This window comes from Alteromonas sp. C1M14, from assembly GCF_018860965.1.
Taxonomy (GTDB): Bacteria; Pseudomonadota; Gammaproteobacteria; order Enterobacterales; family Alteromonadaceae; genus Alteromonas.
Genome location: NZ_JAHKQF010000018.1, coordinates 115,343 through 230,685, shown reverse-complemented (window position 1 = coordinate 230,685; position 115,343 = coordinate 115,343). Strand labels below are relative to the sequence as shown.

Sequence of the window (115,343 nt, the reverse complement as noted above, 5' to 3'; positions counted from 1 at the left end):
GCAGACTCCTGCTTAGTTGACTGTGTAGGTTTCCACGCCCCAAATACATTCCATGCGGCGGCCCGACCAAAATCTTCGCTATCACTGTCGTGTTCCGTTTTTGGAAAAATCGATTCATCCACTTTCGCGGCCACCGCCACCGTAAATTGATGACTTTCTGGCAACCCGGTGTTCCCAATCATGGCTTCTAAATCCACATCATGCATGGTGCCCCAGAAAGGTTCGTTGTTATTCCACGTATCCCAATCTCGCATAAACTGTTCGAATACCGGACGTCCTGCGTACTGGGGTTGCTCTAGATGGACCGACAAACCGCCTGGCTTTAACAATCGAGCAATCTCAGACAAGATCTTAGGCATGGACTGGGTGGACAGTTCATGTAAAAACATACTGGTGGTGATAAGGTCAAAACTTTCATTGGCCAAGTCAGACAAGGATTCGCCATTGGCCTGTATAAAGGTAATGTTGTTCACGCCTAAGGCTTTAGCCCGGGCATGGCCGTAACGCAACACCGGCGCAGAGACATCCACAGCAATCACTTCGGCGTCGGGAAAAGCCTGTGCGAGGGGAACGATATTATGGCCAATGGTACAGCCAATATCGAGGATGCGCTGTGGTTTAAAGTCGCCGTGATCCCGCTTTAGCCAGTCGGATATGGCCCGACCGCCGCCATCCGTCATCGAGCCTAACTGCCCCACCGTAGTAACAAAAATACCACTGTCATAATTGGCCCCTGCACTAACGTCTCCGTCTACCTCTGCAGTATGATAACTGCCTGGCATACAATGGGTATCCACAATGGTGACGTAATTCGGTAATGGAAGATCATCGTTTAATTGCAAGGTGTCTTGCCCTTCGTTGAAGGAAGCCGCCACCTTGTTTAGCTTGTCCATTTGTCGCAATACCAAGGAACGCCCGGCTTGCTGGCGCATTTCCATTGTGCTGCGTCTTAACGCACTCCACCACTGATAGTAAGGATCTTCAGACATCAGGGCACGCACTTCGTGACGGGTTTCAGGGTCTCGGCCATGCTGCGCAAAAAATTGAGGTCGAGCGCGCCCGTCATAAGCCTCTTTTACCCCGGGGATCACATCACTAGACAAATGCATGTTCAGATTTGCAAGAAAATTGAATCGTGCAATCTCGTCATGTTTAGCCTCAGGAAATAGCGCGTGTTTACCCACTTTATCCCAGGTAGGCGGGGCCTTGCGTTGCATACTCATAAGCAATCCTTCAATTTTTAGTGGCTGATGACTCAAGCTTAAAACGTCAACAATATGATATATTGATATAGATTAATAACATTTTAGGTTTTGCTCAACCTTAATTTAACTTACTATGGATTTAACTGACGCCGCCTTACGAAATGTCAAACAAGGTAAGGGTTAATTATAGAACAATAGTGGCAGTGGCCAACAAGCTGGAACGATCACCATGACAAAGCTAAATATCAGCGATAACCTTGCTGAACTGATTCACTATACCCAAGCCTTACAGTATTCGGCATTGGATGAAACCACAATAAACGCTTTAAAGACTTTCCTCCTGGACTCTATCGGCGTAGGGATCTGCGGCGCACGAGTTCCATTCGGCGACTCGCTACTTAACCTTTGCCATGCATGGGGACAAGGGGACGATGCCCAAGTACTTAACCGAAATGTGACTTTACCTGCCTCCTCTGCAGCGATGATGAACGCGTGGCAAATCCACAATCAAGAATTCGATTGCGTCCATGAAGAAGCGGTGGTTCACCCCATGGCGGTGATCTTAGGCAGTCTGCTGGCTTACAGCCAAAAAAACCAAAAGGTGTCGGGACGGGATTTTCTTAGCGCCTTGTGTGCCGGCGTGGATGTGGCCACCACATTAGGCGCGGCATCAAAGGCACCACTGACCTTTTTTCGCCCGGCATGGTGTGGCGCATTAGGCGCGGTGTTAGCAATAGCCAAGCTGGAAAGATGCAGTGAGACCACCACGGCCAATGCTCTGGGCATTGTGTATAGCATGTTAGGTGGCACCATGCAGGCCCATGTAGAGGGCACGTCCATGCTGGCTATGCAAATAGGTATTGCTGCCCGTAGCAGTATACAAGCCATAGATATGGCCAATGCGGGTTTAGATGCCCCCCATAACATTCTTGAAGGTCCCTACGGATTTTTCAGCTTAATCGAACGGGAATCGGACTTTTCTTCTGCCTTATTGGCACTTAAACAGCAACCCCGAATTAATCAGGTGTCCCATAAGCCGTTTCCTACAGGAAGGGCCTGCCATGGTGGCCTAGATGCATTACGTACCTTAATGGAACAACACCAATTTGGCGCTACCGATGTGGCGAAGGCCACCCTCAGTGCGCCCCCTTTAATTGGCCGCCTTATAGGCCGCCGCCCCCAAGCTGACATGGCGGTGAGTTACGCCCGCTTATGCTTTAGTTATTCTGCCGCCTGTTTGCTTTTAGATGGCGATGTATTTGTGGATTGTTACGATGATATAAAACGTTTTGATCCCGCCCGGTTAGCCTTGGCGGCACGTTTTTCCGTTGAAAGTGACGGCAGTGAAGACCCCAACGCCATGACTCCCCAAACTCTTACGGTCACACTGGTAGACGGCACCGAATATCAACACTTTTTGCCATCAACCTTGGGCAGTCCAGCACGGCCTCTTAGTCAACAACAACACCTAGACAAATTTCGCCAGTGCTGCCTCGCGGCCCCCCACCCTTTAACGTATCAACAAATCCACACCTTAATTGGCACAGTGGATGATTTAGAGTGCTGCGATGACATCGGCGCACTCGTAAGACTAAGCATGGGCATGTAATTGACCAGCTTGATTAATGTCATAGCGAAAGGTCAAGGTTATGGATAACGTCAGTACTTTTCACTCTTTTACCCTGTGCTGTCCAGCTATGCCAAGGTTTGGCGACAGTTCATCACCTTTACAGGAGAAATAGTCAATGAGCACTATTGCGTTTGAATTTTCTATCCCCGTTGTGATCATCGGCGGCGGCGCGTGCGGCAGTATCGCCGCCCTTGCGGCAAAACAAAGGGGAGCCGATGTGCTACTTCTTGAACAAGACGAACGTCCAATGGGCTCTACCGGCATGTCTCAAGGTTTGATCTGTGCCGGCGGTACCCAATCTCAGGCCCAAGCCGGGATCTTTGATAGTCCCGACACCTTTTATGCCGATATTATGGAAAAAACCCATAATCTGGCCGATCCTGTTATTGCCCGAACCATTGCTGACAATGCCGGTGCCACTATCGATTGGATGGTGGAATCGTTGCAACTGCCCTGGGAATTAGACAAGAGATTTGAGCCCGGATTTGGTAACAGTACCTATCGTGTCCATGGCTGGCCCGATCATGGCGGACAAGATATGGTGGACTTACTTCACCAAAGATTGGCTGAAGCGGAAATCGACGTATTGCTAGCGGCCAAACTCACCGACATTCATGTAAACGAAAATGGCAAAGTCATGGGGATCTCACTTTCTCGCCCCGATGGCGCGGTAGAGCATATCGGCTGCGACAGCTTGATCCTGGCCTGCGGCGGCTTTGCTGCGAATCGAGAAATGGTGAATAAGTATATGCCAGAGGCCAGTTCCGCCCGTAATAATGGTCACGAAGGTAGCCAGGGCACCGCGGTTAGCATGGGGTTAAAAGTTAGCGCTAAACTGGCCGATATGGGCGCTTACCAAGGATACGGCATGTTAACCGAACCCCAAGGTATTTCCATTCCTCCTAATATTATTCTCAATGGTGGGGTAATGGTGAATATCAACGCCGAACGCTTCGTCGATGAAAGTGAAGACATTGCCGGCGTGGTACTGCCCGTGGTGGAACAACCCGGCGATCACGTATGGGTTATCTATGATGAACGCATTGAGCAAACCGCCACCCACTACGCCGAGTTACAAGAACTCAACCAGCTTAATGCGAGTAAGCGCGCAGATTCATTAGTGGAGTTAGCCGCAATGATTAACGTGCCCGCCGAAACACTGCAAGCCACCTTTGCCGAATTATACAATGCCAGTGACAACCAACGGCACGATATACTCGGTCGTCTCTGGCAAGGGGCTACACCGCCGAAAGGCCGCTATTGTGCGCTAAAGGTGGTAGGGGCTATCTATCACACTCAAGGTGGCCTACAAGTAAATCAGCATGGACAGGTACTGCAAGAAGATGGCACCCCTTTGCCTAATCTTTTTGCTGGCGGAGGCGCTGCCCGTTCGGTGTCAGGTCCAGCCCATTGGGGCTATCTACCTGCCATGGGGTTGTCTACAGCAGTGACCTTGGGACGATTAGCAGGACAAGCCGCAGCAAAATATGCGGCAGAAAACGAAGGGTAATGGAATGGGTGGGCGTTTAGTGTTTGCACTAAACGCCATCACACTATTTGTGCATGAAGGTAACGCCATCAGCAACCTCAGGGTGTTGCTGAAGCTTTTCTAACGCCGTCTCATCCTTGTGATAATAGGCATCGATGATTTCTAATGACATGGTAGCGGCGGTTTTAAGTGCCTCGCTCTGCTTTGGCCCAGGTAGTTCAGGTCGACAGATTGCGCCGCCAAAATAATGATCCACACCATCTAGCACCATAGCGTACTTATTCCCCTCTGCCGGTGCGTTATGAAAAGCAGTAAGATGCGCGTCCCAGCTTCCATGACCACCAAAAGGAATATCTGCGGTGCCCGTTTGAATGAAGGCGGGTGTGGCTAACGTGGTAAAACTTTGCTCGGTAATAAACCCTGGCATTGGACCGGGCGGAGAAAACGCCAGTACCACTTTAGCCCGAGGATCTTGGTATGGCTGATCAACCCCTGGCACTTGCATGCCCTGTACGCCGCCCTTCACCAAAGCCATGTAGGCACCATAACTATGGCCTGCCACAATGTAACCGTCTTTGCCGAAGGCATCAGCCACACGGCTCATGTCTTGTAAGCGTGCAGGCCAACTGTCAGCTTGGCCGTAATCCTTGTTGTGAGGGTGATCGGTAGAGTCCACATGCAATGGTGCATAAACGCTATATCCTGCGGCTACCCACTGGTCAATAAGGTCACTGTACTTCCAGGGCGCAGAAAACGCGCCGTGGGAAAACAAGATAGTACCTTTGGCATCGTCGACTACCCATGCCCACACCGGGACATCACGCTGGGCAACCGTCAAATGAAGTTGTTGAGGTGTCACACCAAGTGCTACCGCTGAAAAATACAAGGAGCAAAGTAATAACAACCCTTTGGCGAGCAAACGTCGCATATTCAATTTTTTCACTTGAGTGACCTCTCTAATACTTATTTTGTATTAATCGATTTTAACCACGACCTTGCCGAAGGCATCGCCTGCCAGCAGATCCACCAACCCTTGGCCTGCGAGTGCTAAGCCATCAATGACCTGTTCTTTTACCGTTAATTGCTCGGCGTCTACCAGCGGTAAACAGGCGTCAATAAATTCATTGCGGCGGGTTTCATAATCAAATACCACCAGCCCCATGACAGTGGCGCGAGACTTAATAATATAAACCGGAGAAGGCCCTGCTGGCGGCGCGCCACCGGTGCGGTTATAGTCGGCAGATAAACCACACAGAATAACCCGAGCACCGATTGCTAAACGTTCGCAACAGGTATCAAGCATTTCACAACCCACCAAATCAAAATAAATGTCGATACCATCTGGGCAATGTTTGTCGAGTTGCTCACCAAGATCCCCTTGGTGACGATCAATACACGCATCAGCCCCTAGTACCGAGGTGGCGAAATCGCATTTATGTTGTCCGCCAGCAATGCCCACCACGCGGCAGCCACGGCTTTTGGCCAATTGAATAACAGACGATGCTACCGCTCCGGTAGCCGCAGCAATCACCACAGTATCACCGGCTTTTGGCTGGGCTTTCCAAATTAAGCCGGCATAGGCGGTTAACCCAGGCATACCTAAAATCGATAATAAATGGGGCAAGTGCTTCACGTTGGCAGGCACTTTATTTACCGTGCCCGCATCGATGGCGGCATACTGCTGCCAGCCCCCTTTACAGCGCACCTTTTCACCCACAGAAAACTTATCGCTTTTCGACGACACCACTTCAGCAATGGTTTCACCGATCATCACATCACCGGGTGATACACCGCCGGACATGTGACGGCCACTAATTTGGCTGCGCATGTATGGATCAATAGACAACCACAGGTTACGGACTAATACTTGTCCATCTGCCAAGGCAGGCATCGGACCTTCAATACAGCTAAAGTGCTCGGCGGCGGGCTTGTTTTCAGGTGTTTGCTTAAGAATAACTTGCTTGTTGATGGTCATATACTTACTCCAGACCCAAGGTCCCAGGATTCACTGAATGCGTGGGATCCAAGTGTTGTTTGATAGCTGAAACCAAATCCCAGGCTTCAGTGCGAATAATATCTTTATAGGGGTAACTTTTACCCAATTGCATGTGTAACGCACCGTGGCGTTTAAACACCTTGAGTACCTGTTGCTTTAATTCCTGCACCGCAGCCCGAGCTTCCGGGTTAGGCGCGTATTCTTTTAGTTTGGCGAGGTGTTCGCTTTCCACCGCTTCTCGATGCCAGTCATTAAGAGAATCAGGCCAAAAATACACCGGCTCTATGACTATTCCATTGGTTCCCACCGCCGCAAATAAAAATCCGCAGCCAATATTGTGTTGTTGGATAAGGGGATCCTGCTCGGCATAAATTGCTTCAATTTCGGCAAATACCTTAGCGGCTTGACTGGGACGTAGCACACCATGAACCGGCAACCAGCGTTCTGCTTGAGGCCCGATCATAGAATTAACCGGCCCAAACGGGTTGGCGCGCATAATCGTAGGAATACTGTTTTCAATTTCAGTGAGGTTAAACTTAACCGCCAATTCCCTAAGGGCTTGCGCTTTACTGTCAGCGACAGCCTGATAGCGCTCTTCAACCATAGTGTGAATGGAAAACTTGACGTCCTTCATATAGCTGCGTCCAGCCAACGCCACTTTAGCCCCCGCTTTCAGCGCCGCCCCAAGGCCACCGGCTGATTTCATCACCCCTTTAAGGGCTTTGAGATCTTTACCCAAGCTTTCTCGCTTTAAACGCTGACCTTGCAAAAAGGGGTCGAAGCCAAACACTTCCGCAGCCAGTTGCTGCCGTGCAACCTCACCGGCAAACGCCAGTAAATCATCGGCGTTGTCCGCAGAAAAAGATAACCCCTGTTTAAAGGGGGTTTGAGGTAACAGTTTTAAGGTGATGGTTGCTTTAAAACCTAATGCCCCGCAGTCGCCCACAAACAGGCCAGTTAAGTCAGGCCCGAACTGTCGATACCAAGGGTTGCCATTAACATGAGAGGCACTACCGGTATGCAAAATTTGCCCATCGGCCAGTACCACAGACATGGACACCACGGATTCCGCTGCCGATCCAAATTGGGTGGCACCCCAAAAAATGCAATTTTGTGATAATCCGCCGCCAACGGTGGCGTACAGACCTGACAAGGTGCCCCAAAAAGGCGTACGCCAAGGCGTCTCTTTTAAGGCGTCATAAAGAGCAGACCAGGTACATCCGGCTTCCACCGTGACGTACATATCTTGCGTATTAATTTCCACAATCCGTTGCATCTTACTGGTATCAATAAGCAACGAATTATCTTGGGTAGGCAGGTAACCTGAGGTATAGGACATGCCACCGCCTCTAGGTACCACACACACGCCGGCACGGTGAGCGATTTTGACTACCTCAGACAATTGGGCTGAGTTGGTTGGCTGAACAACAGCCAATGCCGGTTTCCCACTATTGGCAACATCCGTGGTATACAAACGACACTGAACAGGATCTGTGGTAACACACCCATTTCCTACTACTGCAATAAGCTGCTGTATTAGCTCATCCATCAATATTCTCCAAGTCATTGCAGGGTTACTTAGACCGGTAGTCCAGTGCAATGTACCCACAATTGTAAAGCCTAATGACCTAACATTATTACATATGAGATATAAAAGCTATAGGGAAGGCAAACTTTGCTTATTATCACAACAAAAACTTGGGTTGGGCTATGCTCACTAAAAAGGTATAATGTACTAATAATGTATCATTGTGGCACAACACGCTTTATTGTTATTATTCCATTGCCTAGGACAGCAAGAAAAGCAGGAGAAATATGGTGGCAAGATCAACGATTATTGCAACGTTAAAACAGACGAAGAAACAACAAAATATTAATTGGGATGGACCCACTCCGCTTTATCATCAACTTTACAGTTTACTTAAACAACAAATTATCGATGGCACCATAACCTATGGTTCTCATTTGCCTACAGAACAAGAACTCGGTGAAGCTTTCGGTTTGTCTCGGATCACCGTTAAGCGGGCCATGGATGAGTTGTCTGCGGAAAACTTAGTTGAGCGACGTCGCGGAAGAGGCACCACCGTCACGTACAAATATAAGCCCAAGCCAGTTAAAGCCCCCTTGGTAGGCATGCTCGAAAATATAGAAACCATGAGCCGGCACACGCGGACCAAAAAGCTCGATATTGCCCAAGCAATCCCACCGGCAGATATTCGAGGTGAGCTAAAACTGAGTAGTACAGACACTGCCTGTAAACTCATTCGGGTAAGGTTAACAGAAGACGAGAAGATCCCCTTTGCTTACTACCTAAGCTGGACCCTTACCTCGGTAGATACTTTTTCGGATCCGGCGTTAAAAGATCACACCCGCATTGAATTGTTACGCCAACAAGGAATTAATTTGTCTCGCATTGACCAGCTGATCAGTGCCGAGCCAGCCAATGCCGAAGTGGCCAAAGAGCTTAAACTGCGGGAAGGCAGTCCTATCTTGGTACTGGCAAGACGCTCTTACGATGAGAAGGGCAACTTAGTGGATATTTTGTTCTGTAAATATAACCCCGCCATATTCCAATATCAGATGACCATGGAATTAGGTGATAACAAGAACGAAAAATAAAAAAAGGGCGCCAACAGCGCCCTTAACGGAGAACAGCAGAAAAAATCCACTGTTTTAAAAAACAACTAAGGGTTATCACGCCCCGGCAACTGTCTAAAAATGGTGCCATTGGCAATAAGCTGCTCAATCTCTTCTAGGGAGTAACCCGCCTCTTGTAACACCGTCACAGAATCTTCACCGGGTAACGGCAAATCGTGATGCAGTAAGGTTCTCGCGCCATCAATTTCAATGGGCAACGACGGCAATTTTGTTTTACCTTGAGGCGTAGTGACATCAAGCAACCCGCCATCATTTAAGTGGGGATCGGTAAACAGGTCTGAAGGCGTATTAATAGGGGCAAAAGGAATACCCGCTTTCTCTAGTCGCGCCATTAAGGTGGCCTTATCTAACTCGACGAAGGCTGCATTGATCACCGGCATAATACGCTCTCGTTGTGTCACCCGCTGAGCATTGGTATCTAGCTGTTCATCGTTAGCGAATTCTGTAAATGCGAATTCAGCGCAGAAACGTTTCCACAACCCATCACTCACAACGCCTACAAACACCCGTTCGTCATCTTTACAGTAAAAGATGTCGTACACCGACCATGCACTACGGCGCACAGACATGGGAGGCGGTGCTTCACCAAGGACGCATTCTTGCGCCATGTGCTGGCCTACCATAAAAGCAGTGGTTTCAAACAGTGAGCTGGTGATATGCCGTCCTTTGCCCGTTGTTTGCCGTTCTTGCAACGCAGCCAACACACCAATAACACCAAACATGCCGCCGGTAATATCAATGACCGAGGAGCCTGCACGCATGGGTTTGTCAGGTAAACCGGTCATATAGGCCAGGCCTCCCATCATTTGGGTGACCTCATCTAATGCCGTTCTGTTTTCGTAAGGCCCCGTTAAAAAGCCTTTTAACGAACAATAAATAAGCGTGGGGTTAATCTGACGCATTGCCTCATAACCAAACCCGAGCTTGTCCATGGCACCGGGCCGAAAATTCTCGATGAGAATATCAGCTTTGGCGATAAGTTCTTTGGCCACGGCCTGACCTTCTTCGGATTTTAAATCAATACACAGACTGCGTTTGTTGCGGTTGTACATGGGAAAATACCCTGCACCCGACCCTTTCAAATTACGGGTTTTATCTCCGCTTAATGGCTCAACTTTGGTTACCTGTGCGCCTAAATCGGCTAACACCAAACCTGCCGTTGGCCCCATTACCATATGAGTAAATTCAACGACTTTTAAATTTTGTAACGGAAGCGCGTCATGTAGTGCCATTAAGGTTTTACTCCGCCTGCAATTAACATTATTGTTAATATGTTATATCTATAGGTCTTTTATAGCAAGGCTCTCCCCAAAAAAACAGAATATTTTTATAATATTCTGCTTACATACTATTTAAAGCTGGGAAGTTAGCGCCGGAACCAGTTCAAATAGGTCACCCACTAAGCCATAATCTGCCACTTGGAAGATGGGGGCGTCTTCGTCCTGATTAATGGCAACAATGATTTTACTGTCTTGCATACCAGCAAGGTGCTGAATGGCGCCAGATAAGCCCACCGCAATATAAAGTTCAGGGGCAACAATTTTACCGGTTTGCCCTACTTGTAAATCGTTGGCAACAAAACCCGCATCCACCGCGGCCCGAGACGCGCCCACGGCCGCACCCAATTTATCTGCTAGCGGATACAAAACAGCAAATTGATCGGCACTTTGCAAACCTCGCCCACCGGACACCACCACATTGGCGGAAGCAAGTTCAGGGCGTTCACAGGCGGCCAAAGTTTGCTCCTCGAACACCACGTTGTCACAATCTATCACCGTGGTAAGGGGCTCAATAGGGGCACAACTGCCGGTTTCACTCACCGGATCAAAGGCGGTGGTACGTATGGTTAGGAACTTGAGCGCGGCGTCGGTGGTTACCGTTGCAATAACATTACCTGCGTAGATTGGCCGCTTAAAGGTACGCGGGTCCAGGATCTCTTGCACATCAGCAATGGGCTGAACATCAAGTAAGGCAGCAGATCGTGGCAACAAGTTCTTACCAAAAGTGGTGGCCGGGGCCAACACATGGCTATATTCGCCGGCCACAGACACCACCAGCTCACTGGTATTTTCTGCCAGCTGATGGGCATAGACGGGGTCTTCAGCTAACAAGACTTTATCCACCGCCTGATATGTACTAAGAGATGTGGCGACCGCCTTACAGTTATCTCCCATAACCAGTACGTTAATCGTGTCTTTTAACGCAACCGCAGCGGCTAAGGTGTTAAAAGTGGCGCTGCTTACGTGATTGTTGTCATGCTCGGCTATAACTAAAATCGTCATTACAGTACCCCCGCTTCATGTTTTAGTTTATCAATGAGTTCAGCCACAGAATGTGCTTTCACACCCGGCTTTCTTTGGGTGGGCGGCGCCACACTCACTAGCTTAACCTGGCTGAGAGCTTGCACGCCCAGCGCATCTAAACTGTAGGTTTGCAGGGGTTTACGTTTGGCTTTCATAATATTAGGCAACGAAGCGTAGCGCGGCTCATTCAGCCGTAAATCGGTGGTAATAACCGCTGGCATGCGCAATTTAAGGGTTTGCAGTCCGCCGTCAATCTCACGGGTAACCGCCACCGTCCCCTCTGCCACTTCCACCTTCGATGCGAAAGTGCCTTGGGGCATGTTGCACAGTGCCGCTAGCATTTGACCGGTCTGGTTATTGTCGCCATCAATGGACTGTTTACCCAGAAAAATAAGATCTGGCGCTTCTTTATCCACCACGGCTTTTAAGCATTTGGCTACAGCTAACGGCTCAAGCACTTGCTCGGTTTCTACACGGATCCCTCTATCTGCACCTAAGGCCAAGGCCGTTCTTAATTGTTCTTGTACCGCCGCACTTCCCACCGACACAACCACCACTTCGTTAGCAATATTGTTTTCTTTTAAACGAACTGCTTCTTCTACCGCTATTTCGCAAAATGGGTTAATGGCTTTTTTGGTATTCGTTGTGTCCACCGCTTGATCGTTCTCATTGACTCGGACTTTTACGTTGTGATCCACCACACGCTTAACTGCTACAAGAATTTTCATTTCAACTTCAACTTTTACGGCTATTTTATGGTTTTGCGCCAACCTTGCTTGCGTGGAAACCACCCGTGCGCATAGTCTGACGCAAATTTGCTATTGAATAAATGCTATAACAATATACCATATGTTGCAAAATGATTTTAAATTGACAAAAAAGGAGTGGTGATGGAACGTGAATCTATGCCCTACGATGTAGTGATTGTTGGTGCGGGACCTGCCGGTCTGTCTGCAGCCTGTAAATTACGAATGTTAGACAATACGCTCAGTGTCTGTGTGGTAGAAAAAGCATCTGAAGTTGGCGCCCACATCCTTTCTGGCGCGGTATTTGAAAGTCGTGGGTTAGATGAACTGTTCCCTCACTGGAAAGAAGAAGGCGCACCGGTAACAACCGCGGTCACCAGCGATGAAGTTTACTGGCTCAATAATGACGAAAAAGCACTGAAGATCCCGTCTATGTTGGTGCCAAAAACCATGCATAACGACGGCAACTATATTATTAGTTTAGGCAATTTGTGTCGCTGGTTGGCGACCAAAGCAGAAGATCTTGGGGTCGAGATCTATCCAGGTTTTGTCGCCGCAGAGATCTTTTATAACGAAGACGGTAGCGTGGGCGGTGTGATCACCGGCGACATGGGCGTGGATGCCAATGGCAGTCCCAAAGATACTTTTATGCCGGGTATGATATTAACGGCAAAATACACCCTGTTTGCCGAAGGCTGTCGTGGACACCTTGGCAAACAACTCATCTCACAATTTGCCCTTGATAAAGGCAAAGAACCCCAACATTACGGCCTTGGTATTAAAGAAATCTGGCAGGTGCCCGCTGAACAACATCAACCCGGGCTGGTTGTGCACACCGCAGGCTGGCCGCTAAATGAACATGACGCCACAGGCGGCGGTTTTCTTTATCATACCGACAATAACCAAGTGGTATGTGGGCTGATCACGGATTTAGATTACACCAACCCCCATCTAAGCCCCTTTGATGAATTTCAGCGCTATAAACATCATCCGGTGATCCGCCAACACCTACAAGACGCCACACGGATTTCCTATGGTGCCCGCGCGATCAGCAAAGGTGGGCTGCAATCTCAGCCTAAAATGGTAATGCCCGGTGCCTTACTCATTGGCGATAATGCCGGTACCTTAAACTTTGCCAAAATAAAAGGCTCCCACACCGCCATGAAAACGGGGCTGATTAGTGCCCAGTGTATCGTCCAAGCATTGGTCGCCGGACGTGAACACGATACGTTGGACGCTTTCGAACTGCAATATACCCAAAGCTGGGCGTACCAAGAGCTTTACCAACAACGGAATTTTGCCCCTGCCATACACAAGTTTGGTGCACTATGGGGCGGAGCCTATGGCTTTTTCGATTTGAATATATGTAACGGCAAACTGCCATGGACCTTGTCTCACCCACGGGCCGACCACGAAGGAATGCGCTACGCTAACACCGTTACCGAGATCATCTACCCCAAACCCGATGGTAAGCTAAGCTTTGACAAATTGTCGTCGGTTTTCTTAAGTAACGTCAATCACGAAGAAGACCAGCCGAGCCATTTAAAATTGGCTGATAGTCAAATAGCCGTAAGAACCAACTTACCCTTATATAACGAACCGGCGCAGCGTTACTGTCCCGCCGGCGTGTATGAAATCATCCAACAAGACACCCCCAGTTTGCAGATAAATAGCCAAAACTGTGTTCACTGTAAAACCTGTGACATTAAAGATCCGTCGCAAAATATTCAGTGGATCGCCCCTGAAGGCACGGGAGGGCCAAACTACCCCAATATGTAATATACTCATTGTTATGTGCTAACAATCCCAGACTATTTTGACAATTGTTAATGATGGCTGTACGCCAAAAACTGTAACTTACAACCATCATTTACATTATTACTTAGGTTGTTGGTCATGGGTATAACTGAATTAGCCGTACTCAAATGGGTACATATACTGTCATTAGTTTATTGGCTTGGCGGTGAATGGGGAATTTTCCAGACATCCTACAATATTGTCAATCGCAAGCTCTCTATGGACGAACGACGTCGACACATGGAAACCGCTTATCGCATTGATATATTGTCTCGCACCGGCATATTGCTGTTATTTCCGTTAGGGTTTCATATGGGGCACTTTTGGGGTGTACAACCCTTCGGTGGCTGGGTGATTACCGCATGCTGGGTACTCTTTATTGGCTGGTTAGGCCTATGCTGGTCGGCGTTTATCTTCAGAGAAACGGATCGGGGTATCAAGTTAACCCTCATTGACGAGCGTATACGTTATGTCTTTATTCCATTGATTGTTATCTGTGCCATCAGTTCCTTGTTTGGCGAAGGTCCATTTCTGGCAGGCACAGCGCAAAAATGGTTCTCAGCAAAAATACTTATTTTTGCCTTCTTATTAGTCATCGGCTTGTACCTGCGTTTTATTATGCGGGAATGGACCATGATGTTCCGAATACTGGCTCAAAAGCACGACGAACTCGTTGAGCAAAAACTTGAACGCTCTATTAATATGTCCCGATACGTCGCTTACCTCTATTGGATAGGCATATGTTCTGTGGCCTTCATTGGTGCCACCAAGCCGTTCTAACCATTTGTAAATTAAAATACATACACCTGGCCTGCTTATCATTGCAGGCCCCTACCCCAAGGTGAATCCAATGGAAACCACAATTCTTATTACCCTAGTGTGCTATAAATTACTGCTGTTAGGGGTGGGCTTGTGGGCACAAAAACGCACATCCAATACCACCGACTTTTTCCTTGGTGGTCGTCAGCTCGGTCCTATCGTCGCTTCAATCAGTTACAGTGCCAGTTCTGCGTCTGCATGGACATTACTCGGTATGTCAGGGCTGGCATACACCATTGGACTTAGTGCTATCTGGTTATGTTTTGGTGCCATACTGGGCGCTATCTTTGCTTGGTTCTGGATTGCCCCACGCCTTATGAAGCATTGCCAAGCCAAACAACAACTCACATTAACGGATTTTCTTGCCGACAACGCCGCGCCACAAGAACACCTTAAAATACGACGTTTTGCCACCGCAATTACCTTGTTCGCGTTTATGTTTTATATTTCTTCCCAATTTCAGGGGGCAGGCAATACCTTTGCCTCCACCTTTAGCTTAAATGCCACTGAAAGTATTTTACTGGGCAGCGCTATTATTCTCACTTATACCTTACTTGGCGGCTTTTGGGCCGTCAGTGTCACCGATACCCTGCAAGGCATATTGATGATCTTAGCGGCCACCCTATTACCATTAGCAGCGTGGCAAGCCGCTGGCGGTTGGGAAAATATCGCCGCCAATTTAGCCACCGATGAATACCAACACCTGCTATCCCTTACCGGCAAGCACACAGGGTTGGCTGCCGCTGGGGTCGTGGTGGGCGGGTTAGCGGTGGGGTTGGGAACCGCAGGTCAGCCCCATCTTGCCAGTCGATTTATGGCCCTTCGCAATGAGCGAGCCTTATTGCAGGCCCGATGGATAGCGGTGGCTTGGTTTGCCATTGTCTTTTTAGGCATGTGCGCCCTTGGCCTAGCAGGTCGCGTTTTAATGCCGGAACTGGCTAACCCAGAAACCTTATTTTTTGCGCTCACCACAGAATTGTTTCCCTCGGTACTCGGTGCCATATTATTTGCTGCAGTGTTATCGGCCATCATGTCCACGGCAGACAGCATGCTATTGGTGTCTGCCGCCTGCGTGGCCCACGACCTGGGTGTAGAAAAGCGCTTTCCTGGCAAAGAACTTCAGGTATCCCGTGGTGCTATGGTATTCATTTCTGTGGCGGCGGTCATACTCGCCTTGTACTTACCCGCCAGTATATTTAATCGAGCCCTATTTGCTTGGATAGCCCTAGGCTCTGCTTTTGGTCCGATTTTAGTGATCAAATTAGCCGGCATGTCGGTGAGCGCCCAAGGCGTGTTTCGCGCCATGGTTTGCAGTTTTTTCCTTGCCCTAGCGCTTTATTGGCTACCGAGTGCCCCAGGAGATATCGCCGAGCGAGTTATCCCATTTATTGTGGGTTTCGTCATTTTACTTTTACACCGAAAACACCCTTAATAGGGTGTTTTTCTTTCCCACTCACAGCACCAATAATGTCAACAATCTTTACACTAGAGAAGTTAACAAAAACTAAAAATCAGCCGCAAAAAATCAAAAACAGCCAAAAACGAAACACATAACCTATTGTATTTAAATGATTAATTTTGATTTTTGATAGTAATCAAAAATTGTGCATTATTAATTGTATGTTCTAATGCTATATATTAATATCATTAATACTTGTATGAGAATTCACCGTTTTTCCATACAAGAAACGGCAGGTTGAAGAGAAAAATACAAAACTGCTAACAAGCCAGTCCACTGTTGAATAAAACGTAGCAGGAACCAATATGAATACATTTCAGAGGAAATCACCACTTGCGCTAGCTGTCACTGCCATACTGAGTGCACCTTTCGCGTTATCCGCACAAGAAACCGACGATTCTGTGAAGGCAGTAGAGGCCCATAGTTCCCTCGAAACCATCACAGTAACATCACGAAAAGTCGCTGAGAGAATCATTGACATTCCTGTTGCTATCTCCGCTTTTACTGCCGAAGATATTCGACGTAAAAACCTAGATGAGCTAGAGGATGTGGCACTAAACACCCCCGGATTAAGTTACGAAGATTTTTCCAACGGCGGTTATGGCAACCCCGTTATTCGTGGCGCATCGCAATTTAGTGTCGATCAACTCGAACAGAATGTCTCAGTCTTTGTTGATGGCGTTTATATTCCCCGTCAATATGCCATCGACATCGGCACCACAGATATCGAGCGTATTGAAGTGGTAAAAGGTCCCCAAAGTGCACTTTACGGTGCCAATGCCTTTATGGGTGCCATCAACTATGTGACCCGAAGCGCCGATCTTGACGAGATGTACGGTGATGTAGAAGTGGTATTAGGCGACGGTGGCCGTCAGGATTTTTCTGGTGAAGTTAGTGTGCCTATTATTGAAGGTAAGTTAGCCATTAAATTAAATGCCGCCTTTACTGAATATGATGGCGACTGGAAAAATTCTCATCCCCGCGCCTCTGAAGCACCAGAGCAAGGTACCGATGAAGATTTAGGTGGCTATGATAACGACTCTTATGGTGTGTCTATCGCTGCCCAACCATTAGATGATCTCCAACTTGAACTGGCATACACAAAATACAATACCTTATCGGAAGTGCGGGCTAGCTCACGACTAGAGTATGCCAATGGTGACCTAAATTGTGGTAACACTGTGTTTGGCTTTAATAAGATTTATTGTGGCGAACTCCCTGAAACCCCCACAGTAGCGGGTACCACCGAAGAATCAGGTTTCATCATCGACCCCCGCTCTTATACCGAAACTGAATCGGAAATGCTGCGTTTCCAAACCCGATACCAAATTAACGATAAACTTAGCGCAACCTACCAGTTTGCGAATATCCAAAGTGAAATATTTGCTGCAGGTAATTCGGATCGGGACCCCACCGTGGGCACCCTGGATTTTATTACCTTTCAAACCGTGAACTACTTTGCCGTTGCCCCAAGTGGTGATTTCGATTACAGCACCCACGAGCTACGCATGGAATATCAAGCGGATAATGGTATCTATGCCTTATTTGGCATATTCAAAAGTGACGGTGATGATTACGACAACAGTGCTTATGGCTATGCTAGGGACTTACTTGACCCAGAAAGTGATATTGAGGTTATCGTTGACGAAGATATCAGTGATCTACTAAAAACTAACCTGCTGACAAAAAGTGAAGCCAAAGCCATTTTCGGTCGCGTTTCTGTCCCCTTGCTAGATAAAAAACTGGTTCTGGCCGCCGAGGCCCGCTATAGCCAAGAAAGCAAAAACTCTTCCGATGATACGGGTAACTATACCTATGAAGATAACTTCTTCACCCCACGGATCTCCATCGATTATCACTCCTCAAACGATCAACTCTTTTACGGCTCTATTGCCAAAGGCATAAAGTCAGGGGGGATCAACAGTTCGGTGGTACGGGATGAATTTTTTGTCCTACAAGCATTAGGTGATGACGAACGTTTTTACGGTGCCGATGAAAACATTACCTATGAAGTGGGTACAAAAGGCCGTTACTTAGACGGGGATCTCGAAGTTTCCGCGGCCTTGTATTATATCGACTGGAGTGATTTGCAGGTGAGTGTGGCAGCCGCGGGCGCCACCTCCACCACCTCCACCATTACTTCCAACTTAGGTGCGGCAACCCTAAAAGGCTTCGAACTGAGTTCAAGCTATGCTCTTACCGACCACATCACCATTGATGGTGGACTTGCCCTTAACGACGGTAGCTATGACGATGGCGTTATTTCCCAACGTATCGCCACCTCAGAGTTATGTGATGACGTATTGTGCTCCTCTGATGGCAATATCGGTGGTAATGAACTAGCCAGAAGCCCTAAAACCCAGTGGAATGTGGGTATCGAGTATTCCAATTATTATAATGATGAGTACGAGTACTTTGTAAGAGCCGATCTTGTGGGTCAATCAGATCAGTATGTGTCGGAACTGAACTTGGCCACCATTCCCTCTCGCGCTTTGCTTAACCTTCGCGCCGGCATAAATAACGAAAACTGGTCGGCAGAGTTATGGGTGAAAAATGCCACCGATGAAGAATACGTGTCTAACGCATTTTACATTCCTAGCGCGTTCTTCGTCAGTTATGTGCCTACATGGGGCAACCTCCGTCGTATGGGCGTAACGGTAAAATATAACTTCTAACAGCCTTTCCACGACTAAGCAGCAGGCTTAATTCTGTATCAATTAAGTCTGCTGTTCGCTGTTGTTTTACTCTAACAATAAGAGGAACACATCATGTTCGCCAAAATAATGAAGTTTATCGGTTTGGCATTGGCCTTTATCATTGTGGTAATCGGCATCTATGTCGCATTTAACTTTACCTATCTGAAACGTACCTTCACCGGTTTATCTTCAGAGCAAGTTCGCAGCATAGAATGGTACGAACCCAAAGTTGAAATGTCTCCTGCCACTCACTTTGTCCCTCTTAACGACATTGACGATAATATTGCAACAACCTTCCCTGACGCCTTTAACTACGCAGAAAAAACCCATTCCAGTGCATTATTAGTCTGGCAAAAAGGCAAATTGATCGGCGAGCACTACTGGCAACCGTATGGGCCTAAGAATTACACCCAAACCCAGTCGGTACATAAGTCGGTGTTAAATTTATTAGTGGGTATCGCCTTAGATGAAGGCGCTATCAGTGACATTCACGATCCGGTAGAAAAGTACATCGGACGATGGATTGATCAACCCTACGGTACCATCACCATCGAAAACCTACTCACAATGTCCTCAGGGCTCGGTAAAGAGCCTGCTAAGTTCTTTTTAGAGCGACATTTTTTACGTTTACTTAATGATCCTGATATTACATCGGTAGCCCACTCGTTGCCGCAAAAAGAAGCCCCAGGCCAAACCTTTGAATACCTGAATAATAACCCCCAATTACTGTTAGAGGTTTTAGAAGCGGCCACCGGTCAACCCTACGAAACATACATGCAAGACAAGCTATGGTCTCGGGTTGCCCAGTCCCCTGGCTATTTATGGTTAGACAATGAAGACGGTGTGCCCCACGGCTATTGTTGCATGATGGCAGTGCCTCGTGATCTGTTACGCCTGGGTATTTTAATCCTTCAGAAAGGCAAGGTTGGCGACGAGCAAGTGGTGCCAGCAGAATGGATTGCCAAAAGCACCACCCCCTCAGCGTTAAACCCCAATTATGGCTATTTAACCTGGTTAGGTAGCCCCCCTACAACCAAGCGAATTTACTCCCAAAGTAACCCATTTACCGCCTACCATTCGTCACCTTACGTGGTGGATGACATAGTTTATTTTGACGGTTTTGGCGGACAGCGTGTGTATATTATCCCGTCATTAGAACTGGTTATCGTGCGGGTTGGAGAAACCACCATGGACTTCGATGATGCCTTGCTTCCCAATCACATTATTACTCGGCTAAACACCACAATTAGCGCCGTGAATCATAAAGAATAATATTTAAGGATTACCCATGACTGATAACAACAAAAACGACGGATTTCTCGAACAGGCAAAGTTGTTTTTTTCCGTTCTTTTTTATGTGCTTTTTTCCTGGCAATTTTGGTGGTCAGGGGTCGCGCCGCGATTAATTCGCGGCAGTGCAGAACGCAACGCCATTCATCATGAACATTTAAGCCTAGGGGCCACCCTTTTTGTGTTTCTCGTGCTTATTTTCATTCTATGGTTGGCTAAACCCGGCAGCGGCTCTCTTTTAAAACGCCTTAAAGGCGCGTTTTCTAATGTGGCCGCCACCGGCGTTTCCCTGTTCTTTATCTGTATATTTGGGACCATGTTTTATGGGCTAGCCCAAGCTTGGTCTAAGGACGAACCCACCAAATTTCTTGGCGTATTTAACTTACCCGCTTTCGCTGACGTCTCCTGGAGTACCTCCGGCTATATGCACTCAGCACTGTCGAATATTTCCGCGGGACTTTTCCTGGGTATCATCTTTGTCTACCTGTACAAGCACCTCACTAAGTATGTAAAACCCGGCATTGCCGTTGCCATTTTAATTTTAGTGCATCTACTGGTTAATTTGCCTAAGCCGCCCTCGTTGCACCCTATTGCCGCCTTTGGCATCTATGTACTACACCCCTTATTCTACTTCATTGCGTTAGGACTCTACTCGTACGCCTATTCCCGTAAATGGGTATACTGGCCGGTGCTGACCTTGTTGATCACCTTCTTTTTATATTTGCCTTACTTTGCCTTTAAGGTCGTGCCCCCTTGGCATAGTAGTGCCCCCCAAGCAACGGTGATTGTTGAGCCATCGGCACCATTAAGCCCACAAAGAACCAAAGACGCCATATTCCCCTCTCCAGAAGCGCTTAAAACCGCAAAGGACAAAGCCAATTGGTGTACCCAATGTCATAACGTAGAGAAAGACGGGGAGCATTTGCTGGGGCCAAACTTAGCCGGTGTATTTAACCGTCAAGCAGGCACGGCACAAGGCTATGGTCGCTATTCGGACGCCATGATAGCCGCTGGCCAATCCGGTCTTTATTGGTCACGGGATAATCTAAATCAGTACCTTATCCACGGTCAGGAGCTGGTACCGGGCAACCTAATGAATCAACAAACTGATTTATCGGACTCGACTACCCGTAACCAGGTTATTGATTATCTAGAATATTTATCTGCGGAGTAATCACAATGAAAATGCTCGTTAAAGTATTTGGTAGCCTGCTCATTCTGTCACTGCTTACTGCCGTAACCCTGTATTTTCAGGATACCTACTTTTGGAAGCGCTACTATTTAATTGCCACGTCCAAGGGGGTGTTGCCCCAATCAGGCTGGGAAGGGTCAGAATTCCAGGTTAAGGGCGATCACCACCACTTCTACCCTGTGGTCGAGTCGTCTGCCCGCACCATTAGCCAGACGGCATTAGAGCAAGTAGAAAGTTTTGCCGCCCAGCGAAACACCACCTCTTTGCTGGTTTGGCATCGCGGGCAGTTGCAGCTAAAGCAGTATTATGGCGATACCAATGACGATACGCTCATCGTAGGTAAAAGTATGGCCAAAATGGTGGCGGGCATTGTCATTGCTCGCGCCATCAAAGATGGCTATATTGCCGGCTTAGATGAGCCTGCGGCAACGTACATCACTGAGTGGCAAGGCACAGAAAAGGCCACCATCACCCTACGCAACATGCTGCATATGGCGGCGGGATTTGAGAAATACTATACCTTGGATATGAGCCCCTTTAGTAATTTCACCCGCTCTTACATCGCAGGATATACCGAAGACGTTCTTATCAATGGCTATGAACTGGTAAATAAGCCAGGTACTAAGTACGATTATAGCCAAGCGGTTTCCGATTTGCTGGCCATTATTATCCAGCGAGCCACCGGCCAACCTTATGGTGAGTACCTTTCCCAAGCGCTTATTCAACCCATCCACGCCCAGGGTGGCGAAGTCATGCTAAACCGTCCCGATGGCCTTGCCCATTCGGGTTGCTGTTTGTTGTTACCCGCAGAAAGTTGGTTACGTATTGGCTTGTTTTTACTGAATAGCGGTGAGGTTAACGGTGAAGCTCTGTTCCCAGATAACTGGATGCAAGACTATTTAGCGCCTTCACCTAGCAACCCTGCGATGGGCTTACATATTTGGCTGGGTAAACCTTATCTGCCCAAACGTTCTTGGTCAGAGGTAGGCACACCAACGGGTTTTGGTGTACTTCACAGTGAACCCTATTTAGCCGACGACTTATTTATGTTCGACGGTAGCGGTAACCAAGTTATTTATATTATTCCCTCCAAACAGTTAGTTATTGTGCGCACCGGTGGTTTCAGTTGGGCACCGGGCAAAGAATGGGATAACGCCTTTATTCCCAATACCCTTATTCGCGGGATAAAAGATGACGATAAAATTTAAACACTCTTAGTATTAGAAATTGCCCCGCAATACGGGGCAACACACTTTCAATGGTTAGCTTACTGTTTAAACTGGCGTTAACCATAAAAGAAACAATAAGAGTGCAATTACCGAAGGGAAAATTACACCAAATTGGAATGCCTTAGAGGGAAGAATAATAGGCAGCTAAATCGGCCATATCTTGTTCGCTTAACGGTAACGCCATGGCAGACATCATGGGGTCTGAGCGCTTTTGAGTTTTAAAATCATTTAGTTGCTTTATGAGGTATTCTTTTTTCTGCCCTGCCAAGTTTGGCCACAATGGACCAATGCTGATCCCTTGCGCGCCATGACAACTGGCACACACCGCAGATTTTGCTTTTCCTGCTTCCACACTACCTGCCGCCGAGGACGTTGTACTAAATAGTACAAGACCAGCAACAGCAATCACTTTTTTATACATAGTCAGGCTCCTGTGAAACTACGACAACTTACCTAAAATTTCATTTGCGGTTCGTTCACCAGAGGTTAATGCCTCTGCCATACCTGAGGACCATTGAGCGGTATGCTCACCGGCAAGCAGGGCGCGGGCGCCAAATACTAGACTGAATAAAGCGGCGTCGTGTAAACGGGCTTGGTGTACTCACCTGTTGCATTCCTTTGAGTGCTAATCAAAGCAATACGTATGAATGATCCTAGTGTAAGCACAAGGATGCGCATTGATTTTGGTCAAAATTCAACACGCTTCAGATTGCTGACAATTAGTAGAGGCAACAGTATAAGAATTATGTCTCTGCCATTTCACTGATCCGCTGCAAATCGAGTATTTGCAAATGGTTCAAGGTAGGAAAAGCAATCAGGTTTTCTTTTTTTAGTTTTGCCAACGAGCGACTAATCGTTTCGATGGTCAGCCCTAAATAATCGGCGATATCTTGGCGAGACATATAAAGCTCGATGTGATCAGGCCGAGCGCCTGGCATTCGCTCTAACAGTTGCACAAACAGAAAACATAAGCGCTCATGGGCTTTTTTCTGGCCTAGAATGAAAAGCTGATCCATCACCCGTGAAAAAATGCGTGCACTGATTTGCTGAATATTTGATTTAAGATGAGGTGTAACCTCTGCCAAGCTATACAAGCGTTTACGGCTAAACTTATAAAGCTGTGTTTTTGTTAAACAACGTACCACGACATCATAGTGGTCTGCGTCGGTTATCCCAAAAAAATCGCCGGGAAACAAAAAACAGACGATTTGTTTATGACCATTGCTGGATATCCTTTCCACCGCTAAGGTACCGCTTATCACGTTAAACACGTTATCTGATTTTGCATTCTGCCTAAACAGGTATTCTCCAGCATCATATTTAACTTCCATGGCGCAAGTATCTAAACGATCTAGTTCACTGGGCGTCATCTCATTAAAGAGGATGCTATCGTTATATGCGATCCGACCAGCAGTTGGACGCATATGCATTGGCATAAAAACGGTAGACATAATTTGCACCTCACTCAATTGTTAAATTATTTAACCTATGAGATTTACATTCTGATGAAGAAAGTTTGCTCACGTTTAGATTAGCAAAGATCAAACCATAAAAACAATAACTATAAATTACGTAAATATCATATACTTATAATATTGCTTCGCTTTTTAGGGATTTTTAATGCCATATCATTGATACATTTAAGGGCAAGTGCACCACTTTAACGCGAAATATACATAGAAACATTCTATTAACACCAGCGTGTCCTATCCACCAATGCCTTATGGCATTGCAATAAAACGAGTAGCGCAATAAGAGAATAAATAGCCCCCCAATGGACAGAAGCGACAACAAAAAAAGCCGCACATAAGTGCGGCTTTTTATTCAATTAAAGTGAAATGGGATTATTCGTCGGTTTGCCGTTTAGCGCCAAACCACTTCACCACCATGACATAGAACATGGGCACAAAGAATATAGCCAAGAAGGTGGCTGCAAACATGCCGCCCATCACCGCAATCCCGATGGCGTTTTGGCTTTCAGAGCCAGCACCGGAAGAAATAGCCAACGGTGTTACCCCAAGAATAAACGCCATGGAAGTCATCAATATGGGCCTAAAACGCTGTTTGGCTGCCACGGATACCGCATCTAATAAATCCATTCCTTCATCGTATTGCTCTTTGGCAAACTCCACAATCAGGATCGCATTCTTCGCAGCCAAACCTACTGTGGTTAAAAAGGCCACCTGTAAGTAGACATCGTTTGGTAAGCCAAATATCCAGGCCGCGATCACAGAGCCGAGAATACCAAGAGGCACCACCAAAATTACCGCAAAGGGAACAGACCAGCTTTCGTATAAAGCGGCCAAACATAAGAAGACCACCAAAATAGACAACGCATAAAGCATGGGCGCTTGAGAACCGGCGGCCTGCTCTTCATAGGATAACCCAGACCACTCTAACGCAAACCCAGAAGGCAGTTGCTCAACAAGCTTTTGCACTTCGTCCATGGCTTCTCCAGATGACACTCCGGCGGCAGGACTACCTTGAATCTTCAGCGCAGAAATACCATTAAAACGCTCAAGTTTCGGTGAACCATAGGTCCATTCCACGGTAGAGAACGCACTGAACGCTACCATATCGCCTTCGCTATTGCGCACATACCATTTATCTAAGTCTTCCGGCGACATGCGATAACTGGCATCGGCTTGCATGTATACCCGCTTAATACGCCCCGAATCGATAAAATCATTCACATAGGATGAGCCCCAAGCAATGCTTAAGGTGTTGTTAATATCGCTAAGCGCTAACCCTAAAGCCGAGGCTTTCTCGCTGTCGATGTTGATTTTAAACTGCGGAACGTCAGATAAACCATTGGGTCGCACGCCCACCAACTTCGGATCTTGTGCCGCCATTCCTAAGAACTGATTACGAGCATCCATCAAGGCTTTATGACCTTGTCCACCACGGTCGACAAGTTGGAATTCAAATCCGGTGGCATTACCTAATTCACGAATTGAAGGCGGAAGGATAGGAAATGCCATGGCATCTTGAATTTGTGACAACCCGCCATAGGCCTTACGAATAATGGCAAAGGCGCTTTGGGATTCACCCCGTTCTTCCCAGTCAATCAAGTGCACAAAGCCCATACCGGCATTTTGCGCTGCACCGGCGAAACTAAAGCCCACAATGGTGAACATGCCTTTGACAGATTCAGCATTGTCATCAAGAAAGTAATCTTCTACTTGCTTCATCGATTCAAGGGTTCGACCGGCGGTGGCTCCCGGAGGTGCATTCACAAGCACCATGATCCGTCCCTGATCTTCATCGGGTAAAAACGAGCCTGCCAAACGGGTGAAAATAAGCATCATTCCACCCACTAACACAAGGTAAATCAGAAGGAAGCGTTTGAGTTTGCTGGCCATGCCGGTAGCCACACGCTCGTAGCCATCTCGGCCTTTGTTGAAATTACGATTAAACCAACCAAAGAAACCCGTTTCCCGTTTATTCATCACATCTTTTTTGCGCAACAAGGTGGCACAAAGGGACGGAGAAAGAATAATGGCCACTAATACCGAGAACGTCATCGCAGACACAATGGTAATAGAGAACTGTCGATAGATAGACCCCGCCGAACCACTGAAAAAGGCCATGGGTATGAACACGGTCGATAACACCACGGCTATCCCCACCAGTGCACTGGTGATCTGGCTCATGGATTTCTTGGTCGCTTCCTTAGCTGAAAGCCCTTCTTCTTCCATGATACGTTCTACGTTCTCTACCACCACGATGGCATCATCTACCAGTAACCCGATAGCCAATACCATGGCAAACATGGTTAGCACGTTAATACTGTAACCAAAGGCATAAAGCACCGCGAACGTACCCATCAATACCACGGGAACCGCGATTGTCGGCACCAGCGTGGCGCGCCAGTTTTGTAAAAACAGCAACATAACAAAGAATACCAACACAATGGCTTCAATGAGTGTTTGCACCACCGATGCAATGGACAGTTTGATGAAAGGAGAGCTGTCCACCGGATAAACCACGGTAACACCTTCCGGCAAGTTCACTGCCAGCTCATCCACCCGCGCTTTTACCCGCTCGATGGTGTCCAACGCGTTGGCCCCTGTGGCCAGTGAAACTGCCATTCCCGAAGCGGGGTGGCGTTTATAGCGGGCAATGTAACTGTAATTCTCTGAGCCTAACTCTACCCGGGCTACGTCTTTAACCCGCACCTGTGACCCGTCGGTATTTACCCGCAGAACAATATTCTCAAAGTCATCCACCGTACGCAAAATAGACTGCGCGGTAATAGTGGCATTAATTTGCTGTCCTTCGATGGCAGGTAAGCCACCTAATTGTCCGGCAGATATATCGGTGTTTTGCGTTTGTACCGCGTTTCTAACATCTACCGGTGTCAGGTTATAGCTAAACAATTTGTCTGGATCTAACCAAATACGCATAGAACGCTGGGCACCAAACACCCGTACACTACCTACACCATTAACCCGTGAAATTGGATCCTGAAACTCAGACACCAATAAATCACTTAAATCAAATTGAGTCTGGCTACCATCGTCAGAATAGAACCCCACGACCACAGCAAAGGTATCGTTAGATTTCGTTACGGTAACCCCTTGCTGTTGCACTTGGGAAGGCAATAGCGACACCGCGCTTTGCACTTTATTCTGGGTTTGTACCTGTGCGGTATCTGGATCGGTACCGGGTTCAAAGGTCAGGGTGATGGTCATACGCGCATTTTCACTGCTGGCGGTGAAATAACGCAGGTTGTCGATCCCCGATAAGCTTTGCTCAATAATCTGCGTAACCGTGTTTTCAATGGTTTCGGCAGACGCACCTGGATAAGACGCGCTAATGGAAACGGAAGGGGGCGCCACTTTGGGATATTGCTCGATGGGAAGACTCTGAATGGACAGAATACCCGCCATAATCGTTATCAGTGCCAATACCCAGGCAAAGACCGGGCGATCTATAAAAAAACGTGCCATATTCTTTTCGTTCCTGCCTAAATGAGTGGGATGCGGTTACTGCGCACTTGTGGATTGCCACGGGGTGGCATTCACTTTGCTGCCAGGCTTAACTTTTTGATAACCGGTAACAATGACTCTATTGCCGTCGGTTAACCCACTACTCACCATGTATTTATCTTCATAGCTACCGCTCACGGTGATCGGCGTCGCTTCTACCGTATCTTGGGCATTCACTGTCATCACAATAATCGAGCCGTCGGGCTGACGAGAGGTGGCGCGCTGAGGCACAAGAATTTCTGGCGATTCTGACATCAACACGGTGGTTTTTACGAACATACCCGGCATAAGCAGTGAGTCAGGGTTGGGAAGTTCAGCTCGCAACGCCACCGCGCCGGTGGATTCATCTACGGTAACTTCAGAGAATTTTAACTGACCAGTATGGTCATACATTTCACCGGATGTTTCGTCTAACATCACGCTAACCGGCAAGAAACCTTGAGCTTGCATGGCGCGGCGCAAGGTGATCATGCCTTTGCCAGACTGCTGCATGTCTACATACACAGGATCTAACTGAGTGATAGTGGCTAACTGTTGTTCTTGACTGGCCGTGACCAGCGAGCCGACGGTGACAAAACTGCGGCCAATTTGCCCGCTAATAGGCGCATACACTTTGGTGTAGTCTAAATCGACTTGAGCCAGATCCACCGCCGCTTGTGCCACGCTAATTTGCGCTTCCGCTTGCTCAGACTCGGCCAATGCATCGTCATATTCCTGTTGGCTAACCGCATTACGGCTTAACAGGTCTTTGTATCGCGCGGCTCTCGCTTCAAGGGTTTTCAGGTTGGCCTGAGCACTTTTCAAATCGGCCTTAGCACTGGCTAATTGGGCTGAATAACGGGCATCGTCAATTTGGAATAATTGCTGCCCACGTTCCACAAGCGCCCCTTCTTCAAACAGACGCTTTACTAAAACGCCTTCAACTTGAGGACGAACATGTGACTGCTGAATAGGAGTGACCCGTCCGGGCAAAGTAACGGTATGTTTCACATTCTGTGTTGCCACCGTCAGCACTGAGACTGTAGGAGCAGGTGCCGCACCTTGGCTAGCCGCAGATTGTTCACTCTGATCTGAACAGCCACTGACACCCGCTAACGATATAGCAGCAACAGCGGTTAAAAACAGTTTTCTCATATCTCTAAAGCTTCCTAATTCAGCCTTTTAGGCTGGACAATTGGAGAATCAACGTATACGGTTTAAAGATACGTTCTTGTATGTATGTTGTCAATTCACAGAGGTACCGAATGCGCCGAACAAAAGAAGACGCAGAACTCACCAAACAGGCCATTTTAAACGCTGCGGTAGAGGTATTTACCCAACGAGGTGTCGCCAAAGCATCACTAGAAGAAATCGCCCGGAAGGCAGAAGTGACAAGAGGTGCCGTATATTGGCACTTCAAAAATAAACTGGAGATTTTTGATGCACTCCATCAGAGCCTGCATACTCCATTTATTAGCCGGATCATGGAAGGCTTGGAAGCCGAACACCCTAATCCCGTCGGTCAATTACAGGAACTATGTACGGAACTTTTCCTTGAACTCGATCACAATGAACACTTAAGAAAGGCCCTAACGTTATTTTTATTAAAATGTGACTACAGTTGCGAACTAGAAAGTTGCAAAAAAAATCATATAAAAGCGAAAAAAGAAAAAATGGCGGCGTTTTCTGTTTATTTTGTTAAAGCCATGGAAGCAGGGCATTTGCCGGCCAATACAGATCCAGACATTTTGACCTTATCGGTGAATTGTTATCTACGGGGAATTCTTATCGAATATCTCGAAGCGCCAGACAGTTTCAACCTGACAGAAAAAGCACCTAAGCTAATAGGCAGTTTTTTCAGTAATTTGACCCCCTCTTAGTACGGGTTTAGGTAACGGTCAACAGCACCTGGTAAGCCCACGCAAGCTGTGCAGAATGGCTGTTCTCGCCGCCTTTATCGGGGTGACAGCGATGTTGCAGGTGCCGATACCGTTTCTTTAACTGTTGCTGGGTGATGGTATTGGCGTCTTCATATCCCAACAACACCTGTGCCTTGCGCTTGTCTTCGCTAGAATACGCCACACCACCGTGCCCCATGCGCTGCCAAAAGGCATCGATAAGCAGCGTCACATCGTCGACTTCGGTATTACAAAAATGTTGCCAGTTTAAGTAGTATTTACGCAGCGGATCGTCCGTAGACAGCCCCTTTTTATTACCGGTTATTGGCGCAAATTTTATGCCCATAGCATGAATCTGAAGCACGCCCTTTCCCTCAGAAAACCATTCTTCTTGTAACTGATGCAAGGCATGAAACAACATAAAATGACATTGAAATAAGGTAAGGGGATCCCGCAAGGCGTCGGCATGAAACAATGCATAAGGCGGGGCTTGTAAACGGGTTATTAAGGCATACTCGCTGATGCCTTCAACAAAAACAGGCTGTAACTGCCTTAACGCATGAAGAAGTTGCGCTAAAGAATGGGTCTGATCATTGTTTATCGCCATGATCACCAAGCATCATTTTACAGAATTCCCGCTAGGCTCTGGCAACAGCCACAGCCAAATCAGCACCGCGAGCATAAATACCACTAACGGAGCCATGATCCAAAGGTTCATGTTCGTGATGAGCATAATAATCACTGACAACGACATCCCTGCCGTCGCGGCATATTTCGCTTGCCTAGGCACACTACGACTGGTTCGCCAGTGATGGATCATCGGGCCTGTTATTCGATGGTTATCTAGCCATTGGGCCAGCGCCGGCGAACTACGTGCCGCTAACCATGCGGCTAATAATACAAACACCGTAGTGGGCAACCCTGGCACCCATATTCCGATAAACCCCAGAGCTAGACAAGCAAACGCCGCTAACATCAATAACCAGCGATAAGGTGCAGCAAGAAGACTTGTTTTCATTTAGGAAGATATTGCCATTAACTGTTATTCACTTGGGGCGTTACCGCAGATTCTGACCTCCATCTTAATGCATTGTAGAACATTATAAAAACCACAATCGGCGATTACCTGTTTTAGCGCAATAAAACCTGCTATTCGGTGTCGGCTGGCAGAATATAAAAATGAAGTGCCACAATTTGCCACGATTGAAAATCACCTTGCCACTAATTACTAAGAAGGCGGCCAGATTCTCACGCTTAAATAAGACGATACTTCAGGAAGGAATCGTCATATGTACCCTAAACGCATACCCAAACATCTTATTATCGAAGAATACCCCAAGCGTAAGTCGCGGTCCTGGCGAATGTGGCTAGTGCTGTTTATTGTCGCGTTAGTGTCTGTGGGTTTTGCTTTTCATGCCCGTGCTACTGAGTCAGCAGGCTCCCTCAAATTGGTGCAACAGGATACCAGCGTGACCGCCGCGACTCATATTGCCACAGACGCTAAGGTACACATTACTGGCATGATTGCGACGGTGGAATATACCCAAACGTTTGAAAACCCCACTGATCACTACGTAGAAGGGGTGTATACCTTTCCCTTGCCGGAAGATGCAGCCGTTCAGCACATGGAAATTCATGTAGATGAGCGACGTATCGTAGGAGAGATACAAGAAAAAGTAGAAGCCAAACGACTGTATACAGAAGCACGACAGGCGGGAAAGCGGGCCGCCCTCACCCTTCAGCAACGGGCTAACTTGTTTACCCAACGGGTGGCAAATATTCCGCCTCACCAATCGGTCACCGTACAAATACGATTTTTACATCAAGCTCGGTACCATCAAGGTGTTTTTGAATGGCGCTTACCCACCACCCTAACACCTCGTTATATTCCTGGTGCGCCATTACCTACTTCTGTATCCGGTGATGCATCCACGGCGACCCTCGACCCCTTTGGTTGGGCGATGCCCACCGATGAAGTGCCCGACGCAATGGCCATCTCGCCCCCTTTCTACACCCAGGCCAACTCGCTAACAAACCCCTTATCACTTTCAATCACCTTAGAAAGTGGTTTGCCTTTAGTGTCGGTAGATGCCCTGTATCACAAGGTTGTTACCCACAAAAAGCACCACGCCTATTACATTTCATTGAAAGAGGGTCGTAGTGAAATGGACCGTGATTTTGTGTTGCAATGGCAACCCACGCCCTCTCACCAACCCCGCGCTGCGCTTTTCGGACAAACCGAAAACGGCAATAATTACAGTATGTTAATGATGCTTCCACCGTCAGCGCAATATGCCAACTCCCTGCCTCGGGATATTACCTTTATTATTGACACCTCCGGCTCAATGCAAGGTACCTCCATGGTGCAAGCAAAAGCGAGTTTACGGTTTGCCATTAACCAGCTGAATAGCCATGACAGATTTAATATTATCGCCTTTAGCGACACCCATCAGGCGCTGTTTGCCCACCCTCAACAAGTGACTGATCACGGGCGCCAACTCGCCTTAAATTGGGTCGCAAGATTAACCGCCGATGGCGGCACGCAAATGTACCCCGCCCTAGCCGAAGCTTTTACCCAAGCGGCGGACAAAGCGCGCTTACAACAAGTGGTATTTATTACCGATGGCGCGGTAGGCAACGAAGCCGCCTTATTCAAACTGATTAAAGAACAAGCTGGTGAGGCCCGCCTTTTCACCGTGGGAATAGGTTCGGCACCTAACAGCTTTTTTATGTCTAACGCCGCAAAAGTAGGCCGCGGTGCCTTCGAATACATCGCCCAACCGCAAGATGTGCAGCAGAATATGGCACGGTTATTTACCAAGCTTAATCATGCAACGACTAAGAACCTATCGGTGCAATGGCCGTTTACCGCCGATGTTTATCCGCCAATTCCTGGGGATCTTTATCTTGGTGAGCCCCTCGTGGTGTTTACCAAAACCTCACGCCCTGTCACCGACTTACATGTCGAAGGCGACACCGCCAGTGAGCAATGGTCGAAAACGGTAAGTACCTATCAAGTCAAAGAAACCAAAGGCATTGCCAGCTTGTGGGCCAGACAAAAAATTGAGGCCGTAGAAGCCTCAGCACGGTGGGGCACTATTTCTGATGAGGAAGCCAAAAGCACCATTATTGATGTGGCCCTGGCCCATCATTTACTGTCCCGCTTCACCGCCTTTGTCGCTATTGATAAACCCATAGTGCGCGATCCTAACCACGATCTCGTCACTTCTCCAACGCCAAACCAACTGCCAGCGGGGCAACAACGCTTAATGGCCTTTCCACAAACCGCCACCAACGCCCCGTTGAGTTTTTACCTTGGTACATTGTTTTTAGGCAGTCTGGTGATGTTGCAGCTTTTTACCCGACGCAGCAGCAAACATGGGGCGTAAACGACTCAGTCTAATTTGTCTGTTAGGTTTATTAGCAGGCTGGGGAAATGCGGCATGGATCAATGGCAAAGCGGTGTTGGCTCAATATTTAATCGCCTCCTCGTGGCAGCAGACGTTAATTCAGGGAACATCGGTTAAGCCTTGGCCTTGGGCCGATACCTGGCCGGTGGCGGCACTGACCTTTCCCCGACAGGCTCGCTCCCTTTACGCCCTCGCCGGTGCTAGTGGCAGCAGTCTGGCCTTTGGCCCCGGCCATGCCGATGGCACAGCCTTGCCAGGGCAAAGCGGCACACAAATATACAGTGCCCACCGCGACACCCACTTTCAATTTCTTGGCGACATGGCAATCGGTGACATCATCCTAGTACAAGCCGCTGATGGCAGCGAACAACGCTTTGCCGTGCGTGAAACCCTGGTGGTAGATGCCCGCGGCGCATCCTGGGGGTATAGTGAACAACACAATGAAATTCACCTTATTACCTGCTATCCCTTTAACAGTTTATCGCCAAACCCTTCTCACCGTTTTGTGGTGATAGCGGACTTGTTGACAGACAGCAGCTAGCCCCCCAAGATTCGTGTGCTTAATACTGGTAACGCACACTCAATTTGGCCGTCCGCGGCGTACCTGGTTGTGTCCATAACGCCGAATAGGAATTATCGTAATATTCCTTATCTAAGGCGTTATCCAGCACCAGCCTTACGGTTAGGTTATCGCGTAAGGCAAAAGAAGCGGCCAAGTCCAAACGGGTATAGCTAGGCAGTTGGTAATCCGGATCCACCGTATCCCCCAAACGCTCGCCGACATAACGCAAGCTAGCAGAAACAAGCAAGGCCTTTTGGGCAACCATAAAGTCCTGTTGCGCCGTAATACTGGCGGAATGCTTGGGAATATTCACCAGTTGACTTCCGGCAGGAATTTCAACCCCCCAGTCGGCATTGGTAATGGTATTGGTAGTGGCTGCATCGGTATAAGCATAGGCCAGTGTCAAGGTCGTGCTGCTACCGACCAAGGCATTAACATCAAGCTCAACCCCTTCGCTCTGTGCCTCGCCTAGGGCCGCAGAAAAGCCCGAATTGACCGGATCGGCGGTCAGAATGTTGGTTTTCTCGGCATGATAAACCGCTAAGGTGCCGTTCAGTTGCTCGTCAAATAAGGCAAATTTTACACCGGCCTCATAGGATTGACTTTCTTCCGGCTCGAAAGACTCGCCAGCGGCATCGGCACCGCTATTCGGACGAAACCCTTCTGAGTAGCTACCATACAAGGTCATGGCGTCATTCACTGCATACACCAAGCCTACACGGGGGCTAACAACCGATTGAGTTTGTTTACTTTGTGAAGCACTAAGCCAGTTATCGATGTCTTTTTGGTAGTCATCAAAACGTACACCTAATAACACTTTCCAGGTCTCGGACAAGGCGATATGGTCTTGCACATAAATGCCAAATGCTTGCTGCACTTCTTTTTGGTCGACCAAGGGCGCGACATCAGGCTGAGTCTGACCATAGATGGGATCATTCAACGACACCGAATAAGTGGTGTCTCCTTCTCCCCATGCGGTACGCCAGCGATTCATCACCGAGTCATAACGATACCGATAGGCATCGGCCCCTAACAACATATGATGTTCCACTCCACCGGCAGTCACGCTACCGCTCAGCTCAATACGACCAGAGACATCAAGGGTATCGTAATCACGATAACGTCGTTGTCGAGACACCGTTTCGCCATCGGTGTATAGCAATTGTCTGCCGGCGGATAATTCCACTTCGGTGGAATACCCTTCAAAAGACGAATCCCGATAACTCATACCACCGCTTAAGTGCCATTGGTCATTAATTTTGTGCTGCAAGGTAAGCTGATGCCCCAAGGCATCGATTTCCATTGGACCGTCTGCCGGCTCACCGTAAAAGGTCTCAATGGGCACGGTACCAAACGTGTAATCCGGCACCACAATCCCTCTATCAAAAGGGGCTTGCTGATCGACAAATTCCGCTTCATACAACAAGGTTGTGTCAGCACTCATGCGGTATAACAAAGACGGTGTTAAATTAAGGGCTTTACGGCTCACCGTATCTCTAAAACTATCGGCATCTTCATAAGCCCCATTAACACGAAACGCTAAATCAGCGCTGAGGGCATTGGTATAGTCGCCTTCCAGTCGGTACAACGAATAGCTACCAATCGTTCCTTCAATATAGCCTTGCTCGCTAAATTGGGGCTTTTTGGTGACAATATTAACCGTCCCACCAGGCTCTCCACGACCATAAAGGGCCGAGCCCGGCCCTTTGAGCACTTCGATGGCTGCAACGTTGGAAGTATCCCGTGTGCCACTAAATCCTCGGCCTACGTTGAACCCGTTAACAAGATAGCCCGACGGTGTATTTTCGTCACCGGCAAAACCTCGGATGGCAAAACTATCCCATAATCCGCCGAAATTATTTTGCGTTGCCACCCCACTCGCTAAGCTTAACGCCGCCTGAAAATCAGTGACCCCCAAGGCATCAAGAAAAGCATCATCAATAACGTCTACCGATTGCGGTAACGACTTAAGTGGCACATCACCTCGATATGCTTGTCGTTGGGTGACAATGGTCACTCTCTCTACCTCTTCAGCTTCACTTTGTTGTGTTTGCGCAAACACCAGTGGACTTTGCAGCCCCATAATAGCGGCAATGGATAAATGCCCCGGACAGCGCAACATCAGACTTTTCATTAATGCGTGGTTCCTATTTTGTGTATTCAATGGGTTCAAAAGTGGGTCTTGCTTTAAATACATCACGATGGAAAGGCGGTGATGTAAACAATAGCGGGTAATAGAAATGGCGTAATTGCTCATGGAAATCACGTACTTGTTGCTCATATTCCCGAGCCGCAATGGCATCTGTTTGCGCTAAACGTGTCAGCGTACGCTGTAGCAATGTGGCAGGTGACAACCAAGCAACTACCCCTGCCATTTGATATTTTTTCTTACCCACTTCCCGATAGCGTTTCGACAACGGCGCTGCCACTTGGTCACCTACCTGATGAAACGCAAAATACCATTTCCACTCAAACAAGGCGGACATCTCGGTATAGTCGGCCCACTTAGGGTGGGTTTTTACAAACTCATCCATGGTGTGTGAATAGGGTAATTCCCAAGCCCCATTCACCGCTTCGCGCTGCACCATCAAGATGTCGCCCCCTAAAGGCCCATCGATACTGTGTTCAATTGCCTCGTTACCTAGCGCTGGAATAATGTAGGTAGTTAGCAACCAAATACCCAATAACATCGACGCTAACACTGGCGCGGGATAAAGCCATCCGCTCACCCAGTAACACAGCAAAGCGATTAACGCCATGTAGCAAATACACACCAGAGTCACGGTGGCCACCTGCCAGCACGGAACACTGTGAGCAAATGCGCCGAACCAAAACGGCAATAACAGTACTCCACTAAGCAGCGCCACAATAATACCGGCTCTCAGGGGCCATAGGGCCCGGCGGCTGTGAGCCGTAACATTCAGTAGATCATCCCGACCTGCGGCACGTTCCGATGCACGTAAATCGTGAAGAAGAAGGATAATAAATACAGGCGCAAGCACACTGATCACAAACGCAAAATCTATACGACCGGCTTGCGCCAGTTCAGGGTTACCCGTATCCGATTCGTAAATTTGCCCCTCAAGCGCAAGCATTCTTATGCGATGCTTCCAAGGGTAAACATCTCGGGCACCCAACGCAGCAAAAGCTAACGGCGATGGTGGGGCGTAAGTTAGATGAAAGCTGTAATAGGCAACGCCACCATAATCATTTTGTTGTTGTAGCACGTCAGCTCGATCAAGGGCGTCGGCCTCAAGTAAGCGTGCGATGGTGGCTTGTTGTGCAGCCACTTCTTGGGAACCGGTCCATACGGAAAACACCGACAGCCCAAGTGCTGATAACAGCAGCAACAACACACTTTTTTTGCGCAGTAAGAAATAACCTTCTCGCCAAATATCCCGCCAAATCATTGTCTTCTCCCCGCTAAAACCACACCTATCGACACCACAAGCCACAGCACAAACAGTTGCAATAATGCTTGTATGCTGCCGGCAAAACGCTCTGCGGCGGGAAGTGGAACAAAATGAAAATCAGACAGAACCTGCCAGTTGTTGGCACTGACTTTGGCTTTTTGCAGTGTTTCGTGACTTTGGTATTTATTCACATCATCAGCATAACTTAGCCCTTCAGCGTGCAACTTATTCAGGGATTGCACGAAGGCAAAGCGCACGGCTTCGGCTTCCCGTAAGAAACGTTGGTAGTTCTCTAAATCGGTACCAGCTAATTTCATGGAGGCGGTTTGAATGGCAATCGCTGGAGACAGCCAGCCAAATTGACGCGCCACTTTTGCCTGCGCCACCCCTTCTTCCATTTTTTGTTCAGCAAAATCATTCAGCACATCGGTCAAATCGGCTTCAGATTTTTGCGCCACAATACCTTTAAAGTTCACAGGCAGTTCATCCACGCTGTCTACATTATATTTAGCCAGCAGGTTGTCTTTGAGGGCCTTAAAGGCGGGATCATTGGCATTGTGTCCATCTCCCATTTCCCTTAGTTTTTGCAAAACCGCAAAGTCGGTTTCTAGCTTAGATGGGGAGTGTACCGTGACCACGGCGGTGTTGGTGGCAATACGGGGTAACACAAGGCACGTTACTACCCACACAATGATCAACGCACTAAAACTGCCCACATGAGAACGAGACAAGGTAGACACCAACAGTACCAGCGCACACCAAAACCCCACATACAAGGCATAGCTAAAGACAAAAGCACTGACAGACAGTATTGATGAGCCATAAAACAAGGTAATTAATGCGCCTACAGCCACCGGAATCAATACCGCAAACCCGGCACCAGCCAGCGCCACGCCTTTGCCAATGGTTAGCATTAAAGGAGACACACCCTGAATTTTTAGAAAATCGAAGGTACCGGCTTCACGCTCTCGGGTCATCACACCAAACCCCATTACAATAAGAAGCAAAGGGGTGAGAATTTGCATCACAAATGCCGGTGAAAGCGCGCTTAGCCAATTTAGGCCTGCACTGTGCTGCTGTCCTGAAAACGTAGCACCATTTTGCCGATGGCCTTCCAGAAAAATAGCCGTACCTGTATAAGCATCAACGCCGGGATCCAACCTGCCTAGAGGCGGTGGTGTACGAAATAAATAGTGGCCGTAATGCACCATTCGATGAGGGTGCCGGTCCGGTTGTTCGACAAACTTTTGTTCGGCTTGAGATTGCAGGTGGGCCCGTTGATGTGCCGCTAAACTAACCGTTGAAAAGGTCACCACTACCGAGGCAATAGCTAACACTACAGCAATCATTAATACCGTCATCGCCAGATGCGAGCGACGCCAATACCGCCATTCGTCTTTAGCGATTAGCCAAATACGAAACATCATTATTTTAACCCCTGAGTAAACGCCTGATGGACCACCTCGGCATCGATATTGCCGTCTTGCGGTGCATCAAACATACCCACCAGCTCACCATGGCGTAGCAAACCAATTCTGTTTGCCACATGACAAGCACCGTAAATATCATGGGTGACCATAAGAATGGTGGCGCCCTGACTTGCCAGCTGCGATATCAAACCGTTAAATTCATCGATGGCCACAGGATCAAGGCCCGATGTCGGCTCATCTAAAAACAAAATAGGCGCATCCCGTAACAGCGCCAGCGCAATGGCGGTTTTTTGCCGCATTCCTTTCGAGTAACTTTGTAGCCGGGTCTGCCAAGCATGGGGTTGTAGTGCAACCTTCTTCAATGCCAGGGCGATATCGTCGTCAGTTTTTTCTTTGCCCGCCAACGATAGAAAGTAGCGAATATTCTCAACCGCATTTAGATGTCCGTATAACATTACCGACTCAGGTAAATAAGCCACCTTTTGACGCACAATATCAGGTTGAAGCTGAACATTTTGTCCCAACAGATTTGCGGTACCCGCTGAAGGCGTCATTAACCCGAGAAACGTTTTAATGGTGGTAGACTTACCGGCCCCATTACCGCCAAGTAGTGCTAATACTTCACCTCGTCGGGCAGTAAATGAGACATTCTTTAATATGGTTTTATTGCCTACAGAAACATGTAGGGCATCGGCAGAAATCACAGGGTCAGTCACAACGAAACATCCATTTCAAAAAGCGAGGGATGTTATACTATAACATTTACGCCATTTTGACCAGTTCCCGTTCTGTTTGCAGGCTAAAAAAAACGCCCCTTGGCGGGGCGTAACAAACTGAAAATGCTATACATTTATATCATATTTAGGTTACCGACACTCGCTCGGTACACGGGCATCCTGTTGAGACACAACGATGCCGGTTTCTTTGGCAAATGCATCCCATTTGGCGACCATATCTGTTAGTACAGCAGGCTGACTTTTCGCTAGATTGCGGGTTTCCCCCATATCTTTGGCCAAGTTATATAGCTGCCATTGACCGTCTGAAAACGGCGGGGGAATTCGCACAATTTTCCAATCGTTAAACTGTAACCCCTGCCGTCTGTGAACGCTAAACCCGTACACATCGTCTTGATGAAGGTGTGTGTTGTTATCCAGCAAATAAGGCAACACCGACTCGCCTTTTACTTCCACCACGTTTTTGTTTTTATAGGTTTTACCTGGTAATGGCGCACCGGCAATATCCATAAACGTAGGCAGCAAGTCCATCACCGACATAAACTCATCTTTAATTCCTGTCGCCCCCAACCCTGCGGGTAAATGCATAATGGCGGGAACCCGAATTGCGCCCTCAGTGGTCATGCCTTTATGCAAACTAAATGGCGTGTTACTGACTCTAGCCCAAGCTCCGCCGTAAGAGACAAAGGAATCACCCTTGCCTAAGTTCTCAAACTGGTTGTTGTAATTTTCGTCTAGAAACCCTTTTTCTCCGCCCAAACCTTCTTCTGGACGGGCGTCTGCACCATTGTCTGAGATAAACACAATCAGGGTATTATCAAACTGTCCGGTATCTTTTAAATGTTGAATAAGCCGGCCTATATTTTCATCCAAGGCCTGCACCATACCGGCGTAAATTTCCATTAAACGTCCTTGCTGTTTACGTTCATCAGCAGACAATTGGGCCCATTTTGCATAGCACTGATTGTCCGCAGCCACCGTGCTGTTGTCATCCAGCAGCCCCAGTTGACGCATTCTTTCAATCCGTTGCTGTTGAATACCCTCATAGCCTATATCGTATTTGCCCTTGTATTTGTCGCTGTATTTTTTATCTACCTGCAAAGGCCAATGCGGCGCGGTATACGCAACGTAACCAAAAAAAGGTTTATCACCTTTGGTTGTCACGCTATCTATATAATTGATCGCTTTGTCGGTATAAAACGTTGTGGAATAGAAGTTTTCTGGCAACGTTGCGGGCTTATCATTTTCGGTATAGGGGGTTTTTGGCAAAAATGGGAAAAGCCCTTTATCAGAATAATGGTTACCGGCCCCAGGCAGCATGGCAAAGGATTGCTCAAATCCTCTGGCATTGGGCAATTGATCTGCTTTCATCCCCAAATGCCATTTACCCGCCATAAACGTGGCGTACCCAGCATCTTTCATCAACGCCGGCAATGGCGCTACACGGTCATTTAAATACCCCTCGTAACCTGGCTGCCCACGTTGATTATCTGCCATCCATTCTGCCATGGCCCCTAACCCCGCCACATGGTTGTAGGTACCTGACATCAACATGGAACGGGTGGGCGAACAGGTCGGTGCAGAATGAAAGTTCGTCAACTGAACACCGCCATCTTGTGCCAAGGCATCAAGGTTCGGGGTCTGAATTTCGCTACCAAATACGCCAAGATCCGAATAGCCCATGTCGTCGGCCACAATCAGTAAAATATTGGGCTTTTTCTGCGCCGCCATCACCTCGCTGCTGAAAACAGAAGATGAAAAGAATAATGTTAACAAAAGTGAAGAAGCACACACTGTAAGAATACGGGGAAGCCCATTGCAAATATAAGATTTCACGGTAGTTTCCTTTTGAGCGCAAACCAAATAAACTGCAGCGCCAATGTTAAATTATTGTAAAATATACAGTTTATAAGCAGGAAAACAATACACCTGTTTTGTCATATAAAACACTTGGGTTATTTGTTGACGGCACCAGAAAGTAACACCGAAGTCTTTCCTTCACTACGACTTGCCCGGCTGATGGGATATAGCAAGATAAACGACAGTAAAAAGAGCAGACCGGCAAACAGGCCAACCCCCACAAGAGAAAAGTTATTTACCACCATGCTGGTAAGCAGCGGGCCAGCGCCGCAGCCAACCGAAATGGCCGCCGGCCCTAACGCTGCCAGCCGACCACTATCATCGAGTCGACCGAGCACGCCAAACTGCAATGGCTCAATAAACATGATCACCGGGGTAAACAATGCCATGGCCACCAGAAAGATTGCCGCGGTAGGAGCAAAGGATAAAGCTAGCGCTAGCAGGGCAATCGTGCCGTACGCCGCTGACAGCAACCAGAAGCTTGTACGTGCACGGCTACAATACAACAACAGTAAAAACGGACTTGCCACAGCAATGCACCAACCGCATGCTAAAGCTAGCGCCATAACATCTAGGGTTGAACCATGAAAAAAACCAAGACGTTCCATAAAGGTTTGGGTACCCGACAGCGCCACACCAAAAAGCCCAAGGGCGAATAATACCTGCAAGGCACCGGGAATGGTGGTCACGCCCTTAAAGAAAGACGTTGGGTGTTTGCTGGTAAGTCGAAACGATGGAAACTGTTTTAGCACCACCAATAATGTCAGCACATCTACGCACACAATCAGCCCAAACACCCCAGCATTCCCATATCGAGGTACCACGGTGGCACCGCAAATCAGCACAATCACAGCAAAGGTTGCCAGTGCGATATTATACCAAGCGAAGGTTTTCTCGGTGCGTGTGGTCAGGGCAGCTCCCGCGCCCGCCGCTGCCAATAAGGTGCCTTGCGCAAAACCAGAAAGCCCACGTAAGGTTAACAGGGCGACGACACCATTCGCATTGGCGGTGGCAATATTAAGGATAATTTCAGTACTAATAGCGAATAAGACCAGCTTGCGACAATCAAACCGGCCTGCCATTACGGAGAAACACAATGCCCCACAAGCCGTGGTGAGCAATTGCAAAGAGGCAATACGACCAAGCCAATGGGAATTGGCGGCAAAATCACTGACAAAGGCCCCCATGACCAATGGCATGGCGGGTAAAAATACAAGACCAGCCACATGACACGCAATCAGTGCAGCAATTGCTTTAGGGGTAAATCCAGCTGAGGAACGCTGCGCCTGATTTTTCACCATGCTAACCGGATAACTTTAAATCAAACCGTAACGACGATACCGGTAACGACTTTAATCCTTTCGAGATTGCGCATGCGGTGCGTTTTAATCGATTCGCGGCATCCATTTCGGTTTCTTTGCTCATGCGCGACGTAGGCATGATCATACTGACCGCCGCCACCGGCTTACTGAGGTGATCGAAAATAGGGACACCAATGGCGTAAATGCCGTTGTGTAACTCTTGGTTGTCTACCGCATAACCTTGTCGATTGTATTCGCTAAGGCGCGCCAGTAAAACGTCTTTAGAGGTAATGGTATGTTCGGTAAACACATGGAAATCGTAATCGAGCATTTTGCTTACCTGAGCATGATGCATGTACGAAATAATGGCCTTGGCGCCAGCCGGTGCATGCAAAGGCAGAATTTCTGCCGGTGCCATCGACACCCGCAACGCATCACGGCTTTCTGCAAAGTAACAGGCCACAGTCCCGGTGCCGCTCCATACCTCCAGTGAAATAGATTCGTTACTCGAATCTCGCAGGCGGTTAACGTAGGGTACCGAAATATCGACAAACTGCTGAATAGAACGGCTAACCTGAGACAAACCGATTCGATACGCAAGCGGCCCTAACGAGTACTTTCGCGACTCGTTATTGTGGGCAAATAAACCGTATTCCACCATGGAAGACAAAATACGCGAGGTCGTGGCCTTATGAATACCTGTTAATTTACTGATTTCCCCGGTACTTAACTCGTGGTTGCAATCGGTAAAAGTAACCAGTATTTCCAGTGCCTTTTCTATCGCGTTTAACTTGTCTTTTTTACTCGTGTTTTTCACTCGCCAACTCTTTACAACCTGTTCCCTCGCACACCACCGTAGGATGTGCGTCATAGGTGCGAAACTTCACCCCTTTGGGCGCGATCTCACAACCGGTGATTGTTAACACTATGATCAACAATAGAGAAAATCGTGTTAATAGCACACTGTAACCTTGATACATAGAAAAGTGCATCTTTTTTCCTTTTGTTATCCCCAGGACGTCGTCGGCAACATGGCTTTATCTGGGGTCAGAGTGATGGCATCCACCGGACAGCTTAATCGACACAAGTGGCATATTTGGCAATCCTGTTGATAGGCGATATACGCTTGTTCCGATTCCACATCCATACGTATTACATCGGTAGGGCACGCCTGAACACATTTTTCGCATCCAATACAACCGTGAATTTTTTCTATAGGCATTTTATGCTCCTTAAAATAATGTCGTACTTTACAACCGTTAAACTAACCAACTGGGATTATCAGCCAAGAAGGCATCTTCACCCGGAAACTCACGAGGGTAGTTTTCTCGGTAGCTGTTATTTTTACTGGGCTTCCATTCTTCGGGTAGCATGTGTTTACCCATGCGCATACCGTCATTGTGTTTTTCCACCGTTACCCAGCAATGCCAGTCGTTGTCATTTCGGGCAGGAAAATCTTCGCGAAAATGGGTGCCACGACTTTCTTCACGAAACAGCCCTGAACGTAGCTTCATTTCCGCATTGAGTAGCATATTTTTAGCTTCATGGGCCATGCGCAATTCGTGGCCATCCCGAGCAATCATTTTAGGGACACAGTGATTACGTAAAAATTCGATGGACGCCAACGCGCCGTCTAAACGGCGTGGATCTTTAATATAAAGAATATGAAGTGGGGTCATAGTGTTTTGCAGCGTCGCGGTTATCCATTCTGGGCTGTAGCCTTGCTCTACATTGCGCGGCGCCCACATTTCAGTGAGTTTTGCTTCAATTTGTTGCTGACTTATTTTAGGCCGTTGGGCAATGTTCTTTACGTATTCCACGGCATGCCGGGCGGCAATCCGCCCTTGTATGGCAGAACCGTAAGAAGAAAAGCCCCGGCCAGGATATAACGAACCACACAGCATTGAACCTAAGGCATCTCCGGCTGCGTACAGCCCCTCTACCCCATCGGCGGCGCAACTGTAATCCGAACAAAACACCCCTTCACTTTTATGCACGCCCATGCCCGCAGTCGCACCACCGACCCGGTGACCAAAACCTGCATCTTCTGTGGCCCCTTCAGGCGGCCCACCTAAATCAAGAATTAAGTCTGGCTGGGTTAAATACCCTTTCCCAAGATACTTGCGGTTCGCTATCACATCGGGAGATTCTGGCCGCTCTTCACCCTCTTTGAGTGGCGCCTCACCGCCAGGCCCACCACCTAGTTGACGGTTTACTCCGTTTTGAAATACCCCCAACGCATTGTTTAGCGTTAAGCCACCATCTAGTTTTCCTGGCGGACCCACCATCACATAAGCGCCTTTTACACTTTGTGCCCAGCGCCACCCCTCATAAGCCGCCGCGGGGGCATTGGCGAAGGTAGGATGGGTATCGTTGAACTCTTTGCCAATGATTTTTGCTCCTGCCTCAAAGGCCAGCGCGTCGCCATCAAAGGTCTGCCCCCAAATAGGAAATCCTGGGCTTTTATAAGAGCCGGCACCGGTGCATTGGATCACCGCATCGGCTCGAAGTACAACGGCTTTTGACGGCTCTGCCGAGTCATCATAGGTAAAGCCCACGGCCCCACAAATTTTACCGTTGGCATCGTCTAACAAACTGGTGATCATCGTTCGCTCGACAATGGACACGCCGGCATTTTCCAATTCCCGTCGAAACACCACTGTACCCCGTTCGAAAGGCCGGGTGTTGTGCGCCCCCATATCGTGCAGCGTGTGAAAAATATCTAAGGATTCATCCATAAAGATATCTAGCCACTTGCGGTCATTCACGTACTCGGTATTCATGGCCATGTTTTCTTGCCATTCGTCACGATCATAAATCGTCGGATCAAAGGGGCGACTGTCTGATGCCCAGGGAGACATACCAGACCAGCCGACTACACCTTTATCTACCATCACCACACTTAAGCCTTGCTTACGTGCTTCTAATGCGGCAAATGTGCCTGCAAAACCACTGCCTATAATTAGTAAGTCGGCACGGCGCACGGGCTCTGACAGGGTTGTTTCAACCCGACTGCCGGTATTCACCACTAAGGGAACCGCCAACGCCGCGGCGGTATACGCGCCAGCTTTAAGAACGTCACGTCGTGTCACGCCTTCTTGAATTTTGTCGTCTTTTTCATTACTCATGAGCTAGACCTTCTACTTGTTATCATTGCTAATTCTCATTTTGAACACGGTGCTTAACTGCCGCTAGAAACCCAGCTGTTCATATAAAATGCGGTCACGGGAAATATGCATATTGTGAAGATGCCCTTCTACCGCTTTCACCATGGGCTGCGGGCCGCAAATATAGTAATCCCAGTTAATGTTGTTATGCCCTGCCGAAGCCTGTTCGATAACCTGACTATCTATAAACCCGGTATGCCCATTAAACCCTTGAGGCGGAAACTCCGTCGGGGCTTCGTTTACAATAAGCGTGGTTTGCAGATTTAACGTCACTGCCATCGCTTGCAGTTCTTCCACAAACATCATTTGCTCCATGGAACGGTTGCCATACAACAAGCGAACAGGCCGTTTATCACCGTTGTCTTTTAACTCTCGTAGTAACCCGATAATGGGACCGATACCGGCACCACCGGCTATTAATACAATGCCTTCAGCATTTCTGGCATTTAAGGTAAACACACCATGGGGGCCATCAACCCAAACCCGTTGCCCAGATTTCAGTTTGTGCAACTGACGTGTGTAGTCTCCTAAACTGCGAATAACAAAGGACAGGTGAGGCAAGGAATGAGGACTGGAGGCAATGGAAAAAGGGTGTTCATTACGTTGAAAAGCACTGTTTGAGGTGTTGATCCAAACGAATTGTCCGGCATCAAAATCAAAGGGAAAATCGCCGTCTTTCTCAATGGTAAGATACCAATCGTCGGTACTGCCTTTTTTGCATTCCACCACTTTAAAGGGGCGTTTAGATACACTGCGAGGACGAATGAAGTAAACATAAGCCACTACCCCCACGGCGATGGCACATAAGACAATCCACAGGGTATCAAACCAAGCATTGTAACGACCGTGACGCCCCACGGTAACGGCATGGTGTGTGGCCAGAATAATCACGGCTACAAAGCCGACGCTGTGGGTATAGCGCCATGCCTCGTAAGACATATTGAGTTTTTTCTTCTTTATGGCCATCAACACGAGGGCAATAAGTAAAGACCATGCATAGACACCAGTGGCAGACTCACCGCTCGTAAACATCACCCACAAATTGTCCAATGCAAATGACGGCGCCACAATAAAGCGAGGAAGCCCAATCAGAAAAGGATGAAGAAAGAACAAGATCCCCAGTATTTCACCGGCTTTATTATGTACTCGCATCGAATTATCTACGCCAATACGATTATTGATGGCATCAACGCGGCCATTAAGTAATGTGAACTGGCACAACATCATTGCCATGCCGCTAATGCTCAACAAGGTAATGAGTTCTTCATACCAGCCCCGTATGGCCAGACCTTCAATGTAAGACAACGCCCAGGGTATTAGGATCAAAATAAAATATATGCCAACCAGCGAGTAAAAACTCATCGGTGACCGTTTTATTGCTGCCAGTTGCCCGACTTCCCCATTTAAGTGTCTGTTCATGTTTTGCGCACCTATTTCTTAAAAGTAGCGTTTCATCAGGGTTGCCGGTTAGCGAAGGCGATGACACCTTCGCTAACCGAATAAACCCTCGTTAGAAACGCGCACCTAACGTGATCCCAACCGTGCGCGGCGCACCCACATTTACGGTACGACAATTACAACTAAACGGTGGGTTAATAAGCTGTCCCACTACATAGTCTTTGTCGGTCAAGTTTTTGGCCCATAGATCCATATAGTAAGTGTCGGCATCGTAGCGAATTCGTGCGTTAAACAAGCTATAGGCATCTTGCTTATCTAGGTCGGTATTACCACGGTCAAAATAGGTGTCAGAGCGATAAGACCAATCTATGCGGGTAGTCAGGTAGGCATCACCAATGGTTTTGGTGTATTCAATACCGGTATGAGCCGTCCATTCCGGAGCATAATTCAAACGGTTGCCGGAAAAATCCGTAGGCGGTATATCAATGGAATATTCATCGTAAGTGGCATCAAGATAACCAACAGAACCATCAAATTTTAAATCTTCCGTAGGCTGGTATTTATATTCCACTTCAAGGCCAGTGATGGTCGATTGTGCAGCATTGTCGGTTAGCGGGCCGTCACCAGTTAAGCGAAATACCTGTAAATCTTGATAATCGTAATAGAAGGCCGTGACATTCAGCATCACCTTATTGTTAAAAAAGGTATTTTTTGAACCAATCTCATAGGCATCAACAAATTCTGGGTTATAGGGTAAGAGGTCGCCATTTTCATCGGAAATACCGCCATTAAAATCGTAGCCTCCCGATTTGTAGCCATGAGCATAGCTGGCGAAAATCAAATTGGTGTTAGACAGCTGATAATCGGTACTGACCCGATAACTAGGTTCGGTAAACGAGGTCTTGCCTGAATCGGCACTTTCTGGACCCAGCTCGCCGGATAAGTAGCGTACATTGTTAGTCAAGTCCACCTGACCACCGGTTTCCCGGGTTTGTTCTTTTTCGTCACGGGTAAAGCGCAGACCACCGGTAACAGACCAATCCTCCGTTAGCTCGTAAGAAAGCTGTGCAAACAATGCCATTGAGTCCACCTCATGGCTGGCAATACGAAGCTGACGTACACCGCCGCCACCGGCCACGGCATCATCACCGAGATCCACATCCAATGGCACTAACCCAGGAGGTACAATACTTTCAAAGCGTTCACTTAATTCTTCATGGTATAGGTAGGCACCCAAAATCCACTGAAAGGGATCGTCAGTTTGCGAAATCAAGTTGATTTCTTGGCTGTATTGTTCTGCGCTGTTGGCCCGGTGGCGGGTTTCAATGGCCAATTCAGAGCCGTCAGCATCAACCAATATTTCGTTATCGTTGGTTTGATAAGAGGTAATGGACTTAAGTAACAGATCGTCGGACAAATTCACCGTGGCATCAAAATCCACCCCTTGAATTAACGTATCCACAAATTCCGGCGTATTTTTTCTAATTTCGTGTAAATCAGTAGGAAACGGTAATATGCTTTCGCCAGTGGACGTGGTACCTAAATTGTAAACATCGGCGAGTATCCCAGCGCCCGCTCCCGCATCAGACACCCCCACTAAATAGGAGGTGGGATAGCCGTTCTCTGTGTCGATATCAGTTCCAAGAAACTGTGAACCAGGCCCTGCACCGCCAGATTTCGAGAAATACCCTCGCAATAAAAATTCGTTTCCTGAGTCGGTAACATAAAGCAGCTGACCGCGACCACTTTGCGAATCTTTGTCATCTACGTCACGACCACTTTCATACAAGTTTTTAATATACCCATCGTGGCTTTCACTCATCATGGTCATTCGCGCATAAAGGTTATCGGTAAGAGGCACGTTTAGTACACCCCTCACCCGTTGCTCGTTGTAGTTACCAAAGGTAAAGTCAGTGTAGCCTTCTACTCGGTCTGTGGGCTTCTTGGTAATAATATTCACCGAGCCGCCAGTGGCGTTTCGTCCATATAACGTGCCTTGGGGACCACGTAATACTTCTAATCTATCCACATCAAATACATCTCCGGCCGCCGCAGAGTTGCGTCCTACATAAACGCCATCAATGTGCAGCGCAACCCCCGGATCGCCGCCTCCCACTAGGGTTTCTGTTCCCACCCCTCGTAAGGTAACGCGGGCAACGTTTTGGCCAGCGGACTGTACAGAAAAGTTTAGATTTGGCGTAGATTCTTGAATACCGGCAAGGGATGACGCCCCTTTAATATCCAGCTCTTTTTGGGAAAATGCCGTCACAGATAACGGGATTTCCTGTAAACTCTCTGACCGTTTGGTGGCTGACACCATGATAATTTCAATACCGGAATCGGCATCTTGTTTTGCTGTGTCCTGATCTGCCGTTTCTTGGCCATACCCGGTCATGGGGTTGAGCGCCGAGGCAACGGCGGTGGCTAGGCATAGTAATTTAAATTGGGTTTTCACAGTGTATTCTCCGTGGAGTTTATTATTAAGCTGCTGTTTTTAAGGTTTTTTGTTTCTTACAATAGCGTCCACGCAACTCACCGATTTATGGACCTACTTTTCCCACGCCTAACGTAAAACCACATATTTACAGTTAGGTTACATATTTTTCACATAACTGAAGATACCCATGGTTTCACCACCAATCAATACACCTGTTTCGTATTACGAAACGATCTAGTATTAATGTAATGTTAAAAAATATTTAAACAAAGGTGATTACCACAGCTGCGAAAATGCATTAAACGGCACAGCGCGCCTTTAGATAGGGTGAGAATGAGAAAAGTAAGAGGAAAAACAAAAGGTACTGAAGCGGCCTATTGCCCTGCTACGCAGAGGGTTTAGGGGGCCGCTTCTCTTGTTATTGATGAGGCTATTTTAAAATGGAGTGACTAAAAGGGACTGTACAGGGATTTTTGCAACGGAGTAAACCACTGCGCTTTATCATGGGTAACGTAAAAATGGTCTTCAAGACGTACACCAAATTCGCCAGGCACTACAATCATGGGTTCATTAGAAAAACACATACCTGGTTGTAACGGCGTATTGTCTCCTCTTACAAGATAAGGCCCTTCGTGAATTTCCAGGCCAATACCATGCCCCGTTCGATGAGGTAAGCCCGGCAGTTCGTAGTCAGGCCCTAAGCCCTTTTGTTTTAACAGATCTCTTGCGGCCTGATCGATGTGTGCACAAGGCACTCCGGGCTTTGCCGCTGCAAAGGCTGCAGCTTGAGCAGCTTTTTCTATTTCCCACATGTCACTAATACGATCACTAACCTGTCCAAAACCGTAGGTACGGGTAATATCAGAGTGATAACCATCAACCTGGCACCCGGTGTCGATAAGCACAAGGGTGTCGTCATGCAATACTGGATCGCCAGGCACACCATGGGGATGGGACGTGCCTTCGCCAAACTGCACCGTACAAAAATAGCTGCCGTTATCCGCACCTAATTGGCGATGCTGTTCGTCGATAAAGCGGATCACCTCACTGGCACGACGGCCTGCTTGTAAATACGCGTAGGCTCGTTCATGCACGGTAAGTGTTAGGCTCATTGCATACTGAATTAAGTCTAATTCCTGTTTATTTTTGCGCGCTCGCAAGTTACCAATAAGCGAAACAGCAGAACGCAACGACATGGCAGGCAACGCTGATTGTAATTGTTCAAATAACCATAGTGGGCACTTAGGATCTACAGCAACACTGCGTAAATTTTTATGATGAAGAAACCTTGCCACAACCTCACTGGGATTTTCATCTTCTTGCCAAAATAAAAATTCTCCGTCTGTGTTTAACGCCGCTTTTATGGCTGACTGCTCAAAGCGGGGGCAAATAAACATCACATCTTGAGCGGTGATCACTGCTCCCACAAAACGTTCGGTTAGCGGCCAAGCAAGCCCACAAAAATACCGCATATTAATACCGGCCACCAAAATCAGCGCGTCGGTGTTTTGCACACTAAGCTGCTTTCTGGCCTCGTTAACACGGGCCATAAAGCCGGACTTATCAATAGATGGAGGTCGTGGTAAGGAAGAAAAAGTGGTATTTGTGTGACGCATGAAGCACCCCAAAGAAAGTGTTACTGACAGTTCACAGACCAGACAGAACGATGTGAACAGCGCATTTGCCTGTGCACATTTGCCATTGCCTTGCATCGGTTACCGAGTCAGAAATAGGTATAGATGGGGCTTACTCTACCGCATCTTTTGGCGATAAAGCTATTTATCGCCCTATTTGCTTGATTTTTATAACAGCGATACCCAAACGCTCATCTTTGGTTTGTATCGAGGGGGTGTGATGAAGGTGACCGTTACCACAAATTAACCCTAGGGGTTAAAGTCGGCTGGCTCATCGATACACTGGTGAAGCAAGGCTTCTAAGTTGTCATCCAATGTTTCGGCAATGATCTCCAGTCGGCTTTCCATGCAGTCGTCCAGCTCCATTTCGGTGAGTCCGTCTGCGGTCTTGTTATAACCAAACACCCCATCATCGGTAATGAATAAACCTTTTAAACGCTCCACCTGTAACGAGGCTAATAGGTGATGCAGTTTTTCATAGTTAAACACAATATCTGGCGCAAACCGCCAACCAATACTTTCAAACCCTTCTCCTTCATTACCGGCTGACACTATTTCTTGCTGTTGTAGCGGCACCTCTTGGACTGGCGCCTCAGCAGGTTCGTGATCATGATGGTGATGATGATGTGGCGGGGCCACTTTTATTGTTGATAGTGTGGGTCCATCTAGCATAGACAAAGGAAGCTTGCCGTATTCGGTATAGGTGTTTGCCACATCTTCTTTGCCCCAGGTTTTTACATAAGCTTGTAAGGCTTCACAGTCATCTTGGGAATACATATCCGCTTTATTGCCTACCACCACATCGGCAATTTGAATTTGCTGATTAAAGGTTTCGTGGGAGATATAACGGTTTTCGGATAACTTTCTGGCATCCACTAACGTTAGTGTGCGTTGTAATGACAATACCTCGCGGTAATGGGGAGCCGTTAAAACCTGAATCACTTCTTTTGGGTGGCCGAGTCCTGTGGGCTCAATTAGTAGCCGGTCTGGCCGCGCTTTCGCCAGCAATTGGTTAAGCGCAATTTGCATGGATAAACCCGCGGTACAACACATACAGCCGCCTGGTACTTCGCGAATAAATACGCCCTGCTCTTCGGTATGCTGGCCCTTCAGTAACCCGCCATCAATGCCTATTTCACCGAATTCATTCACTAGTACAGCCCAGCGCTCGTCAGCAGGCTTTTGGGTGAGCAAATGTAATATCGCAGAGGTTTTCCCAACGCCCAAAAAACCAGTAATGATATTAGTAGGCACCGCGAGGATTTTATCGTTTTGACTATGGTTATCGCTTGAAATCGTCATAAATAGTTTATTTCTTAGCAGGCTTATAAACATAACCTGCGGTTGTCAGCGCGTTACGTAGAAGATAGATGCGCAATAAAAAAGAATGAGTGTTCTTTACTAAACCTCAATTGTTATAATATAACAATTGTACCGGAGCGACAACGACGAAACCTTGGTACGTGCCGACATAAAACCTGCAAATTAAACTGACGGTTTTTATCCATGGCCCATTAAATCGGGCGACCAACCACGTAATGATGGTCATTAAAACAAAAAAGGCAGCAAATATTTTGCTGCCTTTTTTCTGGTATTGTCTATGACTAATTAAGCTGCCTTGCGACGACGATAGGCAAGTAAGCCCAGTCCCATCAGCATTAATCCTGCAACACCGGGTTCAGAAACTGTGGCGACGTTAACGCTAGTGCTAGCCGTGTCAAAACCATCAAAGGTAAGGTCGTTCGCATCAATCACCAAATTACGGTTGCCCTTACTCCAGCTATTCACGATGGTGTAATCAAAGATAACCGTTGATGTGTTAGTAAACGTGAACGAGGCGGCTACATCCGCTTGCGCTTGATTGAAGGTCTCTAACCCCGTTTGCCCAGGTACACCATCGGTGCCTTTACCCGACGCCGTAATAGAGCCATCATCATTTTCTGTAATGGTAAGTGCGGTCGTCGTGGTGTATTCAACAACAGCAGGGGTGTAAACCGTGACTTCATCATAGTAAAGATCACCGTAGGTATCATGGCCATCGATATCATAGAAAAACAAATCAAAAGAATAATCGAGGGTTGATGAAAAAGCGTTAGTAAACCCAGCATCTTCATATAGGGTAAATGCGTAAGTGGTGGTGGTGTTTCGTTTCTGGTTAATACGAATATCGCCTTCAACAGAACCGCTATAGTTACTACCGCCGTTAGAATATGACGTCAGGGCAACAATTTGAGCATAAAGGGAGGTACCATCAAATGTGGTAACCGGTGCAGAATAACTCATTGAACCAGAGTTAATTAGCTCTGCATCAAGATTCACTTCACCAAAGTCAAACTCAATAACATCGGCACTGGCTACAGAACTGGCTAATAAGGTACTGGCTATAATTAATTTTTTCATTCGTCTACTACTTAACTTTTCATCGTTTAAATTCAACGATTACTGAGCCAAATCCGTGCCAACATCTAAGCAACTGAATTTAAACAAGAATAAACAAATAAAATTAAGTGGTCTAATCAGCTGTCAAAAAACCTGACAGCAAAAAATAATCAGCATTATACTTTTGTATAGTTTTTTTAGAAAAATCGCGAAATGAACCCACCCGCTTTTTAAACTAAGCTAAGGCACATAATTGCCTTAGTCCAAATTCTCTAATTAAGCCCGTTTCCTGCTGAGTAAAGACGGCCTATCGAGCCAAATCAACGCCCCAATTAGTACCGCCCCTAACAGCATAATCGATGCAGAAAGGTATAAACCAAGATTATAATTGCCAGACCATGCAACCAGTTGCCCAGTCAGTGCCGGTGCAACCATTTGTGCGCCCCCGTAGGCTACGGTCATCTTCCCCATAAATTTGGCTGGATTAGACGGGAAAAAATGCCCCGCCATGGTCAGCACTAAACTTACACACGCCACAAATGAGCCACCAAACAAGATGGCACTAATGCCTATGGTGATAAGGTTTTCTGACATCGCTGGCAGCGCAATACTAATTATTTGAACCAAATAAGCTAAAAACAGGGATTTTAAATAACCCAGTTTTCGTGCGATACGATCCCAAATCAGTACCGCCGGTGATGCCGCGAGGCCCAAGAGAATAAACACCTGCTGCCCATGCCCTTTTAACTCGGGTAAACGCTCAACAATATCAACAATAAAGGTGGCACTGACCACATACCCATAACCAGCGCAACAATACGCCACGATCAACACGTAGCTAAACACCTTGGTGGGCGGTTTATCTACCGGCTTTTTGTCAGTTCCATCAATGGACTTAATAGAGGGGTGAGGCATCCAGCACCACGCTGGAATGGCAAATAAGATCCCCATTAACGACAAATAAATCCATTGGTTTTGCCAAGTAACAGACAACTGCATAAGCGCTTCGACTAACACTGCCGCAAAGAAGATACTGAGCCCGATACCAGAAAAGTGAAACCCCAGTTCAGGGCGCTTATTCTGGTTAACCAACCATTTAAGAATTAACCCTGAGGCAATAATAAAACCTGCCGAAGTACTCACCCCAGACACGTATCTGAGTAGGGCCCACAAGTACACGTTGGTCGTTAATGCCATGGCCGCGGTGGTCAATACCGCAATCACAAGGTACAAACGATACAACTTATACTTATCATCAAGATTATTTAGGTTGGCAACTAAAAGTACGCCAGACAGATAACCAAAATAATTCACCGCGGCTAACCACCCGCCACCAATTTCCGTAAGTCCGGCCTGGCTTTGCATAATAGGAAGTAGTGAGGTGTAGGAAAAACGGGCCACACCAGCCGTTACGATTATGCTACAGATACCAGCAAGGTAAACGCGAGTTGTTGTAAGGCGCACTGTATGTCTGCTCTGTACAAAAAGAAAACAGCAGTATATCGCCCTTTTCATTGTTACAGAAACGAATATTCTTGAATAGAATCTTCAGTGTTTGAAAACAGTAAAACATCGATTAGCCTCTGCGCTGCATTGGCCGACTCATCCTCAACGTTTCGTCACAAATTAGTGAATATTTGATATTTATACTTATGTCGCGTTTTTTCAGTAGTAATTGTGCCCTCTTGTTAATATTATTCTCCTCAACAACCGTTTAGGAACAATGTCGTGAGCTTTTGGTACAAAAGATTTCCTCAATACCCTGAAAATCATCGCGACTATTGGCGAGTTGTACTGGTATTCCATTGTTTACTCATTTCTACCTTAGTCCCTGCGATCATCGCACTCATCAATATTTTTATATTTAAAGAGACCACACTGGCGTCATTAGATCTCAGCGTTTCTTTGATAAGTTTAGGCGCTTATTTCTGGTTCCGTCACTCGGCCAATATTCAATTTGCCTCAGTTTTGTTGGCATTTATTATTACCTTTATGGTGACTTTCTTTATTTATCTTACAGAAGGTTATGCACACTCAATGGTGTGGGCTTTGGTTGTCCCTCCGGTAACGTTTTTTTTATTAGGCCGCACTTGGGGCTCGGTATGCTCAAGCCTGGTATTTGCCGTATGCATTTATATGGCTTATCAGCAAATTGGTAACGCCCCTCAACATCACACTGGCTACGGCTCGTTTTTAAACGTGATAGAAGCCTCGTTACTTATCCTATTGTTATTCCGCTTTTACGAGCGAACAAGATCTCAAGCCTATAAACAACTTGAAGAACACAATATTTTGGTCAGCGAGTTAGCCGAAACCGATCATTTGACTGGTTTGTACAACCGAGAGAAGTTCGATAAAGAATTATATAAAAACTGCGACCCCGACAATCAACGTAGCGTAACCAGCTTGCTACTGGTAGATGTGGATCACTTTAAGAAGATCAACGACAGCCACGGCCATTTAAAAGGGGATGAAGTACTTAAGGCCCTTGCACAGAAGTTAAAGCGGCTAGTTCGTACCACTGACATCGTTGCCCGGTGGGGAGGCGAAGAGTTTGCTATTCTGTTGCCCAATACCGAAAAAGCTTTCGCACTCACTTTGGCCGAACGCCTACGCAGCGAGGTCAACGCCCATCTCATATCAGGGCTTAAAGTCAGTATTAGCATCGGATTGGTTAGTTCGTCGGTGATAAACAGCTCGGACAAATTTCTTCAACAAGCAGACAGCGCGCTATACCAAGCTAAGGCAGATGGCCGAAATCGAGTCATTGCAGCCTAAATACGTTATCGCCGTTGGTTTTAGCTGTAAGCCGAATACGTGGTATTGGGATCCTGAAAAAGTACGTCTTTGTACCCTTTCAGTGGCTCTGAAGGCAGGGATTTTGTGGTGTTGTCCACCACGCTTTCTGCGGTTTTGATTTCACCGTTGTCCACATCATACCCACCAATGGCGCCGGTATCTTCATTATAAAGGTTAAGATTGTTTATCTGGGTAACGGCTTGTTGGGCAAAGGCGTCTTTAAATTCCTGCTCTGACCCATATGAGGATTTCCCCTGATAAGCTAAATAGGCCAATGCATCGTCCACCGTTGCATTACCGGTTGCCAACATTTTTTCGTCAGTGAGAAATTGCATGACATCTTTAATGCCAGCACCACCATGAGAAACGATATCTTGATGCATAAAACGCACAGCAAGATAGCCCTTCGCATAGTGTTCGCTAGAATTATTCCATTGATCAAAAAAGGACGTATCTTGGGCAAAGGCGGCAACGTCTTGGTCATTGTAACCGTCTTCTAAGTCGCCATTAACGGCGGACAGTTGATACAACACCCGTTCGTCTGCACCATGGATCAACTCAGCAGCGCCTTCTTTAAACCACTCTCCTAATGCGTCCATATCCATAGTTTGCCCCATGATGGCGTGGGTCATTTCATGGGCAATGGTTCGGTCGCCATAAAAAGGCTTGTAAGCACCGTTTTCATCCTGTCCTTGGGGAAATTTTGACGTCACAATGGTTAATACTTGATCGGTGGCTCTGCTTAATTCGTCGTCTTGATTTGGAAAGTAGCTCACCGCCGCTAAATATCCCACGTTGGGATCATCATTAAACAGTACCGTTAAAGTGTCATCACCTTGCGCCTTAATACCATAATGTTCTTCCACCATACGCTCAGATTCAGCCAGCCAATTGGTTTTTAACTGCGCTAAGGTATACACCTTATCTTGGTAGCTTTTGTTCCACTCAGAAAAAACACTTTTATCGGTGACTGGATTGTCAGTATTCGCTGGATTAGGAGAATCGGCGTTTGCTTTGTTAGCCTGTGCCTGAGCCGACGGGGTTAAGGAAACCGTATCGGCAGACGGAGCACGACTTTGCCCTTCTTTGGCTGTGCTTTCGGTATGTGAAGGCACTTTACCTGATATTAAAGCTGGCGTGTCTGTATAAGAAGTAACAATATTATCCCGTATATTCATGCTAATTCCCCCGTTGCAGTCACCCTGTATCGGCACATTGACGGTTTTTCGCACACCCTCTAGTGTAAATTTTAGTTAAAGATTTGAATGCAAGGCACAGAAGGGTTTTGACAACGACGACAACGCATAGGATCAAGCTTCTTTTTTTTACGGTAAAAAGCCTTTGCTTCGATGAATTTTTTCTTGCATCCCAAACATCTGCTTTTTTATCGAATAACCCTCGATAGATTAACAGACGAATGGTCTATTACCGTCTTCTGACAACCTCGACCCAAATACAAACGCATGATACGTTATATCATATGAGTACCTATTCGTTATCTCACCAATCAATAAAGCCCACGATAGTAAAATACACTGTCGTGCTTATGCTATTGGCTGCGGTGGGAACCAGTTTTTTATACGAATGGCATGATCTCTCCCATGCGTTGCAAAGCGACAATCATTGTTCTTTGTGTGTAACCCATGATGATCATGACAACCTACTCCCGTTTTCATTTCCGTCTACAACAGCAACATCTCTTGCTGAGATCACCATTGAATTAGCGGCTACTCGCCACTCTCCACTGTTTATTCGCAGTTCGGGAAATCGAGATCCACCTCTACCCGCTTAATTCTGTTTCCCCTCTATTGATTTAAAAACTCTTCACTGTGTTGGTGAAGGGATGGTGTTCTTTATTTACACAAGAGAAAAATGCAATGAAAACTAGAAAGTCTCCTTTGTTGATCGCGGTATTAGCGGCCTTAACTTCCCATGCTCAAGCCAGCGAAGCGGTAAAACAAAAAGATGAGCAAGATGTAGAAAATATTATCATCACTGCATCACCCTTAAGTCGCACCATATTGGAATCGAGTACCCCGGTTTCGGTATTAAGTGGTGAAGAGTTAGATAAAAACCAAGCTGCCACGCTAGGTGATACGTTAGCCAATGTTCCTGGGGTACATAGTACTTACTACGGCCCAGTGGCAAGTAGCCCAATTATCCGTGGTTTAGACGGCCCACGCATTAAAGTGGTACAAAACGGTCTAGATGCGTCTGACGCCTCTCGTGTAGGCCCAGATCACCAAGTCTCTACCGAAACATCAACCGCAAGCCAAATCGAAGTACTGAGAGGCCCTGCAACGTTACTGTACGGTAGTGGCGCAATTGGTGGTGTGGTAAACGTGGTCGACAACCGCCTGCCTTCAGAGCGTCAAGAAGGCCTCTCTGGTGAAGTGTTTGCTCAGTACGATAACGTTGCCGACTCTAAAACCGTTTCAACGGATTTGAACGTGGGTACCGGTGATTTTGTTTTCCACGTTGACGGCTACAACCGTAAAACTGACGACTATAAAATTCCTGTACCCGCTGATGTGAACGAATCCGGCGGTAGCGGTACTCTGGATAATTCAGCCATCAGCGCCCATGGTTTTAATTTAGGCGGTGGCTGGATCACCGACGACACCCGTGTGGCACTGTCTTATGGCAGCATGGACTCTGAATACGGCTTACCCGTAGAAGAAGACGTTTATATAAAACTCAAACAAGATCGCTATCAAAGCGTAATTGACTGGAATAACCTCGACGGATTTTTCGAGCAAGTACATTTCCAAAATGGCTTTACCGACTACGAACACACCGAATTTGAAGGTGATGAAGTAGGCACAACCTTTAAAAACAAAACCTTTGAATCTCGCTTATGGGCCAATCACGAAGCCGTGTCTGGTTGGAAAGGTGTAATGGGTGTGCATTATAATTACTCCGATGCCTCTGCATTAGGTGAAGAAGCGTTTACGCCTCCTACAAGCACCGATTCTATTGCTGCCTTTATGATGGAAGAACGTCAAATTGGTGATTTAACGTGGCAACTTGGGGCAAGAGTAGAAACCCTCACCCACGAAGTTGACGACGAATTTTATAGCGAACTAGACAGCAGCATCACCTTTGAAGACAAAGATTATACGTCGGTGTCTGGTTCTGCCGGTGTGGTTTGGAATATCAACGACAATCATTCATTGGCGTTTAACTATGCCTATTCACAACGTGCGCCTTCCGCCTCTGAGATTTTCTCTTACGGCCCTCATGTTGGCTCACAAACCTATGAAATTGGTGGCGCTTTCAACATCGACGAAGCAGATGGTGTGTATTCAGTTAGCCAAGCCTCTGGCGATATGGACAAGGAAGCATCCAACAATGTGGATTTAACCTATCGCTACAATGCCGACATGTGGAATGCCACAGTGAGCGTTTTTTACAATCAGGTCGACGACTATATTTTTGAACAGCGTACAGGATTGGTGTATTTCGACGGTGGCTTAGTCACCGAAGACAGCTTCGACGAATACGTTGACTTATACGGAGAACCCGAAGAAGAAACAGACGGCTTGTCGGTAATTAATTTCGAGCAACAAGATGCCAACCTATACGGTTTCGAAGCACAGGTAGATATGCATCTTACCGAAGAGTTACGCTGGGAAGTATTCACTGATTACACCCGCGCGGAATTAGACGCTGGCGGTAACGTTCCGCGTATTCCACCTTTACGTTTTGGTACGTCTTTGCACTACGAACAAGGTGCTTGGCATAGTGAAGTCGAGTTTATTCGCAACAATAAGCAAGACAAAATTTCCGACTACGAAACGCAAACCGATGGTTACAACATGGTATCGGCCTCTGTGAACTACTACCTTGATTTAGACGACGTAGATATGACCTTTTATCTCGAAGGTAAAAACCTAGGAGATGTTGAAGGCCGGGTGCATTCCTCTTATGTTAAAGACGAAGTACCACTACCTGGACGTTCTGTTAGTTTAGGTGTGCGTGCCAGTTTCTAATACCCGTGTGAGGGACTAACGGTACTGTCCTTCTCAACCTTAAAAAAGGTAACGCCGGCTTTAAAGCGGGCGTTACCTTTTTTTATCAGCGATTGTGTTTTTTACCTACCCCTGTAGTTCTTACCCCATTCTGACTACCTTGCGCGAAGAGTGTAGCGCGACTTTCCCCGCCGCTGCGCCCTCCAGTTACAAGGGCTACCGCCAATAACCTTGTTACCGGTATAAAGCAAAGTGCTAAGCATGCTTCCCGGCATAGGAAATGCAATTCTCTTTTACTCATGTTTAGCGAAACAGGAGAAAGCAGTATGTCGAATCAAGATCAATACACTTTACAAGATCCTCGCACCCAATATCATACCGGCGACACGCACCAAAACAGCGATCAACCTAGCCCTGCCCTAGACAGCAAGTTGTCACCATCTTCCGATCACGGAGAACAAACTTATCGTGGCGCAGACAGACTAAAAGGCAGAAAGGCGCTGATTACCGGCGGCGATTCGGGAATTGGTCGGGCCGTTGCCATCGCATTTGCCCGCGAAGGAGCAAGTGTGGTGATCAATTATTTACCTGAAGAAAAGGTAGACGGTGAAGACACGCTGGCCCTACTTAAAGAGGCCGGGGTAGAGGCAACCGCCATTGCTGGCGACATCAAAAACGAAGAATTTTGCACCGCGTTAGTCAAGCAAGCCCATGAATTTATGGGCGGGCTGGATATTTTAGTAAACAATGCCGGTAAGCAGCAGTTTGTACAAAATATTGAAGATCTTTCTACCGAGCAGTTTACAACAACCTTTCAAACGAATGTATTTGCCATGTTTTGGATCACCAAAGCGGCCTCTCAATACATGCCCGCTGGCGGTAGTATTATTAACACAACTTCCATTCAGTGTTATCAACCTTCTCCGGGGTTATTGGATTATTCCTCTACCAAAGGGGCCATTACCTCGTTCACAAAATCCTGTGCAAAAATGCTGATTGAAAAGGGTATTCGGGTAAATGGCGTTGCGCCCGGCCCCATTTGGACACCCATTCAGCAAAGTGGTGGACAACCGGCTGAAAAGCTACCCAACTTTGGTGAAAACACGCCAATGGGCAGACCCGGTCAACCGGCAGAGCTCGCCCCCACTTATGTGTATTTGGCATCGCAAGAATCCAGTTATGTGACGGCCGAAATTATGGGCGTAACGGGCGGAAAGCACTTACCTTAAGGTGTTTAAAAACAAAAAAAGGGCGATTCACATCGCCCTTTTTTTATAGTTATAACTCGCTATTTAGTCAGTACTTGTTGATAAAAAGCTTCTAAATCATCATGCAACGACACCAAAGCTTCTGGGTTTAAGTACAACATATGACCCGAAGGGTAATAGCCAATTTCCAGATTGTTCTTACGTGCATCAGGTAATTGCATATGTGCTAAGTCATACTCGGTGGCATGAAACGGTGTAGCCAAATCATAATAACCGTTGGCCGAAAATACATGTAAGTAGGGGTTAGTACGCATGGCATTACCTAAATCATCAACCACAAAAGGCAGTTGTGATTTACGATTACTATGAGGCAGTCTATGACTCCAGTCCCAGTTACGGAAGGCTTGCAGGCTAAATACCCGATACGGTTCGTCAGCATGATAGTTTAATGATGTAGTTAGATAATCATTAAACATGGCAATAAACGCAGGGGACGGCGCAGTATCTGATGCGTCAGTATCTGGGCGCTCACCAATGCTGTTTTTATCAATGCTGGTAAAGCGGCCATCGTAACGTCCTACAATTTGCTCTTCATCCCGCAGTAGCTCTTTTCTAAACTGAGATTGTCCAACCCGTAAATTCGCGTGTTCTAAATACTTCACACTCAGGCCGGTAAATTGATGTAACCGTTCGGCAATCAGTGTTTGCTCTTGGGCCGATAAGTTGTGCCCTTTGGCTAACGCACGGGCATAGTCACCTTCGGCAAATTCACGCACTTCGTCTAAGAATGGCGCGAGTTGTGCAGGTTTGCTAGGCAGTTTATCGTGGTAGTACGCTACCGATGCAAAGGTGGGTAATAGACCAACGAATTCTCTATCTAGCCCAGGTGCATCAGCCCCGTAGTTCAAAATACTGGATATCAGCACTACGCCATTCATGGCCATGCCACTTTCTTGCAGTTTATTGGCAAGGGCCGGCGCACGAATGGTGCCATAAGATTCACCCATCAAAAACTTCGGTGAATTCCAACGCTGGTTAACCGTTACGTAGCGCGTAATGAAACGAGCAAAACCATCAACGTCCTGATCAACACCCCAGAATTTTTGTCCCGGATTAGCGCCCTTCGACTTCTGCTTATCGTTGCTTTCTTCGCTAAGTGCACGGGTTAACCCCGTATCGAAAGCATCAATAAATACAAGATCGGTGGAATCGAGTAAGGTGTATTGGTTATCCAATAAGGTATAGGGCGCAGTAGGCGTAGGCGCAGCATTGGTGGTTTTTACACGTTTTGGCCCAAACGAGCCCATGTGTAACCACAATGAAGAAGAGCCTGGACCACCATTAAATACGAACGTGACCGGACGGGTTTCATTCTTATCGGCAGGTTTGGTATAGGCCACATAAAACACACTGGCTGACGGTTTGTTGTCGTCATCCTTAATGATCATGTTTCCGGTGGTTGCCGAATATTTAAAGGTTTTACCGTTCAACTTAATGTGATGCTGGGTAACAACCTGCTTGTCGGTTGCCTCCTGAATCTTTTGAATTTGTGTTTTATCGGTATCTGATGCGGCCAATACATTGGCGGTGGTAAATGAAAGCAAACTTGCACAAAGAAGGGGAACTAATAATCGTTGTCCCATGAATACACTCCACTAGTTAAAGACCTATCAAAACTAGCACGAACGGCATCGTCAAAAACTCCTAATCCCCTGAACTATATGAAAAAAAAGCTAAGTAGCCAATATAAAATAGGTAACAAAAAACGGCTGCGATAACTGGCATTTAGGTAAGATAAACGCCCTACCTCTCGCTTTAATGAACAGGGTTAGAAAAGCGCACTCAGACCCTTAAACCTGTCTAAGTAAGTATGGGTTAAGTTATGACTTAACAACGTTAAGTCTTCACTTGGCGTGTCAATGGCCGTGGCCACAGCTACAGGCAGTTGGGCAGGTGTAACGACCCTTGGCATATGAGAGAGATCCCATGTATCCATGTAGTTAATTTGTTTTTCCGATGACGATAAGAGGGCAACCCGAGGAACGCTAAACGACATCGCGGTAATTAAACCGTGTAGGCTACTTCCGCAGTAGCAAGATCCATTGCGAATTAGGCTTATTACATCGAAAATATTACCGTCCGCATGGATACTGTAAGTGATCTTGTCATCTAACAAAGAGACGATGCTATCAATGCCGTCTAGCTTACTGTCACCTTCTTGTTCTATTCCGTTAGTAATAAATACAATAGGTAAATCAAGGGTTAGACTGGTTTCTGACAAACCTTTGGCCAAAACGGCTTCTTTACCTTTTAGTTCCTCTTGGGCTAATTGAACAACAAGATAGCCATTGATATAGTTTTCAATAATCTGTTTCGCGACATATGATGATTTATTTTCTAACTCAGCAACAGAGATATAAGATGACATAACAGTGGTTAAATCAGGCGCTAATTGCGGCCCACGACAACCCACACGCTGCAATTGAATTTGTGAGCATTTATCTCTAACAGAAAGGCTACAGGTTTCGCTGAGCAATTCGTTTACGGGCACAAACTTGGCTGTCTCAGCACCATCTACAAAATGACTAGTATCCACTGAATCATAAACAATTTTTCTTGTGTTACCCACCTCAACACGAGATAAAGTAAAAGGGTACTTACCTATCGTTGTAGGCCCAGCAATAACCTCGTCGCCCACCATAAATAAGGTGGCATCGTCCTCACTCATTTTTAGCGCTTTTTTTATTGATATGGTTTTCTTTGCTACACAATGAGGTAGATTGTGTCGTGTAAGACTAGCAACTAATACATTTTTATTAGGAAGTAGGTCACTGAACACTCGCTCCATAACTAAAGGATAGAGTAAACTTCCATACTCGTGCTGATCAAAACGGCCGAATAAAATAACATCATCCATATTATTCAAACACTTAAGTCATTTTTGACTTATTTTACGTGAATAATATGTATGATTTATTACAATTTAAAAGCACTTCGTCACATGCCATACGAAAAACCGTATTAAAAATACAAGCTATTGATTTACCAACATATAACGAAGTCGCTTTTAATAGGGTTACAGCTAAAAAAAGCGAAAATTCTCTAACTTTCTCTAAACTAAGAGGGGATTTTACGTTTCTCGAACGATTTCTATAATTTCAGTAGTAGAAATTGAAGCAGTTCTTGATAAGTAAACAACTTCACAAATATCTTTGAACTCATCAAACCGCCCTTTCCAATCATCCCCCATTACCAATATATCAGCTTTATAATCAATGATATACTGACGCTTAAGCGCCAGGGATTCTTCAAAAAACGTTTCATCTACAAATTTTAATTCTTGAATTATCTCTTTTCGGTGCTCTTGATTGTATATTGGATTACGCTGTTTTTTCGAATAATTCAGTGCATCAGTAGATACGCCGACAATGAGATAATCCCCTAGGGCTCTGGCCCTTTTTAATATTTTTAAATGGCCAACATGAAACAAATCGAATGTGCCAAATGTTAACACTCTCTTCACAGTAAAAATCCTTATTTAATGCTATTTAAATAGTCAAATAAATTTGCTGAAAACGGAGACTCATCTAGAACAGCTAGATTATGAAATTTTTCTTTTAATCGTTGATATTCATTTTTATACTTTTCATCTATTTCATTTTCTTTTAACGAGATTAGACGATGGATTATTTCGCCCCACGAATAACAATAGGGCTTCAATGTAACCGCCTCAAATTCAAAATAAAGAGAGCGCTCACGCTTTTTATATTCATCGAGGTCAAAGGGTGCAAATACAATAGGCTTGTCTGACAATAGAAAATCAAAATAGATACTAGAATAATCGCTAATCAAACAGTCGTATTGACTAATCGAATCATAAATATCATTACCTGAATCTAATTTTATTACCTTAGAGTTTTTTATTTTTTGTACTATATTAGCTGGAGGCTTATTTACCGGATGCATTCGCAAAGTTAATTCAATATTGTGCTTGGTTAGCTGCCTTTCTATGTGTTCGAAATCAAATCCATAGCGTTCGAACAGATCACATTCCGATGCCATTCCTCCTCTGAAGGTTGGCATATAGATGCATCTAAAGCGGTCATTCTCGGTATTATTATCTGTTGTAAAAAACACATCATTGCGAGGGAAACCGCACGGTAGCACCTGGGCTTCATCGACTCTAAATGCTTGAGCTAAGATTTTTTGGGTCAATGGGCTTGTAGCAATAACAACGTCATTTCTGTGCCTGTTATAAGGCGACATAAAATCTACGAAACGACCGAAGGCATTTTTCTTCTTTTTTCTATCCGCAAAAACATCAAACATGATCTTTTTTAAAGGAATACCATGCCAAAGCTGAATGACTTTCGTTTTTTTACCGATACATGGAGAGAAAACATCATCGTGCAAGGACTGACAAATAATGGCTTTACTTGCCCGGAGTTGACACCAAATTCCTCGGGCGCTTTGTTCGTGGTAGGCAAGCCCTCCAGCTTCACGGACTTGGTGGATCACATCACTATTTTTGGTAATCCATATTGTCTTATATTTCTGGTTATGTTTTTTATTAACATACTCAAAAAAGGCTTTGGGGTTATCATTAAATTTTTGACCAAACCAAGCACCAAATACCCAAACCTTTTCGTCTTTTGGAATTAAATTACCTAATATATAAAATAGATAATTTTTTAGTAACAACATAATGAGTTTTATTTTTTTCACTCTTCTTACTCACAACATACTTCAACACGACGTGCTCTAAATTGCCAAGGAATTAGTTTATATCATTAATTATATAAAATATATCAGTCTTTTTTTCTAATTCTAAGGCATAAACCAGGAAATAGTTTCACCTATGAAAAGTTCTCACCTGCCTACCCCTACTTCGCATCCAGGGTTGGTATTGGTGCTGCTGTAGGTTAAATAAATAAACGCTATAGTGCCCCGCATTGTTACTCGGTTGCAGGCACAGTTCTGCATTCCCATTAGTTAGCCATAAGCCGAAATAGGCTAACCCTGTAATATTAATGCCCAACAAATGTTATTATTTACAAATTATTTGATACATATCATTAACACCCAATTTAAAAAGGAATATCATTTAAGTTTGATCACTGTGCCTGTTTATCACCGAGGTATTGAAAATGAGCTCGATATATTCCAATGGTTTAGAGAAAAATGAAGCTAACTTTTCGCCTGTCACGCCGGTCGATTTTTTAGCCCGCGCCAACGATGTTTACCCAAATGCAATCAGTATTATTCATGGCGCGTTACGACAAACTTGGGCGCAAACTTATCAGCGCTGTTGTCGGTATGCCTCGGCATTGAAAAAAGCCGGCATTAAAAAAGGAGATACCGTTGCGGTAATGCTCCCCAATACCCCCGCGATGGTGGAATCTCATTTTGCCATCCCTATGGTAGGCGCGGTGATAAACGCCATTAATATTCGCTTAGATGAACATACCATCGCTTTTATTCTCGAACACGGTGAAGCCAAATTACTTTTAGTGGACAAAGAGTTTAGTCAGGTGGTGAAAAGGGCGTTATTGCGCCTGCCTAACCCGCCAAAGGTTATCAACGTAGATGATGTGCTTTATGACGGGCCGGGCGAAGCCATAGGTGATGTGTTTTACGAAGCCTTTATTGCCAGCGGTGACGAGGGGTTTGTTGCCGAGCCCCCCACCGACGAATGGGATGCCATTGCGTTGAACTACACCTCGGGAACTACCGGCAACCCTAAAGGGGTGGTGTATTCACACCGTGGTGCCTATCTGGCTGCGGTGTCAAATATACTCGAATGGGATATGCCCAAACACCCTTGTTACCTGTGGACATTGCCCATGTTTCATTGCAACGGGTGGACGTTTCCCTGGGTAATTGCCGCCCGCGCAGGTATCAATGTGTGCTTGCGAAAAGTTGACCCTGCGCTTATTTTTGATCTGATCAGGCAGCACAAGGTAAGCCATTACTGTGGCGCTCCCATTGTGCATTCTATGTTGATTAACGCCGACGATAGCCTAAAACAGGGTATCGAGCACAAGGTGTCGGCCTTTGTGGCTGGCGCAGCGCCATCTGCGGCGATGATAGAAGGAATGGACAGCCTAGGTTTTGATATTATTCACGTTTATGGCCTAACCGAGGTGTATGGCCCAGCTATAGTGTGCGACAAACAGCACCATTGGCAAGCACTTAGCCTAGCCGAGCAGGCCCAATTAAACTCTCGCCAGGGCGTCCGCTATCACTTGCAACAAGGGGTTGATGTATTTGATACCGTAACCGGTCAGCCGGTCCCCAAAGACGGTGAAACCATTGGTGAAGTTGTAGTGCGGGGCAACATCACCATGAAAGGCTACCTCAAAAATCCCAGTGCTACCGCTGACGCCTTTGCCAACGGCTGGTTTAAAACCGGCGATTTAGCAGTGATTTACCCCGATAATTACATCAAGTTAAAAGATCGTAGCAAAGACATTATTATTTCTGGCGGCGAGAATATCTCCAGTATTGAAGTAGAAGATTGTTTATATCAACACCCTGCGGTGATGCTTGCCGCCGTTGTGGCAATGCCAGATGAAAAATGGGGAGAAACCGTGTGTGCCTTTATCGAACTTAAAGCTGGAACAAGTGCCACCGAAGCCGAAATGATTACCCACTGCAAAGCCAATCTCGCACATTTTAAAGTACCGCGAGTGGTGAAATTTGAAGAAGTACCGAAAACCTCGACAGGAAAAATTCAAAAATTCGCGTTACGCAAACAACTCAATAGCAAAGCGTCTATCGCCAACTAATAAGCGGGGTACCGCCACCGGCTATTGCCCCGCTGTTAGGGCAATACGTCAGGGCGAAAGGCAAAACTCGCCATTTTCGTTGGATGGCATTGCTGTCGCGGCACAATTCATAAATTAAAACAAAGACATTTATGGGTAACTCTTCTGAGGTACAAATAGCAAACAACATAGATATTCATTTCGCCACTAAATACTTCTCACTACCAGAGATCAAGAATATTAGAAACGTAAAACTGCCGGTAAAGCGAGACTCGAAAGTTTCTTATAAACCTACATTCAACTAGGAAGCAATTATAATATTTGTGTAATGTATGGATAAATTGATTTTAGTTCCATTCTGGTCGATTTCGAGGGTAAACAAATCGCCACTACTGCCTATAACTGTCGCTAAATACACTTTACCTTCGATCCACACAGAGAGTTGTGAACCATACGTAATAAGTGTGTTGTAAAATGTACTGGTAGTTAAATCCATAATAAATCATCCTTTCTTTATTGTAGTGTTGAGATTGATTTGTCATAGTTTTCCTGACAGACCTTTTCTATATCGATATCCCCATTGGCCTCGCTTCTACACTTCTCTAAGGTCTTATCAAATTGCGGTTTATAGATCTTCAGAAGTACAGCGTTGTGTTCACTTTTCACAGTCGAAAGCGTCTTTGCTGCCGCTGCCTCTGCTTCCGTTTTGGCAGTTTCTGCTTTCGTTTGCTCAGTTTTTGCCTTTGCCTCTGCGGTAGCGGCTTTTAACCTATCAGCCTCAACCATCTTAAACATGGTATCAATAATTATTGAGACATTAGCTTGAACTGGTGACTCATTTCCTGAGCCATCTGGTTCTAGATAGCCATTGGCTGCGAGAATACATACCATAGAAGCGAAGTTCGCATTGAGCACAGTCAGTTCACTGCGCCCTGAAAGAGCAACTACGGTTGAAGTTGCTTTTAAACTGGCTTCAAGGGCTTGTGCTAATTCAACGGTCTCAGAATCATTCGCCGTATCTAGTGCGGAAGTCAGCGCCTGTGTAGCATCATTGGACGTAGTAATTGCCGTTTCAAAAGATGTGGACATGCCAATGTCCGGGAATGGCTCTGGGCAAACAATTTTCTGTTTGTCTTTAGTCCATATATATACATTGCGAAGTTGACCTGGCGCTGAGGCTATTTCTAGTACATCGAAGGCAGTCTCCTCAGTTGTTGTATCGTCAATCGATAACGTCTTTTGTTCGGCAAGATCAAGCGTTGAACAGCCCGCGAGAGCTGCAATAAGAGGGAACAATAAAGTGGGTTTCATCCTTTAACCTTTAGTAACTCTTCTCCATTAAGTGGTCAAATAATAGACAACCCAATGACTAAACACAACATCAATTATTTAAATATTGGATAAATAGTTTGTAGCCTTACTAACAACTCACTGTCGTTAACGTTACGCTCTTTTCAATTTATAGTGGGTATTTCAAACGTAGGATAAAGTTTTATCATCGCTGCTATTTTTGTGAAGTCCTCTCACCATTAACGCCTGACCTTCTGCAGTCCACTCTTTACAAGTGTAGTGGCATAGTTAATTTGGCCACCTAATTAGAGCTGCTATGAAAGCAGCATAACAAAGTTAGGTGACAAAATGGCAAAGAAAGGCCCGAACTTTAGTCCTGAATTCAGACTCGAAACAGCGCAGTTGGTAGTTGATCAAGGTTACACCAATAAAGAAGCCGCCGAAGCAATGGGCGTCGGTTACTCCACTATTGGTAAATGGGTAAGTCAATTGCGTGAGGAACGTGCAGGTAAAGCGCCTCAGGCAACCCCCATGACCGATGAGCAGCGTGAAATCAGGGAGCTTAAAAAGCAGGTTGAGCGACTTGAGTAAGAGAAAGATATATTAAAAAAAGCTTCTGCTCTGTTGATGTCGGACTCCATGAAACACTCGCGTTAATCGAGAGACTGAATTAGAGCAGTCGTTGTCCTCTGAATCAATTGTACAAAGTACTGGATGTCCACCGAAGTACTTTTGAATACTGGAAGCAGCGTGACAAAAAACCGTCGCCTGAAGCTATATTGAGTCTTCAGGCTTTACCGAAATAGCTAGGTAGCGAATACCACTTTCAGTGCTAATCGTCCGAAGAAAATCCGTTGTGATAACGATTGGCTCACCGCTAGTTGGGTGAGTGGAGTGTTCAACCCGATGATTTTGGCAATTTTTTGAGTGTAATTGAGGGGAAGTAACGGGAATTGCTCTCGAATAGTCTTCAAAAGTCTCTAGTTTTCTGCCACGCCCCATAACTGATCCAATAAAGTTTACCTCGATAAAAAATAGTACACACTATTCTTACGGGCAAACAATAATGCTTGCGGGCAAACTTTATTGTCTCTACACAAGATCAAACAAACTGCCCTGCAGCCCAGCCGCTACTCCATGCCCACTGAAAGTTATAGCCGCCTAGCCAACCGGTAACATCCACCACTTCGCCAATAAAGAACAAGCCTTCTTGTTTTTTACTCATCATGGTTTTTGATGATAATTCATCGGTATCAACGCCGCCTAAGGTGACTTCTGCAGTGCGATAACCTTCAGTGCCGTTAGGCTTAACCTGCCAGTCTGACAATTGCTCATCAATGGTTGCTATCTCTGCAGGGGTGAGGCGTTTCACCGGCTCATTGCGCCATTGATGCAATTGTATAAAGGCTTGAACCAAACGCTTGGGATAGTATTTAGCTAGCACGGTGGATAATTGCACATCGGGGGTGGTTTGCTGTGCTTCGGTTAAATAGGTCGCCGCCGATTCGGTGGGTTGCATATCAATATGCAAGACATCGCCAGGCTCCCAGTAAGAAGACACCTGCAACATCGACGGCCCGCTTAATCCACGGTGGGTAAACAACATAGCTTCACGAAAAGCGGTATCGTTGCATGTGGCACTGGTATCAATGGCAATGCCACTTAATCCATCCAAAGCTTTTTTGTCATCTTCATGCAGGGTAAAAGGCACAAGCCCTGCCCGTGTGGGAAGCACAGTTAAGCCAAATTGCTCTGCGATTTGATAACCAAAGGGGGTGGCGCCAATTTTCGGCATGCTTAACCCGCCAGTGGCAATAACCAAGGATTCACATTGGTACACCCCAAGGGATGTGTGCACCGTGAACAAGTGGTTTTCCTTCTCGACATGGCTGATTTCACAGCGCGTCTTAATGGTTGCACCCGCTTTATTGCATTCAGTGGTCAGTAAATTAACGATGTCTGAGGCACTGTTATCACAAAACAACTGACCCAGTGTTTTTTCGTGGTAGGCGATGCCGTGCTCGGCCACCAGAGAAATGAAATCCCATTGGGTATAACGACTGAGTGCTGATTTACAAAAATGAGGGTTATTAGAAATGAAATTTTCGGGGCCCGCATACATGTTAGTGAAATTGCAGCGTCCACCACCGGACATGAGTATTTTGCGACCCACTTTTTTGCCGTGATCTAATACTTCCACCGAACGCCCACGTTTACCCGCTTGTGCAGCACAGAATAAACCTGCTGCTCCCGCGCCGATGACAACCACGTCTTTTTGAATCACACCCATCCCCTTACACCTACAAAGGTGCGAATTATAGAGGGCGAATACATTAAGGTGAAGCGTTAACCGAATTCACCCACAAACTGTTGCGACCACGACAGTAACTCAATACGATTTCGCGAATGGGTTTTTCTAAAAATACTGTAGATGTGGGTTTTTACTGTATTCACACTAATGTGAAGTTGATCGGCAATCTCTTGATTTTGAGAGCCTTTTGCTACCAGTTCAATAATTGTGATCTCTCGCTTAGTCAGCTTAGGATGAATTGCGGAACTGTTAATGGTGGTAGGTCGACTAAGGGCCGCTGGAGATTTGCGAGACTGCTGACGCAAACGCCGTAATGCTTCGTTAATGGAATTGCGTTTAAACCACACATCCATCTTTGCAAGCCTGCGTACACCTTTTAGTAATAATTCAGGAGAGTCACTGGCGTAAAAGGTGCCTTCAACGCCGGCAATAATGGCCTCACATTCGTCAATTTCTCCGGACTGCAAATTAAATAAGATCCAACGGGCACAGCCGTCATACCGATAATAAGCGCCGAGTTTGTCTTCTGCTTCTGAGGCGTCGAAAAAGATAAGATCTTGATTGGAGGTTGCGTCTAATTGCTCTATGGATGTTAGCTCTGTGACCACATAGCCGCAGGTTTGTAAAAGCTGTTTAAAAAGTACAACTTTACTGTCATCTGCTTCATCCGAGGAAAGTGATTTGGAGATGAGATAAACGCCGAATTTTTGATTGCTGTTTAACATAATGGTATCCCTACGTGACTCCAACTAGCGCGGCGCAGCTCTTCCTGACTGCCCTAAAACGCATTTATAAATACACACCCGAATTTAAATTACTTGGTGCTTCTTGCCGAAATAGGCACTGCGCTATTCTAAGAGAATAACAGAATGAAAAAGGGAGTACAGATGGTTGTGCAAAAAAACACCCAAAATTATGACGCAGCGCAATAAAAATACGAATAGCTAATTTACCGGTTTCTGTAACAAAAAAACCCGCCACAAAGACGGGTTTTCATAGATTTTGCGTAAAATTACAGGCTTTTTAGCATGCTTTCGGCATCAGAAATTTCAAAACGGCCCGGATCTTCAACGTTCAGCTTAACCACTTCTCCGTCTTCCACTAACATGGAATAGCGTACGCTACGTGTGCCACCAAAATCGCTGGTATTCATATCCAGCCCAATGGACTTGGTGAAATACGCGTTGCCGTCTGCCAGCATGGTAATTTCATCGGCATTGGCAGACTGTTTCCAAGCATCCATTACAAAAGCATCGTTTACCGATATGCATACAATGTCGTCTACACCTTTAGCCTTTATTTTATCGGCCAGTGCCACATATCCGGGCAAGTGAGCCGCTGAACATGTTGGCGTGAACGCACCAGGCACTGCAAATACCACCACTCGTTTGCCACCAAAAATGTCATGGGTATGAGGGTTTGTCATCTTTCCGTCCTTTAGCAGGCCAAAGGTTACTTCGGGCAATGTACTGCCAACGTTGATCATGCTTCTCTCCTAGTGAGTGAGTGTAATATAAACATCAAACCGGTGTTTCTTGCTGGTAATGGCCGTTTCTGGTGCTCTGTTTGCCAGAGGTTCAGCGTACGCTGGGCGTTTCACTACCACCCGTTTTTTCGCCAATGTTCGCGCAGGAGCCAATAAATCGTCGGCATCTTCATCTGCACCCAGCAATTGTTGAAACAACCGCATCTCTTTCTTTACTAAAGCAGATTTTTTCCGATGTGGAAACATCGGATCAAGATAAACCACATCCACATCAATTAAATTGTTCTGCATTTGCTCAATGCTGTCGCCATGAATAAGGGTAAACCGGCTGGCTAACGCCTCATCCTGTAAGGCCAAACGTTTTAGCCCATCATCAAGTAGCGCTGCCACCACCGGTGACCGCTCTATCATGGTTACCCGACAACCCAGCGACACCAGAACAAAGGCATCTCGGCCAAGACCAGGCGTGGCATCAACCACATGTAAACTATCTAGGCCTTTTAACCCTACTGCTTTTGCAAGAGGCTCTTTTTTTCGACCTCCATGCTGTTGCCGGTAAAGACTACTGGCAGACAAAAAATCCACCGCCACCCCTTGCTGCTTGGGGTTGGCGAAATCTTTCACCGACAACTTGTTGTTATCAATGGTTACGGCCAGCCCTTCGGGGAGATCAACCTGCTCGGGCAGCTGCCATTGCAGGGCTACGCCCTTTAGTTTTTGGGCGTCGTTGTCATCCCATGTCGACGAAATATAAACTGGAATATTAGGCATTTCCGTACTGCTCCTTAAACCCTATCCAGCGATTAATTATAGCTTGGGCATGAGACGGGTAATCTTGCCACAGACGTTCGGCAATATGCTGTACCTGGGGCACGAGTTCGGCATCTCTGACTAAATCGGCAATACGCAGTTGCGCCATGCCGGTTTGCTTTGTGCCCATCAGTTCACCTGGACCACGTATTTCTAGATCCCGCTGGGCAATATAAAAACCGTCGTTCGATTCTCGCAATACGGCTAAACGCTGAGAGGCTGTTTTAGACAGGGGCCCTGAGTACATAAGTACACACTGACTTTCTACTGCACCTCGCCCTACCCGGCCTCGTAACTGGTGCAACTGGGCCAACCCCAAGCGTTCTGGGTTTTCAATAATCATAATGCTGGCATTAGGTACATCCACCCCAACCTCAATAACGGTGGTGGCCACCAGTAAATCCAGTTCGCCTTGTTTAAAGGCATCCATTACGGCTTTTTTTTCTGCCGGTTTTAAACGGCCATGCACCAAGCCTACCCGTAAATCGGGCAACGCGGTGCGTAGAGTGATAGCGGCGTCTTCGGCGGCCTGACACTGCAACACTTCCGACTCGTCAATAAGGGTACATACCCAATATGCTTGCCGTCCTTGTTGATGACACGCTTCATACACACGCACAATAACGTCACCACGACGGGTATCGGGCAATACCACCGTGGTGACCGGCGTGCGACCGGGCGGCAATTCGTCAATCACCGAGGTGTCAAGATCGGCGTAGGCGGTCATGGCGAGGGTGCGTGGAATAGGCGTTGCGGTCATAATCAGCTGATGAGGAAACCGCCCTTGTCGCTCACCTTTTTCGCGCAGGGCGAGGCGCTGATGTACGCCAAAGCGGTGTTGTTCATCTACAATCACCAACGCTAATTGCTGGTAATTCACTTGCTCTTGAAAAATAGCGTGGGTACCCACCAGCATTTGAATATCGCCGGATTCTAAGCGAGTAAGCACTTCCTCACGAGCTTTACCCTTAAGCTTACCTGCCAGCCAGCCCACTTGAATACCTAAGGGTTCGAACCAATCGCGGAAGTTATTTGCGTGCTGCTCGGCTAGAAGTTCGGTGGGGGCCATTAGCGCCACCTGATGCCCTGCTCCAATTGCTGACAGCGCAGCCAGTGCGGCCACCAAGGTTTTACCCGAGCCAACATCCCCTTGCACTAAACGCATCATGGGGGTGTTACAGGCCATGTCTTTTTGAATGTCGGCCACCACACGCTGTTGGGCGCCGGTAGGCGAAAACGGCAAGCGATCTAATAAGTTACCAATTAGTGTTGGGTTTACCTTAATGGGAATGCCGGGCTGTGATTGGGCCTGCTGACGAACTTTTAACACACTTAAATGGTGAGCCAGCAGTTCTTCTAAAATGAGGCGTTTTTGCGCAGGGTGTGCGCCCTGCTCGATGCTGTCTAACGACACATCTGGCGGTGGCCGGTGTACAAGCCGTAACGCCGAGGCTAAATCTACCTGCTGTTCGTACATGCCTTCGGGCAGTAAATCGGCCAAACCGCCTTTATCAAGCAGTGCCAAAGCTTGTTCAGACAAGCCCCGCAAGGTTAACTGCTTTACCCCTTCGGTTGACGGATATACCGGCGTGAGGGTGGGTTCTGGGGCTTCTTCATCTTCAACAATAAGGGTAAATTCGGGGTGCATCATTTCTAGCCCCCATTTGCCGGTACGAATTTCACCAAAACATCGCACGCAATTGCCCGGCGACAGTAAAGTGCGCTGTGCTGCGCCAAAGTGGAAGAAACGCAAGGTAATGGTACCGCTGCCATCAGACACCTTCACCACCAACATACGCTTTTTACCGTACTGAATATCGGCGCTTTTTACTTCGCCTTGAATACTCACGTGGGTAAAAGGTCGGCACGTATCAATAGTGTAAACCCGCGTGCGATCTTCGTATCGCAACGGCAGATGAAAGAGCACATCAGACACGGTGTGCAAGCCAATTTTAGTTAACTTCTCAGCCACCTTCGCGCCCACGCCTTTTAACGCGGTAACGGGTGTTTGAGCAAGGGACTGCATGATAATTAAGACATTCTTAAGAGGGCATAAGCGCAGTGTAAGGTATTCGTCGGCGCTTGGCGAGAGGCTGGCGGTACAGGATATGCTATACCGCCAACATTAAAGACTTACTCGGGTAATTCCATTACGCCGTCAATTTCAATTTGCGACCCTTTAGGCAGGGCGGCAACACCGATGGCTGCACGGGCAGGATACGGCTTAGAAAAGTACTTAGACATAATTTCGTTAACCGTAGCAAAGTGCGATAAATCCAATAAGAAGATATTCACTTTAACCAAGTCGTTCATGGTGCCACCCGCGGCTTCACAAACGGCTTTTACGTTTTCAAATACTTGAGTGGCCTGTTCAGCAAAGTCCTCAGACACCATTTCCATGGTTTGCGGGTTAAGGGGAATTTGCCCAGAAAGATAAACGGTAGTGCCCGCTTTTACCGCCTGACTGTATGTACCGATCGCCTGAGGCGCATTATCGGTTTGGATAATAGATTTAGCCATGTTAGATCCTGTGAGTAATTTAGTGTCGTGACTGACTGTGACGCGATACGCGCTGCACTTCTGACATCGTTCTGATTTTCTTCATCACCCGAGCCAAGTGCACGCGGTTGTGGGTAGTCAGTTCAATATCGATAAAGTAGATGTTGCTTTCTTTTTCTTCGGTTTGAAGACCAATAATATTCGAGTCACAACTGGCAATCATATTGGTTAGATTGGCTAGTGTACCTTGGTGATTGTAGAGTTCAATACGCAGCGAGGCTTTAAATTCGCCTTGGGGCGTTTCGTCCCATTGCATAGGTAGCACTCGTTGAGGCTCTTCCCGAGTGAGTTTACGAATGTTGTTACATCCGGTTTGGTGAATGGTCATGCCTCGGCCTGGACTAAGCACCGCCACAATTTCATCATCGGGAATAGGATGACAACAGCGGGCGTAATTAACCAGCAAGCCTTCGGTGCCACGAATAGCAACATTACCGCGTTTCTCCGGTAACTCTGCCGATTCGCCGAGAAGCCGTCTGGCCACAATGGCGCTAAGTTCGTTGCCCAAACCAATGGCGGTAAGCAACTCATCAAAGGTGCGATGTTTGGTTTCTACCACCACACGGTCGATATCTTGTTGGGAAATATCTTCCAGTTTTACCGAGCCAAGGGCATGACGCAGTAATCGGTTGCCCATGTTTACTGCTTCTTGGGAATGCTGTTTGCGCAAATACTGACGAATACGCGTTCGGGCGCGGGCGCTCACAACAAAGTTCAGCCAATTCGCATTAGGCTTCGCCTTCGGTGAGGTTATAATTTCTACGGTTTGGCCGTTTTCTAATGGCTTGCTGAGGCTGTAGTTTCTTCGCTCTACTCTTACCCCAACGCAAGTATTACCCACATCCGAGTGTACCGCGTAGGCAAAATCTACTGCGGTGGCTCCTACCGGCAGCTCGACAATGCGTCCATCGGGCGCAAAAACGTAAATTTCTTCGGGGAATAAATCGGTTTTCACCGATTCAATAAATTCAAAACTAGAACTGGCGCTTTGCTGTAATTCCAGCAACGATTGCATCCACTTTCTTGCCCGCAACTGTGCGGTGTTGTCGCTGTCTCCTGGCTCTTTGTATAGCCAGTGCGCAGCCACCCCTTTATCTGCCATTTGATCCATAGCCAAAGTACGAATTTGAACTTCAACAGGAATACCATGGGGGCCAACAAGTGAGGTATGAAGCGACTGATAGCCGTTAGTGCGGGGAATGGCAATGTAGTCTTTAAAGCGGGTTTCGATAGGTTTATATAAGCCGTGCATGGCACCTAAAGAACGGTAACAATTGTCTAAGGAGTCTACGACAATACGAAACGCGTAAATATCCATCACCTCATTGAACATCAGTTCTTTGTTTTTCATTTTGCGGTAAATGGAATACAGGTGTTTTTCTCGCCCGACGACATTGGCGTCTATTTTATATCCCACCAGCCGTGACGACAGTTCTTGGCGGATATTCTCGATAATTTCTTTACGGTTACCCCGCGCTTGTTTTACCGCCGATTTCAACGCTCGGTGACGCATGGGGTGCATGGCTTGAAAACCTAAATCTTCCAGCTCATTTTTTATATCGTGAATACCTAAACGGTGGGCAATAGGGGCATAAATTTCTAAGGTTTCTCGGGCAATACGACGGCGCTTGTCTGGCCGCAGTGCACCTAGGGTACGCATATTGTGAGTACGGTCGGCCAGTTTTATCAGAATAACCCGAATATCCTGCACCATGGCCATCATCATTTTACGAAAATTTTCGGCTTGGGCTTCTTGCTTGCTGCTAAAGGCAATTTTATCGAGCTTGCTTACCCCTTCCACTAATTCGGCGACGGTTTCGCCAAACGCTTCGGCTAAATCTTCTTGGCTGTAGTGGGTATCTTCAATAACATCGTGCAGCAAGGCTGCCATGAGTGTTTCGTGATCCATGTGCATATCGGCAAGAATGCCGGCAACCGCCACGGGATGGGTAATGTATGGGTCGCCGCTAGAACGCATTTGCCCATCGTGGGCTTCATGAGCTAAAACAAAGCTGTCCTGCACCAACTGAACACGGTCAGCCGACAGATATTCGGATATTTTTTGCTTTAACCCCTCAAATAAATACACGTGCGTACTACTTTCCTGCGATTTTTGCCTGTACCAACAGAATAATGAGAAATGAGCCAATTGCCAATGGCAAAACGCCAGTGAACTCGATTAAAGTTCACTGGCGCTTAAGAATATTGCTAAATACCGGTGTTTTGGTACTTATTGATCAGACAAGATATTCGCTACTGACGAGAAATCGGCACTGTCTTGTCTTTCCTGATCACGCATATCGTCCTGCTCAAGGGTATCTGCATTAACCAGACCTTGCTCAATTTCACGCAAAGCGGTAACGGTAGGCTTGTCATTTTGTACATCAACCTGAGGGTCTTTACCTTCGGTTGCTAGTTGGCGCGCACGACGTGCTGCAACCAAAACCAGGTCAAAGCGGTTACCAACTTTATCTACGGCGTCTTCTACTGTTACGCGAGCCATGTCTTTACTCCGAAAATGAACTAAAACGAATATTTGAAAATGGCCGCGTAGTATATAACACAAGCCGTTATAGTTATAGTATTTTGTTCGCTTTTACACCAATAGCTTGGTATTACCCAAGCCCATTGTTACTTCAGCAAATCCTGAATCAGGTTTTGATGGCGCAATTGCTGCTTCACTGTTCGTTGGCGCTGGGCGCAAACGATGGCTTCCAGTTCGGCTAAGGCCGTGGCAAAGTTGTCGTTAATTAGCACGTAATCAAACTCGTCATAATGAGACATCTCAGACACCGCTTCGCGCATGCGGCTATCAATAACCTCGTCGGCATCTTGCCCACGACGGGTTAACCGGTCTCGCAGCACTTTAGCCGATGGCGGCAATATAAAAATACCACAGGTATCTGGCAGTGCCGCTTTTACCTGGCGTGCTCCCTGCCAATCGATATCAAGAAAAACATCAATACCACGGTGTAGGGTTTGCTCTATGGTTACCCGCGACGTGCCATAATAATTGCCAAATACTTCTGCGTATTCAAAAAACACACCCTGTTCAATTAGCGTTTCAAATTGTTCACGAGATACAAAATGATAATGTACCCCGTCAACCTCGCCAGGGCGCGGTGCACGTGTGGTATGAGACACAGACACCTGCATTGGATACAAGGAGCTGTCATCATGTTTTTCCAGTAACGCTTTTATTAAACTGGATTTTCCCGCGCCGGATGGGGCCGCGAGGATGAAAAGATTGCCAAGTAGTGAAGCCATAGTCTTGCTTTTTATCATCATGATGTGGTGATTTCAGACGGCAATGGTAGCATAGCCGGTATCTTTGCGTAATTGTGAAATGCGCAACCTTTATTACTCTATGATCACAGAAGCGACATTATGACAGAAGCCCTCTTACCTTATGTTGAGAAAAACACTGGGGAAAACCCAAAAGCCTGCGTTATTTGGATGCATGGTTTAGGCGACTCCGGTCACGGTTTTGCCCCCATTGTGCCTGAATTGAAATTGCCAGCCTCACTACCTGTGCGCTTTATCTTTCCCCATGCGCCAGAACGGCCCGTGACTATCAACAACGGTATGCGTATGCGTGCTTGGTACGATATTAAATCGATGGATTTTAACCAGCGGGCCGATGCCGAAGGGGTGCTTGAAAGTGCACAACAAGTTACGGCGTTAATGGCACAACTGCACGAAGAGGGTTTTGCCTATGACAAAATGGTGGTAGCTGGCTTCTCTCAAGGCGGTGTTATCGCGTTACAATTAGGCACTCGCTTTCCGCACAAACTGGCGGGCATTATGGCGTTATCGACCTACATGAGCGAACCGGCCAAACTGCAAGACGAAGCTAGCGATATTAATAAGTCGAGCCCTATTTTTATGGCTCACGGCGTGCAAGACAATGTGGTACCTGTGGCTTTAGGCAATATGGCCTACGACGCGTTAAAAGCGGCAGGCTTTAACCCACAATGGACCACCTACCCCATGCAGCACAACGTGTGTATGGATGAAATAAATGCCATTAGCCGCTGGCTACAGGAGTGTTTATGAGCCAGAGCCCATCTCGCATAATACGTATTGCCACCCGCAAAAGTGCCCTTGCCCTTTGGCAAGCCGAATACGTCAAAGCACAGCTTGAAAAAGCCCACCCAGAGCTAACCGTGGAACTGCTTCCCATGAGCACTCAGGGCGATAAAATTCTTGATACGCCGCTGGCTAAAATTGGTGGCAAAGGGCTGTTTATTAAAGAATTAGAAATTGCCATGGTAGAAGGCCGGGCAGACATTGCCGTACACAGTATGAAAGACGTACCGGTAGATTTTCCTGACGGTTTTGGCTTACACGCCATTTGCCCACGGGAAAACCCCTTTGATGCGTTTGTGTCAAATACCTACGGTCAATTAGAAGATCTTCCCCTTGGCGCCGTAGTGGGAACATCCAGCTTACGTAGGCAGTGCCAAATACGTAAGTATCGCCCCGACCTACAAATAAAAGACTTACGGGGTAACGTAAATACGCGACTCGCCAAACTAGATAAGGGCGAGTACGACGCCATTATTTTGGCCTCGGCAGGATTAATTCGTTTAGGAATGGAAGATCGCATTTCCCAGCCGCTACCGCCAGAAACGTCGTTACCGGCGGTAGGACAAGGCGCAGTGGGCATCGAGTGTCGCAATGATGATCCCGATCTAATCGCCCTGCTTTCAGCTTTAAATCACGTCGATACTGCCGATCGCGTAACGGCAGAGCGGGCAATGAATGCTCGCTTAGAAGGAGGATGTCAGGTGCCCATTGGCAGTTTTGCTACACTTACCGACAACGTCCTTACCCTAACGGGTATGGTAGGCAGTGTGGATGGGCAAACCTTGTTGTACGCTTCGGCCACCGGCGATCGTTCTCGTGCGGTAAGTTTGGGCGTGGAAGTGGCTGATGCCCTACTGGCCCAAGGAGCAGGCGAGATCTTAAAAGCGTTACATTCGTAATATGTATTTACTTACCCGCCCCGAGCAAAAGCTGACAACCAGTGTAGCGGCCTTTCGTGCGGCGGGTATTGCGGTAACCGGGGTAGCGCCGGTTACTATTTGTTACGACCAAACGCAGATAGATCAATGCAAGGCGCAATTTGCCAAGTCGGCACCGCACCTTGCCATTGTTACCAGCACATTTGCAGCGGTTAAGTTGTATAATGAAGGGGAATTTGGATCCGATACAATCTGGATGGCCGTAGGTACATCAACGGCATCGGTATTGCGTCGCAACGGATTTACTGTAACGGTGCCAAGGCAACAAAACTCGGAAGGATTACTGTCACTGTCGCAACTACATAGTGCAAATTCTCGCCGAGTAGTTATTATTAAAGGGCAAGGTGGTCGAACCACTTTGCGAGATACACTGCTAACACGGGGGTTTAAGGTAGAAGAATATTTGTTTTACTACCGGAAAAAAAACCTGCGACCTATACAAACTGATAATTGGCAGTGGCATGCAATTAAGGGCATAGTAGCCACCAGTGGCGAAATGGCTGAACAACTGTTTGAACTATACGATAGCCACAGTTTATGTGAACGCCCGTGGTTAACGGTAAGTGAACGTATTGCAGAACGTTTAAAAGCTTCAGGCGTACACAGGGTGGCTGTTTGTAATGACGCCAGTGACAACGCACTAAGTGCGTGGATAAAGGACAATTGGGAGTAAAACATGGCTGACAAAGATAAGAGCAAACCGGATTACCAGTTAGTATTACCGGAAGAGGACACGCGCGGGCCTGCGCCGTCGTCAACGTCAGCAGAGGTGAAACCGAAACCCAAACCCAAAGCGAAAAAGCCGGCAGCAGAAAAACCGCAAAAAGCCAAATCCCAGGCCGCCTTGTGGGTGGTGCTAATTATTACCTTATTACTGGTGTTGGCCTTAGGTGCAGCCGCTTACTGGTATATCTGGGACAAAGACAACAGCAACCAACTGCTTATTAGCCAGCAACAATTGCAGCAAAGTGCACTAGAAGCCCTGAATGATGAAAACGGCACGTTGCAACAGCAACTGGTGGCACTGGAAAATAGCAAACAAGAATTAGCCGCATCGGTAAATGCGCTAATGCAAAAAACTGACACCATGGAAGTGCAAACCGAACAACTTATATCGCAGCTAAACGACATGGAAGGCCGTCGCCCTTCAGATTGGCTGTTAGCAGAAGCCGATTATTTGGTACGAATGGCGGGCCGAAAAATTTGGCTAGAAAAAGACATTAACACCGCCATTTTGTTGCTACGCAATGCCGACGAGCGTTTGCAGGAACTGTCTGATCCCTCGGTGATCCCTATTCGTGGGTACATTGCCGAAGACATTCAATCGTTGCGTCAGGTCAACACGGTAGACAGAACACAACTGGCGTTATCGTTATCTGGCTTGCTTTCCAAAGCCGATGATTTGCCCTTACATACTTTTAGTCGCCCAGGTGACGCCGCAGAAAATGAAGGCTTGTCGGAATCTATCGACGACTGGCAGAGCAATTTGGCCAAGGTATGGCACGACATTGTGGATGATTTTATTTCCGTTAGTCATGACGATGCCCCGGTAGCGCCCATGATGAGCGCCGAACAACAATGGTTGTACAAAGAACAGCTTAAACTACAGATCATGCAGGCACAGTCTGCCGCCATTGCCGCCCAAAACGACTTATTTAATAGCTCGTTACAAAACGCCATTGGGTTACTTAACGATAAATTTGATACTCAGTCGCCCGGCGTACAAGGCGCGTTGTCTACCCTTACCTCACTTACCAACACCAATATTCAAGAATCATTGCCTGAATCCCTTCGCGCCACAGCGCCCCTTCAACGTTTGATGGAACAGCGGATCAATGGTGCCTACGGTAATAGTGCGGAGGTACTATGAAGCGACTGATTTATGCCATCATCTTAATTCTGGTTATTCTGGCGGCCATGCTTATTGCCCCGCAAGTGGTAGGCGATAAAGGCTATGTATTAATTTCTATGGGCACAACGAACATCGAAATGTCGGTGGTCAGCTTGTGCATTACCTTGTTTGTTACCTGTTTAGTGCTATGGATTGTGTTGCGCATCATTGGCCGCACGTTAGGGTTGTTTAAAGGCTCTCATGCGTGGTTTGGTGGGCGAGCCCGTCGCAAGCGGGAACGGAAATTCTACCGCGGCTTACATGCCATGGCTGAAGGCGATTTACAAGGTGCTAAAAAGGCCCTACAAGAAACCAACGATGGCGATTTTGATGGGGTAAACTTTTTAGCCGCGGCGCAGGTTGCCCAAACCTTAGGCGAGCATGATCGCGTTAGATGGCTATTAGACAAAGCCGCCGATTACGACAACGCCAAGGTAGCGGCCACATTAACCCTAGCTCGATTAGACATTCAGCAAGGCCAGCAACAAGCCGCCCTAGACAAACTGAATCAGCTAGACGAAAAAGCCAGCCGACACCCGCAGGTAATTCGAGTAAAAGCCCAAGCCATGGGCGAGCTAGGCCAATGGCAAGCATTACAAGAAACCCTTCCCCAATGGCGTAAACCGTTAAAAGACGATTACGTAACCTGGGCGCAAACGGTAGCTAAAGGTAAGTTTGCAGAAATTGCGAGTAAACAAGGGGCCCACGCCCTACAACAACATTGGCAAGACTTACCCCGCAAGTTACGTAACGACGATGCGTACCGAGCCGCCTATGCACAGCAATTGTTAGAACAAGGCATGCATAACGAAGCCGAGCTACGCTTAACAGAATGGCAGAAAAAAGGGCCACACCCCGTATTACTGCCATTAATGACACAGCTGAGTATGCCAAACCCGGCCAAAGCCATTGCCGCATTAGAACAGTGGATTAAGCAAGACGATACCAACGCCCAGTTGTATTCGGCATTAGGGCAAGTGGCCTACAATGCTGGCGACGATATCCTGGCCGAAAAAGTGCTGCTTAAAGCGGTGAAATTGCACGAGAATCCAGAAGACTTGATGATCCTTGCGCAAATAAGCGAACGCCGTCACAACGATGCACAGGCCTTATCTTTGTATAAACGGGGCGCCGCCTTAGAACACCAATCTCAGCCTTAACCCATTAAAAAAGCCCGCAGCTAAGCGGGCTTTTTATTTGCCAGTGCTAAGTTATCAAGAGCCGATAAGATTCACCAATACGGCAATGCTATAGGCTAAAATACCGTAGCCCGCGTACAAGCCCCACGCCAGTTTCTTACTGCCCGTTTCGCCTTTTAACATGGCAACGGTAGCCACACATTGCAGTGCCACTACGTAAAACAATACCAGCCCTAACCCTGATGCTACGGAAAGCCCATCAGCCTGAATACGTTCAGACAAACCGGCTACGTTATCTTCAGCGTCGTCCATGCCAAACAAGGTGCCCAGCGCGCCCACAAATACTTCACGGGCCAAAAACGACATTAGGATGGCCACGCCATAGCGCCAATCTAACCCCATAGGCGCAAATACCGGCTCGATAAAGTGGCCAATTTGCCCTAACCAGCTATTTTGCAGGTTGCTTTCGAGGGGGAAGTAGCCCAGCACCCAAATGCCCACCGACACCATAAAGATAACCGGCGCAGCACGACGAATAAACTGCACGCCGCTGTTAATCACCCGGTTAAATAACGGTTTCCAGTGGGGTAAACGATAGGTAGGTAACTCAAGAATAAACGGCATGTCTGATTCTTCTAAATCGGCGGGCAAAAAGCGGGTAAGCAATTGACTCACCACCAGCGCCATTACAATGCCAAAAAAGAATAAACCAAAAAACGCCGCGCCTTGTAAATCAAATACCCCTAAAAACGTGCCTTCTCGGGGAATTAACACCGCCACCAGCAAGGCGTATACCGGTAAGCGCGCCGAACATGACATCAAAGGAATGGTCATCATGGTGATCAAGCGTTTACGGGGCGATTCAATGGTACGTGCCGCCATAATGGCAGGAATAGCACAAGCATGCCCCGACAAATAGGGAATAAAACTACGGCCAGACAACCCAAAAAAGCTAAGAGGGCGATGACATACCAGCGCGGCACGCGCCAAATAGCCACTGTCTTCAAGTAAGCCAATCACAAACGTCAGTACCATAATTTGCGGTACAAACACTAAAAACGACCCTAGCCCGCCAAAAATGGCGTCGTTTAGAAAGTCACTTACAATGCCTGCAGGTAATAGAGACGTGATGCCTGTGGCTAGCTCGGCGATGCCGTTTTCTACCCCATCCATAAGAGGCGTTGCCAAGGTAAACACGCTTTGAAACAGCACAAACATCATGGCGAGGAAAAACACCGATCCAACCACACTATTTAACAAGAAGCGGTCGATCTTATTTTGATTGGTGAGCACAATGTCGGTACCAATACCATAAGAAGTCGCCAGTTCACGGCTTCGTAGCGACGCCTTTTCGTTGGCATCTAAGCTTGTTTTGGGTACGTTTTTACTTGGTTCTGCCGCCGCCGATAACATGGCTTGTTTAAATTCGTGCAGACCATCAAGGGTACGGGCCGATAACGCAAACACCGGGCTGCCTAATGCGTCAGACAAGCGCTGGGTGTCGATATCCTCACCAATACGCCGTACCTCATCAATAAAATTAAGCGCGAAAATCATGGCTTTGTTGTGGGCTTTTGCTAACTGCTGAATTTGCAGCCCCAGCACCAAACTACGCTCTAGCCGTGTGGCATCCAGCAAGCAAACCACCAAAGCTGTATCGTCTTTGGCAATGGCATTGGTGATTTCCTTAACCGCAATTTCTTCGTCTCGGCTTAACCCGTTTAAGGTGTAAGTACCGGGCAAATCCACAAGGTTATAGTTCTGGCAGCGACCATGTTTAACTTCTACTGTTACGCCTGGGTAATTCGCGACTTTTTGGCGCAACCCCGTTAGCTGGTTAAACAATAAGGTTTTACCTGCGTTGGGTTTCCCCACCATTAGAATACGTTGCATATAAGAAGACTTTCCTGTTACTGCTAAAGCAAGGCTTACTTAGTGACTAGCATGCACATGAATGTGTTGCGCTAACTCTTTTTCAACGGCAAACACGCTACCGCCTAATTGAATGATGACAGGTCCGCCCCACGGGCCTTTACGCAAGCAAAGGACTTCTTGAGTGGCTTCTACGCCCATTTCAGCCAATCTGGCTGTCACTTTTGCGTGAAGATTTGGTGCAAGGGATGCAACGGTGGCCCGCTGCTGAGCTGGCAATTCCCAAAGTGTCATAATTTTTCTCTTTACTGCGCCGACGGGCTGGGCGCAGTGTTTTTACGCCATACGCCATGAAATAGCAATTATTTTCATTCAGGCTAACAAAACCCCACCACCTGCACCAGACACACACCGACTAAGTAGCCATAGATTCAGACTAATAGCTTATACCATTGCTTAAACAAGGCTTGTTTTTACCCGTTAACAACGCTTATAGTAATTGCAGAACTTGTCGGAGTGCTTCGTCTTCCAGTTGGAAGCAAGCTGAGACCGTAAAAACGGGATCCGTAGAACCTGATCAGGCTAATACCTGCGAAGGGAACAAGAACGCAACACAGCAGTACGTCCAATCCCCTCTGTTTTGGATTTTAGCGTTTGTGTTGCCCCCCTTGTATACACTCCTGGCAAGCATTTACTCTTTGAAAACAAAGGATTTAATGCTATGTCAACTCGACGTCAAAAGCGCGAACAAGCGCAACAATTTATCGCTTCCCTTACCGGCCAAGCGTTCCCTAACTCTCGCCGTCATTACGAAAGCAATCAAGATGGTTCGATACACGTGCCCATGCGCCTTATCGACCAGTCGCCCACCCCGTTAAGCAGTGGTAAATTTGAAACCAACCCGCCCATTCCGGTATACGATTCTGCCGGTGTATTTGGCGATCCGAACGTGCAGGTAGACGTTACCGCGGGGATCCCACTTGTAAGAGATGAATGGATAAAAAGCCGACAAGATACCCGCACCGTGGTGAGATCAGAATCTAGCTACGCACAAGTGCGTAATGCCGATATCACTACCGAATCTATTCGCTTTCATGCCAAGCCAGTTAGACGCAAAGCCGTTACCGGCAAAAACGTTACCCAATTGCATTATGCCCGCAACGGCATTGTTACCCCGGAAATGGAGTTTATTGCCATTCGGGAAAACATGGGCCGCGCCGCCATTCGAGATGAGCTTTTACAACAGCAGCACCCTGGCGAAGATTTTGGTGCCCGCATTCCTGAAGTCATCACCCCTGAGTTTGTGCGCGAAGAAGTAGCCGCAGGACGTGCCATTATTCCAGCCAATATTAACCACCCTGAAGCCGAGCCCATGATCATCGGGCGCAATTTTCTGGTAAAGGTAAATGCGAACATTGGTAATTCGGCGGTCACCTCGTCTATTGAAGAAGAAGTGGAAAAGCTGGTGTGGGCAACACGCTGGGGCGCCGACACTGTTATGGATTTGTCTACCGGCCGCAATATTCACGAAACCCGCGAATGGTTGCTGCGAAACAGCCCCGTTCCTATTGGTACGGTGCCCATTTATCAGGCCCTAGAAAAAGTAAACGGTGTGGCTGAAGATCTCGACTGGGCAGTATTTCGCGACACCCTAATTGAACAAGCCGAGCAAGGCGTCGATTACTTCACCATTCATGCGGGGGTACGCTTGCCCTTTGTACCGCTTACGGCTAATCGGGTTACGGGTATTGTATCTCGTGGTGGCGCTATTATGGCCAAATGGTGTTTGTATCATCATAAAGAAAGCTTTTTGTATGAACACTTCCACGAAATTTGTTTAATTTGCGCCGCCTACGACGTGAGTTTGTCGCTAGGTGATGGCCTGCGTCCTGGCTCTATTGCCGATGCCAACGACGAAGCCCAGTTTGCCGAACTACGTACTTTAGGCGCGCTTACCAAAATTGCTTGGCAATACGATGTACAGGTAATGATAGAAGGTCCCGGCCATGTACCTATGCATCTTATTAAAGAAAACATGGAAGAACAGCTTAGCCATTGCCATGGTGCGCCCTTTTATACGCTTGGCCCGCTAACCACCGATATTGCGCCGGGCTACGACCATTTCACATCGGGTATTGGTGCCGCCATGATTGGTTGGTACGGCTGTGCCATGCTGTGCTATGTAACGCCCAAAGAACACTTGGGGCTGCCCGACAAAGAAGACGTAAAGCAGGGCTTAATAACGTATAAAATTGCCGCTCACGCCGCCGATTTAGCCAAAGGCCATCCTGGGGCACAAATTCGCGATAATGCCATGTCGAAAGCCCGCTTTGAGTTTCGCTGGGAAGACCAGTTTAACTTAGCGTTAGATCCCTACACTGCACGTAGCTATCACGATGAAACCTTGCCTCAGGCAGCCAATAAGGTAGCCCATTTTTGTTCCATGTGTGGGCCTAAGTTCTGCTCGATGAAGATCTCCCAGGAAGTGCGAGAGCATGCCAACGCCACCACCAAAGCCCAAGGCATGGAGGAGATGGCCCAGCAGTTCTCGGCAAACGGAAACAGCCTGTATGTTGATGCCACCAAAGCCGGAGCCTAATTAATGAAAACGGTTCTGATGATTGGCGGCATTGACAGCAGTGGTGGTGCGGGGATAGCCCAAGATGTGCGCGCGAATAACGATGGCCAATTGCATACCGCCACGGTATGCACCTTGGTGTCGGCCCAATCACATTCTGGCACACAGGGAGTAACCGCCGTGCCCCAAGCGTTGTTTCGGCAACAGCTAGAATGCGCGTTTTCTGGCGCGGGGCTTCGGGCAATAAAAATAGGCGCTTTAGCCAACGACGAACAAGCAGCAATGATAGTTAAACACTTGCGCTTGTACCCCAACGTTCCGGTGGTATGGGATCCTATTCAAAAATCCAGTAGTGGCGGGGTATTAGGCGCATTGTCTTTTGATAGTATTTGCGCATTGTTGGTACACACTACCTTACTTACCCCCAACCTACACGAGCTTAGCGCCCTAACGGGTATGCCTGTAAATTCGGCCAAACAACAGTGGCAAGCGGCGCACAATTTACTTGGGTTTGGCTGCCAACAGGTATTGGTAAAAGGCGGTCATCGCGATAACAACAGCCAGGTGTTCGACACCCTTTATCAGCACGAAACCTGTTGGCATTATGTTCATCAGCATCGCCAACCGTTTTCGTTACGAGGCTCGGGCTGCTTGCTGGCTAGCGCCGTCGCCGGCGCCTTAGCGTGCGATTACCCCGTGGAAGATGCCGTTTGTATTGCCGAGGCCAAAATAGCCGGTGCATATGGCGTAGCGCAAAAGATAGATCAACACAAAGCCGTGACCAGTTATGTGCCCTGCCCGCCAGCTCTTAGCGACTATCCGGCGGTTTACCGTGGCTTTTTTGCTGCAAACCCGGCGCTTAATTTTGCCCGTTTACGCTATGCATCGCCGGGCTTATACCCAGTGGTAAACAGTATTGAATGGTTAGCCCGGTTGTTGCCGCTGGGTGTTCGCATTATTCAACTACGTATTAAAACCACAGCATCAACGGTGCAACGCGAGCTAAGTCGTACCATTAAGCAAGCCGTAGCCTTGTGCGCTCGCTACAGTACCCAGTTGTTTATTAATGATCACTGGCAATTGGCCATAGAACATGGCGCATTTGGGGTGCACCTAGGGCAAGAAGATTTATCTCAAGCCAATACCGAGCACATTGCTAGGGCCGGACTACGGCTAGGGGTATCGACCCACGGCTACGCCGAATTGTGCAGGGCCATTACCCTTAAACCGTCTTACATTGCCCTTGGCCATGTTTACCCCACCCGCACCAAAACGATGCCGTCTTTGCCCCAAGGGCCTAACCGACTGAAGGCCTACGCTGCGTTATGTGGCGACATTCCAACCGTTGCCATTGGAGGCATTAACAGCAGTAATTTAGACGAGGTATTGGCCTGTAAAGTTAACAGTGTGGCTGTGGTTACCGCCATTACTGAAAGTGCGACTCCCGAAGCCACCACGATGGCACTACAAAAAAGGATAAACCATGCTACGTGCTGATGAATATTCTCGTTATAGCCGACATTTGCTGCTAGAAAACATGGACGAACACCGACAGCAAGCCCTAAAACACGCCACCGTGGCCATCTTTGGTGTAGGCGGTTTAGGGCATCAGGTTGGTGCTGCCCTTATTGGGGCCGGGATAGGTAACTTACTGCTTATTGACGACGACAACGTAGAACTTAGTAATTTGCCCCGTCAGTGGCTTTTTGACGAAGCAAGTATTGGCATGGCAAAGGTAGAGGCAGCAAAACAACGGCTACAGGTTTTGCATAGCGAATGCCGTATAAAAACCTTTAAAACCCGCGTTATCGACAATCAACTAAGTAAGCACTTGCTTACTTGCAGCATCATTATTGATTGCACCGACAACGTAGAAGGCAGGCTGAGCATTAACCGTTTTTGCTACCAGTATGATTTACCCTTAATTACGGCTGCAGCCAGTGGTTTTGTGTCGACAGTAATGCCAATTAAGCCAGGGGAGCCCCACGGCTGTTATGCCTGTTTAAGTGCCTCGGTTAGCCACCACACTAATTGCACAGACATGGGTATTTATAGCCCGGTAGTCGCCATGGCGGGGCAGTTTCAGGCCATGCTGGCATTAAATTATCTAACTGATATTGCCCCCGTTCAATGGGGACAGCTGCACCGGTTTGACGCCGACACCCTAACCCTGCGCACGTTTAATGTTGGCCGGGATCCGGCCTGTCATGTATGTAGAGACACCCATGGAAATTAACTGTAATGGCAACCCAATGATGTTGCCCGGCCAAGCCACACTGGTAGATGTAGTGCGTGAATACAACAGCAACCTAGACACGCTAGCGGTGGCCGTAAACCACACCATTATTCCCCGTTCAGACTGGGCCAATTACCAGCTTACTGAACAAGATAACGTCGATATTTTCACTCTGGTTGCAGGAGGGTAAAACCATGCTTACCATCGCCAATACAACCTTTCGTTCGCGGTTACTTACCGGCACCGGCAAATTTAGCCGCCCTGACATTATGCAAGCGGCGATTGAAGCCAGCGAAAGCCAACTGGTTACTCTTGCCCTTAAACGCGTAAATAACACCGCTAAGCAAGCCGACCCCACATTAACAATTTTACGCTCATTGCCTGTCACCCTGCTGCCGAACACCTCGGGCGCGGCCAATGTCGACGAAGCCATTTACGCCGCACGATTAGCCCGAGAACTGTTGGGCACCTCTTGGCTAAAACTAGAAATTCACCCCGATCAACGGTATTTACTACCCGACCCCATCGAAACCTTAAAAGCGGCAGAGGTATTGGTAAAAGAAGGCTTTCATGTATTGCCTTATTGCAGTGCCGACCCCGTTTTATGCCGCCGACTGCAAGATGCGGGTTGCGCTGCGGTAATGCCGCTTGGTGCACCTATTGGTTCTAACCAAGGCCTACGCACCATCGACTTCTTACGTATCATTATAGAGCAAGCCACGGTGCCGGTAATTGTTGATGCCGGTATTGGCAAGCCTAGCGATGCCTGCGCTGCCATGGAACTGGGCGCCGACGCCGTGTTGGTGAATACCGCCATCGCCACCGCTAGAGACCCGGCTAACATGGCCTATGCGTTTGCCCGTGCCGTAGCGTGTGGAAGGCAGGCTTTTTTAGCGGGCACGGCCAGCCAACGTAGTACCGCCGACGCCTCTAGCCCCATTACCGATTTTTTAGGGGCATTATCATGACAGTAGCCCAACACATGCTGGCGCAAAACTGGGACGACATTCGCCTTAAACTGTACAGCAAAACCTCACAACAGGTTCGCGCCGCATTAGCATCCCCTCGCCCCACCTGGGAAGATTTTTTGGCGTTGATTTCTCCTGCTGGCGAACCTTACCTAGAAACCCTAGCCTTAAAAGCCAAAAAAATTACGCGGCAACGTTTTGGTAATACGGTGTCGTTATTCGTGCCACTGTATTTGTCTAATTTGTGCGCCAACGAGTGCACCTATTGCGGCTTTACCATGAGTAACCGTATAAAACGAACAAAATTAGACAAACAGGCGGTGGCAAACGAAGTCGCGGCCATTAAAGCCATGGGGTTCGATTCGGTGTTATTGGTAACCGGCGAACATGAAACCAAAGCGGGCATGGCGTATTTTCGAGAAATTTTACCGGCCATCACCCCTCACTTCAGCTTTGTTGCCATGGAAGTGCAACCCCTTGATACCTGCGATTATCGCGCGTTAAAGCAGTTGGGAGTAAATAGCGTGCTGGTGTATCAAGAAACCTATCACCCCCAACGTTATGGTCATTATCATTTACGGGGGAACAAGCAGGATTTTAGCTATCGGCTAGATACCCCCGACCGGTTAGGTAAAGCCGGAATGAAAAAAATTGGGTTAGGTGCCCTGCTGGGGCTGTCAGACTGGCGCACCGACAGCGCCTTTACTGCGCTGCATAGCGAACGCATTCAAAACACCTACTGGCAAAGCCGAGTGTCGGTGTCGTTCCCTCGAATTCGCCCGTGTAGCGGTGGTGGCATTGACGCGGTAAGCGCCATTACCGACAAACAATTAGTACAGCTAATATGCGCTTATCGGGTGTTTTTACCCGACGCCGAACTAAGCTTATCTACCCGCGAAAGCCCTTGGTTTCGTGACAATGTGGTGCCGCTGGCTATTACCACCATGTCGGCGGCGTCGCAGACTCAACCTGGCGGATACAGCGAGCCTTCAGCGGCGTTAGCGCAATTTTCTACCGAAGATACCCGAAGCGTAACAGAAGTGACCCAAGCCATTACCCAAAGCGGTTTAGAAGTAGTATGGCGCGACTGGTTACCGGGTTTTGGCTGCGAGGTATAAACCCCAATAACACGCTGTTTGGCGCATTTATCATTGTTATGCCACAAAAGAAGAGGCTACACTTACGCTACACCTGTTGCACTGCCAAAACGCAATAGCAAAAGTAGCATATGGCGCTAATGAACCGCCCATAAAAACTAAGTGGTAACTATGGACAAACGCCCTACCATTAACGATGTTGCGCGCCTTTCGGGTGTGTCTAAACGCACTGTATCCCGTGTAATTAACGGTACTGGCAGCGTAGGCCCAAAAACCCTTACCAAAGTACAGGAAGTGATAGCCGAACTGGGCTTTTCTCCTGACAAACAAGCCCGCGGACTGGCCGCTAGCCGTTCATATTTACTGGGATTGGTTTACGACAACCCCAATTCGTTGTACATCGACCAAGTGCAGCGTGGCGTGGTTAGTGTGTCTTCAGACAAAGGCTACGAACTGGTAGTGCACCCCTGTAATTACAATACCCCAGAATTTGTGGAAAACTGCCTAAACTTTGTAAAAAGGTCGAACATAGACGGTTTAATACTGTTACCGCCGGTTTCTGAAAGTAAACCCTTAGCCGACGCGCTAAAACTAAACGAAATTCATTATGTAAGCATGACCTGCGTGAAGTTGGACGACCCCGAACATATGGTAGTGTCTGATGATCGCGCCGCTGTTGGCGAACTTGCACGGTATTTGGTGTCGTTAGGGCTTTCTGACATCGCCGTTATAAGCGGGCCAAACGACTATTATTCGTCGGTAGAGCGACTGGAGGGATTTCGCGACACTTTAGCCCATTTAGGTATTACTTTGCCCGATAATCGCGTGGTACTAGGCAATAATTACTACGAAAGCGGATTACGATGTGGCCGTGCCCTACTTAGCCAAGATAACCCACCTGAAGTAATTTTTGCCAACAACGACGAAATGGCAGCTGGCGTACTAAAAGTGGCCTACGAACTGGGTATTCGAATTCCCGAAGATTTATGTGTAGCGGGTTTTGACGACGACCTATGGGCTTCGCGAGTAATCCCCCCCCTTACCACACTGCGCCGGCCAGTAACGGCTATGGCTAAGCTAGCCGCCAAAAAACTGCTAGGCATGATAGAAAACAATCCAGGTTTTGAAGCAAAAGAATTTTTGGTAAAACCGTCGCTAATTGTACGAAGCTCTACTCGAAAGTCGACTTAGTGGTATGGTTTACAAGAAGCTGAAAGCGGCTTTACACAACCTTTGAAAAGTGGCACTGGCCTTGCACTAACAATGTGCATTTTTGAATATCTTAGTTGGGTATATTCGATAAAACGGTGAAAGTGACTATCAAAGCAGGCGCTTAGCGCTAGAAACCAAGTAGAATACTGGTTTCACTATGAATTAAACGCAAATACGGTATAGTTACGCGCTGGTGCACCAGCACCAGTATGGTGATTCATGGAGTTGTCACTAAGCTACAGTACAATACCAATCGTTTTCTCACCTCTTCTAGATAGTACTGAATAGATACCAAAGGATGGTTTTGGATGAACGTATTTTCATACCCTCATAATCAGATCAACATATCCTCATGAGTATTTTCGAAGCACTTTGGAATCGGAACTCACGGTATAGCCTGTAGGACCAAGAACCATGAAAATTATATTTATAGTTATTGTGTTATTTTTAATTTCCATAAAATTTGTAATGAGTGAAGACAAAATAAAGGTCTTACCTTGCGGAAGTTATAACAATTGTGTCTTTGGTTCATACACAGTTAGTCCAGAAAGTCCGAGTAAAGAAAAGATTATGTACCTTGAAATAGATGAAGAAGATAGAACTGGTGCAATCCGTATCTATAATAAGAAAAATATGATTGAAAAATTTAATAACATCATTCCAGTTAGCTTAGTAGACCCTCACAATGGCGCTCGACAATACTGGAATGATGAAAACACTATCGTTTATCAAGATGGTTATCAAACCATAAAAATATTCGATATCGATAAGAGCGAATTGAAAGCTGAAATCGACGGAAAACTAGGTCTAATAAACGCAAAAAACAAAATACTAGTTAAAAAAGATTTCCACTCAGCTACTAACTCACCGGGAATTTACGTCTACAGTATTCTAGAGAAAGATGAAAGTTTAATAATATCCTACAAAGATTTGGAAGCTAAATTTTGCTTAGATGATGAAAAATGTAAATTAAAAGATGTATGGAATCTAAAATTTTCAGAGGATGGAAACAGTATATTCTTTCGCGTTGATTTGATGATAGGGAAAACTAAAACTCAATATCTAGCAAAATATGATGGAAAATCGATTATCAAAAGGGACTTAATGATACATTATCTTATAGCCAAAGATGGTGTGTATGGTGGAGTAGATAATTTCTTAACAAAAGTTGATTTAGACTTTGAGAGCTCTGAAAAAATTAATTTGCAAGTAAATCATTTTGATATTTCTTCAGACCTAGTAGCAACTGATAGCGCCTATTACAGCGAAATAATTTATATAAAACTATGTAAAATGTCTAACTTCGAATGTGAGACTGTATTTTCAAATAACTTCGATGATCTAGTATGGGAACATTTTTACCACCTAAACCCCTCTTTTTCGGACGATGGCAAGAGATTATATTTCAACTATCCGATAAGTGAAAATTCTGTACAAGCGGCGTATATAACACTATGAAAAAAGCCACTTCAATTTTAGTTATAACAGAGCAAAGAAGTTTAATACTATCTTTTTTTCTAGTACTAGGAATAAGTCTAATATCACAGGGATTAGCTATTTTAGCAGGATTGCTTATAGCATTACTATATACATTAAAAAACAAAACCATAAAATTAAACAGTATTACAATACTTTTAACTGCATTTCTTTTTGTTAATTTAATTTTTGGATTTATTAATGGTTCCAATCTCAGCCTTTTACTCGAAGAAATATTACGTAACTTTGCTTTTATACTTATATACACTGTAATTATTAAAAAGTTAGATAATGAAAGTATTGATTCATTAATAGAAATATTTTCAAAACTAGTTATTTGTACACTGATACTTTATCCTATATTAATGTATCACGGTAGATTTACTTCAATTTTCCCACACCCTAACCACCTAGCCTATGCTTGTAATTTAATGATTGCATACATATTACTAGTCCGAGGTGCTAGAAACATTACTGAAAAGACTACTATAGGCCTATTACTACTTTTAATATTACTGTCAAACTCATCTGGCGGAATTATTTCAACGTGTTTAACACTTCTTCTTTATAATTTTAGAAAAAGTATACCTAAATTTTTAATAGTCAGTATTTTCATTGCAATTCTAATTTGGGTATTGAAAGACACACAGCCATTATCACTTATATTTGAAAAATTCAATTCCGTGAACTTGGGTGAAATTGAATCCCGCTCAGCAAAGAGAGCTTTCGGTAATGATACATCTCTTGTTTGGCGTATAACTTATTGGTACGCAATAATAGATAGCCTATTACATCATCCAACCTGGAATCACTATTTTGGACTTGGCATCGGAACCATGTCTTATCCTAATTACTACTTCCACTGGATGATTACGGACCCTCACAACGATTACGTTAGGAAGATAGCTGAAATCGGCTTTTTAGGAGCCACAATTTACTTTACTATTTGGTATCTCATAATCAGAAAGATGAAAACAAAGTTATTTATATTTTCTATATTTTTGATTCCCATGCTAGTAGGAAATATGATAGTGAACGTGACGTTTATGCTGTTATTATTTCTTTTTATAGAGAGAAGTATCAGGAGTCAGCGATGATCATATTTGTAGCGTCATACCCAAGATCTGGAACTACATTTTTAGCAAAATCCTGCGTAGAAAAATTGGGATTTTACTCAATACCTGAAAGTCATTTTCTACATGACTTATACGAAGAACTGGCTAAAAGTAAGTGTAAAAGAATTTCGTATGAGAAGTTGGGTCAAATCTTGAATAATTCATTTAAATTTAGAGTGTGGAACGTTTCGATACCACATTATGAGTTTATTGACGCAAGTAATATCGCAGAATTATTCTATCGATTAGTCGCCGCTTATAATGAAGTTGATCTTGAATCTATCCAGAATGGAATTGTTATAGATCATACACCTGAAAATACATTATGGATAAGCGAACATCTGCGTTATTTTGGGAACGCTTGTAAAATTTTACCTCTCATGAGAGACCCACGATCTCTATTCAACTCGATAAAAGATTTACGATGGGGCCCCAATACTGCCTATTATTTTTGCAAACATTTTGTTAAATATTTAGATATAATTGATACGTACGTTTCAAAAAGTTCATCCGATATTTGTTACTACGAAGAGCTAATCAAAAATTTAGATGAGAATATTTCAAAGTTTGGAAACAATCTAGGGTATTACGAAAAGAATCTCTCTTCGAAATTTGAGTTACCAGGATATACAAAAAGCCAACATACATTAGTCGAAAAGAAACACGGACAAAACAAAAGAATCAACGCATGGCAGACAGAGTTAGACACCACTAGCATTCAATATATTGAATCATTTTTCTCTTCTAAAAAATATGCAGTTCTTAATGACTACGATTTTCCTTTAAGTGGAAAAGTTGATTCAAATATTTTCTTTACTTTCATTGATGAATATTATAAGAAAATAAAGAATAAATTTTATAGAAAAAAACTAGAGCGGAGCATTTAAAATACTTATGATGGAAAAAATCGCTGTCGTAACTCCTTTAAAGGACGAAATTGATAATATCGATAGACTGATTAACTCTATCTCTACTCAGTCAACAAGAATTTATTGTTGGATAATAGTAGAGAATGGAAGTAAAGATGGCAGTAAAGAACTGTTAGAACGAATCAAAACAATCGATAACGTTGATAATTTCATAGTTCTAAATTTCGCTCTTCCGAATGAAGAATATCAATTGGGAGTCAAATACTCGACTGTAGTTAACACTGGCTTCGAACATTTAATGAAGTTGATTAAAGAGGGAGATATTGACAAGCCAGACTTTTTGGGAATATGTGATGCAGATTGCTTTCCTTCCAGCGATTATTATAAAACCTTAACTGAATACATGAAAGATAATAGTATTTCAATATCAAGCGGTATTGGAATATTCGAGGACGGAAGTAAAGATGGTGAGGCCAGCGAATGGGTTAGAGGCAACTGTAGATTGTGGACATACGATTGTTTTATGGATTGCGGATACTACGTAGGGCCATCAGCCGATACGCTATCACTTGGTAAAGCTGAACTGAAAGGTTATAAAACATACCCATGCCATGAGCTTACTTATACTTGCCGAGAAATGGGATCTCGTACTAGATATTCTTATTATGGGTATTCTAGTTATTATCGAGGGATAACGCCTCTCTACGCAGTATTAAAGTTCTTTAATTTTATTGCCATAGGCCAAAGAAAGCAGTCTATTGAATATTTAAAAGGTTACTTTTCGTCAATGTTCGGTAGAAAAGAAAGGCTTCCAGATTTGGAGCTTAGAAAACATTTTTCTAATACTCTTTCCAGAAAAATAAAAAAAGCTTTTTCAAAATGAAAAAAGAAATCTTAGGTGTAAAAATTGATGACATAACAATGCGTGAAATTATTGATTCAATATTTAACTATAAATATGAAGGAAAAATAATAGTTACGCCAAATGTCGATCATATAAATAGATATAATAAAAGTATTAAGTTTAAAAATGCGTATGATAAAGCTGATATCGTTGTAAATGATAGTAGAATACTTAAAAAATTGAGTAACATCTTAGACAATCCACTTCGATACGTAAATCCTGGAAGTGATATTACAAAAGTGATCTTTGAAGACGCTAGAGCAAAAAATTTAAATATATGTTGTATTGGAGCCTCTCAAGACGATATAGAGAAGATTAAAGCTAAGTATCAAATAGAAGAGATCAGCCACATTGAACCGTCATTCGGCTTTATTAATAAAGAGTCCGAAGTGGCAGAAATTGTAGAACAAGCGAGACTAATGCCTAGATCATTATTTTTTCTTGCCGTTGGAAGTCCTAGACAAGAGATATTAGCAGAAAAACTCAAAGAAAATGGCGTTAAAGGTGTATTTTTGTGTTGTGGAGCATCTCTGCTCTTCCTTTCAGGTTCAGAAAAACGTGCTCCGAAATTAATTCAAGACCTGAATTTAGAATGGCTATTTAGGTTAATGCAATCACCTCGTCGCCTTTTTAAAAGATATATAGTCGAAGGTCCTTACATATTTTACTTAGTTATAAAATATAAAATCAAAAAATGAAAAATCTCTTAATCTCTTTGTTCTCTGTCGGTTTTTCTAAGGTTCTCTCTGCATTTTCTGGGCTAGCGCTAACTATATTAGTTACAAATACTCTATCTGCTGAAGATGCGGGTTACTTTCTTTTTATAGTAACCTTATCGTTTGTGTTATCTGTCATTTATAGACAAGGTAGTGACAACTTAATATTACGTGAATTTAATCTTTTAGAAGATAACGAAAAAGTAAAATTTGCTACAACATTATGGAGTAGAATTTTAGCTATTTCTATTATTTTTTCTCTTTTTTATTGGTTCCTACGTCTTACATTTCTTGATATAAGTTTTAGCCGATATATATACTCAATTGATTATCTATCCATTTTTATTATTCCTCTTACACTTCTTAATTTTATAGGATTTATTTTTCAGTCGAAATCAAAGTTTATTATGGCGAGTTTTTGCCAAACTTTTGCAGTAAATATTATTTTTATAATATGTGTGCTTATTATCTCTTTTCTCAGTCATGAGGTTGAGCTCAAATATTATTATTATTTTTACATCCTCAGTACTATTATCTCGTTAACTTTTGCGATTTATATACTTAAAAAATCAAACGTTAAATTTAATCTAGATAATTATAGTTTTCGTCTAAGAAAAGATTCAGAAACAACGCGTGTAATTTTCTACCAATCAACATTGCTTGGATTAGTTGTTCAATGGGGTATCTATTTCATTTCAGTATTATTTTTAAATCCCTCAGAAATTGCAGTATTAAGTGCATGCAATAGGTTTGCTTTTGTTTTAGGTTTCATACTAACGATCGTAAATACAGTTTCTATTCCACTTTTCGTTAAAGAAATTAAAAAAGGAGCTAATAATTCTCTTAGAGAAATTGCATGTTCTTTTTCATTTATTTTAGCTTCAGTTACTTTACCTCTTATAATAATATTATTTATATACAGTAAAGAACTAATTGGAATTTTTGGTGAACACTACGAAGAATATTTTTTAATTTTACAAATTTTACTTCTTGGCCAACTTGGTAATGTGTTAACAGGTTCAGTAGGTTATCTTCTCAATCTTTCTGGAAACGAAAAAGATGTACGGCAGGTATCAATAATTGTCACGTTATTCATACTAGTATCAGCTTTTCCTTCAGCTCACTATGGTGGACTAATAGGTGTAAGTATCGCTATTTCCCTGTCTATTTTACTCCAAAATTTGTCACTTTTCGTTTTCGTCCGATATCGGTTAGGTTTTTGGCTCGTACCAATTCTAAGTCGAAAAAATATAAATACGGTTATTAAGGCATACAGAAATGACTAAAAAGATTGGATATATCAGAAACTTAGATGGTATTAGAGCGTTATCAGTTATGCTGGTTCTCATATCACACTTTGGTTTAGGACATATCGTTCCAGGCGGATTTGGCGTTACTGTATTCTTTTTTCTTAGTGGTTTTCTTATAACGACTCTGTTGATAACTGAGTACGATACCAAACAAAGTATATCTATCAGTAATTTCTTTCTTCGCAGATTTTTTAGATTGTTTCCACCGGTTTTTATTTTGCTTTTAGTTAGTTATTTGTTGGTTAGTTTTAATTTTTCAGAAGGGGAAACTAGTATTAACTCGTTTTTCTACCAACTGTTCTATTTAGCAAACTACAATCAGATATTTGATCTTTCGCTCAAAGGCCCAGATGGAACAGGCATCTTATGGTCTCTAGCCGTAGAAGAACATTTTTATCTCGGTTTTCCAATACTGTTACTTATATCATTCAACTATCAATCTAGAAGGAGTTTGATAGTAACAATACTTGTTATCTTAATAAGTGTCTGCATTTGGAGGTTTGTTCTATTTGATATTCTTCACGCAACACATAATAGAATATACTTCGCTACCGATACGAGGATAGATAGCATACTATTCGGCGTTCTACTTGCTTTGACAAGGTTTAATCCAATTATTAATAATGATAGCGATGAATCACATACAAGCTTGCCAAAACTAGCTATAGTTATGCTGATAGGGTCCGCAGCTATATTGCTTATTTCATTCCTATATAGAGACAACACTTTCCGAGAGGCTTTTAGATATAGTTTTCAGGGTATTGCATTACTTCCGATATTTTATTGTTTACTAAAATATCCTAATTTTATCCTCTGGTCCTGGTTAGAAAATTCCTTCTTAAAAAGAATCGGGGTTTTATCATATAGCATTTATTTATCACATTATTTTATCTACAAAACTTTAGAATTTCAGCTAGATAATAAAACTGTTATTATTGTGTTTTCAGTTATTGTTACCTATCTATTTGCGTATTTGATAGATAAATTTGTAGATAGTTATTTTTTGCAATTAAGAAAAAAATATAGATCTTGATATGTATCGATAGATATAGTTTATGTGATTGATAAATACTTTCTTTTTGCTATCGATGTATAGATACTGCATTATAATTTTTTTTATCTTGTGATTAGATTTTTTCCTAAATAGAATAGGTGGAGAAACTTTCATTCCCTTTATTACGTTTTTTTCTACATAGTCAGATATTATTCGGAATATTTTTACACATCCGATCTTAGCGGCATATTTTGATAGCTTATCTTTATCTATATCTTTATTTTTCAAGATCTTTGCTAAGTCTATTGTCGAATGATGTGGTAAATAACCATCATTGAAAATATGAATTACTAAGTGAATAATATGAAGTTCATACGGAAGAGTTTTAATGCTATTCAAACCGTAGCCTGGATGCTCAAATGCTTTTTCAAATAGCCATGAAGTAGGTATATTAAAAAGATACTGATTCGTTAATCTTTGATGTGCATCGATAACTATCTTATCAATTATCCAAGTTTCTTCGTAAAGCCCCTCAAAAGGCTTAGCTTTAAAAGGTTGATATATTCCTATCTCAGATGGATAGCTTTCTAATAACTTTTTTTTAGTATCTGATGCAATGAGAATATCTATATCAGAACCAACTCTTGATTCATTTACATAAAGAAAATCATTTAATCCAAGTGATTTTAATAGAATAAGACTTGTATCCAAACTATCTAAAAATTTACCTATATCAAAAATTATTTTCTTCTGCTTAGCACCATAAAGTATAATTTTTGACTTTTTTAAAAAGTAATTTTTGAAGACATTGCTTTTGGGGTCAATTGAGATAAATAAATTTTCACACTCATTCAGTAATAGAAATTTAGATAATTCATCCTCTAAAAGTACAGCGTTAGCTAATCTAGTAACAGTCTCTTCATTTTTATAATCACTTAGAATATTACGATAGAAAAATTCTACGTTGCTTTCCATATTGATTCTTAGATGTATGAAATTTAAAAAGGGCTCGAATTAATATTCAAAGCCCCTACATATTATATACATGGGTAATATTATAAGAATCAGCTTTTATCTACACCATAATAGCCGTCTTGATAATAATGTTCACCATAGTAAGCCATCTTCTGCGGCGAGGCCTGAGTAAGAACAACGCCTGTAATTTTCGCATTCACTTTATTTAAGCGAGATATAGTTTCTTTAACCATCTGAATTTTCGTATGCTCCGCTTTCACAGCCACCAACGTAGCGTCTACTTTCTTGGCTAAAATACAGGAGTCGCTAACAGGTAAAGTAGGCGGACTATCAATTACAATGTACTTAAACTTAGCTTTAAATTTCTCTAATAGCGAAGAGAATTCTTTAGAAGAAATAATTTCCATAGGGTTATTGGGAATTTTTCCGCAAGTAAGAACTTTTAGGTTTGGAACTTCAGAAATTGTGCTAAATTCAAGTTCAGAACTTGAACCTTCTATAAGATCTGAAATCCCAATCCTTTTCGTTATATTCAGATCTTTTGCTATAGCGGGCTTCCGTAAATCCAACTCTAGTAACAACGTAGAATCCATTTGACTTAAAGCTGTAGCTAAATTAATTGCTAAAGTTGTCTTTCCTTCACCACTACTACTTGAAGTTATTAGAATAGTTTTTGGAGGATTTTCTATATCAGAAAATAGTAGTCCTGTGCGGATTGTATTTATTGCTTCTGAAAAAGTGCTTCGTTGATCTGCAATATATTGCAACTCTGGAGCAATGCTGTTTCTAGCTTTGGCTACAACAGGAGTTATGCCTAAGGAAGCTAATCCAACTTCTTGTTCCAATTGATCTGGTGTTCTAAATACGCTACCTAACAGTTCGGTTAACAAAGCATATCCGACGCCACTTCCAATACCTAGAATCATACAAGCAAGTAAAATTATGCTAAATCTCGGCCAGACTGGTAATTCAGGATTGGTTGCTTCATCTATAACTCGAATATTAGATGCATCGTATTCTCCAGAGACATCAGCTTCCATCAACTTACTCAAGAAACTCTCATAGATTCGTCTATTATTTTCGACCTCTCGTTCTAACCTTGTTAATTCAAAGCTTTCACTTTGATAAGACTGTAACTCTAGCTTATTCCTTTCTAGCAAGTCTTTTATATTATCAATCTGATTTCTAGCTGACCTATATTCTTCTTTAATATTTTCTACAATTTTAGCGGCTTCTCGATCAAGATTTGACATTGCACTAAGTAGATCTGATCTCGCTGCAATCATTTTAGGGTGCTTCTCACCATATCGTTCTGACAACTCCTTAACTTTTCTACTAAGGGTCGCTTCTTCTCTAGACAAATCACGAATGGTATTACTTTGTAGAACTGGTCCAAGGCTTCTATAACTACCGCCTTGTTTTTCTAACTGGATAATCTGTGAATATAGGCCTTGCGCCTCTGAATACTCAGTTTGCGCTCTCACTAATTCTGTATTCAGAGTTTGTAACTGAGTATTAGCTATACGCTGCTGTTGTTCGGTATCCATCAAGTTTTGAGACAATCTAAAGTCTCTCAACTTATCTTCGGATTCTTGTAATGTTACTCTAAGGTCATCAAGTTGCTCACTTAGCCAATCAGCAGTGTCTTTTATCTGACTCAATCTGGCTTCCAAACCAAATTCAATATAAGCCTCACTAACAGCATTAACAATATCTGCAGCTAGTTTAGGATCTTCGTGCTGATAGCTAATATTTATAATCTGGCTTTGAGTGCCGCCTTCCACAACTAGCCCAGCTTGTATTTCCTGAGCTAGCATTATTTTTATTTTTTCATCAGTTAAGTCAGTAGTTACGTCTTCTTTAGGTTTATCAGAACTAAGAAACTCTTTAATAATTTTCTTGGTCGAAGATAGAACTCCACCGCTCTCACCGCTTTCTTTTAATTCAGCTTGTTCTTTTTTAAATCGCTCAACTAAACCTAGTTTATCTACAACACTTTCAGCTACTTTTCTTGATTGAATAATTTCATACTGAGTCTCGTAAAATAAAAATATCATAGAATTCATTAAAAAAGCGTCTTGAGCATTTGCATTTGGCTGAACTGGATCAGCTTGAATTTTAACTGACGCTTGATAAATTGGAGTAGCTTTACTTAAATATAAAACTCCCAACGAGAAAAAGACAAATGTAAAAAGCATTATGCTCCATTTTCTTTTCTTGAGAATTTTAAAATATAAACCTAAATCTATAGTGTTTTCAGCTTGTTTAACAGAAGAGTCTGCATTCCCTAATTCACGCATATTTGAATTCCTTTTAGAAGAAGCTTTCTTCTACTGTGATTACATCTCCGGGCCTTACCTGAGTAGATATATCTGCCTCAACAGGGACTCCATTACCATTTTCTCTTAAAAGTTTGATATTTTTTCGAGCCGCTCTCTCAGTAAAACCTCCAGCTAAAGTAATAGCCCTTTGTATTGTCATTCCATCTCTAAAACTATACCCGCCAGGTTTGTTCACTTCCCCATTTACATAGAATTGTCTATATTCAACTATTGTTATATTAATATCTGGCTTTTTTAGGTAGTCCCCTAAATAAAGCTCTCTTATCAATTGCTCGGCTTCGGATACGCTCAACCCCTTTACATCTACTTGCCCGATCAACGGCATTGCGATAGTACCGGTGCTCGAAACTCGAGCTTCTTTCAAGCTTAAATCTGGTTCATCGAAAACGCTTACTGAAATTACATCATCAGCACCGAGTTTGTAATGCTCTAAGGATTGAGCATTAGCTAAATTAGACGCAGATATAGTGGATAGAAATAATATTAAAAAACTGAGAAACGAATTACTTTTAACCATGACTAATTGTCCAATTCAACGGCGATAGAAAGGCGAAATATATTAGCTTCGAAGTTAGCTAATTCGTCAGTAGAGTCTCTTTCTTCATAAGTGTAAGAAGAGCCCAATACTATATTTCTTGTAATTGCATATTCTACTCCAACTTCATATGCATACCGCTTATCTTCACGGGTTGACGTAAATACTAATTCATCATTTAGGTAACCGGCATCTGCTGTTAATTTGAGTAGTTCGGTAATTTCATGCTCAAAACTCAGAGAATAAGAGGTTCGAAGAAACCCGCCTACCTCTTCAAGTGAAGAATCCACAGATTCACGTGTCGCAGCTATTCCGACTTTAGTAAAAGTATTAATAGCCCAGTTTAACTCACCGTCGTAAGCAAACCCGTCGATATCTTGTAGACTCTCTAAGTCGTAGTCTCGATCTTGATATCCTATGTTGATATCACCTGAAATTTTATTTGTAAAATCCCAAGTAACACCTGCTAAATAACGAATATATTTATTGTCCAGCTCAAATGTTGTTGCTGGAGAATAATCGTAATTTGTTTGAATGATTTGAGTATAAACCCTGGTTTTAGGTGCTAACCTATAAGTGAAGCGACCACTAAACTGGTTGCTTACAAAATCAAGATAATCTAAACCATTATTTTTATAGTCTTTATCTGTTCTTCTATAATCAAATGATAAACGACCAACAGCAGCCTCGCTACCGTAACTCAGGCCTGCCAAAAAATAGTTTTGGTCATATTTGTTATATTCTGTAATGTCTAGCTGGACACGATTAATAGAACCTGGATCTTCATGTTCACTTTGATAGCCTGCTTCTAATCTAGAGCTAAACTTTAGGGTATGATCAAAGCTAACTTTTCCTTTGAATACATGGTCGTCAAAATCCGCATCGCTTTCATCATTAAACTTTGCATAATCACCAGAATATGATAGCTCGTAACGCTGCTTGCCAGACTCTCCTATTAAGTCTATCGATGGCATAATACTCAGATAGTCGTCAGACTTGGCTAACTCATCCGTAACTCTATAGATATTGTCATCATGAACGATCGAGGCTTTCCCATCTATGTAAAATCCAGCATCAAGGTTTTCCTGAGCCAAAGCCGGAAGCGCTGTTACTGCTAGCCAAAGCGCAGTCGAAACTAAAGTTTGTTTTTTTACCATTCCTAAATTTTCCATAAATCCTTGATTAATCGATAGCTGATTCGGGGTGTCAGTTTGTAACGTTATTACAAAATTCTCGCAGGGCTGAAGAAAAGCTCACTTCATATTCTAAAAGTTTGTTATTTTTCAACTTTTTTCGTGAATCCATGTACATGTATGGTAAGTAGTACCTGTATATGCCCCAGACATTCGACCATTATGCATAAAAAGCACTCTACATAGCAATTGCGATGCAAGAATTAATTTTTTATCAATTTTCTTCTTTTGTTATTACAAAAAGGTGAAAAAAAACTAGTCATTATGTCAAGTGTGTTAGCTTCCTAAAGTACACTCTATAAGCCAAGTTCGCCAGCTAAACACGACCTTTTTCGTACATTCTACTTTTCAATTTTTTTGAAGACTATAGCCCCTAGACCCACCCCAAAGAATACGTCACACTGTGTCCTTTCTTTGTATAGGGATCTCAACATGTCTTTCAGTGTTAATAGCTACTTCGATGATAAAGTTAAATCTATCGCTTTCGACTCGGCCAATGGCCCCTGCACTTCTGGTGTTATGCTGCCAGGTGAATATCAGTTCGGCACCACCCAACACGAACTTATGAAAGTTGTAGAAGGCGAGCTGGTTGTCAAACTTCCAGAAGAAGATGAATGGAAGTCGTTTAAAACCGGCACATCATTCACCGTAGACGCTAATAAGTCTTTCGACGTTAAAGTTTCTACCACCACCGCCTATTTATGCTTTTATAGCTAAACACCCCCCAATCCCCTGCACCACGCCGCTTTTGAACTATTGTGGTGCAGGCATTTGCACCACAAACTCACTTAATATCACTTTATTTACAATTAACACTAGACACGAGCATACCGCAGCGGTATAGTTACCACGCTTTAGATATTAAAGCGCTTTCTACTACTGCTCTGTTTTCTCTACTCCCTTTTTTAAGTCGAATAGATATACATTTGCTCTACTAGGTAAGTTCTATCTATTTCTATCTATAGCTTTTCCGGTGGTAACACACCTCACTATATTTATTTAAAAAAGGTTTTATTATGTCTGATCAAGTAAACGGCACAGTTAAATGGTTCAACGAAGACAAAGGTTTCGGTTTCTTAACGCCTAGCAACGGTGGAAAAGACGTTTTCGTACATTTCCGTTCAATCGTTTCTGACGGTTTCAAAACGTTATCTGAAGGCCAATCAGTGTCTTTCGTTATCGAACAAGGCCAAAAAGGCCCTCAAGCAAGCAACGTTCAAGTTATCTAATTTAACGTTATTGCTAAAAAAAGCCGGACTTAGTCCCGGCTTTTTTTTGGTCTTAAATTCCTGCAGGGCCGTACTTACGCTGTCGTTCTAAGACAGGTAACCACAATGCCCGACACATCTCCCACTAGTTCTATTTCAACATTAGGTTCTGATCTATTAGCCCATTTACCCGATGTCGCTATGGGTTTGGTCATATTTGTTGTACTTATTTTTATTGCTTCACCGGTCGCCTCTTTTGTATTAAAGCCCTTTCACTTTATGACCGGCAGCCCGTTACTGCGTTCTGTGGTGCGTCGCTCGGTTAGTATTCTCATTATTTTGTTAGGCGCGTACATTTTTTTGAAAATGGCTGGGCTTACCGAATTTGCGGTCGCCATTGTTAGCGGCACCGGCCTTATTGGTTTAATTTTAGGCTTTGCCTTTCGTGATATTGCCGAAAACTTCATTTCTAGTTTATTACTTACCGTTCAACGGCCGTTTCGTATTGGCGATGTGGTAGAAATTGCTGGCTACACAGGGGTTATACAAAAAGTGACGTCTCGGGCCACCACTTTGGTGGATTTCGACGGAAACCACATACAATTGCCAAACGCCACCGTGTACAAAGGCATTATTAAAAACTTAACGGCTAACCCCAATATGCGCGGTCATTTCGTAATTGGCGTGGGTTACGACAATGTCATTGCCGAGGTTCGCGAACTCGCCGCTCAATTACTGCGGGATCACCCCCATGTATTAACCGAGCCCGAGCCAATGGTGCTTATCGACAACTTAGGCTCATCTACAGTTAACCTTAAAGTGTATTTTTGGATAAACGTAGAAGCCTCTAGCATTCTTAAAATGGCCTCGTCGTTAATGCGTTTGCTTACCGAAGCTTTTCTAGATGCGGGTATTTCTATGCCTGACGATGCCCGAGAAGTGGTTTTTCCTGATGGCTTTCCGTTAGATAACCCGGCGTTAAAAAACCAAAGCAGCAACCTTAGTTCGCCAGCCGGAGGTAACCGCAACACAACACCGGCCGCTAAGCGCCAAGTTAAAGGCCATGATCACCAAGAAGATGTTACCAGTGAAAATGACGACATTCGCCGCCAGGCCGAACAATCACGGGACCCGGAAGACGGCACAAACATTCTTGAATAGAATAAAAAATCCCGCGCCAAAACGACGCGGGAAAAGGTCTGAATGATGAGCTAAACAGACCTGAGGGACTGGTACGTGCTACGCTAAAATCTCCTAGCGCAGCAATTTAATTAAGGTTCTGCCAAGACGCACATTTAACGCGCCTGCGGCCACGGCTTCTGCCGAATTTTCCATGACTCTTGCGGCTAACGACCCTGTGATCTGGTTTGCTAATTCATCGGTAGCCATATCAAATAAACTTTGTGCCGCTAAGTTTTGTGCCAGCACTTTAAATAACCGCCAGCTGCCTGCTGTACCGGGGCGTAACCCAAACACCCGCGCAATACGGCGAATGGTACGAAAGCTAATCCAGCTAATGGCCAACGTTTGTATTAAGTGGTTTGGGCTAATAAACGCCAAACTTCCACTTACTACCGCTTCTTTACGCAAAATATCCTCGGCTTTTTTTGTTACCGGGGTGGCCACCAACCTTTCGTACACATCGGTAATATCCTGTACCGACATATCACTGTTAATGGCTTGCTGATAGTTCTTATAGCATCTTGCCGCGTAGCTGTCTTTGCCAAATCGGCTGGCATGACGCTCTATACTATGCTTTACATGGCTAACGTCGTCATGTTTTGCCAAGGCCCCAACATCTAACGGTGCATCTACGTAGGCTTCTACCGCCCGAAACCCTAACCACTCACGTACAATAAGTGCCAGTAACGATACAATAAATCCACCTAGCAACACACCCAACAAGCTAGAGGCCACAGGATGATCGCCAAACTGCACAACCACTTCCTGTATTGCATTAAACACCATAAAGCCTACAACTGATAGCCCACCTAACAGTATAGTTACTATTTTCAGGGATAATCCCCGTTGGCCGTCTACGTCCCATTCGCTGGTATCGGGCTTTACCGGCATCGATTCGGTAGGCGCACTTTGGTGTAGCGGTGTTTCGGTAATTCTAGACCGATAACGAGGCTCGTCTTGCTCTGTGTTGTGCATGTCGTTCACCCCAGTAAAAATTGAAAAAGTTTATCTAACCCACGCCCTTTTAACATGCGTGGTAAATAATCGTTGGGCACTGGCACCTGCAATGCCGGGTAGTGTTCATCTTCGGCCATAGAACGAATAGAGGCAGGTACAGGCTCAAAGTTCACCTCGGTATACACCTTATTTGCATTGGTGTAGCGCAGTGCCGCGTCGTGCCGGCCCTCATCGGTGGCTTTAATTGCCGAGACTAAGAAGTGCTCGAATGCCACGCCGTCACGGCTTAGCTTGGCCGTTGCCCCCGCGCTCACATCTTTTAACAATGAAAGCAGTTCGGGCTTAAAACCATCGGGAATTAAATCAGATTTAGTAGCAACAAACGCCACCTTGCCTATCTCTTTTTTGCGCAACAGTGTTTTTGTAAACCAGCTCGACTCGCCATACACAAACACATCCGCAAGATGACTTAAGGTTTCTTTTAGTTGCCCTAAGTGCTGACGGCTATGATTTAACCCTTCAAATAAATCAATAAGAATAATTTGCTTATCAGATTCTCTAAAAGTGCTATCTCGCAGGGGCTGTAACCAGCTAGTTTGAAAATGCTGAAATTGCTCAGTGAAATGCTTTGTCCAAGGGTGATCAATATCGCTGCTAATTTTTGTCGGCAAGGGGGTAAAACCGTGTTCTCGCCATTCAAAGCCCGACCCATCTAACAAAAAGCTGCCCGGTTGCAACATAGCTATTCCCGCCGCCTTTGCTTTAAGTAAGTACTCACGATAAGCACTAACTAAAGTGAACACGGCTTGGCTGTCGGGCGGCACATCAAAATCGAAAGCTTCTAAGGTTTTATGCCATTGCTGTGCATAAAAACGTTGGGGTTCGGTAAGCTGCTGGGCAAGAGAAGAATCAGACCACTGGGTATAAAATTTCCCTAGCATTGGTAAATCGGTGATCCACTCGCCAGGATAATCAATAAATTCAAATACCACATGGGTATGGGGGAACAAATGCTTTTTTAGCTGGCTGGTTTGGCGCAACCGCACCACCATTTTAAACCCGTATACATCTTCTGTGGGCGCTGGCCATTCGCCGTTTTCCAACGAAGCCATATGCTGTTCGATAGGAAACATAGGGAAGTCGTCAAGAGGCTCTAACCACATGGCATCTACCAGCTCTACTGGCAAACGTTTTAACAGTGGCAAACATTGGTACTGCTCTTCACTGCGGTATTTTAGTATGGTCATTAAGCTGGTAAACAGCATAGATTTACCGCTACGGCTTAACCCGGTAATGGTAAAACGGTGGGTTTCACGGGAAAACCAATCGCCGGCCGCAGTCATGCCGTCAAGCAGTTGCTCTAGGGGCGACAGCACCTGTTTAAAAATACCTTTCATAGCGGTTTATTGCGTTGACTAAGAATAAAATGTCTCCAATGTTAAGCATCTTGCCTTTTAATCATTATGGGGGCTTAAATAAAAAAAGGAATACACAGTCATATTTGGAAACAGAATTTGCCGCCACCCCTCCTCCTCTGGCATGCTAAGTACATCTCTTTTTTACTACTTAGTATGTATGCAAACCAACCCGTTTTCTTTTTGTCCCTCATGTAAAAGCGACGCCTTCACGTTATCCGACAACCGCTACCACTGTGACCACTGCAATTTCACCTTCTTTTTAAATGCGGCCACGGCGGCGGCAGGTATTATTATTCACGACGGACAGTTACTGTTTACCGTTCGCGCCAAAAACCCAGCTAAAGGCAAGCTAGGCTTACCTGGTGGGTTTGTAGATATGAACGAATCGTTAGAACAAGCCATACAGCGCGAAACCGAAGAAGAGTTAGGTATAACAATAACGCAATGGCAGTACCTGATGTCATCGCCTAACATTTATGACTACGCGAATGTGCGCTATCACACATGTGATGCGTTTTTTGTTACCCATTTACCCAATAAACCGGTATTTTCATTACAGGAAGCAGAAATTGCCGGCGTCACATGGTTGAAACCTGAACAGATTAACTTAAACGATATTGCATTTGATTCCATGCGACAGGCAGTAAAAAAACTACTAGCAAAATAACAGCACAATTTATTTAGAAAAGGATGACAGCATGAAACGGTTTTTTATGTCTCTAGCAGGGGTGTTGGTGTTATTACTAGGGGTACTGGTTTTTAACACCGTACGGTTTTCTGTGCCTGCCACAACGGCATCGCCCACCTATGCCATTACGGTTACCCCCAACGGCGAACAACTAGCCCAGCAGCTATCCCAAGCTATTCAGTTTCAAACCCTGTCTCGTGAAAACGGCAATACCGACAATTACGCCGCCTTTAGCGATTTTACCGCTTGGTTAGAGCAAACTTATCCGCAGGTATTTGCATCGGTAACCGTCAATCGCCTAAATCAGCATACCTTGCTACTACACTGGCAAGGCACCGCAAATAGTGCGCCTGTGCTGTTTTCTGCCCACTACGATGTCGTGCCGGTTAACCCGGGCACCGAACAAGACTGGCAGTACCCGCCTTTTGCCGGCACCATTGTCGATGGCATGATTTGGGGCCGCGGCGCCTTAGACGACAAAGGCAGCGTAGTGGCTTTGATGGCGTCAGTGTCTGCATTGCTAAAGCAAGATTTTACTCCCACCAACGATATCTATATTGCCCTAACCCACGATGAAGAATTAGGCAGCGAATTGGGGGCGCAGTCGGTGTTGGCGTATTTTAAACAACATAACATTACCCCTGCGTGGTCGTTAGATGAGGGCTCGTTTGTACTGCGCGGCATTGCGCCAGGGGTAGAGAAAGACATTGCCAGTATCAACGTAACCGAAAAAGGCTTTCTTAACGTCAAGCTTACCGCCACTGCTGCCGGTGGTCATAGTTCTATGCCCCCTGAAGATACCGCAGTAACCTTGCTTGCCAATGCCTTGGTGAAGCTACACAACGCCCCGCTACCCGGCTCACTGGAAGGCGTAAGCAAGCAAATGTACAGCAACATTGCTCGCCATATGGATTTTCCTAAACGCTTTTTGTTTGCCAATATGTGGTTATTTAAACCGTTGTTAAATTCGTTTTTAGCAGGCAGCCCCAGCGGCAATGCCATGTTGCGAACAACAACGGCGCCCACCATGTTATCGGGCAGCGTAAAAGCGAACGTGCTTCCCGCCTCGGCCACGGCCACGGTGAATTTTCGTCTTCACCCCAGAGACACCATAAACGACGTACTTACCCATGTAACCAACGCCATTGATGACAACAGAATTAAAGTTGAAGCATTAGAATCGTTTGAGGCCGCTAACGTTGCCCCTTCTGATACCCAAGGTTTTACCGATTTAGCTGATGCTGCCGAAGCAATATACGCTGATACCATTATTACACCCGGGATCACCATTGCTGCTACCGACAGCCGTTTTTATTCGCAAATTACTCATTCTTATCGCTTTACCCCCATGGTGGTGACCATGTCTGATGTCGACACGATTCATGGCACCAACGAAAAAGTGAGCATACAGAATATGGTCAACGCTGTGCGCTTTTATACCGCCGTGATGCAGCGTCAATAGCGCTATTCTAAAGGAATAGAGGGCAAATACCCTTAACGTAAAGATATTGTAGAGGAAACGTTAGGATTTAAATTGACAACGTTGACATAAAACTCTACTGTTACGCTGTCAGTGTTATGTAACACTGTTCATTAAGCGCACAGGTTTTAATTAAGGATTGGAAAAGTGGCACAGCAACAGTTTTTTCTTGGTATTGATGGTGGCGGCACAAAATGCAAAGCACGGCTAGAAAACGCCAACGGCGATTTACTGGCCGAAGGGTTAGCCGGGCCATCCAATCCTGTGCAAAACGCCGATTTAGCGTTTCAGTCTATTCTTGATGCGGCAAGTGAAGCGGTTAACGCTGCTGGCATACCAGGCTTAACCCTAGAGCAACTGTCAGTTTGCTTAGGTTTAGCTGGTGTAAATGTACCGGCTTACCGCAGCATTGCCGAAAAATGGTCTTTGCCCTTTAAAAACGTCAAAGTGACCACCGATTTACACGTAGCTTGTGTCGGTGCCCATGGTAGCCCAGAAGGTGCCATTGTTATTACCGGTACGGGCAGTTCGTCTTTTGCTTGCGTAAACAACGTGCACACCGGTGTAGGCGGCCACGGGTTTCCGTTAGGCGACAAAGGCAGCGGCGCATGGATGGGATGGCGCGGGCTTAACTACACCTTAGAAGTGCTAGACAAACTGCAACCGCCCACCCCTATGGTGCATGCACTATGTCGAGCATTGGGAACCGACAATACCCGCGAAATTGTTGGTGAAGCCATTGACTATGCCAGCCGCGACTTCGCTCGATTAGCGCCGGTAGTGGTAAATCATGTGTACAAGAACGACCCCGTAGCTACCGCCATTATGGAAGACGGTAAAGCCTATTTAGAAGCGGTGATTTTACGGTTAAAGGATCTTGGCGCCAAGCGTATCTCTATTATTGGTGGTTTATCTGGCCACTGGACAGGCTGGTTTGCCCCTCACATTCAACAACTTTTAAGCCCAGCACTTAATCCGCCCGAAATAGGTGCGGTGGTGTTGGCACGACAAGCATTTAAGGAGGCCTGAAAATGGCACAAATGACCAAAATGGCTGCCGAAGCCACCGAAACACCCCAAGTATTCCGTCGTCAGCAACAGCAAAATAAAGCGCAGATCATCGCCCTAGCTGATGCCATAAAACGTCACGACCCAGAATTTGTTTACATGATTGGCCGTGGTACCTCTGATCACGCCGGTGTATTTGGTAAATATCTTATCGAAACGCAAATGGGACTGCCCGTCGCCGCTGCCGCGCCGTCGGTAAACAGCGTGTATGGCAAAACCTTACGTTTACGCAAAGCCCTTGTGTTTATTATTTCTCAGTCTGGCCGTAGCCCCGACATCTTGGCTCAAGCCCGCATGGCAAAAGAGCAAGGCGCTTTGTGTGTTGCCTTGGTGAACGACGAAACCTCTCCTCTTAAAGACGTAGCCGACTTTTTTGTGCCTTTATGTGCAGGCCCTGAAGTAGCCGTGGCTGCAACCAAAAGCTACTTGGCTAGCTTATACGCCCTGTTAGATATTGTGGCAGCTTGCACCCAAAATACTTCCCTTACTGCAGCCTTGGCGTCGTTACCTCTGCAAATGGAAGAAGTACTCGCTAGCCAACCTGTGTTGTTAGCCGACACCCTTAGCACCATGGAACGCTGCGTAGTATTG

Annotated in this window: 97 protein-coding genes and 1 riboswitch (2 of these 98 running past the window's edge); of the genes, 45 read left to right on the top strand and 52 right to left on the bottom strand. The window is 45.6% G+C overall.

Annotation, left to right across the window (positions count from 1 at the left end; genetic code table 11):
• Window positions 1-1,223: the 5' portion of a methyltransferase domain-containing protein gene (locus tag KO501_RS17470; RefSeq protein ID WP_252728542.1), read on the bottom strand. 7 nt of this gene lie to the left of the window's left edge; the window shows 1,223 of its 1,230 coding nt (coding positions 1-1,223); its start codon is at window positions 1,221-1,223; its stop codon lies beyond the left edge, outside the window.
• 211 nt (window positions 1,224-1,434) lie between these two features.
• Here KO501_RS17470 and KO501_RS17465 point away from each other — a divergent pair, with 211 nt between their 5' ends.
• Both KO501_RS17465 and KO501_RS17460 read left to right on the top strand, forming a co-directional pair.
• Complete coding sequence (locus tag KO501_RS17465) at window positions 1,435-2,814, top strand: MmgE/PrpD family protein (protein WP_216030974.1); 1,380 nt, start codon at window positions 1,435-1,437, stop codon at window positions 2,812-2,814.
• Window positions 2,815-2,950: 136 nt separating this feature from the next.
• On the top strand, window positions 2,951-4,345 hold the full coding sequence (locus tag KO501_RS17460) for an FAD-dependent oxidoreductase (protein ID WP_216030973.1): 1,395 nt from the start codon (window positions 2,951-2,953) through the stop codon (window positions 4,343-4,345).
• 43 nt (window positions 4,346-4,388) lie between these two features.
• Here KO501_RS17460 and KO501_RS17455 read toward each other — a convergent pair whose 3' ends face one another.
• Genes KO501_RS17455 through KO501_RS17445 form a run of 3 tightly spaced genes read right to left on the bottom strand, consistent with a single transcriptional unit; the run spans window position 4,389 to window position 7,869 of the window.
• Window positions 4,389-5,267 (bottom strand): alpha/beta fold hydrolase, encoded by an 879-nt coding sequence (locus KO501_RS17455; protein WP_216030972.1) that lies wholly within the window; start codon window positions 5,265-5,267, stop codon window positions 4,389-4,391.
• Window positions 5,268-5,297: 30 nt separating this feature from the next.
• Window positions 5,298-6,299, bottom strand: coding sequence for an NADP-dependent oxidoreductase (locus tag KO501_RS17450; RefSeq protein WP_216030971.1), 1,002 nt, complete (start codon window positions 6,297-6,299; stop codon window positions 5,298-5,300).
• A gap of 4 nt (window positions 6,300-6,303) precedes the next feature.
• Window positions 6,304-7,869, bottom strand: coding sequence for an FAD-binding oxidoreductase (locus KO501_RS17445; RefSeq protein WP_216030970.1), 1,566 nt, complete (start codon window positions 7,867-7,869; stop codon window positions 6,304-6,306).
• A gap of 266 nt (window positions 7,870-8,135) precedes the next feature.
• Between KO501_RS17445 and KO501_RS17440 the strand changes: the two genes are divergently transcribed.
• Entirely contained in the window at window positions 8,136-8,939 is an 804-nt protein-coding gene (locus tag KO501_RS17440) for a GntR family transcriptional regulator (RefSeq protein ID WP_216030969.1), read from the top strand.
• Between the two features lie 65 nt (window positions 8,940-9,004).
• On the opposite strand, the gene KO501_RS17435 is transcribed toward KO501_RS17440, so the two are convergent.
• From KO501_RS17435 to KO501_RS17425, 3 genes are all read right to left on the bottom strand, one after another.
• Window positions 9,005-10,210, bottom strand: coding sequence for a CaiB/BaiF CoA-transferase family protein (locus tag KO501_RS17435; protein ID WP_216030968.1), 1,206 nt, complete (start codon window positions 10,208-10,210; stop codon window positions 9,005-9,007).
• Window positions 10,211-10,330: 120 nt separating this feature from the next.
• Window positions 10,331-11,260: an FAD-binding protein gene (locus tag KO501_RS17430; RefSeq protein ID WP_216030967.1), complete on the bottom strand. Its 930-nt coding sequence runs from the start codon at window positions 11,258-11,260 to the stop codon at window positions 10,331-10,333.
• Complete coding sequence (locus KO501_RS17425; RefSeq protein ID WP_216030966.1) at window positions 11,260-12,009, bottom strand: electron transfer flavoprotein subunit beta/FixA family protein; 750 nt, start codon at window positions 12,007-12,009, stop codon at window positions 11,260-11,262. The genes KO501_RS17430 and KO501_RS17425 overlap by 1 nt, the downstream gene beginning before the upstream one ends.
• Before the next feature lie 162 nt (window positions 12,010-12,171).
• Between KO501_RS17425 and KO501_RS17420 the strand changes: the two genes are divergently transcribed.
• From KO501_RS17420 to KO501_RS17390, 7 genes are all read left to right on the top strand, one after another.
• Entirely contained in the window at window positions 12,172-13,806 is a 1,635-nt protein-coding gene (locus KO501_RS17420) for an electron transfer flavoprotein-ubiquinone oxidoreductase (RefSeq protein ID WP_216030965.1), read from the top strand.
• Window positions 13,807-13,923: 117 nt separating this feature from the next.
• Window positions 13,924-14,604 (top strand): hypothetical protein, encoded by a 681-nt coding sequence (locus KO501_RS17415; RefSeq protein WP_216030964.1) that lies wholly within the window; start codon window positions 13,924-13,926, stop codon window positions 14,602-14,604.
• Between the two features lie 70 nt (window positions 14,605-14,674).
• A complete protein-coding gene (locus tag KO501_RS17410; RefSeq protein ID WP_216030963.1) occupies window positions 14,675-16,075 on the top strand; it encodes a sodium/proline symporter in 1,401 nt (466 codons plus the stop codon).
• Window positions 16,076-16,407: 332 nt separating this feature from the next.
• Window positions 16,408-18,777 carry a TonB-dependent receptor gene (locus KO501_RS17405; protein ID WP_216030962.1) on the top strand — a complete coding sequence of 790 codons (2,370 nt, stop codon included), beginning with the start codon at window positions 16,408-16,410 and terminating at the stop codon, window positions 18,775-18,777.
• Between the two features lie 93 nt (window positions 18,778-18,870).
• The gene (locus tag KO501_RS17400; RefSeq protein WP_216030961.1) at window positions 18,871-20,070 is read left to right on the top strand and encodes a serine hydrolase; all 1,200 of its coding nucleotides are present in this window, start codon (window positions 18,871-18,873) and stop codon (window positions 20,068-20,070) included.
• A gap of 16 nt (window positions 20,071-20,086) precedes the next feature.
• Entirely contained in the window at window positions 20,087-21,262 is a 1,176-nt protein-coding gene (locus tag KO501_RS17395) for a hypothetical protein (RefSeq protein ID WP_216030960.1), read from the top strand.
• Window positions 21,263-21,267: 5 nt separating this feature from the next.
• The gene (locus tag KO501_RS17390; protein ID WP_216030959.1) at window positions 21,268-22,488 is read left to right on the top strand and encodes a serine hydrolase; all 1,221 of its coding nucleotides are present in this window, start codon (window positions 21,268-21,270) and stop codon (window positions 22,486-22,488) included.
• Window positions 22,489-22,630: 142 nt separating this feature from the next.
• On the opposite strand, the gene KO501_RS17385 is transcribed toward KO501_RS17390, so the two are convergent.
• The 4 genes from KO501_RS17385 to KO501_RS17370 form a co-directional block, all read right to left on the bottom strand.
• Window positions 22,631-22,930, bottom strand: coding sequence for a cytochrome c (locus KO501_RS17385; protein WP_216030958.1), 300 nt, complete (start codon window positions 22,928-22,930; stop codon window positions 22,631-22,633).
• A 322-nt stretch (window positions 22,931-23,252) separates the two neighbouring features.
• Window positions 23,253-23,960, bottom strand: a complete 708-nt coding sequence (locus KO501_RS17380) for a cyclic nucleotide-binding domain-containing protein (protein ID WP_216030957.1) — start codon at window positions 23,958-23,960, stop codon at window positions 23,253-23,255.
• Between the two features lie 393 nt (window positions 23,961-24,353).
• Entirely contained in the window at window positions 24,354-27,461 is a 3,108-nt protein-coding gene (locus KO501_RS17375; RefSeq protein WP_216030956.1) for an efflux RND transporter permease subunit, read from the bottom strand.
• A gap of 36 nt (window positions 27,462-27,497) precedes the next feature.
• Window positions 27,498-28,634, bottom strand: coding sequence for an efflux RND transporter periplasmic adaptor subunit (locus KO501_RS17370; protein WP_216030955.1), 1,137 nt, complete (start codon window positions 28,632-28,634; stop codon window positions 27,498-27,500).
• 110 nt (window positions 28,635-28,744) lie between these two features.
• On the opposite strand from KO501_RS17370, the gene KO501_RS17365 reads away from it, so the two are divergent.
• Window positions 28,745-29,359, top strand: coding sequence for a TetR family transcriptional regulator (locus KO501_RS17365; protein WP_216030954.1), 615 nt, complete (start codon window positions 28,745-28,747; stop codon window positions 29,357-29,359).
• 7 nt (window positions 29,360-29,366) lie between these two features.
• On the opposite strand, the gene KO501_RS17360 is transcribed toward KO501_RS17365, so the two are convergent.
• Together KO501_RS17360 and KO501_RS17355 are read right to left on the bottom strand one after the other, a co-directional pair.
• Entirely contained in the window at window positions 29,367-29,984 is a 618-nt protein-coding gene (locus KO501_RS17360; RefSeq protein WP_216030953.1) for a DNA-J related domain-containing protein, read from the bottom strand.
• A 12-nt stretch (window positions 29,985-29,996) separates the two neighbouring features.
• Window positions 29,997-30,395 (bottom strand): YbaN family protein, encoded by a 399-nt coding sequence (locus KO501_RS17355; RefSeq protein ID WP_216030952.1) that lies wholly within the window; start codon window positions 30,393-30,395, stop codon window positions 29,997-29,999.
• A gap of 271 nt (window positions 30,396-30,666) precedes the next feature.
• On the opposite strand from KO501_RS17355, the gene KO501_RS17350 reads away from it, so the two are divergent.
• Both KO501_RS17350 and KO501_RS17345 read left to right on the top strand, forming a co-directional pair.
• On the top strand, window positions 30,667-32,766 hold the full coding sequence (locus KO501_RS17350) for a marine proteobacterial sortase target protein (RefSeq protein WP_216030951.1): 2,100 nt from the start codon (window positions 30,667-30,669) through the stop codon (window positions 32,764-32,766).
• Window positions 32,756-33,328, top strand: a complete 573-nt coding sequence (locus KO501_RS17345) for a class GN sortase (RefSeq protein ID WP_216030950.1) — start codon at window positions 32,756-32,758, stop codon at window positions 33,326-33,328. Before KO501_RS17350 ends, KO501_RS17345 begins: the two co-directional genes overlap by 11 nt.
• A 19-nt stretch (window positions 33,329-33,347) precedes the next feature.
• Here KO501_RS17345 and KO501_RS17340 read toward each other — a convergent pair whose 3' ends face one another.
• The 16 genes from KO501_RS17340 to KO501_RS17265 all read right to left on the bottom strand — a co-directional run bounded on the left by KO501_RS17340 (window position 33,348) and on the right by KO501_RS17265 (window position 54,566).
• Window positions 33,348-35,483, bottom strand: coding sequence for a TonB-dependent siderophore receptor (locus KO501_RS17340; protein WP_252728540.1), 2,136 nt, complete (start codon window positions 35,481-35,483; stop codon window positions 33,348-33,350).
• Window positions 35,484-35,496: 13 nt separating this feature from the next.
• Window positions 35,497-36,759, bottom strand: coding sequence for a DUF3526 domain-containing protein (locus KO501_RS17335; RefSeq protein WP_216030949.1), 1,263 nt, complete (start codon window positions 36,757-36,759; stop codon window positions 35,497-35,499).
• Window positions 36,756-38,186, bottom strand: a complete 1,431-nt coding sequence (locus KO501_RS17330; RefSeq protein ID WP_216031129.1) for a DUF3526 domain-containing protein — start codon at window positions 38,184-38,186, stop codon at window positions 36,756-36,758. The genes KO501_RS17335 and KO501_RS17330 overlap by 4 nt, the downstream gene beginning before the upstream one ends.
• Window positions 38,187-38,188: 2 nt before the next feature.
• Window positions 38,189-38,908 (bottom strand): ABC transporter ATP-binding protein, encoded by a 720-nt coding sequence (locus KO501_RS17325; RefSeq protein ID WP_216030948.1) that lies wholly within the window; start codon window positions 38,906-38,908, stop codon window positions 38,189-38,191.
• A 150-nt stretch (window positions 38,909-39,058) separates the two neighbouring features.
• Window positions 39,059-40,762: an arylsulfatase gene (locus KO501_RS17320; RefSeq protein ID WP_354667848.1), complete on the bottom strand. Its 1,704-nt coding sequence runs from the start codon at window positions 40,760-40,762 to the stop codon at window positions 39,059-39,061.
• 119 nt (window positions 40,763-40,881) lie between these two features.
• Window positions 40,882-42,087 carry an MFS transporter gene (locus KO501_RS17315; protein ID WP_216030947.1) on the bottom strand — a complete coding sequence of 402 codons (1,206 nt, stop codon included), beginning with the start codon at window positions 42,085-42,087 and terminating at the stop codon, window positions 40,882-40,884.
• 1 nt (window position 42,088) lies between these two features.
• Window positions 42,089-42,904 (bottom strand): IclR family transcriptional regulator, encoded by an 816-nt coding sequence (locus KO501_RS17310; RefSeq protein WP_216030946.1) that lies wholly within the window; start codon window positions 42,902-42,904, stop codon window positions 42,089-42,091.
• Window positions 42,888-43,079, bottom strand: a complete 192-nt coding sequence (locus tag KO501_RS17305; RefSeq protein ID WP_216030945.1) for a hypothetical protein — start codon at window positions 43,077-43,079, stop codon at window positions 42,888-42,890. Before KO501_RS17305 ends, KO501_RS17310 begins: the two co-directional genes overlap by 17 nt.
• A gap of 14 nt (window positions 43,080-43,093) precedes the next feature.
• A complete protein-coding gene (locus KO501_RS17300) occupies window positions 43,094-43,309 on the bottom strand; it encodes a 4Fe-4S dicluster-binding protein (RefSeq protein ID WP_216030944.1) in 216 nt (71 codons plus the stop codon).
• Between the two features lie 37 nt (window positions 43,310-43,346).
• Window positions 43,347-45,215 (bottom strand): FAD-binding protein, encoded by a 1,869-nt coding sequence (locus KO501_RS17295; protein WP_216030943.1) that lies wholly within the window; start codon window positions 45,213-45,215, stop codon window positions 43,347-43,349.
• Between the two features lie 63 nt (window positions 45,216-45,278).
• Complete coding sequence (locus tag KO501_RS17290) at window positions 45,279-46,673, bottom strand: ferredoxin reductase family protein (RefSeq protein WP_216030942.1); 1,395 nt, start codon at window positions 46,671-46,673, stop codon at window positions 45,279-45,281.
• A gap of 91 nt (window positions 46,674-46,764) precedes the next feature.
• Entirely contained in the window at window positions 46,765-49,107 is a 2,343-nt protein-coding gene (locus KO501_RS17285) for a TonB-dependent receptor (RefSeq protein ID WP_216030941.1), read from the bottom strand.
• A 431-nt stretch (window positions 49,108-49,538) separates the two neighbouring features.
• Window positions 49,539-50,705: a Xaa-Pro peptidase family protein gene (locus tag KO501_RS17280; protein ID WP_216030940.1), complete on the bottom strand. Its 1,167-nt coding sequence runs from the start codon at window positions 50,703-50,705 to the stop codon at window positions 49,539-49,541.
• 267 nt (window positions 50,706-50,972) lie between these two features.
• The gene (locus KO501_RS17275) at window positions 50,973-52,025 is read right to left on the bottom strand and encodes a CobW family GTP-binding protein (RefSeq protein ID WP_216030939.1); all 1,053 of its coding nucleotides are present in this window, start codon (window positions 52,023-52,025) and stop codon (window positions 50,973-50,975) included.
• Between the two features lie 306 nt (window positions 52,026-52,331).
• Entirely contained in the window at window positions 52,332-53,123 is a 792-nt protein-coding gene (locus KO501_RS17270; protein ID WP_216030938.1) for a PEP-CTERM sorting domain-containing protein, read from the bottom strand.
• Window positions 53,124-53,378: 255 nt separating this feature from the next.
• Entirely contained in the window at window positions 53,379-54,566 is a 1,188-nt protein-coding gene (locus KO501_RS17265; protein ID WP_354667847.1) for a YbfB/YjiJ family MFS transporter, read from the bottom strand.
• Window positions 54,567-54,830: 264 nt separating this feature from the next.
• On the opposite strand from KO501_RS17265, the gene KO501_RS18615 reads away from it, so the two are divergent.
• Complete coding sequence (locus tag KO501_RS18615) at window positions 54,831-55,880, top strand: GGDEF domain-containing protein (RefSeq protein WP_216030936.1); 1,050 nt, start codon at window positions 54,831-54,833, stop codon at window positions 55,878-55,880.
• 20 nt (window positions 55,881-55,900) lie between these two features.
• On the opposite strand, the gene KO501_RS17255 is transcribed toward KO501_RS18615, so the two are convergent.
• Window positions 55,901-57,079 carry a flagellinolysin gene (locus KO501_RS17255; protein WP_216030935.1) on the bottom strand — a complete coding sequence of 393 codons (1,179 nt, stop codon included), beginning with the start codon at window positions 57,077-57,079 and terminating at the stop codon, window positions 55,901-55,903.
• Between the two features lie 302 nt (window positions 57,080-57,381).
• Here KO501_RS17255 and KO501_RS17250 point away from each other — a divergent pair, with 302 nt between their 5' ends.
• The 3 genes from KO501_RS17250 to KO501_RS17240 all read left to right on the top strand — a co-directional run bounded on the left by KO501_RS17250 (window position 57,382) and on the right by KO501_RS17240 (window position 61,101).
• Window positions 57,382-57,693, top strand: coding sequence for a hypothetical protein (locus KO501_RS17250; RefSeq protein WP_216030934.1), 312 nt, complete (start codon window positions 57,382-57,384; stop codon window positions 57,691-57,693).
• An 85-nt stretch (window positions 57,694-57,778) separates the two neighbouring features.
• A complete protein-coding gene (locus KO501_RS17245; RefSeq protein ID WP_216030933.1) occupies window positions 57,779-59,893 on the top strand; it encodes a TonB-dependent receptor in 2,115 nt (704 codons plus the stop codon).
• A gap of 305 nt (window positions 59,894-60,198) precedes the next feature.
• The gene (locus tag KO501_RS17240) at window positions 60,199-61,101 is read left to right on the top strand and encodes an SDR family oxidoreductase (protein ID WP_216030932.1); all 903 of its coding nucleotides are present in this window, start codon (window positions 60,199-60,201) and stop codon (window positions 61,099-61,101) included.
• A 59-nt stretch (window positions 61,102-61,160) separates the two neighbouring features.
• On the opposite strand, the gene KO501_RS17235 is transcribed toward KO501_RS17240, so the two are convergent.
• The 4 genes from KO501_RS17235 to KO501_RS17220 form a co-directional block, all read right to left on the bottom strand.
• On the bottom strand, window positions 61,161-62,723 hold the full coding sequence (locus KO501_RS17235) for a peptidase S10 (RefSeq protein WP_216030931.1): 1,563 nt from the start codon (window positions 62,721-62,723) through the stop codon (window positions 61,161-61,163).
• Between the two features lie 185 nt (window positions 62,724-62,908).
• Window positions 62,909-63,808: a polysaccharide pyruvyl transferase family protein gene (locus KO501_RS17230; protein WP_216030930.1), complete on the bottom strand. Its 900-nt coding sequence runs from the start codon at window positions 63,806-63,808 to the stop codon at window positions 62,909-62,911.
• Window positions 63,809-64,210: 402 nt separating this feature from the next.
• Entirely contained in the window at window positions 64,211-64,603 is a 393-nt protein-coding gene (locus KO501_RS17225; RefSeq protein ID WP_216030929.1) for an adenylyltransferase/cytidyltransferase family protein, read from the bottom strand.
• Between the two features lie 11 nt (window positions 64,604-64,614).
• Window positions 64,615-65,805, bottom strand: a complete 1,191-nt coding sequence (locus KO501_RS17220; RefSeq protein WP_216030928.1) for a CDP-glycerol glycerophosphotransferase family protein — start codon at window positions 65,803-65,805, stop codon at window positions 64,615-64,617.
• A gap of 422 nt (window positions 65,806-66,227) precedes the next feature.
• Between KO501_RS17220 and KO501_RS17215 the strand changes: the two genes are divergently transcribed.
• Window positions 66,228-67,868, top strand: coding sequence for an acyl-CoA synthetase (locus KO501_RS17215; protein WP_216030927.1), 1,641 nt, complete (start codon window positions 66,228-66,230; stop codon window positions 67,866-67,868).
• Between the two features lie 492 nt (window positions 67,869-68,360).
• Here the strand turns inward: KO501_RS17215 and KO501_RS17210 are convergent, their stop codons facing one another.
• Entirely contained in the window at window positions 68,361-69,158 is a 798-nt protein-coding gene (locus KO501_RS17210) for a hypothetical protein (protein WP_216030926.1), read from the bottom strand.
• Between the two features lie 327 nt (window positions 69,159-69,485).
• Here KO501_RS17210 and KO501_RS17205 point away from each other — a divergent pair, with 327 nt between their 5' ends.
• Window positions 69,486-69,728: a transposase gene (locus tag KO501_RS17205; RefSeq protein ID WP_216030925.1), complete on the top strand. Its 243-nt coding sequence runs from the start codon at window positions 69,486-69,488 to the stop codon at window positions 69,726-69,728.
• A 511-nt stretch (window positions 69,729-70,239) separates the two neighbouring features.
• On the opposite strand, the gene KO501_RS17195 is transcribed toward KO501_RS17205, so the two are convergent.
• The 9 genes from KO501_RS17195 to gmk all read right to left on the bottom strand — a co-directional run bounded on the left by KO501_RS17195 (window position 70,240) and on the right by gmk (window position 79,570).
• Complete coding sequence (locus KO501_RS17195; protein ID WP_216031127.1) at window positions 70,240-71,421, bottom strand: NAD(P)/FAD-dependent oxidoreductase; 1,182 nt, start codon at window positions 71,419-71,421, stop codon at window positions 70,240-70,242.
• Between the two features lie 62 nt (window positions 71,422-71,483).
• Entirely contained in the window at window positions 71,484-72,173 is a 690-nt protein-coding gene (locus KO501_RS17190; RefSeq protein WP_216030923.1) for a response regulator transcription factor, read from the bottom strand.
• Window positions 72,174-72,460: 287 nt separating this feature from the next.
• Window positions 72,461-72,934: a peroxiredoxin gene (locus KO501_RS17185; protein ID WP_216030922.1), complete on the bottom strand. Its 474-nt coding sequence runs from the start codon at window positions 72,932-72,934 to the stop codon at window positions 72,461-72,463.
• A 9-nt stretch (window positions 72,935-72,943) separates the two neighbouring features.
• Window positions 72,944-73,705: a class I SAM-dependent methyltransferase gene (locus KO501_RS17180; RefSeq protein ID WP_216030921.1), complete on the bottom strand. Its 762-nt coding sequence runs from the start codon at window positions 73,703-73,705 to the stop codon at window positions 72,944-72,946.
• Complete coding sequence (gene recG / locus KO501_RS17175; protein ID WP_216030920.1) at window positions 73,698-75,770, bottom strand: ATP-dependent DNA helicase RecG; 2,073 nt, start codon at window positions 75,768-75,770, stop codon at window positions 73,698-73,700. The genes KO501_RS17180 and recG overlap by 8 nt, the downstream gene beginning before the upstream one ends.
• Window positions 75,771-75,877: 107 nt before the next feature.
• A complete protein-coding gene (locus KO501_RS17170) occupies window positions 75,878-76,264 on the bottom strand; it encodes a RidA family protein (protein ID WP_216030919.1) in 387 nt (128 codons plus the stop codon).
• 19 nt (window positions 76,265-76,283) lie between these two features.
• The gene (spoT, locus tag KO501_RS17165) at window positions 76,284-78,392 is read right to left on the bottom strand and encodes a bifunctional GTP diphosphokinase/guanosine-3',5'-bis pyrophosphate 3'-pyrophosphohydrolase (RefSeq protein ID WP_216030918.1); all 2,109 of its coding nucleotides are present in this window, start codon (window positions 78,390-78,392) and stop codon (window positions 76,284-76,286) included.
• Window positions 78,393-78,533: 141 nt separating this feature from the next.
• Window positions 78,534-78,806, bottom strand: coding sequence for a DNA-directed RNA polymerase subunit omega (gene rpoZ, locus KO501_RS17160; protein ID WP_216030917.1), 273 nt, complete (start codon window positions 78,804-78,806; stop codon window positions 78,534-78,536).
• 128 nt (window positions 78,807-78,934) lie between these two features.
• Window positions 78,935-79,570 carry a guanylate kinase gene (gmk, locus tag KO501_RS17155; RefSeq protein WP_216030916.1) on the bottom strand — a complete coding sequence of 212 codons (636 nt, stop codon included), beginning with the start codon at window positions 79,568-79,570 and terminating at the stop codon, window positions 78,935-78,937.
• A gap of 120 nt (window positions 79,571-79,690) precedes the next feature.
• On the opposite strand from gmk, the gene KO501_RS17150 reads away from it, so the two are divergent.
• The 5 genes from KO501_RS17150 to KO501_RS17130 are packed head-to-tail and all read left to right on the top strand — an operon-like array spanning window position 79,691 to window position 84,381.
• Window positions 79,691-80,359 carry an alpha/beta fold hydrolase gene (locus tag KO501_RS17150; RefSeq protein ID WP_216030915.1) on the top strand — a complete coding sequence of 223 codons (669 nt, stop codon included), beginning with the start codon at window positions 79,691-79,693 and terminating at the stop codon, window positions 80,357-80,359.
• Window positions 80,356-81,291: a hydroxymethylbilane synthase gene (hemC, locus tag KO501_RS17145; RefSeq protein WP_216030914.1), complete on the top strand. Its 936-nt coding sequence runs from the start codon at window positions 80,356-80,358 to the stop codon at window positions 81,289-81,291. The genes KO501_RS17150 and hemC overlap by 4 nt, the downstream gene beginning before the upstream one ends.
• A 1-nt stretch (window position 81,292) precedes the next feature.
• Entirely contained in the window at window positions 81,293-82,003 is a 711-nt protein-coding gene (locus KO501_RS17140; RefSeq protein WP_216030913.1) for a uroporphyrinogen-III synthase, read from the top strand.
• 3 nt (window positions 82,004-82,006) lie between these two features.
• Window positions 82,007-83,200: a uroporphyrinogen-III C-methyltransferase gene (locus KO501_RS17135; RefSeq protein WP_216030912.1), complete on the top strand. Its 1,194-nt coding sequence runs from the start codon at window positions 82,007-82,009 to the stop codon at window positions 83,198-83,200.
• A complete protein-coding gene (locus tag KO501_RS17130) occupies window positions 83,197-84,381 on the top strand; it encodes a heme biosynthesis HemY N-terminal domain-containing protein (protein ID WP_216030911.1) in 1,185 nt (394 codons plus the stop codon). Before KO501_RS17135 ends, KO501_RS17130 begins: the two co-directional genes overlap by 4 nt.
• Before the next feature lie 54 nt (window positions 84,382-84,435).
• Here the strand turns inward: KO501_RS17130 and KO501_RS17125 are convergent, their stop codons facing one another.
• Both KO501_RS17125 and KO501_RS17120 read right to left on the bottom strand, forming a co-directional pair.
• Window positions 84,436-86,253 (bottom strand): ferrous iron transporter B, encoded by a 1,818-nt coding sequence (locus KO501_RS17125; protein ID WP_216030910.1) that lies wholly within the window; start codon window positions 86,251-86,253, stop codon window positions 84,436-84,438.
• 39 nt (window positions 86,254-86,292) lie between these two features.
• Window positions 86,293-86,526 (bottom strand): FeoA family protein, encoded by a 234-nt coding sequence (locus KO501_RS17120; protein WP_216030909.1) that lies wholly within the window; start codon window positions 86,524-86,526, stop codon window positions 86,293-86,295.
• Between the two features lie 208 nt (window positions 86,527-86,734).
• A riboswitch (TPP riboswitch) is annotated at window positions 86,735-86,849 on the top strand.
• A gap of 104 nt (window positions 86,850-86,953) precedes the next feature.
• Between KO501_RS17120 and thiC the strand changes: the two genes are divergently transcribed.
• From thiC to KO501_RS17050, 14 genes are all read left to right on the top strand, one after another.
• Window positions 86,954-88,831 carry a phosphomethylpyrimidine synthase ThiC gene (gene thiC / locus KO501_RS17115; protein WP_216030908.1) on the top strand — a complete coding sequence of 626 codons (1,878 nt, stop codon included), beginning with the start codon at window positions 86,954-86,956 and terminating at the stop codon, window positions 88,829-88,831.
• 3 nt (window positions 88,832-88,834) lie between these two features.
• The gene (thiE, locus tag KO501_RS17110; protein WP_216030907.1) at window positions 88,835-90,307 is read left to right on the top strand and encodes a thiamine phosphate synthase; all 1,473 of its coding nucleotides are present in this window, start codon (window positions 88,835-88,837) and stop codon (window positions 90,305-90,307) included.
• The gene (locus KO501_RS17105; RefSeq protein WP_216030906.1) at window positions 90,294-91,046 is read left to right on the top strand and encodes a HesA/MoeB/ThiF family protein; all 753 of its coding nucleotides are present in this window, start codon (window positions 90,294-90,296) and stop codon (window positions 91,044-91,046) included. Before thiE ends, KO501_RS17105 begins: the two co-directional genes overlap by 14 nt.
• Entirely contained in the window at window positions 91,036-91,236 is a 201-nt protein-coding gene (gene thiS, locus KO501_RS17100; RefSeq protein WP_216030905.1) for a sulfur carrier protein ThiS, read from the top strand. Before KO501_RS17105 ends, thiS begins: the two co-directional genes overlap by 11 nt.
• Before the next feature lie 4 nt (window positions 91,237-91,240).
• On the top strand, window positions 91,241-92,014 hold the full coding sequence (locus KO501_RS17095; protein WP_216030904.1) for a thiazole synthase: 774 nt from the start codon (window positions 91,241-91,243) through the stop codon (window positions 92,012-92,014).
• Window positions 92,011-93,132: a 2-iminoacetate synthase ThiH gene (thiH, locus tag KO501_RS17090; protein WP_216030903.1), complete on the top strand. Its 1,122-nt coding sequence runs from the start codon at window positions 92,011-92,013 to the stop codon at window positions 93,130-93,132. The genes KO501_RS17095 and thiH overlap by 4 nt, the downstream gene beginning before the upstream one ends.
• Window positions 93,133-93,282: 150 nt before the next feature.
• Window positions 93,283-94,302, top strand: coding sequence for a LacI family DNA-binding transcriptional regulator (locus tag KO501_RS17085; protein WP_216030902.1), 1,020 nt, complete (start codon window positions 93,283-93,285; stop codon window positions 94,300-94,302).
• Between the two features lie 435 nt (window positions 94,303-94,737).
• The gene (locus tag KO501_RS17080; protein ID WP_216030901.1) at window positions 94,738-95,781 is read left to right on the top strand and encodes a hypothetical protein; all 1,044 of its coding nucleotides are present in this window, start codon (window positions 94,738-94,740) and stop codon (window positions 95,779-95,781) included.
• Entirely contained in the window at window positions 95,778-96,896 is a 1,119-nt protein-coding gene (locus KO501_RS17075; protein ID WP_216030900.1) for an O-antigen ligase family protein, read from the top strand. The genes KO501_RS17080 and KO501_RS17075 overlap by 4 nt, the downstream gene beginning before the upstream one ends.
• Window positions 96,893-97,801 (top strand): sulfotransferase, encoded by a 909-nt coding sequence (locus KO501_RS17070; protein WP_216030899.1) that lies wholly within the window; start codon window positions 96,893-96,895, stop codon window positions 97,799-97,801. Before KO501_RS17075 ends, KO501_RS17070 begins: the two co-directional genes overlap by 4 nt.
• A gap of 7 nt (window positions 97,802-97,808) precedes the next feature.
• Entirely contained in the window at window positions 97,809-98,666 is an 858-nt protein-coding gene (locus KO501_RS17065) for a glycosyltransferase family A protein (RefSeq protein WP_216030898.1), read from the top strand.
• Window positions 98,663-99,385, top strand: a complete 723-nt coding sequence (locus tag KO501_RS17060; protein WP_216030897.1) for a WecB/TagA/CpsF family glycosyltransferase — start codon at window positions 98,663-98,665, stop codon at window positions 99,383-99,385. Before KO501_RS17065 ends, KO501_RS17060 begins: the two co-directional genes overlap by 4 nt.
• Window positions 99,382-100,689, top strand: a complete 1,308-nt coding sequence (locus KO501_RS17055; protein WP_216030896.1) for a lipopolysaccharide biosynthesis protein — start codon at window positions 99,382-99,384, stop codon at window positions 100,687-100,689. Before KO501_RS17060 ends, KO501_RS17055 begins: the two co-directional genes overlap by 4 nt.
• Window positions 100,682-101,746: an acyltransferase gene (locus KO501_RS17050; protein WP_216030895.1), complete on the top strand. Its 1,065-nt coding sequence runs from the start codon at window positions 100,682-100,684 to the stop codon at window positions 101,744-101,746. Before KO501_RS17055 ends, KO501_RS17050 begins: the two co-directional genes overlap by 8 nt.
• On the opposite strand, the gene KO501_RS17045 is transcribed toward KO501_RS17050, so the two are convergent.
• The 4 genes from KO501_RS17045 to KO501_RS17030 all read right to left on the bottom strand — a co-directional run bounded on the left by KO501_RS17045 (window position 101,723) and on the right by KO501_RS17030 (window position 106,716).
• A complete protein-coding gene (locus KO501_RS17045; protein ID WP_216030894.1) occupies window positions 101,723-102,682 on the bottom strand; it encodes a nucleotidyltransferase family protein in 960 nt (319 codons plus the stop codon). The genes KO501_RS17050 and KO501_RS17045 overlap by 24 nt on opposite strands.
• An 89-nt stretch (window positions 102,683-102,771) precedes the next feature.
• A complete protein-coding gene (locus KO501_RS17040; RefSeq protein ID WP_216030893.1) occupies window positions 102,772-104,982 on the bottom strand; it encodes a polysaccharide biosynthesis tyrosine autokinase in 2,211 nt (736 codons plus the stop codon).
• Window positions 104,983-104,995: 13 nt separating this feature from the next.
• Window positions 104,996-105,541, bottom strand: a complete 546-nt coding sequence (locus KO501_RS17035) for a polysaccharide biosynthesis/export family protein (RefSeq protein WP_216030892.1) — start codon at window positions 105,539-105,541, stop codon at window positions 104,996-104,998.
• Between the two features lie 2 nt (window positions 105,542-105,543).
• Complete coding sequence (locus KO501_RS17030) at window positions 105,544-106,716, bottom strand: outer membrane beta-barrel protein (protein ID WP_216030891.1); 1,173 nt, start codon at window positions 106,714-106,716, stop codon at window positions 105,544-105,546.
• Window positions 106,717-107,184: 468 nt separating this feature from the next.
• On the opposite strand from KO501_RS17030, the gene KO501_RS17025 reads away from it, so the two are divergent.
• From KO501_RS17025 to KO501_RS17015, 3 genes are all read left to right on the top strand, one after another.
• Window positions 107,185-107,469, top strand: coding sequence for a pyrimidine/purine nucleoside phosphorylase (locus KO501_RS17025; RefSeq protein WP_216030890.1), 285 nt, complete (start codon window positions 107,185-107,187; stop codon window positions 107,467-107,469).
• Between the two features lie 299 nt (window positions 107,470-107,768).
• Window positions 107,769-107,981 carry a cold-shock protein gene (locus KO501_RS17020; protein WP_216030889.1) on the top strand — a complete coding sequence of 71 codons (213 nt, stop codon included), beginning with the start codon at window positions 107,769-107,771 and terminating at the stop codon, window positions 107,979-107,981.
• Between the two features lie 105 nt (window positions 107,982-108,086).
• Complete coding sequence (locus KO501_RS17015; RefSeq protein WP_216030888.1) at window positions 108,087-109,121, top strand: mechanosensitive ion channel family protein; 1,035 nt, start codon at window positions 108,087-108,089, stop codon at window positions 109,119-109,121.
• 93 nt (window positions 109,122-109,214) lie between these two features.
• Here the strand turns inward: KO501_RS17015 and KO501_RS17010 are convergent, their stop codons facing one another.
• Both KO501_RS17010 and KO501_RS17005 read right to left on the bottom strand, forming a co-directional pair.
• Window positions 109,215-110,117: a YcjF family protein gene (locus KO501_RS17010; protein ID WP_216030887.1), complete on the bottom strand. Its 903-nt coding sequence runs from the start codon at window positions 110,115-110,117 to the stop codon at window positions 109,215-109,217.
• Between the two features lie 5 nt (window positions 110,118-110,122).
• Window positions 110,123-111,496 (bottom strand): YcjX family protein, encoded by a 1,374-nt coding sequence (locus KO501_RS17005; RefSeq protein ID WP_216030886.1) that lies wholly within the window; start codon window positions 111,494-111,496, stop codon window positions 110,123-110,125.
• A 178-nt stretch (window positions 111,497-111,674) separates the two neighbouring features.
• Here KO501_RS17005 and KO501_RS17000 point away from each other — a divergent pair, with 178 nt between their 5' ends.
• The 4 genes from KO501_RS17000 to nagB-II all read left to right on the top strand — a co-directional run.
• A complete protein-coding gene (locus KO501_RS17000; RefSeq protein ID WP_216030885.1) occupies window positions 111,675-112,184 on the top strand; it encodes an NUDIX domain-containing protein in 510 nt (169 codons plus the stop codon).
• Window positions 112,185-112,215: 31 nt separating this feature from the next.
• Window positions 112,216-113,667: a M20 family peptidase gene (locus KO501_RS16995; RefSeq protein ID WP_216030884.1), complete on the top strand. Its 1,452-nt coding sequence runs from the start codon at window positions 112,216-112,218 to the stop codon at window positions 113,665-113,667.
• 165 nt (window positions 113,668-113,832) lie between these two features.
• Window positions 113,833-114,714 carry a BadF/BadG/BcrA/BcrD ATPase family protein gene (locus KO501_RS16990; protein WP_216030883.1) on the top strand — a complete coding sequence of 294 codons (882 nt, stop codon included), beginning with the start codon at window positions 113,833-113,835 and terminating at the stop codon, window positions 114,712-114,714.
• A gap of 2 nt (window positions 114,715-114,716) precedes the next feature.
• Window positions 114,717-115,343: the 5' portion of a glucosamine-6-phosphate deaminase NagB-II gene (gene nagB-II, locus KO501_RS16985; protein ID WP_252728536.1), read on the top strand. It continues 375 nt past the right edge of the window; 627 of the gene's 1,002 nt are visible here — the first part of the coding sequence; it begins with the start codon at window positions 114,717-114,719; the stop codon falls past the right edge of the window.

What these genes read in the sequence shown, in the direction of transcription:
- KO501_RS17280 (WP_216030940.1), bottom strand. Translation starts at nt 50,705, where the DNA reads ATGCGTCACACAAATACCACTTTTTCTTCCTTACCACGACCTCCATCT.
- KO501_RS17075 (WP_216030900.1), top strand. Translation starts at nt 95,778, where the DNA reads ATGAAAAAAGCCACTTCAATTTTAGTTATAACAGAGCAAAGAAGTTTA.
- thiS (WP_216030905.1), top strand. Translation starts at nt 91,036, where the DNA reads ATGGAAATTAACTGTAATGGCAACCCAATGATGTTGCCCGGCCAAGCC.
- recG (WP_216030920.1), bottom strand. Translation starts at nt 75,770, where the DNA reads ATGCAGTCCCTTGCTCAAACACCCGTTACCGCGTTAAAAGGCGTGGGC.
- KO501_RS17205 (WP_216030925.1), top strand. Translation starts at nt 69,486, where the DNA reads ATGGCAAAGAAAGGCCCGAACTTTAGTCCTGAATTCAGACTCGAAACA.
- thiC (WP_216030908.1), top strand. Translation starts at nt 86,954, where the DNA reads ATGTCAACTCGACGTCAAAAGCGCGAACAAGCGCAACAATTTATCGCT.
- rpoZ (WP_216030917.1), bottom strand. Translation starts at nt 78,806, where the DNA reads ATGGCTCGCGTAACAGTAGAAGACGCCGTAGATAAAGTTGGTAACCGC.
- KO501_RS17150 (WP_216030915.1), top strand. Translation starts at nt 79,691, where the DNA reads ATGACAGAAGCCCTCTTACCTTATGTTGAGAAAAACACTGGGGAAAAC.
- KO501_RS17410 (WP_216030963.1), top strand. Translation starts at nt 14,675, where the DNA reads ATGGAAACCACAATTCTTATTACCCTAGTGTGCTATAAATTACTGCTG.
- KO501_RS17055 (WP_216030896.1), top strand. Translation starts at nt 99,382, where the DNA reads ATGAAAAATCTCTTAATCTCTTTGTTCTCTGTCGGTTTTTCTAAGGTT.
- KO501_RS17130 (WP_216030911.1), top strand. Translation starts at nt 83,197, where the DNA reads ATGAAGCGACTGATTTATGCCATCATCTTAATTCTGGTTATTCTGGCG.
- KO501_RS17250 (WP_216030934.1), top strand. Translation starts at nt 57,382, where the DNA reads ATGAGTACCTATTCGTTATCTCACCAATCAATAAAGCCCACGATAGTA.
- KO501_RS17070 (WP_216030899.1), top strand. Translation starts at nt 96,893, where the DNA reads ATGATCATATTTGTAGCGTCATACCCAAGATCTGGAACTACATTTTTA.
- KO501_RS17085 (WP_216030902.1), top strand. Translation starts at nt 93,283, where the DNA reads ATGGACAAACGCCCTACCATTAACGATGTTGCGCGCCTTTCGGGTGTG.
- hemC (WP_216030914.1), top strand. Translation starts at nt 80,356, where the DNA reads ATGAGCCAGAGCCCATCTCGCATAATACGTATTGCCACCCGCAAAAGT.
- KO501_RS17170 (WP_216030919.1), bottom strand. Translation starts at nt 76,264, where the DNA reads ATGGCTAAATCTATTATCCAAACCGATAATGCGCCTCAGGCGATCGGT.
- KO501_RS17360 (WP_216030953.1), bottom strand. Translation starts at nt 29,984, where the DNA reads ATGGCGATAAACAATGATCAGACCCATTCTTTAGCGCAACTTCTTCAT.
- KO501_RS17135 (WP_216030912.1), top strand. Translation starts at nt 82,007, where the DNA reads ATGGCTGACAAAGATAAGAGCAAACCGGATTACCAGTTAGTATTACCG.
- KO501_RS17185 (WP_216030922.1), bottom strand. Translation starts at nt 72,934, where the DNA reads ATGATCAACGTTGGCAGTACATTGCCCGAAGTAACCTTTGGCCTGCTA.
- KO501_RS17465 (WP_216030974.1), top strand. Translation starts at nt 1,435, where the DNA reads ATGACAAAGCTAAATATCAGCGATAACCTTGCTGAACTGATTCACTAT.
- KO501_RS17010 (WP_216030887.1), bottom strand. Translation starts at nt 110,117, where the DNA reads ATGCACAACACAGAGCAAGACGAGCCTCGTTATCGGTCTAGAATTACC.
- KO501_RS17045 (WP_216030894.1), bottom strand. Translation starts at nt 102,682, where the DNA reads ATGGAAAGCAACGTAGAATTTTTCTATCGTAATATTCTAAGTGATTAT.
- KO501_RS17050 (WP_216030895.1), top strand. Translation starts at nt 100,682, where the DNA reads ATGACTAAAAAGATTGGATATATCAGAAACTTAGATGGTATTAGAGCG.
- KO501_RS17345 (WP_216030950.1), top strand. Translation starts at nt 32,756, where the DNA reads ATGGGGCGTAAACGACTCAGTCTAATTTGTCTGTTAGGTTTATTAGCA.
- KO501_RS17375 (WP_216030956.1), bottom strand. Translation starts at nt 27,461, where the DNA reads ATGGCACGTTTTTTTATAGATCGCCCGGTCTTTGCCTGGGTATTGGCA.
- KO501_RS17415 (WP_216030964.1), top strand. Translation starts at nt 13,924, where the DNA reads ATGGGTATAACTGAATTAGCCGTACTCAAATGGGTACATATACTGTCA.
- KO501_RS17120 (WP_216030909.1), bottom strand. Translation starts at nt 86,526, where the DNA reads ATGACACTTTGGGAATTGCCAGCTCAGCAGCGGGCCACCGTTGCATCC.
- KO501_RS17430 (WP_216030967.1), bottom strand. Translation starts at nt 11,260, where the DNA reads ATGACGATTTTAGTTATAGCCGAGCATGACAACAATCACGTAAGCAGC.
- KO501_RS17365 (WP_216030954.1), top strand. Translation starts at nt 28,745, where the DNA reads ATGCGCCGAACAAAAGAAGACGCAGAACTCACCAAACAGGCCATTTTA.
- KO501_RS17065 (WP_216030898.1), top strand. Translation starts at nt 97,809, where the DNA reads ATGATGGAAAAAATCGCTGTCGTAACTCCTTTAAAGGACGAAATTGAT.
- KO501_RS17255 (WP_216030935.1), bottom strand. Translation starts at nt 57,079, where the DNA reads ATGAATATACGGGATAATATTGTTACTTCTTATACAGACACGCCAGCT.
- KO501_RS17290 (WP_216030942.1), bottom strand. Translation starts at nt 46,673, where the DNA reads ATGAACAGACACTTAAATGGGGAAGTCGGGCAACTGGCAGCAATAAAA.
- KO501_RS17140 (WP_216030913.1), top strand. Translation starts at nt 81,293, where the DNA reads ATGTATTTACTTACCCGCCCCGAGCAAAAGCTGACAACCAGTGTAGCG.
- KO501_RS17180 (WP_216030921.1), bottom strand. Translation starts at nt 73,705, where the DNA reads ATGCCTAATATTCCAGTTTATATTTCGTCGACATGGGATGACAACGAC.
- KO501_RS17355 (WP_216030952.1), bottom strand. Translation starts at nt 30,395, where the DNA reads ATGAAAACAAGTCTTCTTGCTGCACCTTATCGCTGGTTATTGATGTTA.
- KO501_RS17440 (WP_216030969.1), top strand. Translation starts at nt 8,136, where the DNA reads ATGGTGGCAAGATCAACGATTATTGCAACGTTAAAACAGACGAAGAAA.
- KO501_RS17445 (WP_216030970.1), bottom strand. Translation starts at nt 7,869, where the DNA reads ATGGATGAGCTAATACAGCAGCTTATTGCAGTAGTAGGAAATGGGTGT.
- KO501_RS17350 (WP_216030951.1), top strand. Translation starts at nt 30,667, where the DNA reads ATGTACCCTAAACGCATACCCAAACATCTTATTATCGAAGAATACCCC.
- KO501_RS17270 (WP_216030938.1), bottom strand. Translation starts at nt 53,123, where the DNA reads ATGAAAAAATTAATTATAGCCAGTACCTTATTAGCCAGTTCTGTAGCC.
- KO501_RS17015 (WP_216030888.1), top strand. Translation starts at nt 108,087, where the DNA reads ATGCCCGACACATCTCCCACTAGTTCTATTTCAACATTAGGTTCTGAT.
- KO501_RS17060 (WP_216030897.1), top strand. Translation starts at nt 98,663, where the DNA reads ATGAAAAAAGAAATCTTAGGTGTAAAAATTGATGACATAACAATGCGT.
- KO501_RS17420 (WP_216030965.1), top strand. Translation starts at nt 12,172, where the DNA reads ATGGAACGTGAATCTATGCCCTACGATGTAGTGATTGTTGGTGCGGGA.
- KO501_RS17425 (WP_216030966.1), bottom strand. Translation starts at nt 12,009, where the DNA reads ATGAAAATTCTTGTAGCAGTTAAGCGTGTGGTGGATCACAACGTAAAA.
- KO501_RS17340 (WP_252728540.1), bottom strand. Translation starts at nt 35,483, where the DNA reads ATGAAAAGTCTGATGTTGCGCTGTCCGGGGCATTTATCCATTGCCGCT.
- KO501_RS17380 (WP_216030957.1), bottom strand. Translation starts at nt 23,960, where the DNA reads ATGTCTACCGTTTTTATGCCAATGCATATGCGTCCAACTGCTGGTCGG.
- KO501_RS17450 (WP_216030971.1), bottom strand. Translation starts at nt 6,299, where the DNA reads ATGACCATCAACAAGCAAGTTATTCTTAAGCAAACACCTGAAAACAAG.
- KO501_RS17305 (WP_216030945.1), bottom strand. Translation starts at nt 43,079, where the DNA reads ATGCACTTTTCTATGTATCAAGGTTACAGTGTGCTATTAACACGATTT.
- gmk (WP_216030916.1), bottom strand. Translation starts at nt 79,570, where the DNA reads ATGGCTTCACTACTTGGCAATCTTTTCATCCTCGCGGCCCCATCCGGC.
- KO501_RS17230 (WP_216030930.1), bottom strand. Translation starts at nt 63,808, where the DNA reads ATGAGTGAGGACGATGCCACCTTATTTATGGTGGGCGACGAGGTTATT.
- KO501_RS17215 (WP_216030927.1), top strand. Translation starts at nt 66,228, where the DNA reads ATGAGCTCGATATATTCCAATGGTTTAGAGAAAAATGAAGCTAACTTT.
- KO501_RS17300 (WP_216030944.1), bottom strand. Translation starts at nt 43,309, where the DNA reads ATGCCTATAGAAAAAATTCACGGTTGTATTGGATGCGAAAAATGTGTT.
- KO501_RS17035 (WP_216030892.1), bottom strand. Translation starts at nt 105,541, where the DNA reads ATGGTTAAAAGTAATTCGTTTCTCAGTTTTTTAATATTATTTCTATCC.
- KO501_RS17460 (WP_216030973.1), top strand. Translation starts at nt 2,951, where the DNA reads ATGAGCACTATTGCGTTTGAATTTTCTATCCCCGTTGTGATCATCGGC.
- KO501_RS17330 (WP_216031129.1), bottom strand. Translation starts at nt 38,186, where the DNA reads ATGTTTCGTATTTGGCTAATCGCTAAAGACGAATGGCGGTATTGGCGT.
- KO501_RS17335 (WP_216030949.1), bottom strand. Translation starts at nt 36,759, where the DNA reads ATGATTTGGCGGGATATTTGGCGAGAAGGTTATTTCTTACTGCGCAAA.
- KO501_RS17040 (WP_216030893.1), bottom strand. Translation starts at nt 104,982, where the DNA reads ATGCGTGAATTAGGGAATGCAGACTCTTCTGTTAAACAAGCTGAAAAC.
- KO501_RS17315 (WP_216030947.1), bottom strand. Translation starts at nt 42,087, where the DNA reads ATGGTGAAAAATCAGGCGCAGCGTTCCTCAGCTGGATTTACCCCTAAA.
- KO501_RS17030 (WP_216030891.1), bottom strand. Translation starts at nt 106,716, where the DNA reads ATGGTAAAAAAACAAACTTTAGTTTCGACTGCGCTTTGGCTAGCAGTA.
- KO501_RS17000 (WP_216030885.1), top strand. Translation starts at nt 111,675, where the DNA reads ATGCAAACCAACCCGTTTTCTTTTTGTCCCTCATGTAAAAGCGACGCC.
- KO501_RS17190 (WP_216030923.1), bottom strand. Translation starts at nt 72,173, where the DNA reads ATGTTAAACAGCAATCAAAAATTCGGCGTTTATCTCATCTCCAAATCA.
- KO501_RS17025 (WP_216030890.1), top strand. Translation starts at nt 107,185, where the DNA reads ATGTCTTTCAGTGTTAATAGCTACTTCGATGATAAAGTTAAATCTATC.
- KO501_RS17210 (WP_216030926.1), bottom strand. Translation starts at nt 69,158, where the DNA reads ATGAAACCCACTTTATTGTTCCCTCTTATTGCAGCTCTCGCGGGCTGT.
- KO501_RS17295 (WP_216030943.1), bottom strand. Translation starts at nt 45,215, where the DNA reads ATGAGTAATGAAAAAGACGACAAAATTCAAGAAGGCGTGACACGACGT.
- KO501_RS17245 (WP_216030933.1), top strand. Translation starts at nt 57,779, where the DNA reads ATGAAAACTAGAAAGTCTCCTTTGTTGATCGCGGTATTAGCGGCCTTA.
- KO501_RS16995 (WP_216030884.1), top strand. Translation starts at nt 112,216, where the DNA reads ATGAAACGGTTTTTTATGTCTCTAGCAGGGGTGTTGGTGTTATTACTA.
- thiE (WP_216030907.1), top strand. Translation starts at nt 88,835, where the DNA reads ATGAAAACGGTTCTGATGATTGGCGGCATTGACAGCAGTGGTGGTGCG.
- thiH (WP_216030903.1), top strand. Translation starts at nt 92,011, where the DNA reads ATGACAGTAGCCCAACACATGCTGGCGCAAAACTGGGACGACATTCGC.
- KO501_RS17395 (WP_216030960.1), top strand. Translation starts at nt 20,087, where the DNA reads ATGACTGATAACAACAAAAACGACGGATTTCTCGAACAGGCAAAGTTG.
- KO501_RS17435 (WP_216030968.1), bottom strand. Translation starts at nt 10,210, where the DNA reads ATGGCACTACATGACGCGCTTCCGTTACAAAATTTAAAAGTCGTTGAA.
- KO501_RS17240 (WP_216030932.1), top strand. Translation starts at nt 60,199, where the DNA reads ATGTCGAATCAAGATCAATACACTTTACAAGATCCTCGCACCCAATAT.
- KO501_RS17020 (WP_216030889.1), top strand. Translation starts at nt 107,769, where the DNA reads ATGTCTGATCAAGTAAACGGCACAGTTAAATGGTTCAACGAAGACAAA.
- KO501_RS17385 (WP_216030958.1), bottom strand. Translation starts at nt 22,930, where the DNA reads ATGTATAAAAAAGTGATTGCTGTTGCTGGTCTTGTACTATTTAGTACA.
- KO501_RS17105 (WP_216030906.1), top strand. Translation starts at nt 90,294, where the DNA reads ATGCTACGTGCTGATGAATATTCTCGTTATAGCCGACATTTGCTGCTA.
- KO501_RS17005 (WP_216030886.1), bottom strand. Translation starts at nt 111,496, where the DNA reads ATGAAAGGTATTTTTAAACAGGTGCTGTCGCCCCTAGAGCAACTGCTT.
- KO501_RS17400 (WP_216030961.1), top strand. Translation starts at nt 18,871, where the DNA reads ATGTTCGCCAAAATAATGAAGTTTATCGGTTTGGCATTGGCCTTTATC.
- KO501_RS17405 (WP_216030962.1), top strand. Translation starts at nt 16,408, where the DNA reads ATGAATACATTTCAGAGGAAATCACCACTTGCGCTAGCTGTCACTGCC.
- KO501_RS17235 (WP_216030931.1), bottom strand. Translation starts at nt 62,723, where the DNA reads ATGGGACAACGATTATTAGTTCCCCTTCTTTGTGCAAGTTTGCTTTCA.
- KO501_RS17275 (WP_216030939.1), bottom strand. Translation starts at nt 52,025, where the DNA reads ATGACGATTTCAAGCGATAACCATAGTCAAAACGATAAAATCCTCGCG.
- KO501_RS17080 (WP_216030901.1), top strand. Translation starts at nt 94,738, where the DNA reads ATGAAAATTATATTTATAGTTATTGTGTTATTTTTAATTTCCATAAAA.
- KO501_RS17095 (WP_216030904.1), top strand. Translation starts at nt 91,241, where the DNA reads ATGCTTACCATCGCCAATACAACCTTTCGTTCGCGGTTACTTACCGGC.
- KO501_RS17370 (WP_216030955.1), bottom strand. Translation starts at nt 28,634, where the DNA reads ATGAGAAAACTGTTTTTAACCGCTGTTGCTGCTATATCGTTAGCGGGT.
- KO501_RS17390 (WP_216030959.1), top strand. Translation starts at nt 21,268, where the DNA reads ATGAAAATGCTCGTTAAAGTATTTGGTAGCCTGCTCATTCTGTCACTG.
- KO501_RS17125 (WP_216030910.1), bottom strand. Translation starts at nt 86,253, where the DNA reads ATGCAACGTATTCTAATGGTGGGGAAACCCAACGCAGGTAAAACCTTA.